General features: G+C 59.4%; 98 protein-coding genes and 1 riboswitch. Of the genes, 59 read left to right on the top strand and 39 right to left on the bottom strand.

Translation table 11 applies throughout. The features are described from left to right. Positions 1 to 151: 151 nt before the first annotated feature. The 5 genes from RBI05_RS14670 to RBI05_RS14650 form a co-directional block, all read right to left on the bottom strand. The gene (locus RBI05_RS14670) at positions 152 to 1,612 is read right to left on the bottom strand and encodes a S41 family peptidase (RefSeq protein ID WP_310551651.1); all 1,461 of its coding nucleotides are present in this window, start codon (positions 1,610 to 1,612) and stop codon (positions 152 to 154) included. 32 nt (positions 1,613 to 1,644) lie between these two features. Further along, the gene (locus RBI05_RS14665; RefSeq protein WP_310551650.1) at positions 1,645 to 2,838 is read right to left on the bottom strand and encodes a copper amine oxidase N-terminal domain-containing protein; all 1,194 of its coding nucleotides are present in this window, start codon (positions 2,836 to 2,838) and stop codon (positions 1,645 to 1,647) included. Between the two features lie 85 nt (positions 2,839 to 2,923). After that, complete coding sequence (locus RBI05_RS14660; protein ID WP_150456271.1) at positions 2,924 to 3,724, bottom strand: NAD kinase; 801 nt, start codon at positions 3,722 to 3,724, stop codon at positions 2,924 to 2,926. A gap of 115 nt (positions 3,725 to 3,839) precedes the next feature. Further along, entirely contained in the window at positions 3,840 to 5,108 is a 1,269-nt protein-coding gene (gene ylbJ, locus RBI05_RS14655; RefSeq protein WP_310551649.1) for a sporulation integral membrane protein YlbJ, read from the bottom strand. Positions 5,109 to 5,236: 128 nt separating this feature from the next. Next, complete coding sequence (locus tag RBI05_RS14650; RefSeq protein WP_191089413.1) at positions 5,237 to 5,425, bottom strand: hypothetical protein; 189 nt, start codon at positions 5,423 to 5,425, stop codon at positions 5,237 to 5,239. 71 nt (positions 5,426 to 5,496) lie between these two features. On the opposite strand from RBI05_RS14650, the gene RBI05_RS14645 reads away from it, so the two are divergent. Next, the gene (locus RBI05_RS14645) at positions 5,497 to 5,880 is read left to right on the top strand and encodes a globin domain-containing protein (RefSeq protein WP_150456269.1); all 384 of its coding nucleotides are present in this window, start codon (positions 5,497 to 5,499) and stop codon (positions 5,878 to 5,880) included. 26 nt (positions 5,881 to 5,906) lie between these two features. Beyond that, on the top strand, positions 5,907 to 6,605 hold the full coding sequence (locus tag RBI05_RS14640) for a DUF2225 domain-containing protein (RefSeq protein ID WP_150456268.1): 699 nt from the start codon (positions 5,907 to 5,909) through the stop codon (positions 6,603 to 6,605). 117 nt (positions 6,606 to 6,722) lie between these two features. Here the strand turns inward: RBI05_RS14640 and RBI05_RS14635 are convergent, their stop codons facing one another. Together RBI05_RS14635 and RBI05_RS14630 are read right to left on the bottom strand one after the other, a co-directional pair. Next, positions 6,723 to 6,953 (bottom strand): hypothetical protein, encoded by a 231-nt coding sequence (locus RBI05_RS14635; RefSeq protein WP_150456267.1) that lies wholly within the window; start codon positions 6,951 to 6,953, stop codon positions 6,723 to 6,725. After that, positions 6,950 to 7,096, bottom strand: coding sequence for a YycC family protein (locus tag RBI05_RS14630; RefSeq protein WP_150456320.1), 147 nt, complete (start codon positions 7,094 to 7,096; stop codon positions 6,950 to 6,952). Before RBI05_RS14630 ends, RBI05_RS14635 begins: the two co-directional genes overlap by 4 nt. 97 nt (positions 7,097 to 7,193) lie before the next feature. Between RBI05_RS14630 and RBI05_RS14625 the strand changes: the two genes are divergently transcribed. Continuing rightward, complete coding sequence (locus RBI05_RS14625; RefSeq protein ID WP_310551648.1) at positions 7,194 to 8,996, top strand: M3 family oligoendopeptidase; 1,803 nt, start codon at positions 7,194 to 7,196, stop codon at positions 8,994 to 8,996. 244 nt (positions 8,997 to 9,240) lie between these two features. Further along, positions 9,241 to 9,651, top strand: a complete 411-nt coding sequence (locus tag RBI05_RS14620) for an O-methyltransferase (protein WP_310551647.1) — start codon at positions 9,241 to 9,243, stop codon at positions 9,649 to 9,651. Positions 9,652 to 9,780: 129 nt separating this feature from the next. Here the strand turns inward: RBI05_RS14620 and RBI05_RS14615 are convergent, their stop codons facing one another. Together RBI05_RS14615 and RBI05_RS14610 are read right to left on the bottom strand one after the other, a co-directional pair. Beyond that, entirely contained in the window at positions 9,781 to 10,017 is a 237-nt protein-coding gene (locus RBI05_RS14615; protein WP_150456264.1) for an alpha/beta-type small acid-soluble spore protein, read from the bottom strand. Positions 10,018 to 10,126: 109 nt separating this feature from the next. Further along, positions 10,127 to 11,107 carry an aldose 1-epimerase gene (locus RBI05_RS14610; protein ID WP_310551646.1) on the bottom strand — a complete coding sequence of 327 codons (981 nt, stop codon included), beginning with the start codon at positions 11,105 to 11,107 and terminating at the stop codon, positions 10,127 to 10,129. Positions 11,108 to 11,559: 452 nt separating this feature from the next. Between RBI05_RS14610 and trpS the strand changes: the two genes are divergently transcribed. Further along, the gene (gene trpS, locus RBI05_RS14605) at positions 11,560 to 12,546 is read left to right on the top strand and encodes a tryptophan--tRNA ligase (protein ID WP_310551645.1); all 987 of its coding nucleotides are present in this window, start codon (positions 11,560 to 11,562) and stop codon (positions 12,544 to 12,546) included. Here the strand turns inward: trpS and RBI05_RS14600 are convergent. Both RBI05_RS14600 and RBI05_RS14595 read right to left on the bottom strand, forming a co-directional pair. Further along, a complete protein-coding gene (locus RBI05_RS14600; RefSeq protein WP_310551644.1) occupies positions 12,543 to 12,710 on the bottom strand; it encodes a hypothetical protein in 168 nt (55 codons plus the stop codon). The two genes, trpS and RBI05_RS14600, sit on opposite strands and share 4 nt — an antisense overlap. A 130-nt stretch (positions 12,711 to 12,840) precedes the next feature. After that, the gene (locus RBI05_RS14595; protein WP_310551643.1) at positions 12,841 to 13,836 is read right to left on the bottom strand and encodes a metal-dependent hydrolase; all 996 of its coding nucleotides are present in this window, start codon (positions 13,834 to 13,836) and stop codon (positions 12,841 to 12,843) included. A 238-nt stretch (positions 13,837 to 14,074) separates the two neighbouring features. On the opposite strand from RBI05_RS14595, the gene cyoE reads away from it, so the two are divergent. Then, positions 14,075 to 15,007 carry a heme o synthase gene (gene cyoE, locus RBI05_RS14590; protein WP_150456260.1) on the top strand — a complete coding sequence of 311 codons (933 nt, stop codon included), beginning with the start codon at positions 14,075 to 14,077 and terminating at the stop codon, positions 15,005 to 15,007. Between the two features lie 80 nt (positions 15,008 to 15,087). Here cyoE and RBI05_RS14585 read toward each other — a convergent pair whose 3' ends face one another. The 3 genes from RBI05_RS14585 to RBI05_RS14575 form a co-directional block, all read right to left on the bottom strand. After that, positions 15,088 to 15,438 carry a DNA primase gene (locus tag RBI05_RS14585; protein WP_310551642.1) on the bottom strand — a complete coding sequence of 117 codons (351 nt, stop codon included), beginning with the start codon at positions 15,436 to 15,438 and terminating at the stop codon, positions 15,088 to 15,090. 234 nt (positions 15,439 to 15,672) lie between these two features. After that, positions 15,673 to 15,795: a hypothetical protein gene (locus RBI05_RS14580; RefSeq protein ID WP_263406083.1), complete on the bottom strand. Its 123-nt coding sequence runs from the start codon at positions 15,793 to 15,795 to the stop codon at positions 15,673 to 15,675. 99 nt (positions 15,796 to 15,894) lie between these two features. Then, positions 15,895 to 17,127: an MFS transporter gene (locus RBI05_RS14575; protein ID WP_150456258.1), complete on the bottom strand. Its 1,233-nt coding sequence runs from the start codon at positions 17,125 to 17,127 to the stop codon at positions 15,895 to 15,897. Positions 17,128 to 17,336: 209 nt separating this feature from the next. On the opposite strand from RBI05_RS14575, the gene RBI05_RS14570 reads away from it, so the two are divergent. The 13 genes from RBI05_RS14570 to RBI05_RS14510 all read left to right on the top strand — a co-directional run bounded on the left by RBI05_RS14570 (position 17,337) and on the right by RBI05_RS14510 (position 31,286). Further along, positions 17,337 to 17,792 (top strand): hypothetical protein, encoded by a 456-nt coding sequence (locus RBI05_RS14570; RefSeq protein WP_310551641.1) that lies wholly within the window; start codon positions 17,337 to 17,339, stop codon positions 17,790 to 17,792. Positions 17,793 to 17,811: 19 nt separating this feature from the next. Next, the gene (locus tag RBI05_RS14565; RefSeq protein WP_310551640.1) at positions 17,812 to 18,945 is read left to right on the top strand and encodes a transglutaminase domain-containing protein; all 1,134 of its coding nucleotides are present in this window, start codon (positions 17,812 to 17,814) and stop codon (positions 18,943 to 18,945) included. 56 nt (positions 18,946 to 19,001) lie between these two features. Then, the gene (locus RBI05_RS14560; RefSeq protein WP_150456256.1) at positions 19,002 to 21,143 is read left to right on the top strand and encodes a peptidoglycan D,D-transpeptidase FtsI family protein; all 2,142 of its coding nucleotides are present in this window, start codon (positions 19,002 to 19,004) and stop codon (positions 21,141 to 21,143) included. A 34-nt stretch (positions 21,144 to 21,177) separates the two neighbouring features. Then, positions 21,178 to 21,927 carry a Cof-type HAD-IIB family hydrolase gene (locus RBI05_RS14555; protein WP_310551639.1) on the top strand — a complete coding sequence of 250 codons (750 nt, stop codon included), beginning with the start codon at positions 21,178 to 21,180 and terminating at the stop codon, positions 21,925 to 21,927. 6 nt (positions 21,928 to 21,933) lie between these two features. Beyond that, complete coding sequence (locus RBI05_RS14550; protein ID WP_150456318.1) at positions 21,934 to 22,419, top strand: DUF456 domain-containing protein; 486 nt, start codon at positions 21,934 to 21,936, stop codon at positions 22,417 to 22,419. A 79-nt stretch (positions 22,420 to 22,498) separates the two neighbouring features. Next, positions 22,499 to 24,124: a putative polysaccharide biosynthesis protein gene (locus tag RBI05_RS14545; RefSeq protein ID WP_310551638.1), complete on the top strand. Its 1,626-nt coding sequence runs from the start codon at positions 22,499 to 22,501 to the stop codon at positions 24,122 to 24,124. Between the two features lie 112 nt (positions 24,125 to 24,236). After that, positions 24,237 to 24,584 carry a thioredoxin family protein gene (locus RBI05_RS14540; RefSeq protein WP_310551637.1) on the top strand — a complete coding sequence of 116 codons (348 nt, stop codon included), beginning with the start codon at positions 24,237 to 24,239 and terminating at the stop codon, positions 24,582 to 24,584. 268 nt (positions 24,585 to 24,852) lie between these two features. After that, complete coding sequence (locus RBI05_RS14535; RefSeq protein WP_310551636.1) at positions 24,853 to 25,752, top strand: hypothetical protein; 900 nt, start codon at positions 24,853 to 24,855, stop codon at positions 25,750 to 25,752. Positions 25,753 to 25,793: 41 nt separating this feature from the next. Then, on the top strand, positions 25,794 to 27,575 hold the full coding sequence (locus RBI05_RS14530) for a UbiD family decarboxylase (protein WP_310551635.1): 1,782 nt from the start codon (positions 25,794 to 25,796) through the stop codon (positions 27,573 to 27,575). 77 nt (positions 27,576 to 27,652) lie between these two features. Then, positions 27,653 to 28,357, top strand: coding sequence for a Cthe_2314 family HEPN domain-containing protein (locus RBI05_RS14525; protein ID WP_150456250.1), 705 nt, complete (start codon positions 27,653 to 27,655; stop codon positions 28,355 to 28,357). A 61-nt stretch (positions 28,358 to 28,418) separates the two neighbouring features. Next, positions 28,419 to 28,565: riboswitch (SAM riboswitch) on the top strand. A gap of 106 nt (positions 28,566 to 28,671) precedes the next feature. Next, on the top strand, positions 28,672 to 29,688 hold the full coding sequence (locus RBI05_RS14520; RefSeq protein WP_310551634.1) for a methionine ABC transporter ATP-binding protein: 1,017 nt from the start codon (positions 28,672 to 28,674) through the stop codon (positions 29,686 to 29,688). Next, positions 29,688 to 30,356, top strand: coding sequence for a methionine ABC transporter permease (locus tag RBI05_RS14515; protein ID WP_310551633.1), 669 nt, complete (start codon positions 29,688 to 29,690; stop codon positions 30,354 to 30,356). The genes RBI05_RS14520 and RBI05_RS14515 overlap by 1 nt, the downstream gene beginning before the upstream one ends. A 60-nt stretch (positions 30,357 to 30,416) precedes the next feature. Next, positions 30,417 to 31,286 carry a MetQ/NlpA family ABC transporter substrate-binding protein gene (locus RBI05_RS14510; RefSeq protein WP_150456247.1) on the top strand — a complete coding sequence of 290 codons (870 nt, stop codon included), beginning with the start codon at positions 30,417 to 30,419 and terminating at the stop codon, positions 31,284 to 31,286. A 10-nt stretch (positions 31,287 to 31,296) separates the two neighbouring features. On the opposite strand, the gene RBI05_RS14505 is transcribed toward RBI05_RS14510, so the two are convergent. The 4 genes from RBI05_RS14505 to RBI05_RS14490 form a co-directional block, all read right to left on the bottom strand. After that, on the bottom strand, positions 31,297 to 32,055 hold the full coding sequence (locus tag RBI05_RS14505) for a hypothetical protein (RefSeq protein ID WP_310551632.1): 759 nt from the start codon (positions 32,053 to 32,055) through the stop codon (positions 31,297 to 31,299). Then, positions 32,052 to 32,561 carry a flavodoxin family protein gene (locus tag RBI05_RS14500; RefSeq protein ID WP_310551631.1) on the bottom strand — a complete coding sequence of 170 codons (510 nt, stop codon included), beginning with the start codon at positions 32,559 to 32,561 and terminating at the stop codon, positions 32,052 to 32,054. The genes RBI05_RS14505 and RBI05_RS14500 overlap by 4 nt, the downstream gene beginning before the upstream one ends. Next, positions 32,542 to 33,147, bottom strand: coding sequence for a TetR/AcrR family transcriptional regulator (locus RBI05_RS14495; RefSeq protein WP_310551630.1), 606 nt, complete (start codon positions 33,145 to 33,147; stop codon positions 32,542 to 32,544). Before RBI05_RS14495 ends, RBI05_RS14500 begins: the two co-directional genes overlap by 20 nt. Positions 33,148 to 33,349: 202 nt before the next feature. After that, positions 33,350 to 33,592, bottom strand: coding sequence for a NifU family protein (locus RBI05_RS14490; protein ID WP_150456245.1), 243 nt, complete (start codon positions 33,590 to 33,592; stop codon positions 33,350 to 33,352). A gap of 80 nt (positions 33,593 to 33,672) precedes the next feature. Between RBI05_RS14490 and RBI05_RS14485 the strand changes: the two genes are divergently transcribed. Next, complete coding sequence (locus tag RBI05_RS14485; RefSeq protein WP_150456244.1) at positions 33,673 to 33,927, top strand: YuzB family protein; 255 nt, start codon at positions 33,673 to 33,675, stop codon at positions 33,925 to 33,927. A 33-nt stretch (positions 33,928 to 33,960) separates the two neighbouring features. On the opposite strand, the gene RBI05_RS14480 is transcribed toward RBI05_RS14485, so the two are convergent. Together RBI05_RS14480 and mqnE are read right to left on the bottom strand one after the other, a co-directional pair. Further along, a complete protein-coding gene (locus RBI05_RS14480; RefSeq protein ID WP_150456243.1) occupies positions 33,961 to 35,022 on the bottom strand; it encodes an NAD(P)/FAD-dependent oxidoreductase in 1,062 nt (353 codons plus the stop codon). Between the two features lie 49 nt (positions 35,023 to 35,071). Next, on the bottom strand, positions 35,072 to 36,178 hold the full coding sequence (gene mqnE / locus RBI05_RS14475; protein ID WP_310551629.1) for an aminofutalosine synthase MqnE: 1,107 nt from the start codon (positions 36,176 to 36,178) through the stop codon (positions 35,072 to 35,074). 298 nt (positions 36,179 to 36,476) lie between these two features. Here mqnE and RBI05_RS14470 point away from each other — a divergent pair, with 298 nt between their 5' ends. The 3 genes from RBI05_RS14470 to RBI05_RS14460 all read left to right on the top strand — a co-directional run bounded on the left by RBI05_RS14470 (position 36,477) and on the right by RBI05_RS14460 (position 38,359). Beyond that, entirely contained in the window at positions 36,477 to 36,839 is a 363-nt protein-coding gene (locus RBI05_RS14470) for a HesB/IscA family protein (RefSeq protein ID WP_310551628.1), read from the top strand. 512 nt (positions 36,840 to 37,351) lie between these two features. Further along, a complete protein-coding gene (locus tag RBI05_RS14465; RefSeq protein WP_150456240.1) occupies positions 37,352 to 37,726 on the top strand; it encodes a VOC family protein in 375 nt (124 codons plus the stop codon). Between the two features lie 171 nt (positions 37,727 to 37,897). After that, on the top strand, positions 37,898 to 38,359 hold the full coding sequence (locus RBI05_RS14460; RefSeq protein WP_150456239.1) for a GNAT family N-acetyltransferase: 462 nt from the start codon (positions 37,898 to 37,900) through the stop codon (positions 38,357 to 38,359). Positions 38,360 to 38,928: 569 nt separating this feature from the next. Here RBI05_RS14460 and RBI05_RS14455 read toward each other — a convergent pair. Further along, on the bottom strand, positions 38,929 to 40,269 hold the full coding sequence (locus tag RBI05_RS14455; RefSeq protein WP_310551627.1) for a sodium-dependent transporter: 1,341 nt from the start codon (positions 40,267 to 40,269) through the stop codon (positions 38,929 to 38,931). 325 nt (positions 40,270 to 40,594) lie between these two features. Here RBI05_RS14455 and RBI05_RS14450 point away from each other — a divergent pair, with 325 nt between their 5' ends. The 3 genes from RBI05_RS14450 to sda all read left to right on the top strand — a co-directional run bounded on the left by RBI05_RS14450 (position 40,595) and on the right by sda (position 42,619). Beyond that, entirely contained in the window at positions 40,595 to 41,056 is a 462-nt protein-coding gene (locus RBI05_RS14450; RefSeq protein ID WP_310551626.1) for a DIP1984 family protein, read from the top strand. Between the two features lie 422 nt (positions 41,057 to 41,478). Then, a complete protein-coding gene (locus tag RBI05_RS14445) occupies positions 41,479 to 42,141 on the top strand; it encodes a YheC/YheD family protein (protein ID WP_310551625.1) in 663 nt (220 codons plus the stop codon). Between the two features lie 334 nt (positions 42,142 to 42,475). Then, positions 42,476 to 42,619 carry a sporulation histidine kinase inhibitor Sda gene (sda, locus tag RBI05_RS14440; protein ID WP_150456235.1) on the top strand — a complete coding sequence of 48 codons (144 nt, stop codon included), beginning with the start codon at positions 42,476 to 42,478 and terminating at the stop codon, positions 42,617 to 42,619. A 120-nt stretch (positions 42,620 to 42,739) separates the two neighbouring features. Here sda and RBI05_RS14435 read toward each other — a convergent pair whose 3' ends face one another. Next, on the bottom strand, positions 42,740 to 43,741 hold the full coding sequence (locus tag RBI05_RS14435) for an NAD(P)/FAD-dependent oxidoreductase (protein ID WP_310551624.1): 1,002 nt from the start codon (positions 43,739 to 43,741) through the stop codon (positions 42,740 to 42,742). Between the two features lie 301 nt (positions 43,742 to 44,042). Between RBI05_RS14435 and RBI05_RS14430 the strand changes: the two genes are divergently transcribed. Beyond that, a complete protein-coding gene (locus RBI05_RS14430) occupies positions 44,043 to 45,236 on the top strand; it encodes an NAD(P)/FAD-dependent oxidoreductase (protein WP_310551623.1) in 1,194 nt (397 codons plus the stop codon). Position 45,237: 1 nt separating this feature from the next. Further along, positions 45,238 to 45,477, top strand: a complete 240-nt coding sequence (locus tag RBI05_RS14425) for a hypothetical protein (RefSeq protein WP_150456232.1) — start codon at positions 45,238 to 45,240, stop codon at positions 45,475 to 45,477. A gap of 63 nt (positions 45,478 to 45,540) precedes the next feature. On the opposite strand, the gene hemQ is transcribed toward RBI05_RS14425, so the two are convergent. Further along, entirely contained in the window at positions 45,541 to 46,290 is a 750-nt protein-coding gene (gene hemQ / locus RBI05_RS14420; protein WP_150456231.1) for a hydrogen peroxide-dependent heme synthase, read from the bottom strand. A 261-nt stretch (positions 46,291 to 46,551) separates the two neighbouring features. Between hemQ and RBI05_RS14415 the strand changes: the two genes are divergently transcribed. The 5 genes from RBI05_RS14415 (at position 46,552) to RBI05_RS14395 (ending at position 52,372) form a co-directional block, all read left to right on the top strand. Beyond that, positions 46,552 to 48,069, top strand: coding sequence for a DnaD domain protein (locus RBI05_RS14415; RefSeq protein WP_310551622.1), 1,518 nt, complete (start codon positions 46,552 to 46,554; stop codon positions 48,067 to 48,069). A 62-nt stretch (positions 48,070 to 48,131) separates the two neighbouring features. Beyond that, complete coding sequence (gene dnaI / locus RBI05_RS14410) at positions 48,132 to 49,094, top strand: primosomal protein DnaI (protein WP_150456229.1); 963 nt, start codon at positions 48,132 to 48,134, stop codon at positions 49,092 to 49,094. 162 nt (positions 49,095 to 49,256) lie between these two features. Then, the gene (gene trxA / locus RBI05_RS14405) at positions 49,257 to 49,574 is read left to right on the top strand and encodes a thioredoxin (protein ID WP_150456228.1); all 318 of its coding nucleotides are present in this window, start codon (positions 49,257 to 49,259) and stop codon (positions 49,572 to 49,574) included. 146 nt (positions 49,575 to 49,720) lie between these two features. Continuing rightward, positions 49,721 to 51,718: an excinuclease ABC subunit UvrC gene (uvrC, locus tag RBI05_RS14400; protein WP_150456227.1), complete on the top strand. Its 1,998-nt coding sequence runs from the start codon at positions 49,721 to 49,723 to the stop codon at positions 51,716 to 51,718. Between the two features lie 99 nt (positions 51,719 to 51,817). Next, entirely contained in the window at positions 51,818 to 52,372 is a 555-nt protein-coding gene (locus RBI05_RS14395; protein WP_310551621.1) for a CueP family metal-binding protein, read from the top strand. A 117-nt stretch (positions 52,373 to 52,489) separates the two neighbouring features. On the opposite strand, the gene RBI05_RS14390 is transcribed toward RBI05_RS14395, so the two are convergent. Beyond that, a complete protein-coding gene (locus RBI05_RS14390; RefSeq protein ID WP_310551620.1) occupies positions 52,490 to 54,226 on the bottom strand; it encodes a CPBP family intramembrane glutamic endopeptidase in 1,737 nt (578 codons plus the stop codon). A gap of 187 nt (positions 54,227 to 54,413) precedes the next feature. Between RBI05_RS14390 and RBI05_RS14385 the strand changes: the two genes are divergently transcribed. Both RBI05_RS14385 and RBI05_RS14380 read left to right on the top strand, forming a co-directional pair. Beyond that, positions 54,414 to 55,772, top strand: coding sequence for a TrkH family potassium uptake protein (locus RBI05_RS14385; RefSeq protein WP_310551619.1), 1,359 nt, complete (start codon positions 54,414 to 54,416; stop codon positions 55,770 to 55,772). 15 nt (positions 55,773 to 55,787) lie between these two features. After that, on the top strand, positions 55,788 to 56,471 hold the full coding sequence (locus RBI05_RS14380; protein ID WP_310551618.1) for a potassium channel family protein: 684 nt from the start codon (positions 55,788 to 55,790) through the stop codon (positions 56,469 to 56,471). 130 nt (positions 56,472 to 56,601) lie between these two features. On the opposite strand, the gene RBI05_RS14375 is transcribed toward RBI05_RS14380, so the two are convergent. Continuing rightward, the gene (locus tag RBI05_RS14375) at positions 56,602 to 57,507 is read right to left on the bottom strand and encodes a LysR family transcriptional regulator (protein WP_150456223.1); all 906 of its coding nucleotides are present in this window, start codon (positions 57,505 to 57,507) and stop codon (positions 56,602 to 56,604) included. 246 nt (positions 57,508 to 57,753) lie between these two features. On the opposite strand from RBI05_RS14375, the gene RBI05_RS14370 reads away from it, so the two are divergent. From RBI05_RS14370 to sdhB, 3 genes are read left to right on the top strand one after another with little or no spacing between them, the layout of a single operon-like run. Beyond that, a complete protein-coding gene (locus RBI05_RS14370) occupies positions 57,754 to 58,419 on the top strand; it encodes a succinate dehydrogenase cytochrome b558 subunit (RefSeq protein ID WP_310551617.1) in 666 nt (221 codons plus the stop codon). 28 nt (positions 58,420 to 58,447) lie between these two features. After that, the gene (sdhA, locus tag RBI05_RS14365) at positions 58,448 to 60,193 is read left to right on the top strand and encodes a succinate dehydrogenase flavoprotein subunit (protein ID WP_310551616.1); all 1,746 of its coding nucleotides are present in this window, start codon (positions 58,448 to 58,450) and stop codon (positions 60,191 to 60,193) included. Positions 60,194 to 60,230: 37 nt separating this feature from the next. Beyond that, the gene (gene sdhB / locus RBI05_RS14360; protein WP_150456220.1) at positions 60,231 to 60,995 is read left to right on the top strand and encodes a succinate dehydrogenase iron-sulfur subunit; all 765 of its coding nucleotides are present in this window, start codon (positions 60,231 to 60,233) and stop codon (positions 60,993 to 60,995) included. A 220-nt stretch (positions 60,996 to 61,215) separates the two neighbouring features. On the opposite strand, the gene RBI05_RS14355 is transcribed toward sdhB, so the two are convergent. Beyond that, on the bottom strand, positions 61,216 to 61,731 hold the full coding sequence (locus RBI05_RS14355; protein WP_310551615.1) for a hypothetical protein: 516 nt from the start codon (positions 61,729 to 61,731) through the stop codon (positions 61,216 to 61,218). Between the two features lie 70 nt (positions 61,732 to 61,801). Between RBI05_RS14355 and RBI05_RS14350 the strand changes: the two genes are divergently transcribed. The 3 genes from RBI05_RS14350 (at position 61,802) to RBI05_RS14340 (ending at position 64,415) form a co-directional block, all read left to right on the top strand. Then, positions 61,802 to 62,635, top strand: coding sequence for a DUF3891 family protein (locus tag RBI05_RS14350; RefSeq protein WP_310551614.1), 834 nt, complete (start codon positions 61,802 to 61,804; stop codon positions 62,633 to 62,635). Positions 62,636 to 62,715: 80 nt separating this feature from the next. After that, a complete protein-coding gene (locus tag RBI05_RS14345) occupies positions 62,716 to 63,471 on the top strand; it encodes an ion channel (protein ID WP_191089409.1) in 756 nt (251 codons plus the stop codon). 20 nt (positions 63,472 to 63,491) lie between these two features. After that, on the top strand, positions 63,492 to 64,415 hold the full coding sequence (locus RBI05_RS14340; protein ID WP_310551613.1) for a metallophosphoesterase: 924 nt from the start codon (positions 63,492 to 63,494) through the stop codon (positions 64,413 to 64,415). A 291-nt stretch (positions 64,416 to 64,706) separates the two neighbouring features. On the opposite strand, the gene RBI05_RS14335 is transcribed toward RBI05_RS14340, so the two are convergent. The 3 genes from RBI05_RS14335 to RBI05_RS14325 all read right to left on the bottom strand — a co-directional run bounded on the left by RBI05_RS14335 (position 64,707) and on the right by RBI05_RS14325 (position 68,304). Next, positions 64,707 to 66,401, bottom strand: coding sequence for a methyl-accepting chemotaxis protein (locus RBI05_RS14335; RefSeq protein ID WP_310551612.1), 1,695 nt, complete (start codon positions 66,399 to 66,401; stop codon positions 64,707 to 64,709). Positions 66,402 to 66,577: 176 nt separating this feature from the next. After that, positions 66,578 to 67,390, bottom strand: coding sequence for a histidinol-phosphatase (locus RBI05_RS14330; protein ID WP_310551611.1), 813 nt, complete (start codon positions 67,388 to 67,390; stop codon positions 66,578 to 66,580). Between the two features lie 11 nt (positions 67,391 to 67,401). Further along, the gene (locus tag RBI05_RS14325; RefSeq protein WP_150456211.1) at positions 67,402 to 68,304 is read right to left on the bottom strand and encodes a LysR family transcriptional regulator; all 903 of its coding nucleotides are present in this window, start codon (positions 68,302 to 68,304) and stop codon (positions 67,402 to 67,404) included. A gap of 239 nt (positions 68,305 to 68,543) precedes the next feature. Between RBI05_RS14325 and RBI05_RS14320 the strand changes: the two genes are divergently transcribed. From RBI05_RS14320 to RBI05_RS14300, 5 genes are all read left to right on the top strand, one after another. After that, positions 68,544 to 69,002, top strand: a complete 459-nt coding sequence (locus tag RBI05_RS14320; protein WP_150456210.1) for a chemotaxis protein CheX — start codon at positions 68,544 to 68,546, stop codon at positions 69,000 to 69,002. Between the two features lie 64 nt (positions 69,003 to 69,066). Beyond that, positions 69,067 to 69,843, top strand: coding sequence for an SDR family NAD(P)-dependent oxidoreductase (locus tag RBI05_RS14315; RefSeq protein WP_310551610.1), 777 nt, complete (start codon positions 69,067 to 69,069; stop codon positions 69,841 to 69,843). Positions 69,844 to 69,974: 131 nt separating this feature from the next. Next, a complete protein-coding gene (locus tag RBI05_RS14310) occupies positions 69,975 to 71,474 on the top strand; it encodes a DEAD/DEAH box helicase (RefSeq protein ID WP_310551609.1) in 1,500 nt (499 codons plus the stop codon). After that, positions 71,471 to 72,223, top strand: a complete 753-nt coding sequence (locus RBI05_RS14305; RefSeq protein ID WP_310551608.1) for an ABC transporter ATP-binding protein — start codon at positions 71,471 to 71,473, stop codon at positions 72,221 to 72,223. The genes RBI05_RS14310 and RBI05_RS14305 overlap by 4 nt, the downstream gene beginning before the upstream one ends. Before the next feature lies 1 nt (position 72,224). After that, on the top strand, positions 72,225 to 73,445 hold the full coding sequence (locus tag RBI05_RS14300) for an ABC transporter permease (RefSeq protein ID WP_310551607.1): 1,221 nt from the start codon (positions 72,225 to 72,227) through the stop codon (positions 73,443 to 73,445). Between the two features lie 129 nt (positions 73,446 to 73,574). Here RBI05_RS14300 and RBI05_RS14295 read toward each other — a convergent pair whose 3' ends face one another. Continuing rightward, entirely contained in the window at positions 73,575 to 74,426 is an 852-nt protein-coding gene (locus tag RBI05_RS14295) for an aldo/keto reductase (RefSeq protein ID WP_150456205.1), read from the bottom strand. A gap of 173 nt (positions 74,427 to 74,599) precedes the next feature. Here RBI05_RS14295 and RBI05_RS14290 point away from each other — a divergent pair, with 173 nt between their 5' ends. Beyond that, positions 74,600 to 75,481 carry an AraC family transcriptional regulator gene (locus tag RBI05_RS14290; protein WP_150456204.1) on the top strand — a complete coding sequence of 294 codons (882 nt, stop codon included), beginning with the start codon at positions 74,600 to 74,602 and terminating at the stop codon, positions 75,479 to 75,481. A gap of 183 nt (positions 75,482 to 75,664) precedes the next feature. Then, complete coding sequence (locus tag RBI05_RS14285) at positions 75,665 to 77,293, top strand: glycoside hydrolase family 13 protein (protein WP_310551606.1); 1,629 nt, start codon at positions 75,665 to 75,667, stop codon at positions 77,291 to 77,293. A 193-nt stretch (positions 77,294 to 77,486) separates the two neighbouring features. Here the strand turns inward: RBI05_RS14285 and RBI05_RS14280 are convergent, their stop codons facing one another. The 3 genes from RBI05_RS14280 to RBI05_RS14270 all read right to left on the bottom strand — a co-directional run bounded on the left by RBI05_RS14280 (position 77,487) and on the right by RBI05_RS14270 (position 79,956). Continuing rightward, positions 77,487 to 77,597, bottom strand: a complete 111-nt coding sequence (locus tag RBI05_RS14280; protein ID WP_223879722.1) for a YjcZ family sporulation protein — start codon at positions 77,595 to 77,597, stop codon at positions 77,487 to 77,489. A 119-nt stretch (positions 77,598 to 77,716) separates the two neighbouring features. Further along, entirely contained in the window at positions 77,717 to 78,388 is a 672-nt protein-coding gene (locus RBI05_RS14275) for a stalk domain-containing protein (protein ID WP_150456202.1), read from the bottom strand. Between the two features lie 263 nt (positions 78,389 to 78,651). After that, positions 78,652 to 79,956 (bottom strand): aminotransferase class I/II-fold pyridoxal phosphate-dependent enzyme, encoded by a 1,305-nt coding sequence (locus RBI05_RS14270; RefSeq protein WP_150456201.1) that lies wholly within the window; start codon positions 79,954 to 79,956, stop codon positions 78,652 to 78,654. Positions 79,957 to 80,190: 234 nt separating this feature from the next. Between RBI05_RS14270 and RBI05_RS14265 the strand changes: the two genes are divergently transcribed. Further along, on the top strand, positions 80,191 to 80,943 hold the full coding sequence (locus RBI05_RS14265) for an SDR family NAD(P)-dependent oxidoreductase (protein WP_310551605.1): 753 nt from the start codon (positions 80,191 to 80,193) through the stop codon (positions 80,941 to 80,943). Between the two features lie 102 nt (positions 80,944 to 81,045). Here the strand turns inward: RBI05_RS14265 and RBI05_RS14260 are convergent, their stop codons facing one another. Beyond that, positions 81,046 to 81,663 carry a pyridoxamine 5'-phosphate oxidase family protein gene (locus tag RBI05_RS14260; RefSeq protein WP_310551604.1) on the bottom strand — a complete coding sequence of 206 codons (618 nt, stop codon included), beginning with the start codon at positions 81,661 to 81,663 and terminating at the stop codon, positions 81,046 to 81,048. Between the two features lie 145 nt (positions 81,664 to 81,808). Here RBI05_RS14260 and pdxR point away from each other — a divergent pair, with 145 nt between their 5' ends. From pdxR to gpmA, 3 genes are all read left to right on the top strand, one after another. Beyond that, positions 81,809 to 83,305 (top strand): MocR-like pyridoxine biosynthesis transcription factor PdxR, encoded by a 1,497-nt coding sequence (pdxR, locus tag RBI05_RS14255; protein ID WP_310551652.1) that lies wholly within the window; start codon positions 81,809 to 81,811, stop codon positions 83,303 to 83,305. 36 nt (positions 83,306 to 83,341) lie between these two features. Next, positions 83,342 to 84,127, top strand: coding sequence for a helix-turn-helix domain-containing protein (locus RBI05_RS14250; RefSeq protein WP_150456198.1), 786 nt, complete (start codon positions 83,342 to 83,344; stop codon positions 84,125 to 84,127). Between the two features lie 377 nt (positions 84,128 to 84,504). Beyond that, positions 84,505 to 85,254, top strand: a complete 750-nt coding sequence (gpmA, locus tag RBI05_RS14245; protein ID WP_150456197.1) for a 2,3-diphosphoglycerate-dependent phosphoglycerate mutase — start codon at positions 84,505 to 84,507, stop codon at positions 85,252 to 85,254. 107 nt (positions 85,255 to 85,361) lie between these two features. Here the strand turns inward: gpmA and asd are convergent, their stop codons facing one another. Further along, positions 85,362 to 86,153 (bottom strand): archaetidylserine decarboxylase, encoded by a 792-nt coding sequence (gene asd, locus RBI05_RS14240; protein WP_310551603.1) that lies wholly within the window; start codon positions 86,151 to 86,153, stop codon positions 85,362 to 85,364. Between the two features lie 103 nt (positions 86,154 to 86,256). Further along, a complete protein-coding gene (locus RBI05_RS14235) occupies positions 86,257 to 87,336 on the bottom strand; it encodes a YheC/YheD family endospore coat-associated protein (RefSeq protein WP_310551602.1) in 1,080 nt (359 codons plus the stop codon). A gap of 252 nt (positions 87,337 to 87,588) precedes the next feature. On the opposite strand from RBI05_RS14235, the gene RBI05_RS14230 reads away from it, so the two are divergent. The 7 genes from RBI05_RS14230 to RBI05_RS14200 all read left to right on the top strand — a co-directional run bounded on the left by RBI05_RS14230 (position 87,589) and on the right by RBI05_RS14200 (position 97,180). Further along, positions 87,589 to 91,641 (top strand): WIAG-tail domain, encoded by a 4,053-nt coding sequence (locus tag RBI05_RS14230; protein ID WP_310551601.1) that lies wholly within the window; start codon positions 87,589 to 87,591, stop codon positions 91,639 to 91,641. 253 nt (positions 91,642 to 91,894) lie between these two features. Then, complete coding sequence (locus tag RBI05_RS14225; protein ID WP_310551600.1) at positions 91,895 to 92,707, top strand: glycosyltransferase family 2 protein; 813 nt, start codon at positions 91,895 to 91,897, stop codon at positions 92,705 to 92,707. After that, a complete protein-coding gene (locus RBI05_RS14220) occupies positions 92,704 to 93,762 on the top strand; it encodes a glycosyltransferase family 2 protein (protein ID WP_310551599.1) in 1,059 nt (352 codons plus the stop codon). The genes RBI05_RS14225 and RBI05_RS14220 overlap by 4 nt, the downstream gene beginning before the upstream one ends. Further along, positions 93,759 to 94,493, top strand: coding sequence for a glycosyltransferase family 2 protein (locus RBI05_RS14215; protein WP_310551598.1), 735 nt, complete (start codon positions 93,759 to 93,761; stop codon positions 94,491 to 94,493). Before RBI05_RS14220 ends, RBI05_RS14215 begins: the two co-directional genes overlap by 4 nt. Before the next feature lie 78 nt (positions 94,494 to 94,571). After that, the gene (locus RBI05_RS14210) at positions 94,572 to 95,303 is read left to right on the top strand and encodes a sugar phosphate nucleotidyltransferase (protein ID WP_310551597.1); all 732 of its coding nucleotides are present in this window, start codon (positions 94,572 to 94,574) and stop codon (positions 95,301 to 95,303) included. 612 nt (positions 95,304 to 95,915) lie between these two features. Further along, positions 95,916 to 96,650 carry a 4'-phosphopantetheinyl transferase family protein gene (locus RBI05_RS14205; protein WP_310551596.1) on the top strand — a complete coding sequence of 245 codons (735 nt, stop codon included), beginning with the start codon at positions 95,916 to 95,918 and terminating at the stop codon, positions 96,648 to 96,650. Then, on the top strand, positions 96,635 to 97,180 hold the full coding sequence (locus tag RBI05_RS14200) for an HXXEE domain-containing protein (protein WP_150456188.1): 546 nt from the start codon (positions 96,635 to 96,637) through the stop codon (positions 97,178 to 97,180). Before RBI05_RS14205 ends, RBI05_RS14200 begins: the two co-directional genes overlap by 16 nt. Positions 97,181 to 97,301: 121 nt before the next feature. Here RBI05_RS14200 and RBI05_RS14195 read toward each other — a convergent pair whose 3' ends face one another. The 3 genes from RBI05_RS14195 to RBI05_RS14185 form a co-directional block, all read right to left on the bottom strand. After that, positions 97,302 to 99,569: an MMPL family transporter gene (locus tag RBI05_RS14195; RefSeq protein ID WP_310551595.1), complete on the bottom strand. Its 2,268-nt coding sequence runs from the start codon at positions 99,567 to 99,569 to the stop codon at positions 97,302 to 97,304. Positions 99,570 to 99,610: 41 nt separating this feature from the next. After that, positions 99,611 to 100,369 carry a thioesterase II family protein gene (locus tag RBI05_RS14190; protein WP_150456186.1) on the bottom strand — a complete coding sequence of 253 codons (759 nt, stop codon included), beginning with the start codon at positions 100,367 to 100,369 and terminating at the stop codon, positions 99,611 to 99,613. 13 nt (positions 100,370 to 100,382) lie between these two features. Further along, positions 100,383 to 105,860, bottom strand: a 5,478-nt coding sequence (locus tag RBI05_RS14185) for a non-ribosomal peptide synthetase (RefSeq protein ID WP_310551594.1), incomplete at its 5' end; no start/stop codon positions are given.

Here is a 105,860-nt window from a genome sequence, read left to right as displayed (position 1 = left end):
CTGAATATTGTTTGAGCTTCTGCCCTTTAAACGCCATAAAAATGCACCCCTTAGATTTTATCGGAATAACCAGGGGGGTTTTCCAATGTCTATTCTAAGGGGTGCACTTCACGCGATGTGCAGGGGGTTTTTGGCAGGAAGGGCTAGGCCTCTATTTAGTGCTCAGCGTCAGCTTCTGGGCTGCGGCGTCGTACTTCCAGGAGACCGACGGAAATGCCTGATGGAACGCATCGACCCGAATGAAGGTCTCGTTGTCGGCGATCATCGCCTGCTTCGCCGTGACGCTGAACCCGTAGGCCTTGCCGGCTCCGTTGGTGACGACGACCTTGCGGTTCTTGGCGTCCCAGCTCAGGTCGGATTCCGCCAGAGAAGAGAGAACGGCGGCGGAAGCGTAGACGGCGTTGTTCTGCTTGATGAGCCCGACATTGCCGGCAAAGGCTTTGCCGTTGACGTCCAGCACCCGCCGGTCGCCCTTCAGTTCAATCGTCTTCATCCCGGCGAGCTGAAGCGCGGTGACGAGCTGGGCCGTCTTGTTGGTGACATTGAAATCGGGCATCAGCCCTTCGTGATTGAAATCGACCTTGTTCGGCGTCAGATAGCGCTCGGTTGTCAGCTTAAGCTCGCCGCCGTCGGTCAGATCGAACAGGCTCTGAATCCGGGCTTTGCCGTAAGTGCGGGAACCGACCACGGTAGCGAGATGATTGTCGTGAAGCGCGCCTGTAAGCGCTTCGGAAGCGGAAGCGGTATAGCCGTTAGTCAAAATGACGACGGGAACGCCGATTTTGCTGCCGTCAGTAATGGTAACCGGCGTCAGCGTGCCGCTGTTGTCCGCCGTGTACATCATCAGACCTTTGTCCATGAACTGCTTCACAATATTGTAGGCGGAATCCATGTAGCCTCCCGGGTTATCGCGCAGATCCAGAACCATCGACTTCATGCCGGCTTGGCGCATCGTCTTGAGCGCTGCGGCGAATTCCTCGTCGGAATTCTGCGTGAAGCCGTTGAGCGAGATATAAGCGGTTTTGGAAGCGAGCATGGAGGAGGTTACCGAAGGATAATTAATCTCCTTGCGGGTGATGACCACCGACTTCTGAGCGCTGCCGCGCTTGACCAGCAGCGTCAGCTTCGTCCCGGAGGTGCCGGACAAGGCATCGCCCTCCGCTTGGGCGACTGGAATTCCGTTGATCTTCAGCAGCACGTCGCCGCGCTTGAGGCCCGCCGTATCGGCAGGAGAGCCGGGCAGGATCGACTCGACATAGATGTCCGAAGAGGTGGCCGACAGCGTCACGCCGATGCCGACGTATTCCAAGGCGAGCTGATGCTCCAGATCGGCGGTCTCTTCCTTATCGAAATACTGGCTGTAAGGGTCGTCCAAGGAATCGACCATGCCGTCGATGGCGGCCCGGATCAGGCTCTGACGGTCGACGGCCGTGAGGTTGTAGGTTTCGATATACTCCATCACTTCATTGATAATGTCGGTATCGGACGAAGCCTTGGCCGCTGCCGCAGCCGAAGATGAAGGAGCGGCAGCGTCGGCCGCTAGGGCAGCAGGCGCCAGTGCCAGAGAGAAGGACAGAATGCCGCCGAAGAGGGCGGAGGTCAATTTTTTCATGGGGAACCTTCCTTTACGGATTGATGAATGCGCTAATGATCTGACGGAAGCCAGTAGATGTCGTCAATGGTCCATGTGCCGTCAGCCTGGCGGGAGAGAACCAGCATGCCGTGCTTCTGAACCGTTGTTCCGGCATCTTTGTCCGTAAAGCCCAGTTCAACATAAACGGCCGCTGCGCCCAGGCCATAATAATAGATATGGGATGCCGTCAGGTCAAACGCTAGGTTGCTCGTCCCAAAGGCTTCGGTAAAGCTTCTCTTCAAGGATTCCCGGTAGGTGTCGCTCTTGGAGGTGAACACCTTAAGAAGGCCGTTGGTATCCTCGTTATTCAAGTATTGATAATAGCTCTGAACCGTCGCGTCGATGAGACTGCGGTCGCTCGCGGGAATCTCGGGCGAAGCCGAAGCCTGCTCTTGGGTAAGCAGCACCTCGGAATTCTGAAGCGTCAGCTTATAAATCTTCCAATACCCGTCCACCTTCTTCAATTCGTACACGTACGTGTCCCTGTAATCCGGCTGATAGCTCCCACTGACACGGGTCGTCGTCTCTACAGTCTGTACCGTCGCTTCGTCGTTTTGAATCCGGAGCACTTCAAGACTGTTGACGGTATAGTTCAGGTTGTAGGCTGCAAAAAACTCCTCCACCGTCTCAAGCTCGGCTTCCATCGGCGAACCCTCCACCACCTTCATGCGAAGCAGCTTCGGAATTCTTGTATTGTATGCCCCGACGAACATGCGGACCTGCGCGGCGACCAGGGCGGATTCTTCGCGGTCGCTTCGCGCCTCCGTGATCCGGACAGCCGAGCCGTTCCAGGTTACGGTGCCGCCGGTCGCTTCCCCGACCAGGCGCAGCGGGATGTAGACGGTACCGCCGCGGTTGACGGGCGCTTGCGCCAGTCTGTGGACCGTACCGTTCACGACGGCGCGGTTGCTGCCGACGGCCAGAGCGAGCTGCACTTCACCGGAGGTGCCGGTAAGCTTGCCGGAGGCGGGGTTCCAGCCGATCTTTAGACCGAGCTGCTCGAACAGTCCCCGGAAGGGAACCATAACGGTCCCGTCCTGCATATAAGGCCGGCCCGATGCGAAGATGACCGGCTTGCCGTCAATATACACGGAAATGGTCTTCGAGGGGGCGGCTGCCGCCGGAGCGGCCGACGCCGCTGCCGGCGCTCCGGCGAGCAGGGCGCACGTCAGAAGTGCGGCGGCCGGGTAGCCTTTAAACTTCAAATGTTCTCTCTCCTTCTATAATCTATTTATGTTGTCAAAAATAGGATCATTATATCACTAGAGCGGTCTTCCTGTCCATGAGACTTCAGACGAGGAAGGATTCGCGCACCCGGTTCCAGAAGGGAAACGGCCGGTAGCGGGCAAAGCTGACCTGCTGGCTGGATACCTGACAGCGTACCGAGACCAGGTCGTCTACCGGAATATTGAGGTGGTCCACGGTCAGCATAAGACGCTGCTCCTTGCGCGAGAAGATGTCGCAATGATGATGCTTGGGGAGCAGCAGCGGCGAGCCCATGGTCCGGAAGACCCGGTTGTTGATCGAGGCGATTTCGGCGATCTGCAGCGCCTCAATGGACGGGTGAACCATCGCTCCGCCCAGACTCTTGTTGTAGGCGGTACTCCCGGAAGGCGTGGAGAGACAGAGCCCGTCGCCCCGGAACATCTCAAACGTCACATCATTGATATCCACCTGGATGACGACGGTTCCGTCCACGCCCTTGAGCGTGAATTCATTCAGGGCAATATGGGCCGAGGACCCGGTCTTCTTGTGGATCTCCAGCTCCAGCAGCGGATATCTGACGATTCGCGGCTTGTTCGGGTTCTTCCCGGTTCCGCTCATGTAATCGACCAGCAGCGGCAGCTCGTCCGCCTTCCAGTCGGCATAGAAGCCGAGATGGCCGGTGTGCACGCCGACGAAGGCAAGGCTGGAAATCCGGTCGATAAACATGTGGAAGGCATGCAGCATGGTGCCGTCTCCTCCGATCGACACGACGATCTCGGGGTTGTCGGCGTCCAACTGCATGCCGCGTTCCGAGGCCAGCTTTTGGAACTGTCGGCTAAGCTCGACCGAGAGGTCGTCGCCGCGGTCCAGCACATAATATCTCAACGTAGATTGGCTCCTTTGGCAATTGTCTTATACCGATCATAATCAATCCGGCGTCTGAACACAATGTACCTGAAGCCGAAAAAGCCTTCGCTCCCGGGCGGCGCGCCCCCTCCGTCTAATGCCGTCCGATTCGCCGCGCCGCCCCGCGGACGATCCCGATGGCGCCTGCGGCTGCGAGCGCGGCGGCCGCCGCGCCCGCCCCCAGCAGCACGGCGGCTGCAGCCGAGCCCGCCGCGCCTCCGCCCGTAAGTCCGGCCGCAGCAGGCGACCAGACCGGGGCCGCGCCGCGAAGCGGCTCCCAGAGCAGCAGCGCGAGCGAAGCCGCGAGCAGCCCGTGGGCGAACCGCGCGGCCAGGAAGGGCAGATAGCGGAGGCCGGAGCCGCTCAGGATGCTTGCCACCTGGGCATGGACTGACAGTCCGCCCCAGGACAGCACGAAGGCAGCCGCCGCTGCCCGGTAGGGAAGGGCGGCCTGCGCTTCGCCGGCCAACCGCGTTCCCAGCGTGACCTCAAAGACGCCGCCGGTCACGGCTTCCGCCAGGCCGGAGGGAAAGCCGAGCAAATGAAGCAGCGATCCCGCCGCTCCGACCAGCAGCTTCAGAATGCCTGCCAGGTCCATCAGGGTCATCAGGACGTTGAAGAATACAACCAGTCCTCCAACGACCATAATAAGCTGAAGAGAGGACGCGACCGCGCCGCTCAGCAGCTCGCCGAAGCTGCGCCCGTCCTTGAGCCGCGCTTCCCGCATGGCGGCGAGGGCCTGCCGCAGCCGTCCCCGCGAGCCGGCAGCGGATTGTTCACTCCCGCCGGCGCTGTGCGCCGGCTCTGCGCGGCGGGGCCCGGCGGCTGGCGTCCGGCTGGCCCGGTCCCGTCTTCCGTGGAATCGCATCAGGAGGCCGATGAGCAGGCCGCCGCCGTAATGAGCGGCCGCCAGCAGCACGCCGAGCGAAGCATCCCGGAAGAAGCCGACGGAGACGGCTCCGAGCAGAAAGATCGGATCGGAGGAGGTGGTGAAGGCCACCAGGCGCTCTCCCTCCTCCCGGGTCACCAGCCCCTGCTCGCGGAGCTTGGCCGTCAGACGGGCTCCTACGGGATAGCCTGACACATAGCCCATGGCTGCCGCGAAGCCCCCGCTGCCGGGGATGCGGAAGAGGGGACGCATCAGGGGGTCGAGCAAGGCCCCGAACAGATGCACGACGCCGAGGCCCAGCATCAGCTCGGACATGACGAAGAAGGGAAAGAGCGAAGGGAACAGCACTTCCCACCAGACGGCGACCCCGCGCAGAGCCGAAGCCAGCGAAGCGCCGGGGAAGGCCAGCAGCAGCAGCATGCAGGCGGAGAGGACAGCTGCCAGCAGGGCCGTCCCGAATTTCTTGAGCTTCATCGTACACGCCTCCCGTCCAGATGGTTAGTTCTATGCGCGGGAAGGGACAAACAGCACAGAAATTCATCGGGGAAGCGCTTGCAAAGGCGGGTGCTTTTTAACAAGATTTGTGATAAAATAAAAATAAGTCAACCGGACTTTAGGCCGCTTGAATTTTCAGGGATGGAGTGATGGTGATGAGTGTTGTTGCCGGTGTCCTTGTTTGCGCTTTTGTGTATGTCATCCGGGCCTCCCTTGTCTCCCCCGGCGATGAGGATTGGCGAACTTATTGAATAGCTCGGACGCTGAACCGCGTGTTTGGCGTCTTTTTTGTTCATTGGGCATTAAGTCCCTCCTTTGGTATAATAGGAAGGTCTGAAGAACGACAGAAGAAAGGCGGCCTTATAGGATGAATTCGGCATCAAGTATATATGACAATCTGGGCGGTGCGCAGCGGCTGCAGGAGCTGGTGGAGGCCTTCTATGCCCGTGTCCAGCGGCATCCCGATCTCGCACCGCTGTTCCCTGCCGATATCCGGCCCGTCATGGAGAAGCAGTTTCAGTTCCTGAGCCAGTTCTTCGGCGGACCGGCGCTGTTCTCGGAAGCCCACGGTCATCCGATGATGCGGGCCAGGCATCTGCATGTGCCCATAACCGAAGCGCGGGCGGAGGATTGGCTTGGATGCATGGCCGGCGCCCTCGGCGACATCGGGGTTGAAGAGCCGCTGCGCTCTTTTATCGTCGCGCGGCTCTCCGGACCGGCGCGGCATTTTGTTAACCGTCCGGACGAATAGGTCCGGACGAGGAAAGGAATGAGGTCATGACGGCCATGGAACCCCTGTACAGCATTACCGTCGAGTGCTGCCAATGCGAGCGGGAATTCACCACTTCGCGGGTCAGACCGAGCCTGAAGCGGGCGTACCGCCAGGATGCGGACTTCTGCTGCTATTACAAAGAAGAGAACCCGGATTATTATGTGGTGCGGGTGTGCCCCCACTGCGGATTCGCATCCACGGAGAATTCGGCGGACAAGCTGGCGGACTGGCAGCGCCAGGCGTTCCGCGATCAGATCGGAAGCCGGTGGTCGTACCGCAGATTCGAGGGCAAGCGCAGCTGGGAAGAGGCGCTGGAGACCTACAAGCTGGCGCTTGTCTGCGCCCAGTGCATCCGCGACAAAGACAAGATTATAGCCAGTCTGCTTCACCATATCGCCTGGCTGCACCGTTACCGGGACGACGCCGTTCAGGAGCAGCGGTTCCTCCGGTTCGCACTGGATTCCTATGTTCAAGTGTTCGAGAATGACGATGCGCAGGGCAATGACGCGCGGCTGATGTTCCTGATCGGGGAGCTGAACCGGAGAATCGGAGAATTCGGCGAAGCGGTGAAGTGGTTCTCGCGCGTGGTCAATGACCAGCGCATTATGGATTCGGCCATGATTCGCGCTTGCAGAGAGCAGTGGGCCCTTCTGCGGGAGCAGATGCGGGGCATGGAGAGCAACCCGAATCAGGTGCCTGGCTAGAACGGGAGGCGCGCGAGGGCGCCGGGAGAGGGGAAGGCGGCGGCCGCAAGCCGCGCTGGAAGAAGACGCGCTTCCTGCCGGGGCCTCAGCGGCCCCGGTTTTTTTGAACCCGGAAGCTTAGCGTACAGCCTGATCGAACAGCAGATAATCGCCGTCCGTATCCACGACAACCGGTCGGGCGCTGCAGCAGGGAAAGACCAGCAGCTTCTTCTTGCCTTCGCGGATCGCAATCAACTCTTTGGGCTTCATCGGCAAAAGCACATTCTCCCGGCCGCAGAACGGACAGGAAGGTACATAGACATCGCCCAGGAGAATGTCGTAAGGCCAGGCATGACTGAATGGAATCATGGCTGTTCCTTGTTTTTTTTGGCCAGTTCGGCTATCTTTTGCAACAGAACGTGCTGGGGCATATGCATAAGATGCTCAATCGGCACGCCAAGCTCTTTGGCGAGCGCTATAGCCGTTTCCGGCGAAATCTGAAGTGGACGCATGGGTGTAACCTCCCTTAAGAATAAGGATGTGTACTTCACTTTACCACGGATGAAGCCGTTCGCAAAATCAAATTGACACAAAGGAAAGTGATGAACCATGAAACAACCCCTGTCGCTCACCTGGAATCTGGATTCTTTGTATCCCGGCGGGTCCGCTTCTTCCGAATTTGAACAGTTTCTGTCCGCTCTTGAAGCCGATGCGGCCAAGCTGGCCGATGAAATCCGGAATGCCGGCGTTCCCCGGAACGCTGAAGAGACACAAGCGCTTGACGGCATAATCGGGCTGCTGCAGAGCTGTTCGGGACGTCTGACGCAGGCGGCGGAATTCGCCGAGTGTCTGGGCGCGCAGAATCAGCAGGACAAAGGAGCGGTCCGCCTGACGAGCCGGGTCTCCGGCTTGCGGGCCCGATACGAAGGAGCGGTCTCGCAGTTCGAGAATCTGCTCCGCCAGACCGCAGACGACGTATGGTCAGCCTGGATCGCCCGCCCCGAGATTGCTCCGCTCGCCTTCGTGCTGAGCGAGAGCCGGGAGCAGGCCCGGGAGAAGATGAGCCCCGAGCTGGAGAGCCTGGCGCTGGAGCTGGCGGTCGACGGTTACCACGGCTGGAGCGAGCATTACGAGACCATTGTTGGAGATATCCGGATTCCGTTTGAAGACAAGGACGGGACCGTGAGACAGCTCTCCGCCGGGCAGGCGTTCAACAAGCTCTCCGACGGCGACGCTGGGGCGCGCAAGGAGATGTTCCGCAAGTGGGAAGAGGCTTGGGGCGAAGCGGCCGATTACTGCGCCGATACCCTGAACCATCTGGCCGGATTCCGGCTGAAGCTCTACGAGCGCCGGGGCTGGGACGACATCCTGAAGGAGCCGCTTGGCCTGAACCGGATGAGCCGGACGACGCTGGACCGGATGTGGGAAGTCATTGCGGCGAACAAAGGGATGCTGGTCTCCTACCTGGAACGCAAGGCGAAGCTGCTCGGCTTGGAATCGCTGGGCTGGGAAGATGTCGACGCGCCGGTCCGCAGCGTATCCCGCACGATTCCCTATGAGGAAGCGGCGAATGAGATCGTCGCCCAGTTCCGCAAGTTCAGCCCCCGAATGGCGGACTTTGCCGAACTGGCCTTCAACGAGGACTGGATCGAGGTGGAAGACCGCGCCGGGAAGCGTCCCGGGGGATTCTGCGTCTCGTTCCCGGAGAGCGGCGAATCCCGGATCTTCATGACCTACAGCGGCACGCCGTCCAATGTGGCGACGCTGGCGCATGAGTTGGGCCATGCCTATCATTCGTATCTCTTGAAGGATCAGCCGGTGCTGAACCAGAATTACGCGATGAACGTGGCCGAGACGGCCTCGACGTTCGCGGAAGTGATCGTGGCCGATGCCCAGGTGAAGGCGGCCGGCAGCCGGGAAGAGAAAATTGCCCTGCTGGAGGAGAAGATTCAGAACAGCGTAGCCTTTTTCATGAATATCCATGCCCGCTTCCTGTTCGAGACCCGGTTCTACGCCAAACGGCGGGAAGGCCTCGTAAGCGCGGAAGAATTGAACGCTCTGATGGAAGAAGCGCAGAAGGAAGCCTTCAACGGCGTGCTGTCCGGCTACCACCCGCATTTCTGGGCCTCGAAGCTGCATTTCTACATTACCGGAGTGCCGTTCTACAACTTCCCTTATACGGTGGGCTATATGTTCAGCACGGGGTTGTACCGGCTTGCTCTGCAGGAAGGCCCTGCTTTCGCGGACAAGTACGATGCGCTGCTTCGGGATACCGGCGTCATGACGCTGGAAGACCTCGTAGCCAAGCATCTGGGCGTCGATTTGACCCGGCCGGATTTCTGGCAGGGCGCTGCCGACCTGATTGCGGAGGATATTGCCGAATTCCTGCGGATGACGGAAGATGCCCGCTAAAATTTTGCACGTTCACGAATAACACGAAGGGGACCCCGGTCTTGCACCGGGGTCTTTTTTGCTGTTCATTTGTCGGAACTCCTCGATTGCAGAGGAGCTAAAAGGAGAGAAATACGGGATTTCGTTCTCTATTAGGAATAATAAACCATTTTTGTTGAATGCTGTTGTAAGGACTGTTAGCCTACTCTATAATGAGTCTCGGGACTTATATAAGCGATTCATACGAATTCAAGGGGGAAAAACGATGCTCGCAATAGAGCAGCTTTCACTGGCAAGACAGTTGGATCTGGTATTCAAGGAATTGGACGAGGAATTGGGCGGGATGTCCTCCGGCACGGTGTTTGTGCAAATACGCAATAATGTCGTCGGCAAGTTCGGCATCCGCCATAATCCGCTGCCTGGACGAGGCGGGAATTTCGATTCCGGAGAGGAAGGATTGAGCGGAATTCAGCGGGCCTCCTTCCGGGCGCTGGCGCTGGAATCCCTCAAGCTGAAACAGCGCTGGACCCACGGAGAAATCCAGTATGATTTCTCGCTCCGGCAGGGCATGCTGACGGTCGACGCCACACTGGAGTCGAATTATAACATGGCTAATCTGCTGATTCGCCAGCCTCGCGAAGGGCAGCGCGGCGCCGCGAATCCTTCCTGCGGGTAACGGAGAGAGGGAGGAAAGAGGTTCCCGCTCGCGCTAAAAGGCCTTTCGTCCTCCGCGTGAGGGGAGAACGAAAGGCCGGAATGCCGGCGGCGGTCCGCCGAAGCGGGCCCGCCGCTGAGTACAGATGAATTACAGATTCGAACGACCGGAGAGCTGCTGCTCTGCCAGCTGTACAAGACGTTTGGTGATGTAACCTCCCAGAGAACCGGTTTCGCGGGAAGTGTAGTTGCCGTAATAACCGTCCTGCGGGATGGTTACGCCCAGCTCCTGAGCGGCTTCATATTTCAGCTGCTGCAAAGCGGCGTTCGCTTGAGGCACGACCAGGTTATTGGAGCGGCTGCTGCGACCTTGACCTGCTTGACCCATGATTGTCACCTCCTTCGTCCGTTGTGAAGATAGTATGAGCGCAGGAGGGAGGAATCATGCACGGGTCAAGAGACTGTATCGTTTTCCAATTTATGTTAGATGTTAGATATTAGATGGCTTCCGGTTCGATAAGTTCGAGCATCGTGGAGAGCTCCAGCGTCTGCCCGGGATCCAGAGCAATCAGCCCGGTGAAATCGGCATTGTCCGATACATTCGGGGCGTCGGGCAGCCAGGTATACGGCTCAATGCACAGATACTGATCGGCAGGACCCTTGGTGTACAGCACCCAATGGCGGAAATAGCGCCGGTCTGCCGTATAGCGCAGGCCGTATCCGTCTTCCCGGAGCAACAGGGCTTCGGCCGGCTGATCGTCCCCGATTCGCAGCGGAGTATCAAAGTTGGTCCCCGAGAGACTCGAACTGCCGTTGTTCAGAGCTTCCAGTTCGCCCAAGGGCAGCAGGCGTCCGCTGGGAAGCAGATCCGCGCTCTGTTCGTAGATGCCCGAGACGGGAAGCTTCAGATGCCAGCGCTCCGGTTCGCCGTCGATCAGGAACCAGGTGTGATAGCCCATCCCAAAGGGAACGCTCCGCTTGCCGGCGTGCGTGACCCGAAGCGTCTGGGTAAGCGAAGCGCCCTGAAGACGGAGGGTCATCTCCAGCACAAGCGGCTCAGGGAACTGCCGAATCCAGTTCGGATCGTTCTCGGTGCGCAGTTCCGCCGTCAGAGCGCAGCCGTCCTCATCTTCCTGGATGTCGCTGACACACCAGGACTGGGTGCGGTGCAGACCGTGGATATGATGGCCGCCCGTGCCGTTGCGGTCGAACTGATACTCGTCTTCTCCGAACGCGAAGCGGCCGTCCCGGATCCGTCCGGGCGGAATGAGCAGCGGCACGCCGAAATGGTAAGGCTTCTGCATATAGAAGTCCAGGTCGCTCTCCTCCGGCCTGCGCAGCACCTCGCGCTGCCGCCGCAGATCCCGAATGGAGATTACATGGTTGCCAAGACGCGGCAGCAGTGTAACTTCCAGCTCGGAACTGTGCAGAATATAGGTGTCATAACCGTTCCACTGCCCTTTGGTTACCTGTTTCATCGCTCTTCATGCTCCTTTGGTTTCGTTCTCCCTATCATACCAGATTTAGACGGGACGGGAAGCCCGCCTGCGCTCGGGAGGGTTTGACAAAAGAAAAATGCAGTTCTATGATGAGTATAACTTCACCATTAGCACAATGCGATGACGGGGACAAGTAAGCGAGGCCAGGCAAGCCTCCAGAAAGCCGGTGGATGATGCGAACCGGCGGCGCTTCTTCGCCGAATGGACCCCTGAGCGCCGAGTCGAACGGAGAGAGATTTCCTGCGTAGACCGGCCGGTTCTTCCCCGTTACGGAAGCTGAAGGCCGCTTCGGTCCGCTGCTCTGATTGTTGGGGCGAGCAGGAGCCGGCGGCGAATAAGGGTGGCACCACGGTCTCACGTCCCTTTGCGGGAGTGAGGCTTTTTTGCGTTCCGGTCCAAGGCCGGATACGAACGACGAAAGGATGATCACGATGAAGAAAGTACTGTCCGGCATCCAGCCGAGCGGCAAATTGACTCTCGGCAATTACATTGGGGCCATGAAAAATTTCGTCAAGCTTCAGGATGACCACGACTGTTATTTTATGGTGCCGGATCTTCACGCCATTACGGTTCCCCAGGAACCCGAAGCGCTGCGTGAACAGTCCCAGGCCGTTGCGGCGCTCTTCATTGCGGCTGGCATTGATCCTGAACGCTCGCGGATCTTCATGCAGTCGCATGTGCCCCAGCATGCCGAGCTTGGATGGATGATGACAACGCTCACCGCAATGGGCGAGCTGGAGCGGATGACCCAGTTCAAGGACAAGGCGTCCGGCAAGGACTCTGTAGGAGCCGGCCTGTTCGTCTATCCGTCCTTGATGGCGGCGGACATCCTGCTCTACAACGCCGACCTGGTTCCCGTGGGCGAAGACCAGAAACAGCATTTGGAGCTGACCCGGGATCTGGCCGGTCGGTTCAATCACCGGTTCGGCGATTTCTTCACGGTTCCCGAGCCTTACATTCCCGAAGTCGGAGCGCGGATTATGTCGCTGGACGACGGCACGAAGAAGATGAGCAAGAGCAACCCGAACCCGGGCAGCTATATCTCGCTCCTGGACCCGCCCGATGTTATCCGCAAGAAGATCAGCCGGGCGACGACCGACTCCGGCCGGGAGATCGTCTATGATCCTGCCAACAAGCCGGAAGTGAGCAACCTGATGACCATCTACGCGGAGTGCACCGGACTCAGCTTGACGCAAATTGCCGGCGAGTATGAGGGCCAGATGTACGGCGGATTCAAGAAGAATCTGGCGGAAGCGGTGGTCTCCGTACTTGAGCCGATGCAGCAGCGGTATACCGAGATCCGCAGCTCCGGCGCGCTGCTCGATATTCTCGCAAGCGGAGCGGAACGGGCGCGGACCGATGCCGAAGCGACTGTAGCTGGCGTCAAGGAGCGCATGGGCTTCCTGCCCAGACGCTAGCCTCTCCGCCGTCTGGCCTTGATAATGAAGCCCCATCCGATATTCAGAATACAGACGGCTCCGAGCAGCAGAGCGGCCCATATCGAATACGCCAGCGCAATCGACGCCGCCGTAAGCAGGGCGATGGAAGAAACAGCGAACCAGAGCGACAATCCTTTTCCCACAGCGATTCCTCATTTCGGATCATAATGGCGGAATTTGAATTTCTCCCGCTACTATGAAGTGTAACAGACAGAGGCCCCCGTTCTCTACGCCTGCGCAGAGAACGGGGGCCTTGTTCATTGAGCGGCTCTCCTAGGAGCCGGGGCTGACGGCGAAGCGTTCGTCCAGCTTCTCGCTGCTCAGCCAGCCGACATACGTCTGCATCGGCCGGTAATGGCGATCCATGACTACAACGGCAACGAACGGAAACTGCTTGCGGTGCAAATAACGGACATCGCCCCAGCGCACAATATAACCGGAGGGAAGCTCTTCAACTTCCGCAACGGCGTATGAAGTGAAGTACAGAAAAGCCCGTACATCGGGGTGCTTCCGCGATTCCTCAATGGCCGGATGCTTCATGCCCTTCGAGTGCTTGATCCACTCCAGCCGTCCGCCTGCGAGTACGCCGATGTCATAGCTTCCGTCACGCCGGCATTTGACGATATTCCAGCGATGGAGCGAGATGGTCGGTATGGCCATATAACGATCGCCCGGCCCGTGGTCGTCCCGTCTGCTGATCCGCCGGGTCAGCCGGATATGAATCGCCGTCCGCCACATATAATACAGAGCGATTACACTGTAGAGCGTTACGAAGAGCGGGGCCGGCGGCACGAGGCCCGTGACCCATAAGGCAATGGCTGCCACATGGCTGCCGAAGATGAACGGGTCGAAGATATGGATAATATTGAGGGCAATCCAGCGCTCCGTGAACGGCCGCGCCGCCTGGGTCCCATAGGTATTGAAGATATCCGTGAAGACATGCACGACCACCGCCACCAGACTCCACAAGGCCAGATGAAGAATTTCATGGGAATGGCCAATGAATCCGAACAAGGGGGTCAGAACCAGAGTGATCAGCGCGGGCCACAGGAGCAGGAACGGCAGGGAATGGGTGATGCCCCGGTGATTCCGAATGTACACCGCGTTATTCTTCAGGCGCAGCGCCGTATCGGCATCGGGGGCCTGGGAACCGATAAGGGTCGCCAGCATGACCGCCGCCGCCAGCTTGTGATCCGAAGCAACGGCGGGATCAACGAACGACAGACCGGCGAGTCCGAAGCCCATGACAAAGTGAGTCGCGGTATCCATTTGGCAAAACTCCTTCTGAGTAGTTAAGGTTCACATGTTCCCTATTAATAACTACCCCATTTTTAATCCGCTTATAAGGCAATCGTCAAATTATTGTCTTCACGTAATTGTCAAATTCATGAACAAAGAAGGCGGTCTCTGTCAAAAGCATCGGCTGTTTGATATGATAAAGTTAACAGCGAGAGGCCGTTATTTTCAAAAATTCATGATAATTGTTATACCAAGGAGGAACCTGAACGTGGATAATCAATGGAGATACCAAGCCTCTTCCGATTCCGCGGCGGTGTCCGCCAAGCTGCCGCCGGAGAACGCCACATGGCGTGATTTCATCACTCTGACCAAGCCGGGCATCATCCGCTCGAATCTCATCGCCGCCTTTGCCGGCTTCTGGCTGGCTTCCGGCTGGCATGTACAGTACGGCCAACTGATTGTAACGCTGATCGGCACGATGCTGGTTATGGCTTCGGCCTGCGTATTCAACAACTATTTTGACCGGGATCTCGATACTAAAATGGACCGGACGAAGAAGCGCGGCCTGCCGGCCGGCAGGCTGAAGCCCCAGGTCGTCCGCCTGTACGGCGCTGCTCTGGGCGCAGCCGGGCTGGCTACGCTCTTTCTCGGGTCCGGCGTGCTCGCCGGTCTGTTCGGCATCTTGGGCATGTTCGTCTACGTCGTCGTCTATACGCTGTGGCTGAAGCGGACGTCCACCTGGAGCACTTCCGTCGGTGCAATCTCCGGCGCGATGCCTCCGGTCATCGGTTATGTCGCCGTTACGGGCAAGGTGGACCTCGGAGCGTGGCTGCTGTTCGCTATGCTGTTCCTGTGGCAGCCTCCGCACTTCTGGGCGCTCGGCATCCGGCGCAAGGAAGAATACCGCGCTGCGGGATTTCCTCTGCTGCCTGTTGTCAAGGGCGTGCGCCGCACGAAGCTGCAGATGATTCCGTATGTGGCGCTTCTTCTGCCGGTTCCCGTGCTGATGTACGCCTACGGATACGCCGGCATTTACTACCTGATTATTACTCTCCTGCTGTCTCTGGCCTGGCTGTACCTGACACTGAAAGGGCTCGGCGCCAAGGACGACGATGCCTGGGCCAAGCAGAACTTCTTCTTCTCCATTAATTACCTGACGCTGAGTCTGATCGCCCTTGTCCTCAATACCACTCCCCTGTAAGCGGGAGCGGAAGGCACCGGATACAAAGGCCTGTCCCGTTTCGCGGTTCCCGCGAATGCCGGAGACAGGCCTTTGTATGTTCAACTATAGGGCGGGACCTCCGGGTAGATGAGGAATTCCTCAAGCCCGGCTTTTTCCAGTTGAAGGAGATTATATTCATCGGGCGTTCCCTCCACCCCGGCATATCCGCGGCGGGTATAGATATGTTCGGCATCCGGGAAGACATCCCGGAGCATGCCGCGGATTTTGCGGCCGGAACTGTCGTTATCCAAATAGAGGTATACGTCGCGCGAGCCGACAGCACGGCGCAGTCCCTCGAGCTTGAGCGAATTAAGCGTACCGAATGTGCACAGAATCTCGATCTCGGGCCGGAGTACGCGGCGCAGCCGGCTTCGGTCGTTCTTGCCTTCTACAATAATGACGATGGACATACTCCTGGGATACCTCCGTCTGTGGAGCGGATGGAACTTCCGCGGGTTTTGTCCTTTATTGTACCCAAGCTTGCCCGTAATCGCCAACGGGAGGAACGCCGCTGATCATTCCCCGGGAAATGTCGGGATGTGACTCCGTGCGCTTCGCTGCTTGGGTCTCCACGCTAAAAAGGGCCCTGGCCCGGCACGATTCGTGCGGGACCAGGCTTTTTTAGCGGAAAAACTTGGGGAAATCTATACCCAGAACGTTCTCAGGATGATTACCAGCAGGATATAGAGCACCAGGATAACACCGGTCGAAGTGTAGAGCGAAGCTACGGGAGCCGGCGAAGGAGTGGGGCAGCAAGGGTTCGACATGCAAGTTCACCTCTTTCGTTTGCAGTGGGTGTTTACATCCTTATCATATGGAAATGGCGGAGAGGTGTTTGTGCCGCTGCCCAATTTGCCGCTCAAGTTTTAGGCGGGTCGTCCATCGGGGCCGGCCAAGAAGAAGTCGCGTCCGCACGCCGCGGCCCGCGGCAGCAGCATAAGCGCCGTCATGACCAGCAGGAAGGCCAGAAAATACGGGGAGACATAAGCTCGGAGCTGGCCGGCGGCTACGGGGCCGGCGAAGGAGCCGAGCGACATGGCAATGGACTGGAGCGAGAAGATGCGCCCCATGCGCCCTTCCGTTCCCAGCGAAATAAAGAAGGTAGCCAGGGCCGGGAACAAAATGCCTTTGGCGCAGCCCAGCAGAAACAGCACGGCCCCGGCAGGAAGGGCCGGAACGGCCGCCAGCGCGAAGAAGCAGGCCGCGAGTCCAAGCAGGGCGGATGCCATTCTCGGCGCAGGAGAGAAGCGGTTAAGGAACAGCAGGCTGAGAGTAACCAGCGCGCCTGCGCTCATCAGCGACAGCAGAACGCCGGTGGACACCATGCCGTCTCCGGCTCCCATCTGCGACAGGGGAAGCTCGAAGAACAGCATACCCTGGGAGCAGGAGATCAGAAAAGGCAGCAACAGGACGCGCAGCGGAACGGGAAGACGTCCTTCCCGTTCTTCGGGGTCTGGGGGCAAGATGGCGGCGGCAGATTCGGGACCGTTACCGGCGGCAGCCGCGCCTGAAGACGCATCTCCCGCTTCGGAGTGCGCAAGAGGCTGCGGAACTCTTCGGGCGGGGATGCTGAAATAGGCCAGCACACCGGTGGCGGCCATGAGCCAGCCCAGGCTCTGGAACGTTCCCGAGAAACCTGCGCGGGATACAATGTAGGCGCCCGCCGCCGGCGAGACGACGGAAGCCAGGGTATGGACGATGCCGTGGCCGGACATGTAGCGGCCCTGCTTCTCCCGGTCGCTCGAGAGGGAAGCGAGCAGCGTCATGCAGGCGGGCGAGAGGAACGCCAGGGCGAACCCGCTGGCTGCCCGCAGCAGGAGCAGATGCCACGGCAGGCTGGCATGCGCCTGAACCAGCAGAATAAGGCCGGCGGCGATGAGGCTGGCGACGATATAGCGGCGGCCGCCGCGCCGGTCGATCAGTACGCCGGCGAGCAGATTGCCGGGCAGATGGGTCAGCGAATACATGCCCATCATCCAGCCGATCAGCGCCGGACCCGCGCCCAGGGAGACAGCAAACGGGGTCAGAATCGGATACTGGGCGTGGATATCGAAGAAGGCGAAGAACAGGAACAGATAGAGCCACAGGGCGGTTCTCATCGGCATGAACGCTCCTTTCGGGCCGGATTCATCCGGCTGATACTTGTACTGTACGTGGGCCGGGGCCGGGTTATGTCCGGACATCGGGCTGCCTGCGGCCGGAAAAGCTACAGTGTTGTTACTCTTTCAAGAGCCAATGAATTATAGGGTTCGATGTTGTATAATAGGAACCATGACATGAATTGAATGGAATGGGGGCTGTTTCGAGTTTGTTCGACACACAAGTATGGTCACAGTTCCTGCGCGAGAACTGGATTATTATAGCCGTCGCGCTTGTGCTGCTGTTCGCAGTTATCAATCTGGTCAAAACGATGCTGAAATGGGCAATCGTCATCCTTATTGTGGCGGGGCTGTTCATCTACAGCGGAATTACGATAGATCAAATCGGCGGAGCCGTCAGCAAGGTGACGGACGGCACGGTCGATACGCTGAAGACCGAGGCCCAGGAAGTTATGCTGAAGGAAGCGCGCGATGCCGTCTATACGTCCAACGGAGACGGAACCTTCGTCATTACGACTCCGAACCTGAAAGTAACGGGAACGGCGGGAGACGATAAAGTGAATGTGACGTTCCGGGGCGTCAGTCTCGGCAAATGGAACGTCACCGATACGCTGAAAGGCTTCATTGACGAAGCGCGGAAGCATCCGGCTCCGGCCGGCTCCTGATGAGAGGGGCACCGGGTTCATGCTGAACGAAGCGTTGTCGAGTCTCAGGGAAGGCAATTGGGTCACGGTTGTTCTCGTGGCCATTGTGCTGCTGTCCGTACTGCAGGGCGCCTTCCGCGGCTTCAGCCGGTCTGCGGGAAGACTGCTCGGTCTTCTGGGCTCGGGACTGCTGACGGCAGCCTCTCTGGCGGGAGCGCTGCTCTCCGCAGCGCTGCTGTCCCCGCTGGTCAAGACGTGGGCGGAAGGGCGCACGGCTCCGGCCGGCGAGCTGTCCGGCTGGCAGGTTGTCTATTACACGGCGCTGTCGTCGCTGACGGCTTCGCCGCTGCTGCGCTTTCTGCTGCTGACGGCGGTATGCAGCATGGCGATCCGTCTGCTGCTTGCCCTGCTGCGTGTACCGCGGCCGGGCCGCCGCTTCGGCGCCGCACCTGCCCGGCGCACGCTGCCCGGAACGTTGGGCGGCGCGGGCATCGGGCTGTGCATCGGTGCAGTTCGCGGCGCGGTTGTCGTCGCGCTGCTCTACGTCGCGGCCGGCCTCGGCCCGGATACCGGCTTCGCCCGGTATGTGGAATCTTCGCCGGTCTACCGGCAGAGCGCGGATGCGCTCATCGAGCCGCTGGGCGGCCGGGCGGTCCGCCAGGGCTTGCCGGTCCTGACGAGAACGTTCGCCTCCGAGATGGACGGGATTCTCCGGCGCAAGTACGATCTTGTGGACCGGGACATCTCGGCTTCCATCGCGGAAGCGGCGGGCCAGATCGCCGGCAAGGGAAAGAATGACGAAGAGAAGGCGCGGCTTCTGTACGATTGGGTCGGCAGCCGGATCGCCTACGATCACGCCAAAGCGGAGAATTACGAGAAGAACGGAATCTGGAAGGAGCAGACGCCGCAGGATACCTTCGATACACGCGAAGGCGTCTGTATTGACTATGCCCGTCTGTATGCCGTCATGGCCCGCTCCCAGAACTTGCAGGTGCGGGTTGTTACCGGCCGCGGCTATGACGGCCGCGGCGGGTACGGACCCCATGCCTGGAATGAAGTCTACCTGGCGGAGCAGCAGCGTTGGGTCCCGCTCGACCCGACCTGGGCTCAGAGCGGGAACTGGTTCGATCCGCAGGATTTTGACAAGACCCATGTTCAGGAGAGCGTGCTGTGAGGCCCGCAGAATAGAATGGAGACATTTCAATACTTGGGAACAAAGGAGAGGGGAAAGTGAGCTTTTTCCGGAAGCAGGGCAACTCGCCGGACGAGGCCCCGGCCAAGAATACGCAGGGATTGCGGATTAATATTTTCTTCTTCAGCACGTTTGTCATTTTCTGCGTCATCATCATCCGGCTGGCCGTGCTCCAGTTCGTGGAGGGTCCGACTCTGACGGAAGTGGAGACGAACCGGGAGGTCAAGAAGGTTCCGCTGGCGGCGCTGCGCGGCACGATCTTCTCGGCGGACGGAGCGAAGCTGGCCTATTCCACGCCGGTGCAGTCGCTCTATATCACGCTGACGACGGAATATACGGCCAAGAAGACGGACAAGAAGACGAAGAAGGTCGATTATACGCCGGAAGCGAAGGCGAATGTGCAGAAGCTGGCTGCCGATCTGGTGGCGGTCTTCAATAAATACGGCGATAAGCAGGATACGCCGATAACCGAGAAGGATGTCATTGAGTCGCTGGATATGAACTACAAGAAGTTCAACGGCTATACGCCGAGACGGGTCAAGGCGGGGCTTAATGACAAGGAGGTCGCCTACTTCCTGGAACATAAGAACGAGTTCCCGGGACTGGAGATCGTCGAGGAGAATGCGCGCCATTATGACACCGACCAGACCGCAGTCCAGGCGGTCGGGTACGTCAAGCTGTTCAAGAACTCGAACAGTCAGAACATCTACAAGAATGTTCTCACTGCCATGAAGAAGGTCGATGCCGATCCGGGTCTCTCGTATAAAGACGACGAGCTCGTCGGTTTCGACGGGCTGGAGCTTCAATATCAGCGCGAGCTTCGCGGCAAGAACGGCTACCAGGAGGTCGCCGTAAATCCGCAGAATATGGCGGAGAATATTGAGGGAACCGTTCCGCCGGTCAAAGGCAATAATGTCTATTCCACGATTAACAAGAGCATCCAGCAGAAGACCCAGCAGGCGATCACGGATCAGATCAAGTGGCTGCACACGAATCCGGTGCAGGGCGAGCTGCATCCAAACGCCACAACCGGCTACGCGGTAGCCATGGAAGTCGATACGGGCAATATCGTAGCGATGGCGAGCATGCCGGATTATGATACGAACGCGTGGGCCAGTGGGACGATGAGTACAGCCGTGTATAAGCAGATTGAGACCTATTTCCAGAACGGAACGATTACTCCAAATGCTTCGGGCCGCTCCGGGCATGGGTTCCAGTCCTTGGTTCTGCTGGGTTCAACCATCAAACCGCTCAGCGTACTGGTGGGTCTAAATGAGGGACTCATCACGACTTCTACTGTATATAACGACACGGGCATTACTGAATTCGGCAAAGCCGGTCATGAGACGAAGGTGCGAAACTCCTCCAATCATGCCTATGGTTCCCTGTATCCGAGAACGGCCATCGAAAAATCCTCCAACGTCTTTATGGTGGATGAGATCGCGAAGAAGCTGTATCGAAAGTACAATAACGATCAGGACAGCCTCAATGTCTGGGATAAATATATGAAGCAATTTGGCTTAGGCGTCGAAACCGGGGTTGACCTTCCCAATGAGAGCAGGGGCAAGATCGATTACTTTGATTTAAAGTCGGCAGGCAGCGTACAGGCCGCCATCGTGTATGCCTCTTTTGGTCAGCAGGCCAAGTATACCGCTCTTCAGCTTGCCCAGTACACGGCGACCTTGGCTAATAAAGGGGTCCGGATTAAACCGAATATGGTCAGCAAGATCACGGATACCAACGGGAACGTGGTGAAGACATTCGGGCGGACCGTCCTTAACACTGTTGAAATGAAAGATTCCTACTGGAATGAAGTTAAGGTTGGGATGAACACGAAAGTGGATGCGTTCAATGGTTTTCCTTATGATTTTGCTCGAAAAACCGGGACCTCTCAGCAGGAATATTGGTCCAAGGGTCATAAGCAGGTCATCGACAACGGCGTCTTCATCGCCTACGCCCCGCGTGAGAATCCGAAGCTGGCTGTAGCCGTGATTATCCCCGAAGGGGGATTCGGATCGAGCAGCGCCGCCCCGGTGGCGCGGAAGATTTTTGACGCGTATGACTGGGAATACGGGCTGGACGGCGTGCCGAAGAAGACGCTGCAGACGAGCAAGGCTGCGGCGGAAGGCGGCGAAGGCGCAGCAACGGCCGGAACTGACGCCGGCGGCGGAACGCACTAGACGACACCTACTGAAGAAACGGAGTGGAGCCATTTTGAATACCGACTACCGCCTGCTGGCGCTGGATATGGATGGAACGCTGCTGAATGACGAGCAGATTATAACGCCCGAGACGGTCGCCTGGATTACCCGGGCGGTGGAGAAGGGGGTGCATGTGTGCCTCTCGACCGGCCGCTCCTTCCAGAACGCCTACCCCTATGCCGAGCAGCTTGGCTTGAAGACGCCGATGGTGACGGTGAACGGCAGCGAAGTCTGGCGCGCTCCCCATGAGATTTACCGCCGCTCGCTGATGGACCCGGCGCTTGTCGAGCAGATGCATGCGCTGGCGGTCCGGCATGGAATCTGGTTCTGGGCGTATTCGACGGAAAGGGTGCACAACCGGGAGAACTGGGTGAATGACATCCGGGAGAAGGAATGGCTGAAGTTCGGCTACTATACCGAAGACGACGGCATCCGCCACCAAGTGCTTCTCGCGCTGGAGGATATAGGGGGGCTGGAAATTACAAATTCTTCGCCGTATAATCTGGAGATTAACCCGCTCGGCATCAACAAGGCGGCGGGAATCCGGGAGGTCTGCGGTCTGCTCGGCATCGGGATGTCGCAGGTCATTGCGGTCGGAGACAGTCTGAACGACCTTGCAGTCATTCAGCAGGCCGGACTTGGCGTAGCCATGGGCAATGCCCAGGAGACCGTCAAGCAGGAAGCGGACGCTGTGGTCGCGGGCAACAACGAGGACGGAATTGCTGAAGTGGTGCGCAGGTTTATTTTTGGAAACGGGGAGTGACGAGTGATGACCGTACTGGGCTGGTTATTGATTATTGCACTGTTCCTGGTGGGCCTCGCGGGTGCGGTCTATCCGATCCTGCCGGGCGCGCTGGCGATTTATTTTGCCTTCTTCGTCTATGGCTGGTTCTTCTCGTTCGGTTCGTTCGGACCGGTGTTCTGGACGGTGCAGACCGTCATCGTCGCAGCGCTGTTCATCGCGGATTATGTGGTCGGGGCTTGGGGCGTCAAAAAATTCGGAGGCTCCCGCGCCTCCGTCATCGGCAGTACGATCGGCATCATTGCCGGGCCGTTCGTGATTCCGGCCTTCGGCCTCATTCTGGGTCCCCTGATCGGCGCCCTGGTCGGCGAACTGCTGGCCGGTTCGGATATTAAGAAGGCGCTTAAGGTCGGCTGGGGCTCGCTCCTTGGTCTGCTGACCAGCACGGTGGTCAAAATCCTCCTGCAGCTCGCCATGATTATTCTGTTCTTCATCTGGATCTGGCGCTTCTGAATTCCGGCCATGTTCCGCGGGGCACCCTCCGGCTCCCTTGTCACAAGGGAGCTATTTTAATGTAAAGAAGGCGAAACGTTTGTCCAAGAAGGAATCCTTTATCAAAGGCACCCTGATTCTGGCGGCCGCTGCGCTCGTCGCGCGGGCGCTCGGCATCTTCCAGCGCGTGCCGCTGGAGCATATCTTCGACGATACCGGCAACGCCGCATTCGTCCAGGCGAACAATGTATATCTGACGCTGCTGACGCTGGCGACCGCCGGCATTCCCAGTACGCTCAGCAAAATGGTGTCCGAGCGCTACGCGCTGAACCGGCCCGGAGAGGCGCGCCAGGTCTACCGGGCGGCGCTCTACTTCGGCGCCGGGATCGGCGTGGTCATGAGCGCGATTCTGTACATAGCCGCTCCGGTGTATGCCCGGCATACCGGCGTGCCGGAGAGTACGTCCGCCATCCGGGCGATTGCGCCCGCGCTGCTGCTCTTCCCGACCATCGCGATGATGCGCGGCTATTTCCAGGGCCGCAACAACATGGCGGCCGGCGGGATTTCGCAGATTGTGGAGCAGATTGCCCGCGTGGCTACGGCCATTCTGCTTGCCTTCATTCTGATGCGCCAGGGCTACAGCAATTCGGTGATGGCCGCAGGGGCCTCTTTCGGCAGCGTACTCGGAAGCGTGGCCGCTTTTGGCGTGATGATCTATTTTGCCGTGAAACTCCGGCGCGAGGATGCCGCCGACCGGCTGAGGTACGGGCAGGAGGAAGCCAAGCTTCCTATGCTGGGCATCTATAAAAATATTTTCAGCCTGTCGATTCCGATTGTTCTGGCTTCCATGACGATTCAGGCGGTCTATATGATCGACTCGTCGCTCGTGGTGCCGCTGCTGGAAGGGCAGGTTGGCCATGCGGATGCGCAGGGGCTGTTGTCGATCCTGGGGCAGAAAGCCCAGAGCATCGCCGGGATTCCGCCCGTACTGGCGATTGCGCTCAGCACGTCGCTGATTCCGGTCATCTCTGCGGCCTATGCCCGCCGGGACGAGAAGCATCTGAAGCGCCAGATGACGATGGCGCTGCGCATCGCGGTACTGACCGGGACGCCGATCGTGCTCCCGCTGGTCATCGCCGCTTATGCGGTCAACGGCCTGCTGTTCAAGACCCCGGAAGGCAGCGGCATTGTAGCGCTGCTGACACTGGGCACGATATTTCAAATTTCGATGACGACCTCGAACTCCATCCTGCTCGGAATGGGCAAATCGCGGATTTCCATGTTCTACGTGCTGGCCGGCATTATCGTCAAGCTGGTCGGAAGTATCGTACTGAGCCGGTTCATCGGCATTTACGGCATTATTCTCGCTACGGCGCTCTGCTTTATTGTCATCACCCTGCTCAATCTGCGGCTCCTCAAATCGATCGTTCCCTTCGAGATTATGGGAGGGCGCTGGGGCCGCTACGGTACGGCGGTGCTGGCCGCGGCGGCGGTCGGCTTCGGTCTGAACGAGCTGGGGCTCCTGCTGACCGGAGCCATGCCCGACCGGATCGCCTACCTTATCACCTGCCTGCTGGTGGGAGGCGGGGTCGTTCTCGTCTATCTGGTGCTGCTGATTGTGCTCGGCGCGCTGAGCCGCCAGGAGCTGGAGAGCTATCCCGGCAAGGTGCAGCGTCTCCTCCGGCCGCTCATGAAGCTTCAGCCGGCCCGGGTGCGGGGGGAGTAGACAGGCAGGGCCGGGAAGGGAAGGGAAGGAAGACGGTCCGGCAGAGTTGACTTCCTTCCTCCGTTTTGCTTCACTAGAGGGAATCCCATTCCAGACGAAAGGAAGATGACGTATGAATGCCATTCAATCTCCCGAGGAGTTTCGTTCGGCGATTGTGTCGCCCCGTCTGACCGTAGCGGTATTCAAAGCCGACTGGTGCGGAGACTGCAAGTTCATTGATCCCTTCATGCCGGAGGTCGAGGCCGCCTATGCCGATAAGCTGACGCTGGTCGAAGTGGACGTGGAGGCCGTAGGCGATGTCAGCCAGGAGCAGAACATTCTGGGCATTCCGAGCTTTGTGGCCTACACGGAAGGCCGGGAGCTGGTGCGCTTCGTCAACAAGCTGCGCAAATCGCGGGAAGAGATCGAGAGCTTCCTGAACCGCGCGGTCGAAGTATATGAAGCCGTAGAGAAGGCCTGACCGTCCCGGCGGGTCTGATCTTTGCCGGAAGCAGGCGAACGGCGGATGGTGCCCATCCGCCAACAGGCATGAACGGGGGCCTTCGGACCCCCGTTTTGCTGTGTTCAGGGGACCGATAGAACCCGGAAGCGCGGCGCTCCGGTCCCGGAGAACATTCAAATTTCAGATTTGCCGGATGCCGGTCCCGAGATTATCGGTTATAATGGAAACGCATTAGATTTGTCGTAATTTCTCGAATCAATGAAACCTTGAACAGGCGGGATGAACCATGACGTTGAGGCAGTTGAGCAGCTGGAGCGGACTGACCTGCCTGATAATAATCGCCGCGCTGGTGGGCCATGCAGCGGGCGGAGAAGGAAGCGGGGAGACGCTGATCTCCGGTGCGGGCTTGGCCGCGAGTGTGCTGGCGGCGCTGCTGGCGGCCGTTGCCGCTGCGGCGGTGCGGGGCTGGAACGCCCCGGACCGCCGTTCTCTGCGGAAGCGGGCCCGCCTGGCGCTGAGCCTCGCGGCCGCGCAGGGCATCCTCGCGGCGCTTCTTGGCGCCGCAGAGCCGCCGTCGGCCGTCCGGGCGCTGCTTCCGGCCCTGCTGCTGGCTGCGTTCACGGCCACGCTGCAATTGAACCTTAGGCTGCGCAGACTTGTCCGGGAAGAGCGCGGCGCAGGCGAGCCCGGCGCTTCCGCTGGCCATGCGCGTGCAGCCGGGCCGGGGGTTCCGGCCGCGCTTCCCCGCCCGTTCCGCAACCTGGTGCGGGGAACAGCCGTATACGCCTATGTCGCCGTCTATATCGGCGCTTACGTCCAATCCGCCACGCCGTCCGGCTGTGCCGGCTGGCCGTTCTGCGAAGGACAGGCGATCCCCGAAGGGTCCGGAGATAACCGGATGGTATGGATTCACCTCGCCGCACAGCTGCTGCTGCTCCTGCTGGCTGCGCTGGTGGGCCATCTGGCGTTCTGGAACTACGGCCAGGGCCGCCCCGGGCTGCGAAGACTTGGACTGGCGGCTGCCTTGCTAAGCCTCATGCAGCTGCTGGCTCTCGCAGCTTCCGCGTTCGCGGCAGACGAAGGATTGCACCGTCTGGCTCTGGCAGGCCAGGCTCTTCTGCTGGCCGGGTGGTTCAGCGTGATCGCCTGCCTGGATGAGCGGGCGTCAACGGGTCGTTTCGGCTGATCCGAAGCGGCGGATGGAGAAGGATTTGAGGAGGAACCATATTGGGATACGCGAATGTGCGACAATGGATTGAACAGCTGCAGAAGGACAAGGACCTGGCGATTATCGATGCGCCGGTCGATCCGTATCTGGAGCTGGCTGAAATACACCGCCGGGTAATTGCGGAAGAAGGCCCGGCTCTGCTGTTCACGAACGTGAAGGGAACGCCGTTCCCGGTGGCCACTAACCTGTTCGGCACGGTAAGACGCGTGGATCAGGCGTTCGGACCCCGGCCGGAGGCCTTGATGAAGGGGATGATGGGCGCGGTCGAGACGCTGCTGCCGCCTACGCCCATGGCGGTCTGGAAGGAGAAGGGGCTGCTGTGGGATCTCCTGAAGGTGGGCATCAAGAATGTGCCGCAGGGAGAAGCGCCGGTGCTCGGCGTCTGCCGGAATCAAGACCCGCTGAAGGACCTGCCGCGGGTAACCAGCTGGCAGGAGGACGGGGGGCCGTTCGTTACCCTGCCTCTGGTCTATACAGAGAGCCCGTCCAATCCGAAGGATCACAATCTGGGCATGTACCGCATCCAGATTTATGATGACAGCACAACCGGGGTTCACTGGCAGATTCACAAAGGCGGCGGCTTCCATCATCACGAAGCGGAGCTTCGGAACGAGCCGCTGCCCGTATCGGTCTTTGTCGGCGGACCGCCGGCGCTCGTGGCTACGGCAATCGCGCCGGTGCCGGAGCGCATGCCGGAGCTGCTGCTGGCCTCCCTGGTCCTTGGCGGCCGGCTGCCGATGGTCAAGGACCCGATGGGCGGACACCGGATTCCGGCGGAAGCCGAGTTTGCGATCCGCGGCCTGGTGCCGCCGCATGAACGCCGGCCTGAAGGTCCGTTCGGCGACCACTACGGCTATTACTCGCTGAAGCATGATTTTCCGGTCATGCATGTGCAGCGCATGTGGCACCGCAAGGACGCCATCTACCCGGCGACGATCGTCGGCAAGCCGCGCCAGGAAGATTATTACCTCGGCGATTTCCTCCAGCGGCTGCTGTCTCCGGCCTACCCGCTGGTGATGCCGTCGGTGCACTCGCTCTGGGCATATTCCGAATCGGGCTCGCACACGCTGGCGTCCGCGGTGGTCCGGGAGAGCTATTCCCGCGAGGCGCTGGTCTCGGCCTTCCGCATTCTGGGCGAAGGCCAGCTGTCGCTGACCAAGTTCCTCGTTCTGACGAACCAGCCGGTCGATCTCGCCGATTGGCCGCATCTGCTGGAGACGGTGCTGGAACGCTTCGATCCGGCGGTCGATCTGTTCATCTTCAACAAGACGTCGCATGATACGCTGGATTACACCGGCCAGAAGATGAACCACGGCAGCAAGGGCGTCATGATGGGCGTCGGTGCCAAGATCCGTGAGCTGCCGCGGGTCTATGAAGGCGGGAACCTGCCGGGCATCGCGGACGCCAAGGTGTACTGCGGCGGCTGCCTCGTCGTCTCGGGACCGTCCTACACCGAGGACCCCGACCTGCCCGAGCGGCTGATTCCGGCGCTTCAGGCCGGGCAGACCGAATGGCCGCTCGTTATCCTGGTCGACAACGCCGCCGAGACGGTCCGGACACAGACCTCTTTCCTCTGGACGGTGTTCACGCGGTTCAACCCGGCGACCGACATCTACGCGGAGTCGACCGTGCGGCATCATCACATCGGCTACAAGCTGCCGATCGTCATCGACGCGCGCATGAAGCCGGGTTATCCGGACGAGCTGTTCCCGCGGGAGGACATCGTGGAGACCGTCGACCGGAGATGGAAGGAATATTTTCCGAACGGACTGAACGCTTAGGACGCCGATTCGGGCAAGATAAGCCGATTGCTTCACCGCCTCTACCCCCCACTACGAACCGTTAAGGAGGAAGACCGATGCTGCGCATACTGCTGGGTGAAGCCCCGCGCGTGAACGAAGGCCCGCTGGCCGATGCCATCAACGCGATGGCCGAACAGGCGGCGGCGCTCCGCAAGGAGATGAACCGCCAGGGAGACCGGAACCATGAATCCCGGGAGATCGAGATCTGGACCCGGGGGCTGATTACGTCTCTGGACGAGCTGGAGCAGAGCTGGTTCGCCGCCGCTCATTTCCGCCGCTCGGTCCGGGCGGGATTCGTGGACGAAATGACGCCCGACGAGCAGGGCGAGTACGCGCGTTATGTGTATTTTTACAAGAACGGGTTCATCCGGGTCTTCTCCCTGCTGGACAAGCTTGGTACGGTGCTGAACAGCCGGTATGATCTCTGCACTTCGGCGCTCAAGCCGCATTTCTCGTATTTCACGGTGCTTCGGCAGCTCCGGACGCGCAAGGAGCTTGCCGACCTGTCCGACGAGCTGGAGGGCATCCGGAAGGAATACCGCGATGCGCTGCAGAAGTTGCGGAAACGCCGGAACGCCGAGATTCACTATATGAACTCGGAAATGCAGGACGATCTGTGGCAGCGGCACCAGGGACTTGAGGAACGGATTGCGCTGGAGGATCTGGACGGCCATCTGGAGGATCTGCGGCAAGGGCTTGAGATGGTCTGCCGGACCTTGGCAGCCGCCTACCGGTATATGGGGAACCAGCGGCATAGCTGAAATTTCCTTTTGACAAAATCCGCGGCCTTCTCTATACTAAGGTCACCAATTTCATACACCAATCTTATCAAGAGCGGCGGAGGGACAGGCCCGATGAAGCCCGGCAACCGATCTTCGGACAACAAGCGCACAAGGCGCGGTTGGAAGAAGGTGTCATGGTGCTAATTCCTGCACAGGACGGACATTCCGGAACGTGCGCAGATGAGAGAGGGCTGGAGCTATTCTGAATGGAACAACAGCCTCTTGCGATTCTGGCGACGGAATCCGCAAGAGGCTTTTTTTGAGGTGCGGCATGGAGCAAGAGGAGGAGCAGGATGATTGAGTTAAAAGGGTTAACCAAAGTATACGGACGGGGCTCAGCCGCCCAGACCGCGCTCTCGGGCGTGGATTTGTCGATTCGCCAGGGGGAAATCTTCGGAGTGATCGGACATTCGGGCGCCGGCAAAAGCACGCTGATCCGCTGCATCAATCTGCTGGAGCGGCCGACGGAAGGAGAGGTACGCGTCGGCGGAATCGACTTGACCAAGCTCGGCAGACGCGAGCTGCAGGAGCGGCGCCGCAAGATCGGCATGATCTTTCAGCATTTCAACCTCCTGTCGTCGGCGACTGTCTATGACAATATTGCCTTCCCGCTGCGGCTGACCCGCACGCCCGGCAAGGCCGTGGAGACGAAGGTGAACGAGCTGCTGAGTCTGGTCGGTCTCGCCGAACACGCGGACAAGTATCCCGCCCAGCTCTCGGGCGGACAGAAGCAGCGGGTCGGCATCGCCCGGGCGCTGGCCAGCGAACCGGATGTGCTGCTCTGCGACGAGGCGACCTCGGCGCTGGACCCGCAGACGACGGATTCCATTCTGGCGCTGCTGCTGGACATCAACAAGCGGTTCGGACTGACGATTGTCCTGATTACGCATGAGATGCACGTGATCCAGAGCATCTGCGACCGGGTAGCCGTTATCCACGGCGGCGGCATTGTGGAGCAGGGCGAAGTGGCAAAAGTATTCCTGAAGCCGCAGCATGACGTAACCCGGGAATTCATCCGCAGCGAAGCGCGCGACGGAGGACCGCTCCAGGCGGCCATCGCCGCCGGAGGAGCGGACGGTTCCAAGGCGGCGAAGATTACGTTCATCGGCTCGCGGACCTATGAGTCCACGCTGTCGAGAACGGCGTCCAGGACCGGGGTGCATTTTGCCATTCTGCAGGGGACGATCGGTACCATTAAGGAAGAGCCTTACGGTCAGCTGACCGTGCGCTTCGAGGGACCGGCGGAAGCCATCGGAGAGACGATGGCCGAATTGACCCGGCAGGGTCTGGATGTGGAGGTGCTGAACTGATGGGAGGGCTTGATTTTTCGCTGGTGGATTGGCATGAAATGTGGGTAGGCACGCTGGATACGCTCAAGATGATGGGAGCCTCTGCGGTTTTTACAATAATTCTTGGTTTACCGCTCGGAATTGTGCTATATTTATGGGGACGATCTTCTTCACCGGCCATTCGGGCGGTCTACACGCTTCTGTCGGTGCTGGTGAACATTCTGCGGTCCGTGCCGTTCATCATTCTCGTAATTGCGCTGATTCCTGTCAGCCGGGCGATTGTGGGCACTGCCATTGGGGTGCTCGGCGTGATTCCCGCTCTCGTGATCGGAGCGGCGCCTTTCTTCGCGAGACTGGTCGAGACGTCGCTGCGCGAAGTGGACCGGGGCGTCATTGAAGCGGCGCAGGGGATGGGCGCCTCCACGCCGCAGATCGTCTTCCGCGTTCTGCTGCCGGAAGCGCGGCCGTCTCTTCTGGCCGGCATTACCATTACGGTAGTTACCTTGGTCAGCTATACGGCAATGTCCGGCATGGTCGGAGGCGGCGGGCTCGGCGATCTGGCTATCCGTTACGGCTATCAGCGCTATGAAGAAGAAGTCATGCTCGTTGCGATCGCGCTGCTGGTCATCCTGGTGCAGCTGCTTCAGATGATCGGCGACCGGCTCGTCCGGCATTATACCCGCAGATAAGGTTCAATTTATATATAGAGATCCTTATTGAATTAACCTAGGAGAAGAGGGGAATTATTCATGAAGAAAATTTCATTGTCACTGCTCAGTCTCGTTCTGCTTGTCGTTCTGGCCGCCTGCGGCAACAACAATGCCGGCAACAACAAGGAGGCCAGCACATCGCCGGCCGCCGGTTCGTCGTCCAGTCCAAGCACGGCTCCAAGCACCGAGCCGGTCAAGCTCGTGATCGGCGCCACTTCCGTGCCGCATGCCGAAATTCTGGAAGCCATTGCGCCGCAGCTTGAAGCCGAGGGCGTGAAGCTGGAGATCAAGGAATTCACCGACTACGTGCTGCCGAACACACAGCTGGCCGAGAAAGAGCTGGACGCGAACTTCTTCCAGCACAAGCCTTATCTGGACGACCAGAACCAGAAGAACGGAACCGATCTGGTGCCGGTGGTAGCCGTCCATGTCGAGCCGTTCGGCGCTTACTCCAAGAAGATTAAATCCGTGGACGAACTGAAGGACGGAGCCAAGGTCGCCATCCCGAACGATGCCACCAACGGCGGCCGCGCGCTGATTCTGCTGGCGAAGAACGGTCTGATCAAGCTGAAGGACGACACCAATATTCTGTCCACGAAATCCGATATTACCGAGAATCCGAAGAACCTGAAGATTGTCGAGCTCGAGGCCGCTACACTGCCGCGCATGCTGGATGAAGTGGATCTCGCGCTCATTAACACCAACTACGCGCTGGATGCCAAGCTGAATCCGACCAAGGATGCCCTGTTCATCGAATCCGGCGATTCGCCGTACGCCAACCTGCTGGTGGCCCGCCCGGACAACAAGGATTCCGATGCCATCCAGAAGCTGGCCAAGGCCCTGACTTCGCCGGAAGCGAAGAAGTTTATTGAAGACAAATACCAGGGAGCCATTATTCCTGCGTTCTAATCCTGGTCCGTCATCCATTCATACGGCTTGAATCGTCCCGTCCGCTCTGAAGAGCGGCGGGATTTTTGCTGTTGGGGAAGAGGCGCTCTCCCTCCTGGGGCCGTTCTGGCCGTCGTTTCAAATCCTTCACCTTCAGCCCGTTCTTCTTCGCTTGGGGGTGCCAGAAGCCGTAGGTGGCGGCGAGACGCCAGGCAACGCGGGGGAAGTTCGGAGAGAGGTAGACGGATTCTCCGGCTGCCCCCGTCCGGATCGCGGAAGCGAGAGCCTCCAGCGCCTGCCCCAGATCCTTCAGCGGGCCGCGTCCGAGAGGAACTTTCTCCAGGGAACCGAGCATTTCACCCGCGCCGAACCCCACCGCCATTCCGAAGCGAAAGCCGCAGCGCCCGCACCAATTGCGCACAATGGAGACTGCAGTTCGGCACTGGCCTCCTTCATAGAAGCCGTTGTTCACAAGGACATAGACCGGAAGAGGGCGAGAGCCCGGAGCTTCCGCCGGCGGTGTGCCCTGCCGCTTCACCCAGGCTTCCATTCCGACCATCATGCGCAGAAAGTGGGAAGGGATGCCGTCAAAATACAGCGGGAACGCCAGCACAAGCGCATCCGCCGTGTACAGTTCCCGGTACTGCTCTTCTCCGAACGGCTTCGGGCCCACCCGGTACAGCGGCAGCTCGCAGCCGCCGTCTTCCAGAAGAGGGGCCAGCTTCTCCAGCAAAATGCCCGAATTGCTCTTGCCGCCCTTGGGGCTGCCGTTGACTCTCGCGATTCTCATGCCCAAGCCTCCCGTAAGTCTTCTATGCGGTCATAGAAGAGAATGGATGTATCGGTTGCGCCCATATTGACTGCATTGGCTTGAACGAGAGCGCGGGCGGCGGCAATCTCGTCCGCGGTCATGTCCTCGGCATAGAAGTGAACCGTGAACCGGAAGCGCGTCTCATAGCGGCGCGCATGATGCGTCTCGCCGTTGCGGACCGCAAAATAAGGAAGCACATAGGAGAGCGTCCGGTTCAACGCGTTGGCGACGAACGGGCTGTAGCTTCCGTAGACATTGCGGCTGACCAGCACCAGCTCGCCGCAGTCGGCCAGGCGCCGGCCGAGATGCCGGTAGTTATCCTTGAGTACACAAGTGCCCGGGGTCCGCACCCAGCAGCCGAAGCAGCCGACGCAGTGGCGCATGGTGCCGTCATCGTTCAGAATCTCCGAATCCTGCCCGGCATTCTCCTGATCCAGCCACCCCGCCGCCTGTGCTGCGGTCAAATCATGTACGATCAGTCTCATTGGATCTGCCTCCCGATTGCAATATGACCTGCCAAATCTCCCGCCAATTGCCGGCGTAATGAATAGGGCGCGCGGTAATCAGCGAAGCGATGCCGTGAGCCGATGACCAGACGGCCATCAGCATGCTCGCATCGCGCTCCGGGGGAAGTCCCGTCTTCCGGAAGGCCCTCCGTGCGGTACCCCGGAACACCTCGAACGGCGGATAGGCCGCATGCACATCCGTTTCGCCGTTCACGTGAATATCAATGCCGGAATGGTAGAACAAGAAGGGGAAGTAGGCCGGATGCTCTTCAAAAAAGGCAATATACGCTGTCCCTACCCGTTCCAGCTCGCTGTCCGGTTCCTCTGCGGCTTCCACCGCGCCGCGCAGCCTGTCGGCGAACTGCTGCGTGACGTGCTCTGCCATGGCGGACAGCAGATCGTCCTTATCCTTGAAATGGCTGTAAGGAGCGGCATGGCTGACACCGCACCGCGCCGCGACCCGGCGCAGCGAGAAGCCGCCGATGCCCTGCTCGTTGATCAGCTCGATGCCGTTCTCGATCAGCGTATTGCGCAGATCGCCGTGATGATAACTTCCTTCCTTCACTCTGAAGCCTCCTCAATCTTGACATTGTCAAGATACAGGAATATTTTAGCACTGTCAATGACTTATCTGTGCGCTGTAGGGCTGCATGGAGAAGAAATGATTTTATGATATAATGACCCTTGCAGCGGACGGACACCGGCATGAGAACGCAAAAAAGCCGGCATCCCGCGTGCGGGACACCGGCCTGAGGACCGGGCTTGCTTTAGAACACTTGAACGACGTCCTCAATACCCTCGACTTCTTCCATCAGGGCGCGTTCGATACCGGCCTTCAGCGTGATCGTGGAACTTGGGCAGCTGCCGCAGGCTCCCATCAGCTTCAGCTTCACAATTCCGTCCTCTACATCGATCAGTTCGACGTCGCCGCCGTCGCGTTGCAGGAACGGACGCAATTTATCCAGAACTTCCAGCACTTCATCGTACTTGGAGATTGTATTCTCATTCATTTCTCAATCGCTCCTTTCGTACGTTTATTATAGTACAAAAGCTTAAAAAATAAAATGGTTACCCATTCAAGGAGAATAATATGAGACCGATTATTGAATTTTGTGTCAACAATATCGGGCACGGGACCGAAGAATTGATGGACAAGCTGGAGCAGAACCCCGATTTCGACGTCGTCGAGTACGGCTGCCTCGGCAATTGCGACCAGTGCCGCGTCGATTTCTTCGCAATGGTGAACGGCGAGATCGTCGCCGCCGGCTCCGTGCCGGAGCTTGAACAGGCGATTCAGGATAAGATCCGGGAAGCCGAAGCCTGGCTGGAGCTCGATCTGGACTAGAACGGGAGCGGCTACGGGCAAGGGCGGCTTCGCCTATCCGAAATGCCGCTTCGACATCCAGAGCACGCCGCTCTTGAGGATGCGCGGAACGCGGCCCATCATGGAGCGGGAACCGAGCAGGCCGAAGCCTTCGCTCTTGCCGAGGGAGCCGAGCGTACCCTTCAGCCGGATTTTGCCCAGACGCGGGGTCTCGTTCTTCCAGAGCGCGCGCAGCACCTGCGCAACCTGCTCGCCCTGCGCGCCCGCCGCCTGTGCGCTCGGCGCAAACGGAAGACTGGCGCAGTCCCCGATGACGTACACCTCCGGATAATCCGGCACCTCGTAATACTCGCCCAGCAGTATGCGCCCGCCGCGGTCCTTGGGCAGATTCAGCATCTGCACCGGCTTGACCGGCTGAATGCCGCCCGTCCATACCGTAACGTCGCCGAGAATGGCTTCGCTCCCGTTATAGACGGCGCCGTCCTCCACATGCGAGACGGAGATCCGTCCCCGGGTCTGCACCTGATGCTCGTTGAACCATTCCTCGACATATTGGGAGAGCTTGGCCGGAAAAGCGGACAGAACCCGCTCGCCGCGGTCCAGAATCGTGATGTTGAGGTCCGGCCGGCTCTCGCGCAGCTCGGCCGCAATCTCCACCCCGCTCAATCCCCCGCCGACTATGTTCACGTTTCCGTACGGTCTGATGTTGTTCAGCCGCCGGTAGGTCTCGCGCGTGCCGGCCATGCTCTGAATGCTGCACGTATGCTCGGGAGCGCCGGGTATCCCGTGGTGGTTGTCAGTGCAGCCGAGGGCAATGGCGAGCTGGTCATAGGGAACCTGCTCGCCGTCTGCCAGCAGCACCTGCTTGCCGGCGAGGTCGATGGATTCGACCTCGCCGTAGCGGACGCTGAGCCGCGGATGTTCCGGGAAAGCGATCCGCAGGCTGTGGTCGGCCACGGTGCCTGCGGCAAGCGCATAGTATTCGGTCTTGATGCCCTGATAGGGCATCCGGTCAATCAGGACAATCTGAAGATCGTGCGGAAGATGGCTCTGTAGCAGTTCCTGGATAAGGGCAAGGCCGCCGTAGCCGCCGCCTAGAACAAGCAGTGTACGCATGCTGACCGAACATCCTTTCGAAATCGATTATTCTGATTCGCAAGCAAGCTTACTCATAGACTTTGATTTCGTTATAGAACGTGTCCCGTTCAACCGGGATTTTGCCTGCGCCCTTGACGAGCCAGATCAGTTCCTTGCGGGTAAGACCCTCCGGCGTCAGCGCTCCGGCCGAATGGCTGATGCGCTCTTTGAGGATGGTGCCGTGTACGTCAGAGGCGCCGAAGCTGAGGGCCACCTGGGTAAGCTGCGGACCGATGTTGATGAAGTAAGCCTTGATATGGTCGAAGTTGTCGAGCATCAGCCGGCTCACGGCAATGGTCTTGAGGTCCTCGAAGGCGGAGTTGCGCCGCATGATGCCTGCGTTCTTGTTCTTGGGCTGCATGGACAGCGGAATGAACACCATGAAGCCGCCGGTCTCGTCCTGCAGCTCGCGGATCTGCAGCATATGCTTGATCCGGTCCTCGCGGGATTCAATCGACCCGTAGAGCATGGTAGTGTGGGTCTTCATGCCGAGCCGGTGCGCCTGGCGGTGCACTTCCAGATATTCAGCCACGCCGGCTTTATCGACGTGCATTTTTTCCCGGTAATGATCGGACAGAATTTCAGCGCCGCCGCCGGTGAGGGACTTCAGTCCCGCCGCCTGGAGCTTCTCCAGCACTTCGCGGATGCTCAGGCCGCTGATTCGGGTGAAGAAGTCGATCTCCGCCGCCGTGTAGGCCTTCAGCGTCACATCCGGGAAGCGGACGTGCAGCGCCTGCAGCGAATCGACATAATATTGAAACGGAACATGCGGGTTATGCCCGCCGACAATATGGAATTCGCGCACGCCGGGATGAATATGCTGCTCGACGTACTGGATCATCTCTTCGCCGGAGAGCGTATACGCTCCCTCTTCGCCTTCATCCTTGCGGAAATTGCAGAACGCGCAGCGGGATTCGCACACGTTGGTGAAGTAGAGACTCATATTCTCGATAAAATACACCTTGTCGCCGTTCTTGCGGCGGTTCACTTCATTGGCCAGCTGGCCGATCGTGAGCAGATCGTTGCTCTCATACAGATAGACGCCGTCCTCCAGACTGAGCCGGACGCCGCTGTGCACCTTCTCGATGATCTCCGCCATGCGGGCATCCGTGCTTGGTGTAATCAGTGTGGACATATTTTCTTCCTCCTGAAGGTAGTGCGTGACAAATTATCGAACAATGTTGACGCCCTCCCTATTATACTCTTCCTCCAGTCAAGCGGGCAACCGCGAGAGACGGGGAGCCGGAGGAGTAAGAAGCGAAGAACAGATTAGGAGGATAGGCTAGGAGAATACTATCCGATGTTTGACGACCCAGACAGTCCGCTGACCCGGGAAGACCTGAACCGGCCGGCAGGGCGGAAGGCTTGAGGGGCCAAGGAAAGTGGAGTATACTTCAATTTAGAGACGTTCTAAATTGAAGGAGGGCAAGACCATGATTACCATCAGCGAGGCTGCGGCCGATCAACTGAAAGAAATGCTCGCGGCCCAGGAAGTGCCGAACATGTTCCTCCGCCTTGGCGTATCGGCTGGCGGATGCAGCGGCTTCTCCTATGCCATGGGCTTTGATGACCATACAAGCGACCAAGACGAATTCATGGAGATCCAGGGAATGAAGATAGCCGTTGCCAAGGACGACCTCCGCATGCTCGACGGCGTCGAGATTGATTACGAGTTAGCCGGCATGACCGGAGGCTTCACGATCAATAACCCGAACGCCATCGCCACCTGCGGCTGCGGACAGAGCTTCCGCACCCGGAAGGAAGAAGAATCGCTGGCGCAGCCGTGCGAGGATTGAGCGTTATATCAACACTTTTTGTTTCGTTGATTTGAACGGTAGCCGATAGCGTAGCTTCTCCTGTACGTTAACAACCCTGAACGCCGTTTTAGGGTTGTGGATTATGACCTCTATTAAGCCATAGTCACTTTGACTAAGCGTAGTAGGGGTCGTTTTTGTGCCTTATAATGGATTCTGTCCGCTGCGGTTTTTACGTTATAGCGGGTATCCTGTACGGCATTTATTATTAAAAGGGCTCTAGCAGCTATAGCGGAGATTAACCCGGTGACCGCCCATAAATGAATGCTTTAGGGCCGGATCTGTCCTGTTAGGGGGATTGAATACTATGCAAGGTATATATGTCGGAATATTAATTACACTCTTACTGCTTTTCATCACTTCGATAGTAATTGCAGTGATTTTATATAAGATGAACAGGGAACTGTTAACGGCCGTGTACCGGTTAGTGGATGTCACGAAAGAAAATAAGGTTCTACGAAGCGAGTAAGAATAATATCTAGGAGAGTGATTTCATGCTCGTTCCCCAGTTATACCTGAACGGCGCCTGCACCGAGGCGATGGAGCTGTACCGCCAGGCTTTTGGAGCGAAGACAGAATCCGTTATGTACGACCCGCAGGAGGAGCCCGGCACCGTAGTGATTCATGCGGAAATGAATATCCTGGGCAGCCGGATCATGCTCAGCGACTTCGGAGGAACCGGAAGGGCGTCTGCGGAGAGCACGATGGAGATTGTAGCAATTTGCGCGGATGAAGCGGAATTGCGGCAGGCCTATCAGGTGCTGGAGCCGGGCAGCGAGACCGTTACGCCGATAGGACCGACCTTTTACAGTTCCTGTCTGGTTCAGCTCGTGGACCGGTTCGGCGTCAAATGGTGCCTGATGGTCTAGCGCTATGGATACCCACACCCGAATAAAATACTTATTATAGAAGAGAAATATTCACCCGTGCGGAGATTCAGTCGGTCCGGGGCGTCCGGGGGAGGATGCTGATCTTTCTGCGCAGTCGTGATCTTCAAGGATGAGCCGGATGTGGAATAATGGAATAGAGGTGAGGAAGGAATGATCGTTTCTTTTGGCCGAGAGCATATAGACGCCCTTTCGGATTGGGGAGAAACGCTGGTCTCCCGGGGAAAAGTCCATGCCCTCCGTGATTTGGACGGATTCGTATACATATATCCTGATGAGCCTGCCGGCTTCATCCTGTACCGGATCGAAGACCGGGAATGCGAGATTGTGCTGCTGGAGAGCAGGCGGGAAGGACAGGGCGTGGGGGCCGAATTGATCGCCACAGTGCTAGACCGGGCGAGGGAAAAGCATTGTCTCCGGGTATGGCTCATCACCTCCAACGACAATATCAAGGCGATCCGCTATTATCAGAAGCGCGGATTCGATCTGGCTGCGGTTCATCGCCATGCGATTACCGAAGCCCGCAAGCTGAAGCCCTCCATTCCGCTAATCGGTCTGGACGGGATCGAGATTAAGCATGAGATTGAATTCGAATATAAGCTGGAGCCCCTATGAGGAAGCGGTAACGGTCTGCTCCGACGACCAAGGGAGACGCTTGTCGGATTGGGGTACCCCGATCATTTTATATCGCATTGGTCTGTTCTCTCCTTATCGTCTTTCTGTTGGAGAGGCTCCCGCTGCATACGGCCTGGTTCAGAGGGACAAAATTGGTTCTAGAGGCCGGCTGTTTCCTTCAGGCGATCATGCTGTTCCGGCGAAGTTTGGTCAGTCACAGATTGGAGCTGACGGAACATTCGCTCTGCTTCCACGGTCAAGAAGTCCCCGCGCAGCGGATAGACCGGATCGTGATTCAGGGATATTGGGCAGAGAGCGTCGGCATCCGGCTGCGGGGAAGGAGAATGGTTCCGTTCATGCTGCACTTCAGGTTCTGCGAAAGGAATGAAGAAGGGATGCAGCGCCTAAAACGATGGGCGGACAGGAACGGAGTTCCGATCAAGAAGGGGCAGATTTATCGCTGGCTCTGAGAGCCAGCCCCGGCCGGTTAGCCCGTCGGTGAGAAGAGGAGCGGAGGAACGAGAAGAAGAAGCGCCCGGTCCGCTGCAGGACCGGGCGCTTTGGTCTGACTAGAACTTGATGATTCCCGCGGAATGCAGGAAGACGAACAGCACCAGAATCGGCGCCACGTAGCGGAGCATGAACAGCCACAGGCGGAACCAGCCGGCCGAGAGGCCGGCTTCGTCGCCGACGCGCTTCCAGAAGTAGCCGGCGAAGAGGGTCACGATCAGCCCGCCCAGCGGCAGAAGCACATTGGAGGCCAGGAAGTCCATCCAATCGAAGAAAGCTTTGCCGCCGAAGTTCAGTCCCGGCGCGGCGCCGAACGACAGCGCCGATGGAATGCCCAGCAGGAAGCAGCCGGCGGTAATCAGCAGCACCGAGCGGGTTCGTCCCCATTGGAGCCGCTCCATTGCATAGGCGACCGGAACTTCCAGCAGCGAGACGGTAGAGGTCAGCGCTGCAATGGCGAGGAGGATGAAGAACAATCCGCCGAAGAGCGAGCCGAAGGGCATCGCCGAGAATGCGGCGGGCAGCGCCATGAAGACCAGCCCGGGTCCCTGCGCATTGTCGATTCCGAAGGAGAACGTCGTCGGGAAAATAATCAGTCCGGCAATCAGCGCATACAGCAGATCGCCGCCTCCGATGGCCAGCGTCGCCGATCCGAGCGACTGCTCTTTTTGCACGTAGGAGCCGTAGGTCAGCATCGCCCCCATCCCGAGCGAGAGCGAGAAGAACGCATGTCCCAGCGCTACCAGCGCGGATTCCGCCGTCAGCTTGGAGAAATCGGGCTTCAGGAAGAAGGAGACTCCGTCCATAGCGCCCGGGAGCGTCAGCGCCCGGATCATCAGAATGACCAGCAGGAGAAGGAGGCCGGGAATCAGCACCTTGTTGAATTTCTCAATGCCTCCCGACACGCCCCGGGCCACGATCCAGGCGGTAAGCGCCAGGACGACAACCTGCCAGAGAATCGGACTGTAGCCCGACGTGAAGCTTGCGAATTGACCGGTGTAATCGGGGTTCGTGAACAGCTTCCCGCTGAAGGCCCGAACCGCGTAATACAACGTCCAGCCGGCGATGATGGCATAGAAGGACATAATCATGAAAGCGCCGATGACGGAGAGCATCCCCATTCCGCCCCAAGCCCGGTTGCCGCCCACTTTGACAAAAGAGCTGGCCGCGCTGCCCCGCCCGCCCCGGCCGATGGTCAGCTCTGCGAGCAGCACCGGCAGGCCGATAGCGACCAGACAGACAATGAAGAGCAGGAAGAACGCCGCTCCTCCGTACATCCCCGTAATATAAGGGAACTTCCACATATTCCCCAATCCGACCGCGCTGCCGATGGCCGCGAGAATGAAGCCGCTTGAGGAGAATTGGTCCTTGGATTCCAAAGTTCTGGGTTGTTTCGGCATAGAGTTCAGTCTGCCTCCCGACTATAAGATGAAGTTCTTGCTGTCTGTCCGTGACCGCCCTGGAAGGAGCATTGTTCATGCTGGAGAGACATAATATGAACAAGTATATAGGCAGACTGCCAAAACTACAAGATGCAACTTCTGTGAAAAAAGTTTGTCCATCTATTTAATGAGGCATGCAATCTTTGTCCTATCCGGTATCAGACGCCAAAGGTATACTTGGTTAGGCATTGCGGAAATATGGCGAAAGGGACCAGCGCGAACGGAGATTTGGGTAAGTCTTATATAATTAATAAAACGGGCCGCGGGCCAAGGAGGACATCATATGAAGCTTGCCGAGGCGCTTGTACTTCGGGCGGACTGCCAGAAACGGATCGCCCAGCTCAGACAGCGGCTTGCCCGGGTCGTCAAGGTTCAGGAAGGCGAGAAGCCGGCCGAAGACCCGGCGGATCTGTTGACCGAGCTGGAACGGTCGCTTCAGGAGCTGACCGGCTGGATTCGGGCGATTAACAAGACCAATGCCTTTACGGCATTTGACGACAAGCGGTCAATCGCCGATGCGCTGGCCGAGCGCGACGAGCTGATGCAGCGGCGCAGGCTGCTGGCGGAGGTGCTGGAGAATGCCTCGATCAGGCAGGAGCGCTTTAGCCGTTCGGAGGTCAAGTTCCACCGGACGGTGGACGTGGCCGCCATTCAGAAAGAGGTGGACGCGCTCTCCAAGGCTTTTCGCGAATTTGACTTCCGGATTCAGCAATTGAACTGGACGGTCGAACTGGCCGGAGAGTAGAGGAACGGGCCGCGAAGGTAGTCCGGCCGCCGGCAAAAGCGAGCATACCCCCTCCAACGGGCAGGTTGGACCTCGGAGAGACTCGGGGCGAATGTCTCAGCTATAAGCAATCAGCCCAGAACCGTTACAAGAGTGCGCTTCAGCACAGGAGTACCGTGTAGCAGGTTTATTGTTACGACCTTATGCTGGTTTGCCGGCCCGGACGAGGGCGGGGAAGGGGATTGCAGGCCCGATGGCAGAATTGAACACGGGTGCCCGGTGTTCCAGACGATAGTCTGAAGCGCCGGGCACTGTCCGTTAGATGGGGATGCGCGGGCACGCGGCCAAGCGCCTCTTTTTCCAAGGCAAGGACAATCATACAAGAGTGGGACATTCCCCTGTGAGTATGGTATGGCAGAGGCCAAGGAAGGAGAGGAAGAGACATGGCGGGAAGACAGCTCGCAAGCAAATGGCGGAAGACGGCGGCGCTCTTAAGCGATCCGCGCGTTTCGGGGTATATTCCGAAGACGCAGATTTATAGCGGCAGCGCTCTTCGGTCGATGCTGGCCGCCTATGGCGATGTCGTAGTGAAACCGGTTGTAGGCGGAGGCGGACACGGCGTGATCCGGGTATTCCGCGACGGAGGGGGCTACGGGCTTACCTCAAAGAATCGCACGCGGAGATACAGCTGTTTTGGAGAGATGTTCAACGGGCTGCAGCGCATGAAGCTCAGACGCCGTTACCTGATCCAGCAGGGTATTTCCCTTGCCCGGATCGACGGCCGCCCGATTGATTACCGGGTCAAGGTCGTCCGCAGCAACGGGGCCTGGGAATTCCGGTCTATGGTGGGACGTCTGGCGCGCCCGGGTCTGTTCGTGACGAATCTCTGTCAGGGCGGGACCATGCTTAGCTGCCGGGAAGGACTGCGCCGCTCGCTTCCCCGCATCAATTCTGCCGCCAAGCGGCGGGAGATGCGGATTGTGACCGTTACCTGCATTCAGACGCTGGAACGCCATTTTCCGGGAATCGGAGAGCTGGGGTTCGACTATGCGGTGGACCGGAACGGGCGCTTGTGGATCCTGGAGGTTAATACACGTCCGCAATAAAGAGAGAAGAGGCTTGGCGAGTTAACAAAAACCGCAAAGAGTCCGATATTAGAGCTAAAGAATACGTTTGAAAGGTTGTCCGGCGGGTTAATTAAGAATGGATAAGAATGGAATCGATAGATTTGTAAATTTTTTGTGCATATATCCAGACAAATTCTCCTGTGTATAACTATTATCCCCAATATACCCTGCACAACCGGACGGAAATTCCAACTTTTTCACATATTATGCACAGGATTTCCACAATGCGCTGTGGATATCAGAACGCTTGTTCGGATTCTGCTAGTCTGCTATGATAGAAGAGAACCAAATAAAGGAAAGGTAGGTGATCGTTATGATGGAATTGTCCGATCAGATGCTGTTGGAATCGTATCATCAAGCGATTGAACTGCAGCTTGAGCATGATTTCATTGCTATGCTTCTGGTTGAAATTCGCAAACGGAACTTACACTCTCCAGAACTTGCGGTACTTCACTAAAATGGTCCAGACCTGTTCGATCAACGAAGATGACGGATCATTACATAAATATAACCGCAGTATGGCAAAATAGGGTATCCTTAACGGATACCCTTTTGTTTGGATCGGCGCTGTCCGGCTCTACAGCTTCATGTTGCTGCTGTGCCCGGGGGACAGCTTCGCGTCCGGATCAATATATACTTTGGCATTGTTGACAGCGGTCGGAGCTTCGCCGAAACCGACGGCGATCAGCTTCAGCTTGCCGGGATAAGTGGAGATGTCGCCGGCGGCGAAGATACCGGGGATGTTGGTCTCCATCCGAGAGTCGACCACAATGGAGTTGTTCTCGATCCCGATGCCCCATTCGGATATCGGTCCCAGAGAAGAGACGAACCCGAAGTTGACGATGACGCTGTCCACTTCAATCTCGCGGGTCTCCTTGGTCTTCACGTCGGAGAGCGTGACGCCGGTAATGAACTCTTCCCCGTGGAGCGCCGTAATCTCGGTTGGAGTAATAACCTGCACGGTGGACTTCATGAGGTTCTCCACGCTGTGCTCGTGGGCGCGGAATTTGTCTCTGCGGTGAATCAGTGTAACCGATTCGGCAACCGACTCCAGCATAAGCGCCCAGTCCACGGCGGAGTCGCCGCCGCCGCTGATGAGGACTTTCTTGCCTGCGAATGCAGTCAGGTCGCTGACAAAGTAATGCAGGTTGGCCTTCTCGAAGCGAGCCGCTTCGGGAAGCTCCAGGCGGCGAGGCTCGAATGCGCCTACGCCGGCAGTAATGATGACCGCTTGGCTGTGGTATTCCGCCTTGTCGGTCGTAACGACGAAGTGGCGCTCGTCCTGCTTGACGACGGAGAGAACCTTCTCCTCCAGGCGCACATCCGTCTGGAACAGATTCATCTGGCGGGTCAGATTATCGACGAGTTCCTGGGCACTCACCTTCGGAAATCCGGCGACGTCGTAAATGTATTTCTCGGGATACAGAGCGGCAAGCTGGCCGCCCAGTTGAGGCATGCTTTCAATTAAGGTAACGGATGCCTGGCGCATGCCGCCGTAGAACGCGGCGAACATGCCCGCAGGGCCGCCGCCGATGATGAGCAGGTCGCTCATGGGGGCGCCGGATAGCTGGGATGTCACAGGAAACTACACCTCCGAGTTGATATATTCAAATTGCCATATTGGTCTACCCCCCATTATAAACATACTGGATGCAGGCTGCAAAGTGGCGCTCGGAGATTTTTCCTATAATCTTTGTGGGGATATCTATTTGATTAATAGTAGTTGAAGGTTTACAATAGATATGATATTTTTCGTAATGTTTCAGGTTTTATTGGAATTTATTCTGAATTTATGTGTTTAAATTCACAAAACAGATCTGGACAAACTAAAAGTTATAGACAGAATGATCGAAAATGATCTATTTGGAAGGAGTCGGACCATGAGCAGCATTCCCAAAATCGTAATTCTCGGAGCGGGTTACGGAGGTATATTGACAGCTCAGCGCTTGCAAAAGGCGCTGAATTATAATGAGGCGGATGTGACGCTGGTTAACCGCCATGAGTATCACTATTTTACGACGCATCTACATATGCCGGCTGCCGGAACCGACAGCATTGAGCATTCGCGCGTTCCGATCTCGAAGCTGATCGACGAGTTCAAGATTGATCTTGTCAAATCGTCGGTTCAGGAGATCCGCACGCAGCAGAAGAAAGTCATTCTGGAGGACGGCACGCTGTCCTACGACTATCTGGTTATCGCCCTGGGCGGCGAGCCGGAGACCTTTGGTATTCCGGGCATGGACCAGTACGCCCTGACGATCCGCAGCATCAACTCCGTCCGGCTGATCCGGGAGCATATCGAGTATCAGTTCGCGAAGTACAAGAATGAGAACAACGCGCAGGAGCACATCAATTTTGTCGTCGGCGGAGCCGGCTTCAGCGGCATCGAGTTCGTGGCCGAGCTGGCCGACCGGATTCCGGGCCTGTGCAAGGAATATGATGTGGACCCGAGCCTCGTCAACATCTATAACGTCGAAGCGGCTCCCACGGCCCTTCCGGGCTTCGCGCCGGAGCTGGTCGAATACGCCATGAACGTGCTGACGAAGAAAGGCGTAACCTTCAAGATCGGCGTTGCCATCAAGGAATGCCTGCCCGGCGGAGTCATTCTCGCTACGGGCGAAGAGATCAAAGCTTCGACCGTGGTCTGGACAGGCGGCATCCGCGGTAACCGTCTGATTGAATCCGCCGGCTTTGAAGCGATGCGCGGCCGTGTCAAGGTGGATGAGTTCCTGCGTGCCCCGGGCTATGAGAATACCTTCATTATTGGAGACGGTTCGCTGGTCATCAATCCGGAAGGCCGGCCATATCCGCCGACGGCCCAGATTGCAATGCAGCAGGGCGAGTGCTGCGCGAACAATCTGGTGGCTGCGATCCGCGGCCAGCAGCCGAAGAAGTTCGTCTTCAGCAACAAGGGAACCGTGGCATCCCTCGGCAAAGGACAGGGCATTGCCGTCGTCGGCAACAAGAAGCTGAAGGGCTGGACGGCGGCCCAGCTCAAGAAGGTTGTCGATATCCGCTACCTGTTCACGATCGGCGGCATTCCGCTGGTCTTGAAGAAAGGCAGATTCCTGTAGGATGCGCCACTGCAGCGTTCAGGTGCGCGGGCTGCTGACGCGGGAGGAGCTGGACCGTTATAACGGCCTCATCGAGGCCGGCTCCTATCTGGAGGATCAGGGCCGCCATGATCTGGCCTACACCGTACAGAAGGAGATCGACCTTCTCATTCAGCCGGCCATCGAGCGGCTGAAGGACAAGAGCCGGGCACGGGACCGGGCGACCGAAGAGTTTCTGAAGACGCTTGAAGAAGAGGATTAAGGGACGAAGAAGAAAAGGTGTGTTCCGCGGCGCAGCAGCGCTTGGGAACACACCTTTTTTGGATTACACCTTCAGCATTTCGTCGAACGACTCGGGCGTCAGCAGATTGCCGACATAGAAGGGGCCGAATTCCCCGTAACGCGCGCTGACTTCGTCGAACCGCATCTCGTACACCAGCTTCTTGAACTGGAGCGCATCTTCGGCGAACAGCGTCACGCCCCATTCCCAGTCATCGAAGCCGACGGAACCGGTAATGATCTGCTTCACCTTGCCGGCATAGCCGCGGCCGATCAGACCGTGCGAGTACATCAGCTCTTTGCGCTTCTCCATGTCGAGCATGTACCAGTTGTCGGCAAGCTCGCGCTTCTTGTTCATCGGGTAGAAGCAGATATGGGCTGCCTTTGGCAGGATCGGCTTCAGGCGGGCTGCCACATGCGGATTCGCCATCGGATCGCCGCCGCCCTCGCCGCTGTTGTAATTGCTCAGTTCAACGATGCTGACGTACGAGTAGGCTTTGGTTGTGAAGGCGGCGAAGGCGGTCTTGTTGAAGGCGGTCTCCAGCCGGTTCAGCTCCTCCAGACTCTCGCGCAGATGCATCATAACCAAATCGGCCTTCTGGCCGACAATCGAATAGAGAGCGGAACTGCCGGTCTTGGCTTCCTCGACCCCGGCCCATTCTCCGATAAACGCATTCAATTCTTCCAGAGCCACAGCGCGTTCCTCGTCGTCGGCCGCCGTCCAGGCGGTCCAATCCAGCGAGCGGAAGTCATGGAGCGCATACCATCCTTCCAGCGTCAAAGCGGCTTCACTCATGTGTATCACTCCTCGAATTCTTGGTAAGCCGTTACTGCCTCATTGTAGCGCAACGAAAGCTTCCAGAGCAAACCCGGTCACATTCTGTTCATGGAAATCCGGTTCAGGAAAAGAACGAGAACGCCGGAGCGCTGCGGCGATCCTTCGGGATTAACCGCCGGAATTGGGCTTTATTCCACATTTCCTGACAGTCGATTTATGTTAGAATAGAAATCTACTGGGTTGATCTCATTCCAACACCGAAGGGGGCTCGCATATTCGATGCAGATCAGTCAAATTCACCATTTCACCGAGCATCACCGATACTGCGTGTCCCGCGAATTCGGGCTCAGCACTGTGGACGAGCGCATGCTCAGCACGGTCTATCAGCCGATGGCCGGGGCGCTGGCGATTTCGCTCTACCGGCTGCTGTTCGGCCATGTGCCGGCCGAATGCATCGGCCATTCCTCGCCGGAGCCGCAGCGGCGGCTCTTTCTGACGCTCGGCATCGAGCCGAACGAGAAAGGCCGGCGGACGCTGATTGACCAGGCCTCGCGCCTGGAGGCCGTCGGCCTGCTGCAGACGAGCCGGATATATATCCCGGAGACGGATGATTATATGTATGAATACGAGCTGCTCCCTCCGCTGTCGCCGCCGGATTTCTTTGCGACCCAGCATTTGACGCTGCTGCTGCGCGACCGGATCGGGAAATTCGCCGTGCTCGCGCTGCGCGAACAGTTCTGGAGCCGGCCTCCGGAGGAGTGGAGCCGCTCGGGGATCAGCAAGGAGAACATTTCGCGGCCGTTCTACGATATTTTTGAGCTGAACACGCATGTCATCGACTATGAGCTGGAGCAGGCGCTCACGGAAGTGGCTTCGGTCCGGGTACCCCAGCCCGCAGAAGAGGGCAAGCATGCCATCGGATACAGCGATATTATTCTGCGCTTTCCCCGGGAATCGGTTAACCGCGGGCATGTCGAGCGGCTTCGCTTTGATTATAATGCCTTGGGCGCGGTCAATTATGTGGCCCATAAATACCAGCTCGGTTCCCAGGACGTGTGCCGGCTGCTGGACGAGGACGGCGTGTTCGCGCCGGACGGGGAGCTGCTGCTCGACGAGCTGCAGCACCGGGCGAGCCAGCATTTTCGCCAGACAATGAAACGGCAGGAGCAGCGGGAGATCGCGGCGGCCAAGGTAGTCGCGCTCCGCGCGGAGGAACCGGTCGTCCAGCAGGAACAGGCCGTGGAGATGGAGTACTATGTCGAGGTGCCGCCGCAGTTCCGGACAAAGTGCGATGTTCATCAATATAATATGATGCTTCGCAACGAGCCGTATACGCGGCTCCTGCAGACGTTCTTTCCGGGAGCAGTGCCGGGCGGTCTGATGAATACGTTCGAGAAGATGGAGCACAGCTACAGGATGCCGGCGGAAGTCATCAATGTACTGATTCATTATCTGATGACGATGCTGGCGGCAGACGGGGAGCAGCGCCTGAATTATAATTTTGTAGAGGCGATCGCCTCCAACATGCTGATGAAGCAGGTCAATACGTATGAGAAGGCGGTTCAGTATATCCGCGACCAATCCAAGGTGAAGGGCAAGGCCAAGGGTGGGACGGCCGGACGCCAGTCCCGGTCCTCCTATGCGAAGGGCGGCGCCCGTCCGGGCAAGCCGGAGATCGCCATGGCTGCCGATGACGGCACGGCCGGAGCGGTATCCGAAGAGGAATTCGCGGAGATGATGAAGAAGGCGGCGGAGATCAAAGCCCGCAAGAAGAAAGGGGCGCTCAAGACCCCTTGATGCGCCCGACGAGAGAAGAATCAATCATGGCCGAAGCGCCATTTTGAAATAGAGGTGGATTTATGGAGTCGATGAGCGAGGTGCTGCGGAGCATGAGCACCCCCGATCTGCGTCAGCGGTCGGTCCGGCTGGAGCAGGAGCTCCTCGGGCACCCGCTGGTGCGGGAGCTGCTGGAGGAGCACCCGGAGCTGGAAGCGTCGCGGCTGCGGCTGCACTTAAGCCGGCTGTATCAATACGTGGAAGAGAGCAAGCACTGTGCGAATTGCCCGGGGCTTGCGAACTGTCCGAATGATTTTCCGGGCCACTACAGCAAGCTGTCGGTGGAGACCGCGCCCGGAGGCCAGCCCGAGCTGTACGAACGGAAGAAGCCGTGCGAGCTGCAGCTGGCGAAGGACGCGCAGGACCGCATCCGCAAGCGGATTACGAGCTTCTATGTGGACGAGCGGGCTTTAAGCGAAGGGTACGACGAGATCGAGATCATGGGCAAGGACCCGCGGCGCATGTCCGCGGTGAACAAGCTCTTCAATTATATTGCCCATGTGCGCGAGAACGGGCTGGGACCCCGGGGGATCTATCTGCACGGCGCGTTCGGCACGGGCAAGACCTTCCTGATGTGCTATCTGCTGCACGAGCTGGCCGTGGCCGGCCATTCGGGCGTCATTGTCTATATGCCGGATTTTGTGGAGGAGCTCAAGACGATGATGCAGGACGGCGCGCGGCTGAAGGAGACGGTCGATGCGATGAAGAACTGCGACCTGCTGATCTTCGACGATATCGGAGCCGAGAACCTGAACCCCTGGGTCCGCGATCACATTCTCGGCGCGATCCTGAATTATCGGATGAACCGGAAGCCGACCTTCTATACGAGCAATTATCCGCTGCCTGAACTGGAGAAGCATCTGAGCTTCACGAGCAAGGACGGCGAAGAGCTCTATAAGGGCCAACGGCTGATGGACCGGATTCGCCCGTTCGTCGAGGCGGTTCCGCTCTATGGCGAGAACCAGCGGGGCCAGCATTCTTCCTAGGCAGCGGGAACCTCTCCGGCAGGACGGATGGCGAGGTTCACACTGTGAGGTTTCACATATCGGGATCAGATATGTTATACTTAATCCGTGTCGGCATTAAGGATTCTGGTTATCCTATTACATGCATCTTTGCATACTTGAACTATAAGGAGGAGCTTGAATATGGCTATTGTTAACGTATCCGACCAATCCTTCAACAACGAAGTGGCTGGTCAAGGTACCGTCGTTGTAGATTTCTGGGCGCCTTGGTGCGGCCCTTGCAAAATGTTGGCTCCTATTCTGGACGAACTGTCCAGCGAACTGGGCGACAGCGTGAAGATTGCCAAGCTGAATGTAGACGAGAACCCGGAGACGGCTTCCCGCTTCGGCGTCATGAGCATTCCAACGCTGATCTTCTTCAAGGACGGCCAGCCGGTCGACAAAGTTGTTGGCCTGAACTCGAAGGAATCCCTGAAGAATATCGTCGCGAAACACCAATAAGTCTGAATCTGCATGTAGAAGCCTGAACATCTTCGCTCAGGCAGCGGCGCCTTCGGTTCTCCAACCGGAGGCGCTTTGTGCGCTATAGGCGACAAGGCAGCGGTTGGAAGATGCGCTCTTCTAACGCGATACAGGAGGGACGCAGCATGGCGGATTACATGGACAATATCCGGAGCAAGCTGGCGCTTTTGCCGGATCTCCCGGGATGCTATCTGATGAAGAACGACGAAGGCACCATTATCTATGTAGGCAAGGCCAAAATTCTGAAGAACCGGGTCCGTTCGTATTTTACGGGCAGCCATAACGGCAAGACCCAGCGGCTCGTCGCGGACATCCGCGATTTTGAATACATCGTCACCGGCAGCAACATGGAAGCGCTCATTCTGGAGTGCAATCTCATCAAGCTGCATATGCCGCGCTATAATGTCCAGCTCAAGGACGACAAGACCTTTCCTTATCTGAAAATTACGAACGAACGCCATCCGCGGCTCGAAGTGACCCGCCGGGTGCTTAAAGATAAAGCTAAATATTTCGGCCCTTATCCGAATGCCTATGCCGCCCATCAGACCAAGAAGCTGCTGGACCGGATGTACCCGCTGCGCAAGTGCAATGCGATGCCCAAGGAAGTCTGTCTCTATTATCATATGGGCCAGTGTCTGGCGCCGTGCGAGAAAGAGGTGGCTAAATCCGAGTACGATGAGATCACGCAGAGCATCGCGGCCTTTCTAGGCGGCGGGCATGAGGCGGTCAAGAAGGACCTCCAACAGAAGATGCAGGAGGCGGCCGAGGAATTGTATTTCGAACGGGCGAAGGAACTGCGCGACCAGATCATGCACATTGACGCTCTGATGGAGAAGCAGAATATCAATACCGCCGATACGAAGGACCGGGACGTCTTCGGCTATGCGGTCGACAAGGGCTGGATGTGTGTGCAGATTCTGTACATGCGCCAGGGGAAAATGATCCAACGGCACGCCTCCAGCTTCCCGTTCTATGGCGAAGCCTACAGTGACTTCATGTCCTACGTCACTCAATATTACAGCGACAACCCGGCCCTGCCGCAGGAGATTCTGCTGCCGGACGTCCTCCGTCTGGAGGACGCGGCTTCCGTGCTTCCGCCGGAGACGGCGGAAGGGCCGGGTTCGGCCGGAGCGGAAGAGAGCTCCGGCCAGGGAGCGGCTTCGGCGGATGAAGACGCCGAAGCGGACGGCGGCGCAGAGGAAGCCGCCGGGGAGTCCGCCGCCGCAGCCGAAGCGGCGCGCTCGGCCGCAGCCGGCGTGGTCGACCCCGCCGGCGCAGCGGCCGCCCTGCAGCAGTGGCTGGGCGTCAAGGTGCTGGTGCCGCGCCGCGGACTGAAGACGAAGATGGTCCGCATGGCCTGCGAGAACAGCCGGGTGGCGCTGGACGAGAAGTTCCGGCTCATCGAGCGCGACGAAGAGCGGACGTCGGGCGCGGCCGCCGGCCTGGCCGGGAGTCTCGGGCTGGAGCGGCTCAGCCGGATCGAGGCGTTCGACAACTCGAACATCCAGGGGGCGAATCCGGTGTCGGCGATGGTCGTTTTCATCGACGGCAAGCCGGCCAAGAAGGAATATCGGAAATACAAAGTCCGCACCGTACAGGGTCCCGATGACTACGAGACGATGCGGGAGGTCATTCGCCGCCGGTATGAGCGGGTGCTCAAGGAGAATCTGCCGCAGCCGGACCTGATTGTCGTGGACGGCGGGCGCGGCCAGATCTCGGCGGCGGTCGATATCCTGGAGAACGAGCTGGGCTTGTTCATTCCGGTATGCGGGCTCGTGAAGGACGTCAAGCACAAGACCGCGCAGCTGCTCGTCGGCGATCCGCCTGAGCCGGTCCGGCTTGCCCGGGACAGCGAGGAGTTCTATCTGCTCCAGCGCATCCAGGATGAGGTGCACCGCTTCGCGATCACCTTCCACCGCGAGCAGCGGGGCAAGTCCATGGTCACTTCCCGGCTGGATGCCATTCCGGGAATCGGCGAGAAACGCCGCAAGCTGCTGCTGAAGCATTTTGGCTCGTTGAAGAAGATTCGGGAAGCCTCCGTCGAGGACTTCCGGCCGCTGTCGATCGGCGACAAGCTGGCCCGTCAGATTCTGGACGCCCTCAAGGATGAAGAGACGGTATAGGCAGAGCTACAAGAAACTGTTAAAATCTGCCGCTTCTCCGCGCCTCCGCCTGTGCTACACTTGGACAGAAGGGACAAGTGAAACGGAGGAATGTATCCGATGAATAAACGAATCATCCCGATGGCTGCTGCTGTAATTGCCGTCGGGGCCGCCGCCTATTTCTGGTCCGCGGGCGGCCAGCAGCCGGGCAAGAGCGAAGAGGCCGGTGTGCTTCCGGCCGGTGTGGACATCAAGGAACTCGTGCAGAGTTACAGCACCGGAGAGATGAAGGCGGAGTCCGCCTCCATCTCCTCCACGAAGCTGGTGGTGACACAGGCGGATCGGAGCCGTGTAGCCTACCGGCTTCCGGGCGACGAGTTCTTCCTGTCCATTGCTCCGTATCTGAAGGAGACCCATCCGTGCGCCACCCATAACCTGACCGGCTGCCAGGGCGAAATGGCCGATCAGTCCTTTCAAGTGAAGATTACGGATCATTCCGGCCGCACCGTGGTGGACCGGGAGATGACCTCTTATGCGAACGGGTTCCTCGACCTGTGGCTGCCCCGGGAGGGACGCTATCACGTCAAGCTTGAGCAGAATGGACGGGTGGCCGAATCGGACCTGTCCACCTTCGAGAGCGATGATACCTGCGTAACGACGATGCAGCTGAAGTAGAGCCGTTCAGCTGCGGCTTGCCCGCTCCCCACAACACAAATTGAACAGGCCAGTTCCGAATGCTCGGAACTGGCCTGTTCGGTATGGAATTCGGCGGTCATGAAGTCTGGCTCGCCGTTAGCGGATCGTGTCCGGTCCTTCGCCGCGTCCGCCGTTCTCTCCGGCGGGCGCGCCGCCGATGGGACCAAGCTCCGGAGCGGGAGAGTCCCAAGGTCTGACCGTTCTCTCCCGCCCGGGCGGGTTGAAGCGGTAGACCAGGTAGCCGATGATCAGCGGCAGAATCATCGACACGATGCCCGAGCCGATATTCACGGCATCCTTCATGAAGATGAGGGAGCTGCCCATCAGGATGCTGTCAAAGATGACATGGCTGAACATGACGGCGATAAAGCCGTAACGCAGGAAGATGAAGCTGAAGAGCAGGCCGATTACCGTCAGTTCAATCGGACGGGAGCTGACCGGATAGATCGGGTAGAGCGTGTGGCCGAACGCCCACACCAATGTCGTAATCAGACTGGCCAGCACGGTGCTGCGCACGACTTTGCTCAGCATCCGGATGCCGAAGAACCGGTACAGCGCTTCTTCCGACAGCCCGGCAAGCCAGGCGGTTAAGGGCAGCAGCCAGGCATATTTCATATTGTAGGTCGACTGCGACGCGTCGGTCGTGTACCAGCTGCCCAGCACATTTTGCAGGACGATGAAGATCAGCGTCTGGACGCCGAGCAGAACGAAGGCCCAGAGATAGCCGGTATAGACACTGTCCAGCACATAGCGGCCATAGCCCTGCTCGCGCGCACGCGGCCAGGCATTGACGCCTTCCTTGCGCCACAGGCCGTCGCCGCCGACAAGCGAGAAATAGAGCAGGACCGACATGAGCAGACTGTACAAGGTATAGACGATGAACAGGATGATATTCGTAACCCTGGAATCGTTCAGGGCCTGCTCGGGGCTCGCATATACATTATAGGTCGTGGACATCATGACGGCGAAATAGAAGAGGCTCAGGAACAGTCCACGTTTGAAAGACGTATGATGCCGGCGCAGAATGCTGTAGATCAGCGCCAGAATGCCCAGAATCAGAGTGGGCAGTCCATATCCCAGCATGGTCAGCAGAGTGGCTGTTCTCTTCTGGCTGTCCATATAGTCGGTGTGCCACTGCGGAACGGTAAAGCGGGTTGTCAGTGCATTCACCTGCTCGCCCTCAAAGCCGAACCGGTATTGCAGTGAAGCTTCGCCGACGGCGACCGATTTATCCGTTACAACCAGGTCGGAGCCGGCGCTGTAAGTCAGATTGTCCAGGTTGGCTCCCCACAGCTTCAGCCAAGGCTCTGCCAGTTCCCGCATCTGCGGCTCGGAGAGCGTGTCCGACTTGCTCGCCAGCGTCTGCCGGTTCGCCGCTTCGCTGTCGGTCCGCTGAAGGGTATGATTGAAGCCGACGACATCCCCGGTGTACATATTCAGGAAGACCGCCACCGATTCATCGTCCGTGTCCGACGGAATGAGCGTCGCCCGGTAGTAGTCGTACGGATATTTCTCGTCGAGATTCCGATCCATATAGCGTTCCGTCAAATTCTTGCGCGACAGGTAGCCGTAGAATTTGGAGTCGGACTCATACAGAACGGACCAGGTGTCGCCCGGTGCGGGCGTATAGCCAAGTCTGGCTTCGGCGAAGGCGGAAGCCCGTTCTGCCGCGGTGTCCCGGCTGATGACCGCGCCCGAAGGTTCATCCGAGACCGATTGATACCAGGACGGGACCCAGTTGAAGCCGATAAAAATAAGCAAGCCGACGATGGCGGCCGTCAGCAGCCTCCGATTGATGGGCCGCTGTTGGAGCGGCTGACCGACTGAATTCATGGAGCGCCTCCTGTAATTGTAAATTCACTTTCTGTACCATATCATACGCCGGGCGGCTAGCCAAGCGGGATGGTCACGAATACGGCCATTCAGAAAAAACGTGAAATGCTGGCATGATTTTGATAACATAGCCTGTAGCATAAAATCATTGTATGTCCCCATTACGGATCTGATGAGGTGAATTTTATTGGCTGGACCGCTTGTTGCCCCGCCCCGTCTGCGCTGGCTGAAGCTGTCGCCGCCGCAGATTCTGGTGATCGGCTTCGCCGTCATCATTCTGCTGGGAACCGGGCTGCTGATGCTGCCCGGCGCTACCGCAGCTCCCGGTTCCCTGCCGTTCGTGGATGCGCTCTTCACCGCCACCTCCGCAACCTGTGTGACCGGTCTCGTCGTGCATGATACGGCTACAACCTTCACCATATTCGGAGAGGTGGTCATTCTGGCGCTGATCCAGATCGGCGGTCTGGGCTTCATGACGATGGCGACGCTGATCGCCTTTGTGCTTCGGCGGCGGATATCGCTGCGCGAGCGCCTGCTGCTCCAGGAAGCCATGAACCAGGGCTCGATGGAAGGCATCGTCCGGCTGATCCGCCGGGTTCTGGTCTTCGCGCTGGGGATCGAGGCGGTGGGCGCCGTGCTGCTGGCGCTGCGCTGGTCGTCGGACATGCCGGCGGGGCGCGCCGTCTATTTCGGCGTATTTCACAGCGTCTCGATGTTCAACAACGCCGGCTTCGATCTGTTCGGCCACTATCGCAGCCTGACCGGATACGTGGCCGATCCGGTGGTGAACCTGACGGTCATGCTTCTGATTGTGACCGGCGGCATCGGCTTCATCGTTCTGTCGGAGCTGTTCGAATTCCGGCGCACCCGCAGACTCTCGCTGCACGCCAAGGTGGCGCTGTCGATGACCGGCGTGCTGATCGGAATAGGCGCGCTGGTGATCCTGTTGTTTGAATATACGAATCCGCGCACGCTCGGTTCCCTGAATACCGGAGGGCAGATTTGGGGGGCTCTCTTCCAGTCCGTCTCGCCGCGGACGGCCGGAGCCAACACGGTGGACATCACAGGGCTGAGACAGGCCACACAGTTCTTCATCGTGATCCTGATGTTCATCGGCGCTTCGCCGGGATCGACCGGCGGCGGGATCAAGACCACGACGTTCGCGCTGATGGTCGGCGCCGTGATCGCGATGCTGCGCGGCCGCGAGGACATCGTCATGTTCCGCTACCGGCTTCACCCGGAGCGGGTATCGAAGGCGCTCACTGTAACCGTGGTGGCGCTGCTGCTGATCGTCGGCGTATCGATGGGGCTGTCCACGACCGAAGACGCACCGTTTCTCACGGTGCTGTTCGAAGCCACCTCCGCTTTTGCCACCGTAGGTCTCAGTATGGGGCTTACTCCCGAGCTGTCCGTGCCCGGCAAGGTGTTGATCAGTCTCACGATGTTCGCGGGCAGGCTCGGAATTCTCACTTTGGCCTATGCGGTCGGACCGCGCAGGGGCAGAGAGCTGTACCGGCATCCCGAAGGCAAAATCATCATTGGATAAGGAGAACATGACAAGATGAGAGCGCAGCAATTTGTCGTAATCGGCCTGGGCCGGTTCGGAGCCAGCCTGGCTCTGACGCTGATGGAGATGGGATACGAGGTGCTCGGGATCGATCATATCGAAGAGCGCGTGGAGGAGATGTCCGATCTGCTGACGCATGCCGTGATGGCCGATGCGACCGACGAGAGCGTCATGCGTTCCCTCGGCATCCGCAATTTCGACTGCGGCATCGTCGCCATCGGCGACAATATGGAGCGGAGCATTCTGGCCGCGATTCTATTGAAGGAACTCGGCGTGAAGCAGGTGGTCGCCAAGGCGATTTCGATCCTGCACGGCCGGGCCCTGGAGCGGCTGGATGTGGACCGGGTGATTTTTCCCGAGCGGGATATGGGCATCCGGGTGGCGCATCAATTGGTCACGCCGAACCTGCTGGATTACATTGAATTATCGAAGGATTACCGGATCGTGGAGCTGACGGTGCCTGCCTGCATGGACGGCAAAAGCCTGGCCCAGATCAATACCCGGGCCCGCTACGGCTGCAGCATCATCGCCCTGAAGCGGGGCGAAGGCAGGGAGGAAGGCGTCATCGTGGCCCCGACGGCCCACGACTATCTGTACGAAGGCGATATTATGGTCGTGATCGGGACCAACGAGAGCATCAACCGGTTTGAGCAGGAAGCGATTGAGAGCGACGAATAAGCGGGCGAACCTCCCGCAGAGGTACCGCCGCCGGTCGGCGGATGACACAGAAAGAGCTGAGGCCCAGGGCCTGCAGCTCTTTCTGTGTCTTTCCGCTCTTTCCGCCAACTTGTCCTGCCGCATTCGGCCTTCAGCCCAGAGGCCGGCTGCCGCCCGGAAACACCTCTTCCGTGACCTGAACGAGGCTCCGCGCGGCGGCGCTCAGCGGGCCGTCGCGGTAGATCAGGCAGGTCGAGCGCTGCGTCTGCTCCAGCTCTTTGATATGCAGCGACGCCAGCCCGCCGCTGGTCAGCAGCTCCGGCCGAAGGTAGGATTTCGGCAGCAGGGCCGCCGCCTTGATCGTCGGAAGCAGCCGGACGATCGCCTCGAACGAGTCGATCTCCATGCGCACATCCGGTTCGATGCCGCTGCGCTGGAACAGCTCGTCCGTCATCCGGCGGTACCAGGTGCCTTTGGAGAAGAGAATCATCGGCTGGCGGTGCAGATGCTCCATCGTCAGCGCCGGAACCGCCGTCAGCGGATGATGGCCGGCGACGACGAGGCGCAGCTGATCCTCGAACAGCGGAATGCAGCGCAGGCCCGGCTCCCGCGTGGCGGAAGCGATAATGCCGACATCATACCGGCCTTCGGCGACCGACGAGACAATTTCGTGCGTCTTGCCGGTAATCAGCTTCAGCTCGGCTGCCGGGTATTTATCCATATACGCATGGACCAGCGGCGGAAGCGTCGTCTGAAGAGTCGTCAGACTGGCGCCCAGCGTCAGCAGCAGCGGCTCGCCCTGCCGGAAGCGGGAAAGCGTCTCCAGGAATTTGGCGCGCTGCTGCCGCTGCTCCAGCGCATACGTATAAGTCAGCCTTCCGACCTCCGTCAGCTCCAGCCGCTTGCCCTGGCGGGCGAAGAGCGTTACGCCGAGGCGTTCCTCCAGCTTGGCGATTTTCCGGGAGAGCGCAGGCTGGGACACATTCAGGAGACGGGAGGCCCGGTTCAGGCTGGACTGTTCCACTACGGTTGCAAAAATATCCAGATCGTCGAACATAACAGCCATCCTTCTAAATGAGAATTATTATCACTTTGGAGTTACTCTTATGCAGATAGTGTATAACGTTTAATAATTAGATTGCAATTCCCTTATAAGCTAAAAAGGAGTAACATACAAAGTGACACAAGATGGTCACAATTTGTGAAAAGGAATACAAAGGCGGCCTGCCGCTGATTCACACCTGTTCCATCCCGTGTATGAGCATTAATGAAAACGCTGTTAAACTGAAAGGGGCCACTTCGAATGCGAGAATTTTATTCCCGAAAAATTCATTCCCTGCTTGGCGTAATCCCGCTCGGCGCATTCTTCATCGAGCACATGCTGACGAATTTCTCGGCGGTCGAGGGCGGCGCCTCCGGCTTCCAGGACAGCGTGGCCTGGTTGAACAGCCTGCCGCTGGTCTTTTTCCTGGAGCTGCTGTTCATCTGGCTTCCCCTGCTGTACCACGGGGTCTACGGCCTGTACATCGCCTACCAGGCGAAGCCGAACCTGAACCGCTTCAATCTGGAGCGCAACTGGCGCTATACCCTGCAGCGGATAACGGGCATCGTCACTTTCATCTTCATCGTCTGGCATCTCTATGAGACGCGCGTGCAGGTGGCGCTCGGCAACGTGACGCATGAAGAACTCGGCGGCGTTATGCACGACATTACGAGCAATCCGGCGCTTCTGGCCGTGTACGTCATCGGCATTGTGGCGGCCTGCTTCCATTTTGCGAACGGCCTGTGGTCGTTCCTGATCAGCTGGGGCATCACGGTAGGCCCCCGGTCGCAGCGCGTCTCTTCCTTTATCTGTCTCGGACTGTTCGTCGTTGTAACCTTCATGTTCCTGCTGTCCCTGGTCACGTTCCGGGATGACGAATTCCAGGCCGCAGCCTCCGCAGCCCAGACCTTGCAATCTTTCATCTGACTTCTACCTTCCAAGGGAGTGAACCGTTATGGCAACAGCCGATATCATTATCGTGGGCGGCGGTCTCGCCGGCCTGATGGCGACCATCAAAGCGGCCGAAGCCGGCGCGCATGTACAGCTTTTTTCTCTCGTTCCGGTCAAAAGATCCCACTCCGTCTGCGCTCAAGGCGGCATCAACGGAGCCGTTAATACGAAGGGCGAGGGCGACTCGCCCTGGGAGCATTTTGACGATACCGTCTACGGCGGCGACTTCCTCGCCAATCAGCCGCCCGTCAAGGCGATGTGCGAAGCCGCGCCGGGCATCATTCACCTGATGGACCGGATGGGCGTTATGTTCAACCGCACGCCGGAGGGCCTGCTCGATTTCCGCCGGTTCGGCGGCACGAAGCATCACCGGACGGCGTTCGCGGGCGCCACGACGGGCCAGCAGCTTCTGTACGCGCTCGATGAGCAGGTGCGGCGCTGGGAAGTGGAGGGTCTCGTGACGAAGCGCGAGAACTGGGAGTTCCTCTCCGCCGTCATCGACGACGAGGGCGTGTGCCGGGGCATTTGTGCGCAGGATCTGCGCACGATGGAGATTTCGACCTTCCCGGCCGACGCGGTCATTCTGGCGAGCGGGGGGCCGGGGATTATTTTTGGCAAGACGACCAACTCGGTTATCAACACCGGTACGGCCGCCAGCGCCGTCTATCAGCAGGGCGTCACCTATGCGAACGGAGAATTCATTCAGATTCATCCGACGGCCATTCCCGGCGACGACAAGCTGCGCCTGATGAGCGAATCGGCCCGCGGCGAAGGCGGACGCATCTGGACCTACAAAGACGGCAAGCCGTGGTACTTCCTTGAAGAGAAATATCCGGCGTACGGCAATCTGGTTCCGCGCGACATCGCCACCCGCGAAATCTTCGACGTCTGCGTCAATCAGAAGCTTGGCGTGAACGGCGAGAATATGGTCTTCCTCGACCTCTCGCACAAGGACCCGAAGGAGCTGGACGTCAAGCTCGGGGGCATTATCGAGATCTATGAGAAATTCATGGGCGACGATCCGCGCAAAATTCCGATGAAAATCTTCCCGGCGGTCCACTACTCCATGGGCGGCATGTGGGTTGATTACAACCAGATGACCAATATCCCGGGCCTGTTCGCCGCGGGAGAATGCGAATATCAGTACCACGGCGCGAACCGTCTCGGCGCGAACTCGCTGGTGTCGGCCATTTACGGCGGCATGATGGCGGGCCCGAAGGCGGTCGAATATATCAAGGGGCTCAAGAAGCGGACGCAGGATGTCTCTTCGGCGCTCTTTGACGGCTATCAGAAGAAGCAGAGCAGCAAATACGAGTCCCTGCTCGGCATGAACGGCACCGAGAACGCCTATGTCATTCACAAAGAGCTGGGCGAGTGGATGACGGCGAACATGACGGTGGTGCGCTACAACGACAAGCTCGAAGCGACCATCGGCAAAATTAAAGAACTGAAGGAGCGCTATCAGCGCATCAATATGACCGATACGTCGCGCTGGAACAACCAGGGCGTCGCCTTCACCCGCCAGCTGTGGAATATGCTGGAGCTGGCCGAAGCCATGACGAAGGGCGCGCTCCTGCGCAACGAGAGCCGGGGCGCACATTACAAGCCGGATTTCCCGACCCGCAACGACGAGGAGTTCCTGAAGACCACAATGGCGTCCTGGACCCCCGACGGTCCAAGCATCTCATACGAGGAAGTGGATGTCTCCCTGATCCCTCCCCGGATTCGCGATTATTCCAAGGAGAAATAAGACGACACTATAGCGTACGCCAAAGGAGGCAATCAAGATGGCGGATACAGCGGCAGCAGCCAAAACGGTCAAGTTTATTATCACCCGCCAGGACGATCAGCAGAGCGCTCCCTATACCGAGGAGTTCGAACTGCCTTACCGGCCGGGCATGAATGTAATCAGCGCCCTGATGGAGATTCAGCGTAATCCGGTCAACGCATCCGGCCAGAATACCGTTCCCGTATGCTGGGAGTCCAACTGTCTGGAGGAAGTGTGCGGCGCCTGCTCCATGGTCATTAACGGCAAGCCGCGGCAGGCCTGCGCGGCCCTCATCGACAACCTGGAGCAGCCGGTGCGCGTCGAGCCGATGAAGACCTTCCCGGTCGTGCGGGACCTCGTAATTGACCGCAGCCGGATGTTCAACGCCCTGAAGCGGGTCAAAGCCTGGATTCCGATCGACGGCACCTATGATCTCGGGCCCGGTCCGCGCATGGCCGAGAAGAAACGGCAGTGGGCCTATGAGCTGTCCAAGTGCATGACCTGCGGCGTCTGCCTGGAGGCCTGCCCGAATGTCAACGAGCGGACCAACTTCATCGGTCCGGCGGCAATCTCCCAGGTCCGCCTGTTCAACGCCCATCCGACCGGCGAAATGAACGCCGACGACCGGCTGGAGGCCTTGATGCAGGACGGCGGCATCGACGGCTGCGGCAACTCGCAGAACTGCGTCCGCGCCTGCCCGAAGGGCATCCCGCTGACAACCTCCATCGCCGAGATCAACAAGCAGACGACGAAGCATATGTTCAAGCGCTGGCTCGGGGTATAAGTCTTGCAGGGCAGCGGGAGATTTTAAGTGAAACTTTATCCGCTCTTCATCCCTCTTTAAGCTTCGGGGGCTATAGTGTAGACATTGACCCCCTGATATAGAACTTGGCCCCGCCGGTAACGGCGGGGTCCTTTTTTGCCTCACAGCCGGTTATCCATCCGGACCATTATCAACTGACGAATCGACAGAAGAACCACCCGCCGGGTGGTTCTTCTTCCTTTCAATTCTTCTGGTACGCCCACTTCTCATTCGTCTTCTTGGTTTCGGCAAAACTCTTCAGCTCGTTGAACCATTTCTTCCGGCTTCCGCCCCAAGGAGCCGCATGCCATGCGTCATCGTCGAATCCTTTTACAACCCGGATGCCTCCAAAAGAATCAAGATAATAATCCAGCGTTACCTCATTATCCGACAGAAGCTCAATATGCAATTCCTGAAATTCTTGGGTATAAGACTTAACAGGCCCCAAGTCAGGCCATAGTCGAATCGGCGTCCTCTTCTTCAGGAGCTTGACGATATCGGCAAGTTCCTCTTCGTCGGTTGTGGTAATCGATTGAGAGCTCGACCCGATTCCCGGTTTATTGTCCCGTAAGATTACCATTGCCCATTTAATATGCTCCTGCGTGTAATAGGAGCGGGTGTACCTATAACCTTGGAAGACCTCATAGGCCAGACAAGCGAGCACGAGGAACAGAAGGTACCGTTTCCTTGTCCGGAACACGCGTGTAATTGTAGTCATTATGGCACCTCCGGCTCCGGCTTTCGAATTGGCTGCCCCCTTATGATATAATCTCCATATTATCTGCACCATGCGTTACAGCATAGGGATCAGGGAGGAATGGACGTTGATTTGTCGGGAACAAGGCGGAGATTGGATTTTGATTCGGCAGCACGATCATGGCTTGGTGGCCGGAGAGTTCGCGGCCCGTTTCAATGAAGCGGACGCGCCGGCGAAGCACCGCCGGGAAGCCGTGCTGTATGCCGTTGCGCACCATGACCGGGGCTGGATCGACCTGGACGAGACCCCTTTCTGGAATGATGAAGCGAAGGCCCCGTACAGCTTCCTCGATTATCCGGTAGTGCCTAAGCTGAATTTCTACCGGAAGGGACTGGATGAGCTGGAAGCGGAGACCCCCTACGGAGCGCTGCTGTGCAGCCTGCACTACGACCGGCTGATTGAAGCGTCGGGAGAGCGCGGCGAATCGCTGGATGCCTACCAGGAAGAGGAACGGGAACGCCGATCGCGGATTCACCGGGAGCTGGAGGCGAAGAGCGAGGCTGCTGCGGAGGACGAGCTGTACTACGATATGCGGCTGCTGCAATTCTGCGATGACCTGTCGCTCTACCTCGGCCTGCATGAACCCGGCTCCCCGAAATCGGAGGAGCATCCGTGGTTCAAGGACGGCTTCGGGGGAACGGAGGACTTCTCCTTCACCAGCGGCCGCCCCGTGACGGCGAAGTGGCAGGGAACTACGCTGCTGCTCGAACCGTATCCCTTCAAGGAGAGCTTTGAGGTGGAACTGCCGCTGCGGCGGGTCTCGGCTGCGGAAGCGCGGGCGAAGGGGCTGGCGGCCGCTGACCGGTCGGCCAAGGAGGAAAGGATCCGAATTGGAATCGCACCGGGCGAGGTGCCCCGGCCCTAGGCGCAAGCGCCGGAAGAACTTACCCTCAACGGATGCGCCGCAGCCGCCGCATCCTCAAGTCAGGGACAGGAGCGTCGATAATGGACGGATGGATCTGGATGCTGAATGCAGCGGCCATTGCAGCGCTGATCGTGTTATTTTATCGGTCGAAGATCAAATGGGTGAATAAAGGCATTCTGATTGTACCGCTGCTGGTGTATGTGCTGTTCTCGGTGGAGGATCTGCTGGATCTCATCAGCCTCGAACGGCTTGCGGCAGGGAATGCCGGCATGCGAACGCTTATCCTGTTGTTCTGCCTGTTCTCCGTGGTCTTCTATTTGATCTTTATCTTTCATGAGATCAAGGAATCGAACGACCGGGAGGTGCGACTCAAGGACACGCTGCGGCGGATCAGCCTGGCCGCCATCATCTGCGTGCTCTTCTTCACCGTCGTATACACCTCCATCTACAAGCTGTTCGGAGCCTCTTCCTTTCATGGAGACGGCATCGGAAGCGATCTGCTGACTGAACTGGTTGCGTTCCTGTATTTCAGTGTCGCGACCTTCACCACGGTTGGATACGGCGACATCGCAGCGGTGGACAGCACTTCGCGTCTGGTAGTCGTTATGCAGATCGCTTTCAGCTTCATTACGGTCGCCTACGCGTTGTCCATGCTCGGCTTGTTCCGCAAGATTCTGGGCGATATGCCCGAGGAGGAAGTCGAAGCAGAGATCGATGTCAGTATCGATACCGGGCGGCAGAGCGGCGGCGGGGAATCGAATGGCGGCAGGACGGACAACGGGGGGACGGTCGAGAAGAATGTGACGACTTCGGCCCGAATCAGACCGAAAGACTAAGCAGAAGAGGAGAGATGCCCATGCGGGGCCAACCGGCGGGACATTCTCCCGCACCAGACAACCCCGGGGACCGGGGAACCGGAGGAGAAAGCCCGGGTGTCCGGGGGCGTATGATGACGCGCCGCCAGTTCCTGAAGCGAACGGCAGGAACGGTAATCGGAGCCGGTCTGCTGACCGGCGGCTATGCCTGGCAGGGGGAGCCAAGATGGCTTCAGACCGTCAGGCTGGAGCTGGGGTGGAAAGACCTGCCCGCTTCTTTTGACGGCGTCCGGATTGTTCATATCAGCGATATTCACCTGGGCTTCAATAAGGACGCCGGGGATACGAGGCGGCTCGTCAATCATATTCAGTCCGTCCGCCCGGATCTGATCTGCTTCAGCGGCGATATTGTAGACAGCTACGCGGAGGATATGGCGGAATCGGTTCCGATTCTGGCGGAGCTGACCGCGCCGCTTGGCCGGTTCGCCATTCTCGGCAATCATGACTACAAGAATACCGAGCTGCTCGCCAAGCTGTGGAAGCAGGCGGGATTCCGGCTGCTTCGCAACGAACATGAAATGGTCGAGCTTGGCGGCAGCCGGATTGCGGTAGCCGGCATGGAAGACCAACTGCACGGCGAGCCGAATCCGCGGGCGGCGCTCGGCGATATCCCGGACGACGTATTCACGGTGCTGCTGATGCACGAGCCGGATTATGCCGATCTGATACAGGCCTATCCCGTACGGCTTCAGCTCTCGGGCCACAGCCACGGCGGGCAGATTCGGCTTCCGGTTCTGGGCGCCCTTTTCACGCCGGATGGCTCGCTCAAGTACATAGACGGCCTGTACGAGATCGGCGGCCGAGGCATGAAGCTGTACGTCAACCGCGGCTTCGGCGAGACGTATATGCCGATTCGGTTCCTGTGCCGCCCGGAGCTGACGGTCATCACGCTGCGGCGGAACTAGCCTGTGACGTTTTGTTACACAAATGAAATCATACCGTTATCGAACTCTAACAGAGAACGGGTAAGATACAGACATGACCCCCTTTTGAATATATGACTTTGAGACCCGGGAAGAACGGGTCTCCTTTTTTTGTGCAGAAATAAGGCTCAGAGTCGGCGGGCACTCCCCGTACAAAGAAGAAAACAAGAAAACAAGAAAACCCCCAAGGGCAGAAGCGCCTTTGAGGGTCTCCAGACGATAGCGATACGCGCCCGTCCAGGCCGGTTCGATTCATTTTCGATCCCATTTCGATCAGATTTTGAACTGCTGGACCAGCTCCCGAAGCTCTTCCGAAAGTTTGGCCAGGTGCTCGGAGCTTCCCGCCACGCCTTCCATAGAGCTGCTTGCCTGCTCCGCGGAAGCGGCCGTCTGCTGCACGCCGGCCGCCGTTTCTTCGGCGACGGAGGCGATTTCCTCGATGAATCCCCCGACTTTGCGGGTACTCTCGGTCACATCGGACAAGGACCGGGAGATGCCGCTGATGCCTGCGGCCATTTCGCGTACGGCATCGCTGATTTCGTTGAAGGTCTCGCCGGTGGTGTGAATCTGGGCCGTTCCCTGTTCCACTTCCTGATACCCGCTCAGCAGGGACCGGGAGGCCGCATCCGATTCGGATTGCATCTGATTCACGATTTGAGTAATGTCCTGCACAGAGAAGGCCACCTGTTCGGCCAGCTTGCGCACCTGATCGGCCACTACCGCGAAGCCACGTCCCTGATCGCCCGCTCTAGCCGCTTCAATGGCTGCATTCAAGGCGAGCAGATTGGTCTGCTCGGCGATGTCCTTAATGACCGAGACCAGCTTGGAGACTTCCTGCGACTTGGCGTCCAGACGCTCCATCTGGTTCATGGCGTCCCGGACGATATGATGGATGCTGGCCATCTGCCGGGAAGAGGATTCCATGAGCAGGCTGCCCTTCTCGGTCAGGTCCTGCACTTTCTCCGAATACGTATGAACTTCCTGCCCGCGGTCGTTCGCTTCGTTGACTGTAGCGGTGAAGCCTTCCATCAGATCCGACAAATCGCTTGCGCTGTTGGCCTGCGTTTCGGCGGCTGTAGCCATCTCCTCCATGGTCACCGCGATTTGTCCGGTGCCCATCTTGACTTCCCCGGCCGCCTGCGTGAGTTGCTCGCTGTGGTTCCATACCGTGTCGGACACGGTATGAATCCGATTCAGCAGCCCGTTCGTCCCTTCATTCATCCCGTTGAGCGCCGTCACCAGCTGTCCGATTTCATCCGCGGTCGCTACGGGCAGGGCAGGCTGGCTGAAATCGCCGGCCGCCATCATTTCGACCCGGTCCTTCAGGGCGATGACAGGACGGGATATTTTTCTCGCCATCAGGAGGGCAACCCAGATCCCGACGGCGATAACGAAGACCGAAACACCAATATCCACCTTCAGGGAAGAATCCCCGTAATGTTGAATATACTCCACCTGATCCGAAATGGAGCTCTCAGCCAACGAAGCCATATCGGTATAACCCTTCAGAATTTCGATCTCCAGAGGCTTCGATTGCGTCTTCAGCAGCTCCTCGGCTTCTGCCTCGTTACCGGCGTCGAACGCCTGAAAGACGCTGTCCAGCACCTTTTCCCAAGCGGCATTCTTCTCCACCAGCTGCTTGGCTTCCGGCGAAGCGTTCAGCTTCAGCAGTTCTTGTTCCAGCTTGATATTCTCTGCGCTGAGCTGATCCAGTTCCTTCCGGAGCGCGGCATCTTCATAGAGGACGGAGCCGCGGGCAAGGGAGGTGCGCTGCGACATATTCAGCGCGCTTTTCTCGGTAATCATCAACAAAGACAGCGGATGATCGACCACTTCGTCATTTTTATCATTCAAAGCCTTGATGGCCAGATAATTGTAGCCGCCCAGAAGAACCACAACGAACAAAACGATGGAAAAACCAAATAAAATCCTTTTCTTTAAGCTTTTGAACCGAAAACTCCTCTTCATGCTGCATCCGTACCCTTCTGCATAGAATCTTGATGCCGTTGCTATTACTATATCGACCAGGGCAGGGATTCCATGAAGATGAAATAAGTGGAATTCAAGAAGGATAATCCGGAAAATACGAAGAAGCAGGCTGACGGCAGCCTGCTTCTCTAATTGCGGTTAGACAGTTCGGTCTGTTAGAGCGGCACCGTAACCGGCCGCCGTTCCTTGAAGTAGACCCAGGAGCCGAAACCGATCTCCTTCAGCCTGGCGGCGACGGCTTCCCGGTCCTCCGCCACCCGCGACGGCCGATGCGCATCGGAACCGAAGGTCACCCGGACGCCGAAATGCAGCGCCCGCTCCAGAATGTCGTCGGACGGATACCACCCGCCGCACAGCTTCGTGCCGCCGGAGGTGTTAATCTCGATGGCGGTGCCGCAGTCGGCGATGGTCCGCAGACAGTCGTCGATGGCGCCGCTTGCGGGAATGTCCGAGAAAGCCGGGAAGTTACCCTTCATGGCGTCAATATGTCCGAGAATCTGGAACATGCCGGTGCGCGCCGATTCGGCGATCAGCCGGTAGTACTCGGATTTGACAGCGATTCGCTCCTTAGCGCCGCGTCCTTTCCAGCGTCCTTTGTTGAAGATGCTGACGCCGCCTACGCTGTGCACGGAGCCGATCACATAGTCAAAGGGAAGCTCGGCCAGCTTGCTCCGGTACAGCTCAGCGTGTTCCGGGAAGTAATCCGATTCGATGCCGAGCAGAACGTCAATGACGCCTGCGTATTCCTTCTTGAGAGACAGCACTTCATCCACATATTCCCGGAACTGCGATTTGGCCATGGCGATGTTCGGGAAAGCCTGATCTTCGCTGCTGCCGAAATAGGGCGTATGGTCCGAAATGCCTACGACTTGAAGTCCGGAGGCGATAGCCGCCTCCACATAGTCGCGAATACTTCCGTCGGCGTGCCCGCAGCGGGAATGATGGGTATGCAGGTCAAAGCTGGTCATGGAATCACTCCTTATTCAGAACCGATGAATTGGGCCTCGGGCATGCCCTTGAGATCGCTGAGGAACTGCCTCATTGCCGAATTGACGTATTTGCCGGCCTTCGTGATGACTCCGACGGGATGGGTAACCTCCAGTTCCAGAATCGGAACAATCCGCAGCGTCCCGGCGCGTACTTCGGAAGCGACCGATTGCTTGGAGATAATGGCTGCTCCCAGATCCAGCTCGACCATCCGCTTCACTTCTTCGCTGCTCGTCAGTTCCATAATCACTTGGGGCTGGATGCCGTGGCGGGCGAAGACCTCTTCGGCAAAACGCCGGCCGACAGTGTCGGGGGAGAGCAGAATCAGCGGCGTGCGGCCAAGCGCCTCAACGCCTGCGGTCCGCTGGGAAGCCAACGGATGCCGGGGCGATACCACAAGCTCGAACGTGTCATAATACAGAACCGAGGTGTTGAAGCCCGGGTTCTGGCCGATGAGATAGCCGATGCCGACATCCACAATTCCGTTCTCCACCTGCTGGTAGATCTGCGAAGACGACATGGATTGGATGGAAGTCTTGATATGGGGGAACTGGTCTTGGAAATAGGACAGAATACGCGGCAGGATCTGGATAGCAATGGAGGTCGTTGTCCCGAGAACAATATGGCCCTGGGGCGTCTCCTCAAGGTCCGCCAGCCGCTGTCTCAGCTCGTCCACGATATCTACAATCCGTTCTGCGTGGGCGAGAAATACCTGTCCCCGGTCGGTCAGCGTGACGGGCTGGTTCCGGTCGACCAACTGGGTTTTGAATTCTTCCTCAAGGCTCTTGATCTGGGCCGATACCGCCGGCTGCGTCAGGTTAAGCAACTCTCCGGCCTTGCGGAAGCTCATGGTTTTGGAAATCATAATCAAGGTCTCCAACTGGCTGATGTTCATGGAATCCCCCCTCCGGTTCACGTATCTGTATGTACCTTATCTTACGCCGTATACGGGCATTTGATTAAATTATAGGAGATTCCCCCCGGATGGGCAATGCGGGCGGCAAATCCGGGCTCGAAAACCTTGAGAATGTTATTAACTTTTGCTGGAATGTGCCGATATATTAGGTATACTATATCTATGGTATTGGGACTTTTGGTGTAAGACTAAAGCCCGGTGAGGGGGACACACACTTCATGAAAGCAGAAGTTATCAATCCGTTTCTGGAATCTGCGCGCACCGTGATCGAACAGGTAATTCAGGTCTCGCCGTCCACTGGTAACCTGGGCATAAAGGATATTGAGGTAATCGATAACCATATATGGATTCAGGTTGGCATGACGGGACAGCTCAGCGGCAATATCGTCTTTGGACTGGAAGAGCATGTAGCGCTGCGGATGGTTTCGGCTATGATGGGCGGCTATACCATTACGGAGATGGACGAGATGAGCCAGAGCGCGATCTCGGAGCTTGGCAATATGATCAGCGGCAATGCCAGCACGATCCTGTCCAATCAGGGCGTGACGGTGGATATTACGCCGCCGAAGGTTATGAAGTCGGAGAATATCGTATCGTTCCTGCCGCGCAAGGCCCTGAGCATCCCGCTGCTGATGGACGGCATCGGCGAACTGGATATTCAGGTCATGATCTCTTAGAATAGAAGCAGAAGCGGCGAAGGCGGCCGCAATTCCAGCGATTGGAGTTGGGAAGAGAGCTTCTATGGAACTTAAAGGGAAGATTGTGGTAGTGACCGGCGCTTCCGGCGGAATCGGAGCGCTGTCGGCGCAGATGGCGGCCGAGCGCGGAGCCATCCCGGTACTGGTGGCCCGCTCGGAGGACAAGCTGAAGGCGATTGCCGGAAGCCTGCCGGGAGAATACGGAATGTACCGCTGCGATGTGGGCAGCTCCGCCGAGGTGGAGGAGACGTTTGCCCGCATCTTTGGCGTGTACGGACGGGTGGACGTGCTGCTGAACAATGCGGGATTTGGCCGGTTCGCCCTTACGCCCGAGACGGGCATCGACGAGTACGAGAAGATGATGAACGTTAATTACATGGGAACGGTCCGCTGTACCAAGGCGGTGCTTCCGAAGATGCTGGAGCAGGGAGCCGGAAGAATTATTAATGTCGCTTCCATGGCCGGCAAAATCGCCACCGCCAAATCGACGGCCTATTCGGCCTCCAAGCATGCGGTGCTGGGCTTCACCAACGCGCTGCGCCAGGAGCTGCGCGGCAGCGGAGTTACCGTATCGGCTGTGAACCCCGGGCCGATTGATACCGAGTTCTTCGACATCGCCGACCCGGACGGGACCTATGTCAAGAATCTCGGCGGCATGATTATGAAGCCGTCGTATGTGGCGAAGAAGATTGTCGGCGTCATGGAGAGCGGCCGGGAAGAAGTCGATCTCCCCCGCTGGGCGGCCTGGGCCATCCGGGCGTACGGTATGGTTCCCCGTCTGGCCGACCGGCTGACCTATAAGAGCATGAGCCGGAAGTGATTTCCGGTTCGGCGGCAGGTCCGGCTTCTCTATAGCCGAGAGAGTTGGCGCGCAGGGCCCTCCAGTTGGTGGAGCGGCCTTTTTTGGCATATAATGAAGAGATCATACAAGCGAAAAGGATGAATATCCCTATGGAAAAAGCTTCATTTGCGGCGATCGGCATTCAGGAAGACCTGGAAGCAAGATTGGCCGAATTCGGCATTACCGAGCCTTCGCCGGTTCAGCAGGAGACGATTCCGCCGCTGCTGGAGGGCCGGGATGTGCTGGCTGCGTCCCAGACCGGGACCGGCAAGACGCTGGCCTACCTGCTGCCGCTTCTTCAGGGCATTGACCCTTCCCGGCGTGCGGCGCAGAAGCTGATCCTGGCGCCTACGCAGGAGCTGGCGATGCAGATCGTGCGCGAGGCGGAGCGTTACGGCGCCCAGCGGGGCATCGGCGTAATGGGCCTGATCGGCGGCGCGGCGATCAAGCGGCAGATCGAGAAGCTGCGCGAGCATCCCCAGCTTGTCGTCGGTACGCCGGGACGCGTGCTGGAGCTGATCAGTCTGCGCAAGCTGAAGATGCACGAGATCCGCACCATCGTAATCGACGAGGCGGACCAGATGTTCCAGCTTGGCGGCGAGGGCGACGTGAAGAAGATTGTCGGCAGCGCGCTGCGTAGCCGCCAGCTCGTCATGCTGTCCGCCACAATCGGACCGGCGACGCGCGCACTGGCCGCCCGGGAGATGAAAGATCCGGTCGAGATCGGAATCGAGCCGGAACGGACGACGGCGCGGGGGCTGGAGCATCTCTATGTCGTTGCCGAAGAGCGGAACAAGATCGACACGCTGCGCCGCGCCATCCGGCACTACAACTCTCCGCGGACGATCGTGTTCGTGAACGATACGGCCCATATTGCGGATGTCGAAGCGAAGCTGAATCATCTGGGGCTAAGCGCGGCTGCGCTCTACGGCGAGACGGACAAGGTGACGCGCAGCCATGTGCTGAACCGGTTCCGCGAAGGCCGCTTCCGGGTGCTTGTCGCCAGCGACGTGGCCGCCCGGGGACTGGATATCGAGAATTTGAACCTCGTGGTCAGCTTCGACCCGGCGTTCGACTCGGAGCACTATGTGCACCGGGCGGGCCGGACCGGACGGATGGGCAAGAGCGGCATCTCGCTGTCCATTGTGACGGCGCCCGAGACGTTCATCATGCGCAAATTCGCCCGCGAGCTGGGGATCGAGCTCAGCGAACGGGTACTCTACGGCGGCCAGGTGCTGCCGCCGGACAGCGTGCGCGGCGGAGCAGGGCCGCGCCAGAAGCCGCGCGGCGAGGCGTCCGCGCGCGCAGGCGCTGTGCCCGCGCAGAAGCCGCGGGCATCCGCCGCTGTGCCCGCGCAGAAGCCGCGGGCATCCGTCTCCGGCCGGCCGGCGGCCGGAGAGAAGGCGGGCGCGGAGAAGAGCGCCCGCACGGCAGCGCCCCGCCCGGGCGAAGCGGGCGGGGAAGGACGCCGGGGCGGCGCAGCGCGCCCGGCGGCGGGTGCCAGCAGCGGCCCGGGAGGACGGGGCCGCAGCGAGCGGGAGCGCGACCGCAAGAGCAAGGGCGCGCCCCGCTGGCTTAAGGACAAGGGACCGCGGGGTGACGGCCAATGAGCGCAGCTGCCGCGAACGTACTGGAGATTCAGGGACTGACCGGCGGCTACAGCCTCAACAAGCCGGTTCTGCATGATATTTCGCTCAGCGTCGGCCGGGGCGAAATGGTCGGCCTCATCGGTCTGAACGGGGCGGGCAAGAGCACGACGATGAAGCATATTCTCGGCCTGATGACGCCGCATAAGGGCGGCATCGCCGTAGACGGCGTCACCCGGGACAAGGACCCGGAGCGCTACCATGCCGCGCTGTCCTTCGTACCGGAGGCCCCGCTGCTGTACGACGAGATGACCGTCCGCGAGCATGTGGAATTCACAGCCCGCTCCTACGGGGTGGACCGCGCCGATTACGAAGCCCGGAGCGCCCGGCTGGCTTCGCTGTTCCGAATGGAAGAGAAGCTGGATACGCTGTCCGGCCATCTGTCCAAAGGCATGAAGCAGAAAGTAATGATCATGTGCGCGTTCGTCGCCAGACCGTCGCTCTATGTCATCGACGAGCCGTTCCTCGGCCTGGACCCGCTCGGCATCCGCTCCCTGCTGGACTTCATGCAGGAGCTGCGGCGGGAGGGAGCTTCGATTCTGCTGAGCTCGCATATTCTTTCGACGATTGAGAACTACTGCGACCGCTTCATCGTGCTTCACCAGGGCAAGGTGGTCGCCCAGGGAACGCTGGCCGAAATGACGGCCGCCGCCGGACGGCCGGGTCTTCCGCTGGAGCAGTTGTTCTACGAGCTGGTCCAGGGAGGGAAGTAGCATGGATCTGCGCGAACTGCGCGGCCGAAGACGCAGGCAGGCGATGGGCGGGATTATGCCTTATGTCGGTTATATTATCCAGAGCGGCGTCGCCATGGTGTTCGCTTTTGGCCTGATTGCGTTTGCCGCCTGGTACACGGCGCTGCTGCAGGATGTGCCCGAAGGGCTGCCGATTCTTCCGATCATGCTGGCTATATTGGCTCCGGCGGCGGTGCACAGCAGCTTCCGAACCTATTTGCAGGAGCCGGATGCCATCTTTCTGCTGCCCCAGGGACACCGGATGAAGGCGTACTTTGCTCCGGCTTGGGTCAGCGGAACGGTCTGGAAAAGCCTTCGGCTGCTCCTGCTGCTTCTGCTGCTGTGGCCGCTCTATATAAGGAGCGCCGCCGAACCGAAGGCGCTGGCGGCCACCTTGCTGCTGCTGCTGGGCGTGAAAGTGCTCTCCTCTTTTGGCTGCTGGAGAGAACTGAACCTGATTTCGCCGGCGGCGGCGGCCGGGTACCGGCTGCTTCGCTGGGCAGTCGGCCTGCTGATCGCCGCCGCCTGGCTGTGGCAGCCTGCGCTGCGGGGCCTGCTCTTCTCCGGCCTGCTGGCAGCCGCGTATCTCGCAGCCCTGGCTGTGCCGGCCCGCCACAGGGTGGCGTGGGACCGGCTGATCGCCACCGAGAAAGCCCAGGCCGAACGCGCCCTGCTGCTGCTGGGCTGGTTCGTGGATGTGCCGGGACGCGGCCAGAAAGTATACCGCCGCCGCTGGCTGTCCCGCTGGGGAGCGGGATTGCCGTGGAAGAAGGAGACCGCGTACCGGTTCCTGCTGACCAAGACGCTGGCCCGGGGCGAGACGCTCGGCATGGTGACGCGCATCGGCGTACTCACGCTGCTGCTGGTCTACTGGACGCGGGGCGGCTGGGGCGCGCCCGTGCTCTATCTCTTCTTCCTGTTCGTCATCGGCGTCCAGCTCTCCGGCGTGGCCAAGCCGCATGAGGAGTCGTTCTGGCTGACGGTGTATCCGCTGCCGGAGGGAAGCCGGCGACGGAGCACCGTCTCGCTGGTCTTCGGCCAGCATCTCATCTGGGCTGTGCTGCTGTGGCTGCCGCTGCTGGCGAACGGCGCAGACGGACTGGGCGCTTCCTTGCTGACCTTGGCGGGAGGCGCCGCCGTCGCAGGGCTGACGCGTTATCGTCTGGACCGCAGGCTTCGGCAGCCGAATGAAGAAGATTTGTAAGGCGGGAAGACAGAGGGAGCAGCAGGGAGCGATAACCGCTCCCTGCTGCTCCCTGCTCATAAGCGCAACAAAAACTGGAATCCTTTATTTTAACGGCATAAATGACGCAAATTTCTTCGTTAAGCTTAATCAATCATGAATTTTACGAGTGCTGATCCATTTAACCATTTCGGGATCACGATGCGAGAAGAATAGACTTTGATTCGTATCCAGCGTAGTAATCTTACTCATATCCTCTTGGCTCAACTCAAAATCAAAGATGTTGAAGTTCTCAATAATTCTTTCCTTACGAACTGATTTGGGGATTACAACAACGTTTCTTTGAGTTAACCAACGCAAAACGACCTGAGGCACGGATTTATTATGCTTTTCAGCAATGGATACCAATATCTCATTTTGGAACAAGCCGTTTTTGCCCTCCGCAAAAGGCGCCCAAGATTCAATTTGAACATGATTCTCTCTCATGAATTTCGCATTATCAACTTGTTGGTTGAACGGATGGGTTTCAACCTGGTTTACAGCAGGAACCACTTCGTTATGAAGAATCAAGTCAATCAAGCGATCTTCGTGGAAGTTACTTACACCGATTGCCCGAACCTTTCCTTCTCGGTACAATTCCTCCATAGCGCGCCAGGAGCCGTGCACATCTCCGAACGGTTGATGAATCAAATAGAGATCCAAGTAATCAAGCTGCAGAAATTCCAGCGATTGTTTAAATGCCTTTTTTGTACGCTCATACCCGGTATCCTGCACCCACAGCTTCGTTGTAATGAAAAGTTCCTCCCTCGACACGCCACTGCGTTTGATTGCTTGGCCAACGGCTTGTTCATTGCTATAAGAAGCAGCGGTATCAATCAACCGATAACCGGCCTCAATCGCGTCCACGACGCTTTGCTGGCACTCATTCGGATCCGTAATCTGAAAAACGCCAAATCCGAGAATGGGCATTTCAATACCATTGTTCAAGGTCACTTTTTTCATAATAAATCCCTCCATTTATGAGCTTCTTCATATCCTCCATTATGCGGCATAAGACAAAGCGGCCGATATCTCAATCGGATCAAATCATTGCCTAATTCTCTCACGGCAACTTATGTAACTAACGTTTATCGTCTATAATCCATATTATTAACAGATCAAAGGAGAGGGTCCCAATGTCGCAGCTGCAGGCAGAGCTTGTTCAAATTATCGTGCGTTATGCAAAGCAGGACGGTGTACATGAAACCGCGGTTCCTTCCTTATATCTCATGCGCGATTCCAATGCTTCCGTACCTAACCCCGGCGTATACAAGCCATCCTTCTGTGTGGTTGTTCAAGGGTCGAAGGAAGTATGGCTAGGTGAAGCGCGATTTCGATACAGCCCTGCCGACTATCTGGTTGCTTCAGTTCATCTGCCTGTTACTGCCGTTGTCATTGAAGCGACCCCTGAAGTTCCCTATCTGGGCTTTAAACTTGAATTTACGGCAACTCAAGTCTTAGAGGTTTTGCATGATTTAGAAAAAAGAGTTCGACCTGGAGAAAATGCAAAGCGAGGGATGTTTGTCAGTCGAATGAACCTGCCTTTGCTGGATACGGTCATTAGGCTGGCTCGTTTGCTTGATGCTCCAAACGATATCGCGGTACTTGCCCCCTTGTATACGAAAGAGATTCTGTACCGTATACTTCAGGGCGAGCAAGGCAGTACACTTGGGCAAATTGCAACAGAAGGCAGTTCTGCCCATCAAATAAACGAAGTCATTGAATATATTACGAGCCACTATGTCCGTTCTCTTCGGATTGAAGAACTTGCAGGGATTGCCAATATGAGCGTGTCATCGTTACATCGACACTTCAAGGAAGTAACGGCTATGAGTCCAATTCAATATCAGAAACAGCTGAGACTTCAGGAAGCACGCCGATTGCTGTTAACCGAATCGGCAGATGCGACAGAGATTGCATTTCGAGTAGGATACGAAAGCCCGTCGCAATTTAGTCGGGAATATTCCCGAATGTTCGGCTCTCCACCAAGAGAAGATATAAAGCGCTTAAGGGCATAAACCCGATGCTCCCCAAATGAATGAAAGGGTTCACTATCACTATGACGCGGATCTGCCGCTTTTCAGCCTGAACGAACTCCGGTATGATAGAGAGGCAGCAAGCAGGCGGGCCGCCTGCACGAAATGGTGGTATCGTTTGCACAGAAGTAAACGGTTTCAATTCATTGGATAGGAGTGAACAAAGTGGACAGTAAATGGTGGCACACGGCAGTGATTTATCAAATTTATCCGCGGTCCTTTCAGGACAGCGACGGGGACGGCATCGGCGACCTGCGGGGAATCATCGGCCGCCTCGATTATTTGGAGCAGCTCGGCATCACAGCGATCTGGCTCAGCCCGGTGTATAAGTCGCCGAACGACGACAACGGGTACGACATCAGCGATTATCAGGACATCATGACCGAATTCGGCACGATGGCCGACATGGACGAGCTGATCGCGGAGGCGAAGCGGCGGAACATTCGCATCATCATGGACCTCGTGGTCAATCATACCTCCGACGAGCATGCCTGGTTCATCGAAGCCCGCAAAGGCAAGGACAATCCGTACCGCGACTACTATGTATGGCGCAATCCGGTGGACAATGAAGTGCCGAACGGGCTGAAGTCGATCTTCAGCGGACCGGCTTGGGAGTACGACGAGGAGAGCGGCCAGTATTATCTGCATCTGTTCAGCCGCAAGCAGCCCGACCTGAACTGGGAGAACGAGAAGGTTCGCCGGGAGGTGTGGGACATGATGAACTTCTGGCTGGACAAAGGGGTCGGCGGCTTCCGGATGGACGTCATCGATCTGATCGGCAAAATTCCCGACCAGGAAATTACCGGCAACGGTCCGAAGCTTCATGAATATCTTCAGGAGATGAACCGTGAGACCTTCGGCAAGCATGACGTGATGACCGTCGGAGAGACCTGGGGCGCGACCCCCGAGATTGCCAAGCTGTACTCCGATCCGAAGCGCGGCGAGCTGTCGATGGTCTTCCAGTTCGAACATGTCGGTCTGGATCAGCAGGAAGGCAAGGACAAGTGGGATTTGAAGCCTCTGGACATTCGCGAACTGAAGGCGGTGCTTGCCAAGTGGCAGACCGAGCTCGGCGGGGAAGGCTGGAACAGCCTGTTCTGGAATAATCATGATCTGCCGCGCATCGTCTCCCGTTGGGGCAATGATACGGAATACCGGACCGAGAGCGCCAAGATGTTCGCCATTCTCCTTCATCTGATGAAGGGAACCCCGTACATCTATCAGGGCGAAGAGATCGGCATGACGAATTATCCGGTCAGCAGCATTGATGAAGTGCAGGATATCGAGAGTGTCAACATGTACCGGGAACGGCTGGAAGCTGGGTACAAGCCGGAGGAGATTATCGCTTCCATTAATGCCAAGGGACGGGACAACGCCCGGACCCCGATGCAGTGGGACGATACGCCGAACGGCGGGTTCACGACGGGCAAGCCGTGGCTGCATGTCAACCCGAACTATACGGAGATCAATGTGGCCCGCAATCTGGAGGACCCGGACTCGGTCTTCCACTGCTACCGCAAGCTGATTGCGCTCCGGCAGGAGCATCCGATCATCGTATGGGGCGACTTCGAGCTGGTGAACGATGTGCCGGATCAGGTGTTTATGTACCTGCGCCGCTACAAGGGCGAGACCTGGATCGTCGCCGCGAACTTCGGCGGCAGTCCGGTAATCGTGGAGCGGTCCGGACTGGACCGGACCGGCGAGATTCTGATTGCGAACTATGAGCGGTCATCGGCGGATCTCTCCAAGCTGGAGCTGCGTCCGTACGAAGCGTTCGCGGCACGTCTGGTGTAGGTTCAGAGAGGCGGAAGCCGGATAGGGCGGCCTCGTTGGCGGCAACTGACAAAAGAGGGCATCCCGGCCTTGCGGCGGGGATGCCCTTTTTGTGGCGTAAAATGAGCGGGGGCTCAGGCAGAAGGCCGGCCTCCCTCTAAGCAAGGAAGAGAGCGCCGGGCTCTCTTCCGGCATGGCTCCTGCCCCTTAAGGGTTACACGAACAGGGAACGGCTGATGATGACCAGCAGGATGAAGAGTACGAGAATTGCGCCAGTGCTCGTGAAAGGACCGTATCCGTATCCGCCTCTTGTTTCTTCGCTCATGGTTCATTCCCCTTCCGGTAAGTTGTTGTACTGGAGTACACCGTATACTATGTGCCCCGGGGGGAAGAGGTATAGGCCAATGCCGGGAAGGCCAAAAATATTGGCCCGGATTGCCGGTCTTATTTGTAGAAGGAGGTGGTGAGCGGAACGAACAGGCTGCCGCCCGACTTCACGTCGGCATGAACGAAAAGATCATTCACTCCGCTGATGTCCACCTCGAAGGTCTTGATCCCTTCGGAGACGGCCACGGTTCCGATCTTCAGCTTGATGTCGGTATCGGCGTCCTGGACAAAGATTTCTTCGACATCCTTGCCGACGGCCGCCACTTGCAGATACAGCTTCGTATACTTGCCCTTCGGATAGAGCATGAAGCTGGCGCCGCGCGTGCCTGAAGAATTGTTGAAGAAGACGTCTTTATAGTCCTTGTCTCCGTATGTAGTAAGCTGCGGGTCCTTGGTCCGGAAGTCGCCGCTGAAGGTGCCGGCCACGGAGACGCCTTCGGCTTTTTCGCCCAGGTAGATGGTGTTGGTCTGCTGGTTGTAATCAATCGCTACGCCCAGCGCCTTGGACATCGAGCGTACCGGCAAATAGGTCGTATTGTTGTACACAATCGGCGCCAGGACGGCTCCGTTGTCATTCTGCGGCTGGAACGGCTGGCCGTTCACCTGGAATTTCATGGACGGGTTCAGGAAAGCCTTGATCGGCTTCAGATTGGCTCCGGCATAAGCTCCTGCGGCGGTGCACATAAAGACGAGTGCTGCGGTTCCGGCTGCGATCCATTTTTTCTGCATGACAACTCTCCTCGCTGGGTATCGAATTTGGAAAAGGCTGTATTCAAGCATAAATGATTGAATTTTGAAATAATATAGGCCGTTGGTCTTGAACCCAAAGACTGGAACCGCAGACGGGAAACCCAAGAATCGGCCGAACGGGTGCAGCGGGGTGTGCGAAAGCTGGGGGTTCTTAGCGAAACTACGCAAAAAAATGCTGTAAAGCCGCCGCGGCGGCTCTACAGCATCCTTGTGTCGATAAGCGGATATCCGGCAGTCCGAGATTACCGGTTCTGTTCCAGATCCTTGATGCCGGCATAGACCAGATCAAAGAGATCTTCCAGGCTCTCTTCCTCAATACAGGAGAAGGCGATGCGCAGATCGGTCTCGCCCAGGGCAATGGTGCCCAGTCCGTAGTTGTGAATCAGATGAACGCGCAGCTCTTCCGCCTGGACGGTGTGCAGCTTCAGACACATGAAATAACCGGAGTTGAACGGATAATACGTCCAGACTTCAGTGCCGTATTTGCCGCTGTCGAGCAGTTCCTTGACCTTGTTCGCGCGTCCCTTCATAATGCGGAACTTCGCATCCTTCTGCGCCTCAAAATCCGGTGCGCGCAGGGCATCCAGCACGAAGGTCTGCGACGGGTGCGGACCGCTTGAGATGGTGGCGCGGATAATGCCCATCGTCTTCTGCTCCAGCGCAGCCAGGACCTCCTTGCTCTCCGACGCGTAGGTAATGAAGCCGACCCGGAAGCCCCAGACATACTCTTCCTTCGTAGCTCCGTCCACCTTCACCGCCAATACGCGCGGATGCAGACCGGCCAGCTTGCCGAACAGCGACTCCTTGAGCGAATCTTCAAAGAACAGTCCGAAGTACGCATCGTCGCAGACGGCGACGATATTGACGCCTTCCTCGGCGGCGCGCAGGATGGAGGCGATGATCGCTTCGCCTTCGGCGGCCCCCGGCGTATAGCCGGTCGGATTGTTCGGGAAGTTAAGCAGCACGATGGCTTTGCCCTGGCCCTTGCGGGCGAGCAGCGCTTCCAGCAGGCCGTCGCTGTTGAACTTCATCTCTTCGGTGAAGAGCGGGTAGGTGACCATCTCGGCTCCCCGGCGGATGCCGAAGGTCAGGTCGTAATTCTCCCAGTTCTTGTCGGGATAGACCACGGCGTCCCCGGCTTCGGCGAACAGGTCGGCAACGATGCTCAGACCGTGCGTCAAGGCGTTCGTGGCAATGGGATTGCCGAACGATTTGCCTTCAAGCGACGGATTCTCCTTCACCATCTTCTCGCGCCAGGCGGCGCGAAGCTCAGGCTTGCCGGCGGGCGGCGCGTAGCCGTACAGATCCTTCGGCGAATAAGCCGACAGCTTCTCCTGAATGACGCCGAGGTGCATCGGCAGCCCCTTCTCGGTGGCGATGCCAATCGTCGCATTGTACTTCTTGGCATGGGCGGTAGCCTCCGCGGATTGGCTCAGAATTCCCTCTTTCGGAAAAAAAATCTCCCTGCCGAGCGCGGACAGCATGTCATAGACATGGCTGTTGCCGGCTTTGATGTTCTCGTTCAACTGGCCTGCTAATGCGTTCATCGAATTCATCCTTCCAGCTTGACATTGCCTAACATTATATCACCAGCCCCGGCGGGCGTCACTTCGATAAATGGCATTTTCCCGAAAATGTTAAACATCGGGTAATCCTCCCGCTCCCCGCCTCCCGGACACACCGTCTTGTTATCAAGAATAGAGAAGATTATAATGAACGTGCTAACAGGCTAACGAATGTTGGCATCGCTTTCATATAAGTCATCCAGGGAGGCTGAACAGATGGTGGACGTTAGAGGAAGATGGGCGCTGATTACGGGGGCAAGCCGGGGAATCGGCTATCAGGCGGCGTTGTTCATGGCCCGGCAGGGCTGCAACCTGATTCTGCACAGCCGGGACCTTGAACATTCGGCCCGGGTGGAGCGCGAAGCAAGAGAACTGGGCGTTGAAGCTTACGCCGTCCAGGCTGAGCTGGGTAAGCCGCAAGAGGTTGAAGCGATGCTGGACGAGATCGAGCGCAGAGGCACGCCGGTGGATATTATTCTGAACAATGCCGCCGTCCAGGTCGCCTACCGCACCGATTACTGGGCGACGCCCATCGGGGACTTCGAGCAGAGCTTCCGGATTAACTTCATCTCCATCGCGATGATCTGCGGCCGTCTGGTGCCAAAGATGATCGAGCGCGGCTTCGGGCGCGTCGTCAATACAACCAGCGGCATCCGCAACGAGCCGGAGCAGTCGGCCTATGCGGCGAGCAAAGCGGCGCTGGATAAATACACGAAGGATCTGGCCTCCCGTCTTGACGGCACCGACGTCATTCTCAGCCTGACCGATCCGGGCTGGTGCCGCACCGACCTCGGCGGGCCGAACGCGCCGGATGCTCCCGAGAGCGCCATTCCGGGAGTTGCCGTCGGAGCCTTCGTGAACGACCGCAAGAGCGGACGTTTCTTCCATGCCCAGCAGTTCACGGGGCTGTCGCTTGAGGAAGCGGTCGTGAAGGCGGAATCGCTGGAAGCGGTACCGTATACGATCTGACGGCACAGGCCTTCGGCCAAGAATCCCCAAGAAGACAATCAAGCCTGAACCCGGGCGCAGTCCCGCGGTTCAGGCTTGTTCGGCATTCTTCGGCATGTCAGGTCAGGAAGAGTGATACGGGCAGTATTTCTTCATCAGCGCAATCGTCTCTTCGTCCCGCGCGCCTTCGCGCTTCACCAGGCCGCCGATGACCGCTTCCCGTTCGTCTTCCTGCAGATTCTGGCCGAACTTGAATTTGGCCGTCAGCTCTTCCACATCGATGCGCACAACGGATACCGCCTTGAGCTGAGGGCGGTAACGCGGGTCTTCGGTCGTGATCGGATCATAGCCCCCCTGCGGCTGAAGCTTGGCCATGAACAGGGAGAGCGCCCGCGCCTTCTCGGCAAGGTCGGTTACGGTCTCCGCCCGGCCGCGGGCGGTCACGCTTTTGAAGTAGGCGGTGGCCGGGCAGGCCAAGGACGGATCGGTGAAATAGGACGGAATCAGCGCAACCTCGTCGGCCACCGAGAAAGTGACGGCGTCCCGGCTGCGGATGTCCTTCATTTTGCTCCCGGCATGGCTGCCGTGGAAATAGAAGGCCCCGTCCGCATAGACGAAATTCAGCGGGGTCACCCGGGGGCGGCCTTCGCCGTCGACGGTGCCGAGAAAGCCGAACGTCATGCCGGCGAGGAAGGACTCCAGTTCTTCCGGCTGGTCGATTTGAAACTCTTGTCTTCGCATTATCGCTTCACTCCTTGCCGCGTCATGAGGCGGTTCATTGATTTTCAATCAGTCTACTTGCTGAATTGACAGGAAGAAAGGGCCGATTTATTGTATTTTTATTGGTCCAATTCTCTCACAAAGGAGGCGGGGCGCCGTGGACTGGATGCCGACCCTGGCGTATGACCGGTATCTGGAGGAGCACCGGTACAAATATTTGGCGCTGTATCACGCCATGCGCGCCGCCATTCTGGACGGCGGCCTGCCCGCCGGTGCCCGCCTGCCGCCGACCCGCCGGCTTGCGGTGATGTTCGGCCTCTCGCGCGGCTCCGCCGCCCAGGTGTACGACATGCTGGCGGCGGACGGGTACGTCCGGGGAGAGACCGGACGCGGGACGTTCGTCGCCGGAGACGCGGACCGGAGGAGCGGCGCGCTGCCCGCCGGGAGCGGCGAAGAAGCCGGGGTCTCCCCGGGCGGCGGCCTGCGGCTCTCGCCCTGGGGACAACGCCTTGCGGCGTCGCTGGCGGGGATGCCCGGGGTAGCTGCCGAAGCCGCGGCAGACCCGGCCGCGGACCTCATCAGCTTCCGCGCAGGCGGAGCGGACCTGTCGCAGTTTCCGGTCGCCGGGTGGCGGCGGGCCTTGTCGGACGCGCTCGGAGCCGGCGGAGCGGAGCTGGCGCAGACCGCACCGCCCCAAGGGGACGAGGGTCTGCGGCGGGCCGTCGCCGCCCATCTGCGCCTTGCGCGCGGCATTTCCGCCGAGCCGAGCGAGATCATGCTCTACCGCGGGTCGATGCAGGGCATCGTAGAATTGACGGCGCTGCTGCTTGCGCCCGGGGAGAAGGCGGTGACCGAGGACCCCGGCTTCCCGGGCATCCGCCGGGCGGTGGAAGCCGCGGGCGGCATTGCGGTCCCCGGGCGGGTAGACCGGGACGGACTCGTGCCGGGAGACTGGGACGCCCGGCTGGTGTTCGTCACGCCGGCCCGGCAGTATCCGACCGGCGCCGTCTTGCCGCTCTCGCGCCGCCGCCGGCTGCTGGAATGGGCCGCAGCGGTGGACGGCTATATTATCGAGGACGATTACGACAGCGAATTCCGCTGGTCGGGCCGGCCAATCGAGCCGCTGAAGGCGCTGGACCGCCATGGCCGGGTCCTCTACATCGGCTCCTTCTCCACGAGCATGTTCCCCGGCTTGCGCATCGGGTACGCCGTACTGCCGCCGGCGCTGGTCCGGCCGGCCGCCATGGCCCGGGCGCTGCCTGAGCCGGTGCCGGGCGGACTGCTGGAGCAGCGGGCCTTGGGCCGGTTCATGGCGCAGGGCGGCTACCTCCGGCACCTGCGCCGGATGACGCGCCTCTACGGGGCGCGGGGCCTTCTTCTCCGCTCGCTGCTGAAGGAGCGGCTTGGCGGGGTCTGGGAAGCCGCCCCGGGCGACGCGGGGCTGCATGTGTACGCGCGGTGGCTCGGAAGCGCCGAGGCCTACAGGCGCTACGGAGAAGCCGCGCGGCGGCGGGGCGTCGATTACGCCGATGCCGCCCGCTACCGGATAACGCCGGGGGAGCCCGCGGCGTGCTTCGCTTTTGCCCATCTGGATGAAGAGAAGCTGATCGAAGGGACGGAGCGCCTGGCGCTGGCCTGGTCGGATGTGCAAAACGGCCGCTGAACCGTTATCATACAGAGTAAGAGAGGAGGACTGGATATGCTGCATGCCGCGCCCAGCGACTTCGTCATTCTGCCCGCCCTGGCCAAAATCGTCTGCGAACCGGGATGGAAATGGCAGGTGCGGGAAAAGCCGCTGCCCAACTATGATCTGTTCTATATCTGGAGCGGCGAGGGAACGGTAGTCCGAAACGGAGAATCCTACCGGGTCGGGAAAGGGAGCTGCTTCTTGTTCCGTCCCGGCGATCAGACAAGCGCCACGCATAACCCTCAGAAGCCGCTTGTACTGACTTACATACATTTTGACGTATCGTCTCCCGTCACGGAGATTCCGCAGCCCTACCGCGTGCTGGAGGATACGCTGGAGTTCGAGCATATGCTGGCCCGCTATGTCCGGCTGTTCCTGGTGAAGACGTTCGCCGCCGAGGAGGAAGGGCAGCTTGTGCTCAAGCAGCTCATGATTCATCTGCTGCGGGAAGACCGGGTTCAGCCCGTGGAGCGCAATGCCAGCAATCAGCTTACGGAAGCGATTCATGAGATTGCGAACTACATCAGCCAGCATCCCGGCGCGTCCCACCGGGTCGAGGAGCTGGCGGCGCGGGCGGGTCTGTCGCCGCGTTATTTCTCCATCAAGTTCAAGGAGCTGATCGGCTCGTCCGTCCAATCCTATGTGATCCGGACGCGGATCGAGCGGGCCCAGCATCTGCTGCTCTACGCCGGGATGAATGTGACGGAAGTGGCGGATGCGCTCGGGTATCGGGACATTTTCTTCTTCAGCCGCCAATTCAAACAGTACACGGGCAAGAGTCCTTCCGAGATCAGATAGAGCGGTTTCACAGCCGAAACGCCGGGGTAAATACGCTTAGCATACAAGCTTTTACCGAACCGTTGACCACATCCGGAGGGAGCGAGCATCATGATAGCAAGACGCCGAATCTGCAACAACTGCGGCAGCCATGCCGGCGGAGGCAATCTGTTCCGCAGCCGGCTGCGCCGGCAGAGAGCCGAAGCTGTGACAGGCGAGAGCTGGTTCTAAATCCAACGGAATCCCAACTTCATCAGGAAGCGGCGGCCTGCCGGCCGCAAGAACCGCCGGGGTGCGCCTTTGGCGGTTTTTTTGCGTTCTGCCCGAGGGACGATGTGATTCAAATGGCGGGAATGGTCAATATAGTAAGGAGGAGAAACGGAAAGGAGAGAGACGACATGTATCAAATCGTATTGCTCCGCCATGGCGAGAGCGAATACAACCGGCAGAATCTGTTCACCGGCTGGAGCGACCCCGACCTGACAGAGAAAGGGGTAGAGGAGGCGCGGGCCGCCGGACGCACGCTCAAGGAGGCGGGATACACGTTCGATCTGGCATTTGCATCGGTGCTGAAGCGGTCGATCAAGACGCTGAATTACGTGCTGGAGGAGCTGGATCTGCTGTGGATTCCGGTGCAGAAGTCGTGGAAGCTCAATGAACGGCATTACGGCGCGCTCCAGGGCCTCAGCAAAATCGAAACCGCCGCCAAATACGGCGACGAGCAGCTTCAGATCTGGCGCCGCAGCCTGTCGGTGCGGCCGCCGCTTCTGACGGCGGACGACTCCCGCTACGCCCGGAACGACCGCCGCTATGCCGAGGTGCGTCCCGGCGACATTCCGCTGGGCGAGAGCCTGGAGGATACGGTCCACCGGGTCGGCGAGTTCTGGAACCAGCGAATCGTCCCGCTGGTCATGAAGAAGGAGAGAGTGCTGATCTCGGCTCACGGCAATACGCTGAGAGCGCTCATCAAGTATATGGAGGATATTGACGAGACGGCGCTGCTCCATCTCAATATTCCGACCGGCATTCCGCTCGTCTATGAGCTGGACGATGAAGTGAAGCCGATCCGCCGGTTCTATCTCGGCGAACCGGAGAAGGTGGAGGAGAAGGCGCGGGAAGTCGCGAACCAGGGAAAGGTAACGGAATAATCTTCAAAAGGCACTCCCGCTCGAAGGAGCAAAGGAGTGCCTTGTCTGTTATTTATTCGTTTTGGCAGGCCGAAAGGCCGTATTCCGGGCAGCTGGCGGTACGCCCGCTAGACCGGACGAATCATCGCGCCGAGCAGCTCGCCCATCTTCACCTTGACGCCGTCGGTCAGACCGGGCCTTGGGGTGAAGGTTCCGTTCTCCAACAGAAGCACGACCGTGGAGCCGAATTCAAAATAGGCGAGATCGTCGCCGATCTCCCAGGCTTCGGCTTCTTCATCGGTGTAGCGGATGCTGCTGACATTCATGGCGCCTACCTTCACTACGGCCGCTTCGCCGCCCGCTCCGGCAATATACGTAATCAGCCGCTCGTTGCGGCTGAGAACACCTCTCATATGTCTCATGCCGAATTCATTGACGGGATATGCCCGTCCGCGGATATGATCGCTCTCGACCTTGCGGCCGCTGATCGGCGCATGAATCCGGTGATAATCCGTCGGACTGAGGTACAGGATGAAGAAGAAGCCTCTCTTGTACAGCTCCAGATGCGGAGAGTGATTAAGCAGCTCCTCCAGCCGGTAATCCTGGCCTTTGACATTCAGCAGGGTGCCGGATTGAATCTCGCCCATGGCTGTGATCTGCGCGTCCACGGGACTGGCTACGCGGTCAGCGCCTTCCGTCACCGGACGCATGCCCGGCTTAAGCCGCCGGCTGAAGAATTCATTCAGCGAGCGGTACTGGCCGGGATCTTTCTCCGCCTCGTCGACCGGAATTTGATAAAGCCGGATGAAGGCGGGAATGAAGTAGCGGCTGATTCTGCTGTGGGAACAAGCTCCCATGAACCGGGACAGCCATCGGTGCGAGGAGAGCTCGGTCATCAGCCGCAGCAATTGTTTTACCATGCCCATCTCCCTTCCATGATGCAGAGTGGAAAGCCCCGGAGCCCGGAACCTTCCACTCTGCATTATCTTGACATAGAACGGAAGACAAATCAATAACCGCTGTTCACGGCTGCCGCTGCTCCAGCAGATAGCGGGCGTAGCCCATTGGCCGCCGGTAACTCTCCTTCCAGACCTCCGGAAGTCCCGCTTTCAGAAATCCGTATCTCTGATCCCGCCCGTTGCATTCAATGAAGAAGAGCTGTCCGTTCCGGTCGATTCCAAGGTCCAGGCCAAGATCTGCAAGACCCGGCAGGCGCGGCTCCAGCGCCCGGGCAATCTCCAGAGCAAGCGCGCCTGCCGACATGCGCAGATGGGCTGCCAGAGGACCGGGAAAGACCCGGTCCAGCAGCCGGGAGGACGGAAGGGCTGAGCCTCCCTGGGCTACGTTGGAGATGAAGCTGCCGGGAGGGGCCAGCTTGGCGAACAAGCCGGTTACGCCCCATTCTCCGCCCCAGCCCTTCTGCACCGTGACCCGAAGATCGAACGGGCTGCCTTCCGCCTCGGCCAGAGGGATGCGTTCCTGCGCTAGGTAAGGCACAGCGCCGAGGCGCGCAGCCAGTCTCTGCGGCAGCCGTTCCTCGTTAAAACCGATCTGTGACAGCCGGCGGCTTCCCGCCGGCCGGTAGGTCCAGACCCAGCCGCTTCCCTTCCGCGTCAGGCGCATGACGCCTTCGCCTACGCTGCCCCGGCACGGCTTCAGAATAATATCGCCGCAGCGCAGCATAAGCCTGCGGAGCCCCGGGAGCCCGGTCTCGGTGTCCGGAAGATGGCGGCGGAGGGGCGGGACATCGGCCAGCAGCCGGTGAATCTCATCCTTGCCCCGGCGCGTGTTCCGGTTAAAGACGACGCTTCCGGCTGCGGCCAGAGCCTCCGTTCCCCGGCTGTCCGGTCCATAGATTGCCCGGTTGTGAATAACGGCGGGGAGCGGCAGTTCCTCTCGCCGGTATCCGCCGCGCCGGCGAATATAAGTGCGGCATGTTCGGGAGGAGATATCAATGTCCGCGAGCTTCAGGTAGCAGGGCACCAGGCCGAAGGCGGCGGCGGCTTCTTCGTAATTATGCAGCGATTCCTGCCCCGTTGCCCCGTGGGGGATGCCCCGGTGCACCGCGGCATTCATCAGAATTCCGACGAGATTCTGCTCCATACCTGCTTCCCTCCCGGATGCTTAGGCGCGCTTGGCAGGCGGCCTTCTCCCTCATTCTATGCTCCGCCTGTGCCTTTGGGGTGGACCAATGTGCGGGGGCAGCCGCCCCTTTGCCGGAAGAACGCGAATCTCCCTCCTTCGTAGCCGGGATAAGGCAGATCATGGCGCCTATGGGACCATATAGTGTCATTCGCCCATATACCCGCATACGATGGCCTGAGAAGCAATCATCCGTCAAGGAGGGGAGTGCCTGTGGGCAAAATCAGAAAGAAACCGAGCGGCCGGGCTCCAAAACGCCTGTTCGTTGTCGATAACCCCGATATTATGGAGCTGTGTCTGCTGGAGCAAGGCCGCTCGGAGGTAACGGAGGGAGCCGCAGCGTCGGAAGAGATGACGATTCATGCGGCCGCGCCCGCGTTTGCAGGGGAGCTCACCGGGGAACCGGAGGGAATCGAGGTGGATGCGGGCGAGGACTTGGAGCCGGCGGACACGGGAATTTCAGAAGGTGAAGAGGAATCGGCGGGAACGGCTCCGGCAGCTTCCGGTGAAGGAGTGCCTGAGGAAGACGAAGGCAGCAAGCCCGTACAGCCGGATCGGCGGCGGACGCTCGTCTACACGGATGATCTGTCGGACGCTGCGGTTACCGCCAGCAAGCTGGCCCCCAGGAGCGTAGACGGTTCCAAGCTCAAGTATGGCAGCATCGGCTCTCCCTGGATTCAGGATTACGCGGTTCAGGGCATCCATATTGCCGAACACGCTGTGACCTCTGCCAAGATTGCGCCCGCCTCGGTTACCGGCGAGCATCTGGCCGAAGCCAGCGTATCCGGCGGCAAGCTGTTGGACCGTTCCATCGGCGGAGAGAAGCTGAAAGACGGAAGCATTGGTCCCGACAAGCTCGCCGACCGGATCATCGGCGGCGACAAAATCGCCGACGGAGCGCTGGAGAGCCGCCACCTGAGCCGGTTCGTCGTTACAGGGGAAGTGCTCGAGGACGGCTCGGTAACCGGAGACAAAATTGCAAGCGGAGCGGTCGTCGGACGTCATCTGGAAGGCGGCAGCATCGACGCCTCCAAGCTGGCGGGAGGCGCGGTTACAGGAGCCGCGATCTCGGCAGGAGCGGTGGACGCTTCCAAGCTGGCCGATCGGGCGGTGGAAGGCCGCCATATCGGAACCGGCGTCATTACGGCGGAGCATCTGGCTCCGGGAGCCATCGGAAGCGGCCAGCTGGCCGGACGGATCATCGGAAGCGGCCAGCTGCAAGCCGGTGCTGTGGAGCGGGGCCATCTGGCGGACGGAGCGGTCGGGGCCGGGAAGCTGGCGGCCGAAGCGATCCGCAGCCAGCATCTGGCGCCGGAGAGTGTCCAGGGAGCCCACATCGCCGAAGGGGAAATCGCCGGCCGCCATATCGCGCCCCGGGGAATTACCAGCCGTCAGCTTGCGGAGAGCAGCGTCGGGACGGCCCAGCTGGTGGAGCAGGCGGTCACTTCGTCCAAAATTGCGGACCAGAGCATTCCGGGTACCAAGCTGTGCGACGAGAGCATCGGCTCCCGCCATCTGGCGAAGGCATCGGTTCGGTCGATGCATCTGGCGGCCGGGTCGGTAGGCAATGCGCAGCTCCAGCTGGATTCTGTCGACGGCGAGCGAATTGCGCCCGAGGCGGTGGGTTCCCGCCATTTGCAGGCCGATGCGGTGCAGACTGCCCACCTGGACGCCGAGTCGGTCCGCTCCCGGCAGCTTGCGCCGGGAGCGGTCGGAAGCGGACACTTGGCCGAAGGCAGCATCACTGCGGCGAAGCTGGCAGGCGGCAGCGTCACCGGACCGAAGCTGGCGGCCGAAGCGGTCGGCTCTGCCGCAATCGCCAAAGGAGCCGTCAGCGGAGAGCATATCGCTCTCTGCACGGTCGAGGAGCAGCATTTGGCGGACGGCAGCGTCGGAAGCCGGGTTCTTCAGGAGGGAGCGATCGGCGCCGGACATCTGGCGGACGGGATCATCGAAGAGCGGCATCTGCACCGGGGCAGCGTCGGCGGCGAGGCGCTGCGCGCCGGGACCGTGACTTCCGGCCACCTGGCGGACGGAGCGGTCCAGAGCCGGAATCTGGCAGCCGAAGCGGTGCTGCCTCATCATTTGTCCGACTATGCCGTCACTCCGCTGAAGCTGTCGCCGGAGAGCGTCGTGACCGACAAGCTCGGCAACCTGGCCGTTACCGGTGCGAAGCTGGCGGACGGCGCAGTCGGTCCGGAGAAGCTGGCGAAAGAGGCGGTTGGCGGAGAGCATCTGGCGGCTGGAGCCGTAGAGGGCCGTCACCTGGCGGCTGGAACCGTAGAAGGCCGTCACCTGGCGTACGGCACAGTGAGCTTGAAGCACCTGGCCGCAGAGGTCTGCGGGCCGGAACTGCTTCCCGACGGCAGCATCACGGGCGAGAAGCTGGCTCCGGGCAGCGTTGGTCCGGAGCAGCTCGCTCCGGGCTCGGTCGGAACGTCCGCGCTCCAGGAAGGCGCGGTGGATGGCAGCCATCTGTCCGCATCGTCCGTAAGTTCTATTCATCTAGAGGATGGCAGCATCACAAGCGAGAAGCTGGCTCCGAGCAGCGTTGGGCCGGAGCAGCTGGCCCCGGGGTCGGTCGGAACGTCCACGCTTCAGGAAGGCGCGGTGGACGGGAGCCATCTGTCCGCATCGTCCGTAAGTTCTATTCATCTAGAGGACGGCAGCATCACAAGCGAGAAGCTGGCTCCGAGCAGCGTCGGGCCCGAGCAACTGGCCCCGGGGTCGGTCGGAACGTTCGCGATTCAGGAAGGAGCGGTAAGCCTCATTCACTTGGCCGCAGAGGTCTGCGGACCGGAGCTTTTGCCGGACGGCAGTATCACGGGAGAGAAATTGGCATCGGAGACGGTGGACGCCTCCCATCTTGCTCTCTCAAGCGTACATGGCAGCCATCTTGCCGAAGAGACGATCGAAGGGCGGCATATTAAAAAGGGTACGATTACTCTGGCGCATCTGGGAAATGAATTCTGCGCCGCAGATCTGCTGGAAGACGGCTGCTTGGAGCCGCGCCACTTCTCGTCTGGCATTACGTTTGTCGAGCTATTGCCGGACGGCAGTGTCGCGGGCGAGAAGCTGGCATCGGGCAGCGTAGGGCCGGAGCAGCTGGCTCCGGGCTCGGTCGGAGCGTCCGCGCTTCAGGAGGGCGCGGTAGACGGAAACCATCTGGCCCCAGGCTCGGTCGGAGCATCCGCGCTTCAGGAAGGCGCAGTAAGCGGCAGCCATCTGTCCGCGTCGTCCGTAAGTTCCTTCCATCTTCAAGATGGAAGCATCACGGGCGAGAAGCTGGCAACGGGCAGCGTCGGGCCGGAGCAGCTGGCTCCGGGCTCGGTCGGAGCGTCCGCGCTTCAGGAAGGCGCAGTAAGCGGCAGCCATCTGTCCGCCTCGTCCGTAAGTTCCTTCCATCTTCAAGATGGAAGCGTCACGGGCGAGAAGCTGGCTTCGGGCAGCGTGGGACCGGAGCAGCTGGCTCCGGGCTCGGTCGGGGCGTCCGCGCTTCAGGAAGGCGCAGTAAGTGGCAGCCATCTGTCCGCGTCGTCCGTAAGTTCACTTCATCTAGAGGACGGCAGCGTCACGAGCGAGAAGCTGGCTCCGAGCAGCGTCGGGCCGGAGCATCTGGCCCCGGGCTCGGTTGGAACATCCGCGATCCAGAAAGGTGTGGTAGACGGCAGCCATCTGTCCGCGTCGTCCGTAGGTTCTCTTCATCTAGAGGACGGCAGCGTCACGGGCGAGAAGCTGGCTCCGAGCAGCGTCGGGCCGGAGCAGCTGGCTCCGGGAGCGGTCGGAACGTCCGCGCTTCAGGAAGGCGCAGTAAGCGGCAGCCATCTGTCCGCGTCGTCCGTAGGTTCCGCCCATCTACAAGACGGCAGCGTGCTAGAGAATCACCTGGCGGACGGTGCCATACACTCCCGCCACTTGGCCGACGGGTCGGTGGAACCGGAGCATCTCCGGTTCGTGCCGGTTCACAGCGGCGGAGGACGCTCTGCGCTGCAGCAGTTCGGAATGACAGCCTTCATGTTCGTCGGAACCGCTGTCCACACCGAGGTTACCCTCACGTTCGATGAGCCCTACGGTCATACCGGTTATGTGCTGGTAGCGATGACGAACCAGCCTTTCTTCCAGGCCTCCCTCAAGAGCCGGGACTGCGGCAGCGCCGTCGTGCAGATTGTCCGGCTGCAGAATACGCCGCATTTCTATGGCGTGCTGTCCTGGATTGCCATCGGCCCGCCCTCTTTTGAAGAGGAACAGAATCGTCCTTTTGATTAATTAGACCCTCCATTGTTTCACAAGCAAGGAACAGAACCGGTCCATCGGCGGCCCGGTTCTGTTCTTCTTTGCGTTCCGGGGGCGGTCAGGGACAATGGCCGTGGCCGCGCCGAATTCTGGACATAGACTGTGAATGAACGTGCTGCAAGACGAGGGAAGCATCCGGCAAGTGAGGTGGATGAGCTTGAAATCCAGAAACGGAAAATCCCCAGGCAGACCGGCAGGTACGGGAAGCCGCAGAGCACGGGGACGCATGAAGAGAGCGGCAGCCCGAAAGACGGGCAGATCGGGCGGTTCCGTTCAGAAAGGCGCGCAGCTTCGGATGCTGCGGGCGGACGGAGGTCCCTCCGTATCCGTCATCATCCCGGCAATGAATGAGGCCGGGACCATCGCGGCCGTCATCGCCGCGGCCCGGTCGGTTGCTCCGGGGACCGAAGTGATCGTCGTTGACAACGGCTCCTCGGACGGGACGGGCAAAATTGCCGCAGCGGCAGGCGCCCGGGTGCTGAACTTTCCGGAGCCGCTCGGCCACGATGTCGGCCGCCGGGCGGGAGCGAGGGAGGCGAGCGGCGATATTCTGCTTTTTCTTGACGCAGATATGGTAATTCCGGCCGCACGGCTTCGCCCGTTCGTGGAGGCGGTAGCCGTGGGGGCAGACGTAGCGCTCAACGATTATTCCGGGCCGGTCTCCCGGCGGCAGCCTCATCCGATCGTGCTGGCCAAGCATGGGCTTAACGCGCTGCTCGGCCGCCCGGATCTGAAAGGCTGCTCCCTGACGGCAGTTCCCCACGCGCTGAGCCGGCAAGCGGCGGAGCGGCTTGGCGATCTGCTTGCCGTCCCACCCGCAGCCTTGGCCCGAGCCGTGCTGGACGGTCTGCGGGTTGTCCGGGCTTCGCATGTGCCCGTTGGCCGGCTCAATCCGGTCCGGCGCCGGAACGCGGGGCGCGATCCGCTGCAGGATGTGGTCTTCGCCGACCACTTGGTGGCGATGGAACTTCTGCTGCGGGAGCGGGGGCCCCGCGCAGGCTTCACGGACGGCGCCCGCCGAAGGGAGATGGTGCGATGAAGAGCAGCCGCGAAGTCCGGAAGGGGAGACGCGGCGCAGGCTTCGGCCGTCGGGGCAAGGCTCTTCGGGCCAGTGCCGCCAAGAGACAGGGACAGGGACGGGGAGAGGCGGGGACCGGCCGTTCCGGCCGGCGCCCCGGCGGGTTGGGCCGGCCGAGCCGCAACGGAACCGGTGCGTCCGCTGCGGCCAACGCCGCCCTTGCCCCCCGGGCCGCCCTTGCCCCCCGGATTACTCCCGGCGGCCCGTTCCCGCCGCTGCGGGAGCGCGTGTCCGTTATTGTCACGGCGCGCAATGAAGAGCAGACGCTGCCGGCTGTACTCCGCCAAGCCGCAAGGCTCAAGCCCGACGAGCTGATCGTCGTGCTCAACGGATGCACGGACGGCAGCTACGCAGCCGCACGCCGCTTCCCGGAAGTGATCATCGTTCATTGCCCGGAGGCGGCAGGCCACGACGTAGGCCGCGGCATCGGAGCGAAGCTCGCCCGGGGCGGCATTCTGCTGTTCCTCGACGGAGATCTTCCGATTGCGGCCGAGGACCTGTATCCCTTTGCCGCCGCCGTAGACAAAGGGACAGACGCCGCCCTCAACGATCTTGGACCGCTGTTGCCCCCGTTCTCCGCCGCAGATACCGTGACGCGCTGCAAGCTGCTGTTGAATGAAGCGCTCGGGCGGAGGGATCTCGGCGCCGCTTCGATGACGGCGGTTCCGCATGCTCTCTCGCGGCGGGCTCTGGAGACAATCGGTCCTTCGGGGCTCGTCGTACCGCCGAGGGCGCAGGCGATCGCCGTTCTGGAAGGGCTGCGCGTCGAGACGGCCGGAACGGTCGATGTGATCCGCCGCAACCGCCGCCGGGGCGCCGACAACACGGGAAGCGGCAACCGGATGGAGCAGCTCATTGCCGGCGATCATGCCGAAGCGCTGGGAGAACTGCTGGCCCGGCGGGGCGCAGAGGGCCGTTCTCTTCCTCCGGGGTGCAGGCTCCCCGGGTCTGGTCATCTGTCTCCGCAGAATACGGCATACCGCCGGATCGTGGCGGCATGGAGGAACGCGAAATGACAACGAGCATTATCATTCCGACTTACAACGGTCTGCCGCTGCTTCGTTCCTGCATCGCTTCCATTCGGGAAGCGACGCCGGAGCCGCACGAGCTGCTTGTTATCGACAATGGATCGGACGACGGCACCGGCGAGTTCTGCCGGATGGAGCGGATCGCCTTCATTTCGCTTCCCCGCAATCTGGGATTTCCCGCTGCCTGCAATTACGGGCTTGCGCTGGCTTCGGGCGATGAGCTGCTGCTGCTTAATAATGATGTGGTGGTAGCGCCAGGATGGCTCGCCAATCTGAAGGCGGCGCTGTACAGCGCGCCCGATATTGGTCTGGTAGGGCCGGTCACGAATTATGCCAGCGGGCGGCAGCAGGTGACGGTCGATTGCAGCGGACCGGGCGGATTCAGGGAGGCCGCCGCCAAGTGGAATGTCCCCGATCCGTCGCGGTGGCGGGAGACCCGGCGTCTGGTCGGCCTCTGCCTACTGTTCCGGCGCGAGGTGCTGGAGGCGCTGGGGCCGCTGGATGAGCGTTTTTCACCGGGGCATTATGAGGATGATGACTACTGCTACCGCGCCCGGTTGAAGGGCTATCGGCTTCTGATTGCAGGCGATTGTCTGGTCCATCACGAGGGGAGCGCCAGCTTCCGAAGTCTCCGGCCGGCCGGATGGCAGGAATTGGTTGAACGCAATCGCCGCCAGTTTCAGGAGAAATGGGGCGTCGATCCGCTGGATTTTGTGTAGAAGAAGGAGTCGCTGCGCAAGAACCGGAAGATTAGGCAGGCGCGCATGCAGGATGGACTATTGTGGGAGGGGAGAGCCTTGAGAGGAGTCATACTGGCGGGGGGGACGGGAACCCGATTGTATCCGCTCACCCGAATGCTGAACAAACATCTGCTCCCGGTCGGGAAGTATCCCATGATCTGCTATGGAATCGACCGGCTGCGCAGGGCAGGCATTACCGACATACTGCTGGTGGTAACCCGCCAGTCGGCCGGGATGTACGCCGATTTTCTCGGCAGCGGGGCGGATCTGGGCGTCTCGATCACCTACCGGGTGCAGGAATCCGCTGGAGGAATCGCACAGGCGCTGGAGGCAGCGAGGGATTTTGTTCCGCCCGGAGAGCGCTTTGTCGTGCTGCTGGGAGACAATCTGTTCAAGGATGATCTGGCTCCCTATGCGGATGCGTATTTGAAGCAGCCCGCGGGAACCGCCAAGGTGCTGCTAAAACCGGTGGATGATCCGCGCCGCTATGGGGTTCCGGTATTCGACACAGGCGACCCCGCCTGGATCGTCCGAATCGAGGAGAAGCCGGAGCATCCCGGAAGCGGGTACTGCGTAACCGGAATTTATATGTATGACACCGAGGTATTCAGGCTTATCCGGCAGGTGTCGCCCTCGGGGCGGGGCGAGCTGGAAATTACGGATGTCAATAACCTGTATGCTTCGGCCCGCAAGCTGAGCTATGATGTATTGAAGGATTGGTGGAGCGATGCCGGCACGTTCGATTCGCTCAGGGAAGCCGGAGAGAAGCTGAAGGATGCGCTGCCGTAAGGCAGCGTCAGACTGTCGACAACGTGTCGGCGGTCTTTCTTTTTGGTGGAAACTTCGTAGAGGTTGTGACGAGTGTTTAGAAATAGGGTGCTTGTGCTAAACGATCATTGGATTCGCTCATGTGCGAATGGATAAAGCCATTGCTGCGAGCAGAGCGGTAAGTGCCTTTCTCCTAAAAAAATAATCCTAAAAATGTATTTTTATATATAATGATCATAAGTGGATTATTATACCAATGGAGAGGTGGAAAGTTTCAATGAAAGAGTTGGTGTACACAATTTGGCCCGTTATGATGACGATTCTTCTGATTCTTTTGGTTTTGCTCCTATTCAAATGGATAAAAAGTAAGCATACATAGCAAATCTACCAGTGCTTATGCGGAAGTGCACATCGCCCGTTCTATCCGCACGGACCGCCGCAAGGCAGCGCCTTTTAGCGTTGGCGAACCGGAAGAAGAGCCGTCTCCTCACGGTTCGCGTCTTTGTTCCGGGCTTGGGGAGGAAATACTTCCCAAATGCCGAAATGGTACAGATACGCTGCCGCGTTTCCCGTGTCTGCCTCTTACCGGCACTGCCGGGAAGACGAACTGCTCTACAGGAAGGAGCAAGACGAATGGAGATCTATGCCTTGCGGTTAAGCCGCGAGTTGAGCGGTCCGGAATACCGGATGCTTCTGGAGCAGACCGATCCCGCCAAAAGAGAGCGCATCGCCAAATTTGCCCGCCCGCGGGATGCCCAGCGCTCGCTGCTGGGCGATGCGCTGATCCGGTGGGCGCTGGTCCGGCATCTGAATCTGCCGCCGGAAGGATCGAATACGCTGGTATTCGATCACAACGAATACGGCAAGCCGCTGCTCGCTGCGCCGGGCGGCGTACATTTCAATCTCTCCCACTCCGGAGATTGGGTGGTCTGCGCCGTTGCCGCTGCCCCGGTGGGCGTGGACGTGGAGGAGCTGCGGGAAGCGCCGCTGGAGATTGCGGAGCGGTTCTTTCATAACAAGGAGCGCAGGTTGCTGAATGCCGCATCGCCCGAAGAGCGCGGGGAGCTGTTCTACCGGCTGTGGACATTGAAAGAGAGCTACATCAAGGCGGTCGGGCTTGGCCTGTCGCTGGCCCTCGATTCCTTCTCGGTGAACGGCGGGACGGGCACCGTTCTTCGGAGAGATACCGAAGAGCGTTGGCTTCACCGGGCATGGAAGCTGGATGAGCGGCATATGATGGCGCTGTGTGCAAGTGACGGAAGTGAATGCCGGGAGGAGAGACGGATGGATCTGGATGAGTTCCTGACCGTCCGCTCCCGGCCAGGGAGGATCGGTGCAGAGGAGGGATCGGCATGCTGGACACGCTGAACGCCCAGATTGGCAGCTCGGCGCTTATCTGGCTCTTTTTGGCGGCCTTTATCATTCATGATTTCGAGGAAATTATCTTTATGGAAGGATGGACGCAGAAACACGGCGCCTGGCTGATCTCCAGACTTCCCGCTCCGGCCGCCCGGATCGCCGGCAGATACGGCAGGCTGACCGGATCGCGGTTCGCCGTTCCGGTGCTGTTCGAATTCATCGCATTCGTTCCGATTACCTTCGCCGCCGCCGAGCGGCAGCATTACGCCTTCTTTCTGGGAATCAACGCCGTCATGTTCATCCATGTGTTCACCCACCTGGGCCACGCGATTCTGCTTCGGCGCTACACGCCGGGCGTGGTGACCGCGGTTCTGATTGCGCTTCCTTACTCCGCTTACCTGTTCTACCGGCTGACGGACGAGGGCCTGGTGTCCTGGAAGGAAATCTGGATGAGCCTTCCCTATGGAGCGATTCTGATTCCGCTGGTCGGCTTCGGCTACCTGGCAGGCAAATATCTGGCTCCGGCGCGCGAGGCGTGACGGATTTCTGCCCACAGGGCCGGGAGTCCAGGACCGCGGCATACACCGAAAAAAACAGGCTCTTTCGCTGATGCGAAGAGCCTGTTCTTTTTGCTGCCGGATCGGGCGGGGAAAGCTGAGGTCAGACGGCCTTGGGCGACTTCTTGCCTTCCGGCTTCTTCTCTTTGGGGAACAGCGTCCGGTGATTCCACGGCGTCCACCAGTTGAGTCTGCCGAGCAGTTGCATGGAGGCGGGAACCAGCACCGTCCGCACGATAACCGCATCCATCAGAATGGCGATCGCGAGCCCGACTCCGAGCTCTTGCACGAAGCGGAATCCGGCGAACAGAAAGACTCCGAATACCACCACCATAATCGAAGCCGCGCCGTTGATCATGCCGGTGGTGGCGGTGAATCCCTCGACGATGGCGCTTCGGTTGTCCTGGCCCCGGCTGTAGGCTTCTTTGATGCGGGAGACGATAATCACCTCGTAGTCAATGCTCAGTCCGAACAGAATGGCGCAGATCAGCACCGGAGTCCCTACATTTAGCGCCTGTGCGGTAGAGCCGGGCAGATGTCCCCACTGATACAGAATGACCAGTGCTCCCAGCGTGGAGGCGGTGACCAGTCCGTTCAGGAGAATCGCCTTGAGCGGCAGCAGGAGCGACCGGAAAGCCAGCGCCAGCAGAACGAAGGAGAGAATCAGAATGTAGAGGACGATCTGCGGCAGACTTCCCGTGACCTGCTTGTCAAAATCCATCCCCGTCGCCGTCTCGCCGGTCACCTGTCCGCTGTAGCCCCCCGGGAGTGCGGAAGGAAGCTCGGCGCGAATCTCGCGCACCAGCGCGCGCGTCTTCTCGCTGGTCGGGCCTTCCTTCGGAATGAGGTAGAGCAACGTCTCGCGGCCGTCCCGGCTGAGCAGCGAATGAAGCTGCGCGCGGGCCTCGGCCGGCAGACGTTCCGGCGCCTGATAGGCGGCCGCCAGCTGCTCGGGGGAGGCCGGATATACCGAGGTCAGGCTGACGACCTGTTGGACGCCGTCCTTGTCCCCGAACTGCCGGGTCAGACGGTCGACGGTCTTCAAGGCCTCGGCACCGGTCGCGCTGCCCCCGTTCGTATTCAGCAGCAGCTTAACGGGAAAAGACTCGCCCAGACCGTAATGTTCGGTCAGAGCCTCCATCCCGAGGCGCGCTTCGCTGTCCTTGGGAAGCTCCTGGAAGGCGGCAACCGGAATATGCATCTCCAGCTTGCTGATCGGCCAGGCGAGTGCGGCGAAGAAGAGAACCCCGATAGTCAGGAACAACGCGGGACGCTTCAGCAGCACCGAGATGAAGCGGGTCCAGAATCCGCTGCCCGATCTGCTCTTGAAGGCAAAGGGGATGCGCAGCCGGTCCACCCGGCTGCCGAGCAGGGTCAGAAGCGCCGGAAGCAGGGTGAAGGCGGTCAGAATGGAGACGAAGACGACCACCAATCCGCCAAGCGCAATCGAGCGGAAGAACATCGTGTTGGGCAGGAATAGCGACGAGAGACTCGCCATAACCGTCAAGCCCGCAAAAAAGACCGAACGTCCGGCTGTAGAGAGCGACAGTATCGCGGCCGAAGCAGAGGAGCTTCCCTTGGCCAGTTCTTCCCGGAACCGCTGAGTGATGAACAGCGCGTAATCAATGGCGACCCCGAGCCCCAGCATCGTGACGACGTTGGTCAGCGTGGAAGACAGCGGCATATAGAGGGTGAAGAGATAGATAACGGCCAGCGTCAGCACGATAGTGAACATGCCCATCAGCAGCGGGAGCAGAGCGGCTACCACCGAACCGAATACGAGCAGCAGCAGCACAAAAACAATCGGAAGGCCGATTCTCTCGACCATTTCCACATTGCTTAGGCTGACCTCATTCATCTCTTCGGTCAGCGCCGGACTTCCGGTGATGTCGAAGCGGAAGCCGTCCCGGTCCAGGCCGGCGCTCCGGAGCTTATCCCGGACCACCGGGATGAACGCCCGGGCTTCCTTTTCCGTGGCATCCATGTCGATCTGGATGAAGACTCTTCCGTTCTTCTTGTCGGCGAGGCTTTCGCCTCCTTTGGAAGCGGGACTCGTCAGGCGGGCGATAATCGGTTCATCCCGAAGCGCCTTCTCGGCGGCCTGAAGCTTCTCGGTAAATTGCGTATCTCCGGCGGCAGAACCCGGATGATCGAGAACGACCGTGAGCGTCTGGCCATAGAAGCCGTCAAACCCGGTACGGATGCGCTCCGAGGCCTGGGCGGATTCACTCCCGGGAATACTGAAGCCCTCACTGGTCAGATGGTCGGGCAGCTTGGGAGCAAGCAGCAGGGAGCCGGCGAGCAGCAGAACCCACAGAGCGATCACCGTGCGGGGCCAGCGGGCAGATACAGAAGCGATACGGGCGAACATTCAGATTCCTCCTGGCACTAATTAATTTGGCGGCGGGCCGCTTAGCAGACTCCGCTCGCATACAGCGAGTCCATCACCTCGTTGTACAGCATATCGAAGAGGGGGGCTTGATCGGCATTCAGATAAAAATGATCTCCAGGGAACATTTGCAGCGAGAAGCGGTACTTGGTATACCGCTCCCACTGCTCCAGCAGCTCCGGATCGACCAGGGAATCGTCGATTCCGCTGTACACGCTGAACGGACAGAACAACTGGGGCCGCCCCTCGAGACGGAAGGTATTGCTGAGCTCAAAGTCCGACCGCAGCACAGGCAGGAAATAGGACATGAGATCGGGATCGTTCAGAACTTCCTGCGGGGTCCCGTTATAATCCCGCAGCACCTGGATGAACTCGGGATCGGACAAATGATGAACCTGTTCTTCGGGCACATGCGGAGGCAGGCGGCCCGAGATGAAGAGATGCACCGGCGACCGGCGGAAGCGCTCCTCGAGCAGCCGTGCAGTCTGGAAGGCAATCAGCCCGCCCAGACTATGGCCGAATAGGGCGAAGGGGCGGTCCAGATAAGGAAGCATCGCCTCCGCCAGAGCCTCCACCAGCGGCTCCACTCGAACATATGCGGGTTCGTTCATCCGCATGCCCCGTCCGGGCAGCTGGACGGCGCAGACCTCGATGTCCTCCAGCGCCGCGCCCCATTCCTTATAGACGGCGGGCGTTCCGCCTGCATAGGGGAAGCAGAAGAGCCGCAGCTTGGCCTTCGGTTTGGGCTGGCGAACAACAAACCATTCTGAAGCGGTAATCATATGCGATTCCTCCTTAGAAGATAAGATCCGGCGACATGGCGGCTGCGGATTCTGCCCGGGCCAGGCGCTGAATGCGGTCCCAGGACGGCGGAGGAGGCAGGAAGCCGGTCTCGATGCAATAGGAGATCGAGCGCCGCAGCCATTTCGAATCCGGCTGCCGGAGCCGGATTCCGAAGCGGGCCATCGCAGCCCGGGTGTCTGTGCTCTCCGCCGGCTCGGGTGGAAGAATTCCGCTCTCCATGTGCGAAATAAGGTAGGCGATATCCTGCCGGAGCTCCGGTTCCTCGCTCCACTCCAGCAGCAGTTCCCGGTATTCCGCCCGGTCGGCCCAATAGATCGCATACCCGAGAGCCTGCAGCAGGGCGATCAGCTCACTATGGGCATACGGCCTCGGATGGGTGAGGTGGTAGGTTTCGCCGAGACTTGCGGGAACCAGCGACAGTTCGACAATGGCGGCTGCAATGAAATCAACGGGCATCAGATCCACGACGGCTTCCAGACGGGGAGCCAGTCCGACCCGGGAGATGGCCCGAAGACTCGTATAGAGCGCGTTGTCCGCCATATTCCGCTGAAAGCGGCCGGACCGTGAATCGGCTCCGACAAAGGCAAGGCGATAGACGGATGCGGCCAAGCCGCGCTCCATTTCGCTGCGAATCAGCATCTCTGCCTTGAACTTGGTCCTGGCGTATGGAGAATCGAACTGTTGGCCGATATCGAGATCCTTCTCGCCGAAGGGACCTTCAGCCTCCCCCTTGACGGCAATGGTCGACACATAATGAAGCGACTTGTCCTTGCCTTCCCGGGCGAAGGCAAGCAGGCGGCGGGTCCCTTCGAGGTTCACTTCTTCAAAAGCCGCCTCGCTTCCGAAATGCCGGACATCCGCTGCGCAGTGGTAGATCGTATCGACCAGGAGACAGAGAAAGTTGTAATCTTCGCTGTCCAGTCCGAGCCGTTCCTGTGTCAGGTCTGCCGGATATACAAAAATGCGGGACATCTGCTCCTCGGTCAAGCCCTGCGGAAAATACCAGCGAAGCTGCTCCGTCAGGCGGCGGTAAGCCTCCTGATGTCCTGCGCCCCGTACCAGGCAATGCACTACGGCGTCCGTCCGCTCCAGGCTTTCCTTCAGCAGGTAAACGCCGATGAAGCCGGTTGCTCCGGTCAGCAGAATCGAGCTCGGCGTGCGTTCTGCCCGCTGTCCCCGTTCCGCCCGCTGCCCCCAGTCCGCGGAAGGAGGCAGTGTCCGCTCATCTCCGCCCGTGACAGGCTGGAGCAGGCCCCTTTCATTCCCGCTGGAACAAGCGGTCTGCTGCGGGGGCCGGCCGTCTGCATCTGACACCGGATGCAGCTGAACGGCTTTCGCCTCGGGAGCTGCGGAAGAATCGAGCAGCGCCGCCAGCGCCCGAAGTGTCGGCCGCTCGAACAGAGCCTGGGGACTGAGCGGATATCCGCTCTTGTTCAATTGCACTGACAGCTGAATGGCATCGACAGAGCTTGCGCCTAGCGAGAAGAAGTTCGAATCCCTTCCGACGGCATCCAGGCCCAGCCGTTCCTTCCACAGCCCGGCCAGCCAGATTTCGTTCGGCGTTGACGGCGGTTCAAGCGAGCCGCCGCCGGAATGGCCGAACTCCGGCTGCGGCAGACGGCTGCGGTCTACCTTGCCGTTGGGCGACAGCGGGAGGCCATCCAGAAAGACCAGATGAGAAGGGAGCATATAAGACGGCAATCTGGCGGCAAGACGGTTGCGGATCTCGCCGGATTCGCCCGGAGAGGCGGATTCGGAAGGGACAATATACGCCGCCAGACTTCCGCTTCCCCGCTCGTCCCGGATCAGAGATGCGGCGCATTCCCGCACTGCTTCGTCTTCCGCCAGCGCCGCTTCGATTTCTCCCAGCTCGATCCGGTAGCCGTTCAGCTTGATTTGGGCGTCGTCGCGGCCCAGGAACAGGATCGTTCCATCCTCCAGATAAAGTCCCCAGTCCCCGGTATCGTACAGCCGTTCTCCGGTTCGGGGGTGGACGACGAACCGTTCCTCGGTCTTGCCGGGATCGCGCCAGTAGCCCAGAGCCAGACCGGCGCCGCCGATATACAGCTTGCCGGGCACGCCGGCGGGGCGGAGCTCCAGTTCGCAGTCAAGCACCTGGACCGATTGGCCGCTCAGCGCCCTTCCATACGGAATACTGGTCCAATCGGGGTCGATCTCTCCGATCGGATAGCAGATGGACCAGATCGACGCCTCGGTTGCTCCGCCGAGACTGACAATCTCGGCCTCCGGTGCGAGCCGGCGGAATCTCTCCGGGAGCGGCAGCGGAATCCAGTCTCCGCTCATCATCAGCAGCCGGACGCTGTCCAGTCTGCCGGGAGTCCCGTTCTCGGCAGCTTCGGCGAGCAGCCCCGCAAGTGCCGGTACAGTGTTCAGAATGGTGACGCCTTCGCAGGCAACGGTCTCGGCCCATTGAACCGGGTTCCGGCTTCCGTTTTCCCCGGGGAAGACCACCGCCGCTCCGGCCGCGAGTCCTCCGAATAGATCGTAGACCGACAGATCGAAGTTCAGCGCCGAGAGCGCAAGCACGCGGTCCTGCTCGTTTATATGGAATCGGCGATTGATGTCCAGACACGTATTCAGCGCTCCGAGATGGTCGATCATCACGCCTTTGGGCGTACCAGTCGTACCCGAAGTGAAGATGACATAGGCCAGATCGCGAGGGCCCTGAAGCGGATCCGGAAGCAGGCGTTCGCTGTCTTCTTCGGAGGCTTCTTCGGAAGCTTCTTCGGGAACTACGGGAGTTACCCCGTCCGGCCACTCGAGACTGTTCATCAGGTTCTCCGACGTAACGGCCAGCCTGACTTCTCCGATCTCCAGCAGCTGCTTCAAGCGTTCCGCCGGAAGGCCGGGATCGAGCGGCAGATAGGCCGCACCCGACCGGAGGATGCCGAGGACGGCCAGGGCCTGCTCCCAGCCCTTCTCGAGCACGACGGCAACCAGCGCATTGGGCTGCGCGCCAAGTCCGCGCAGCTGCTGTCCCAGCCGTCCGCTTGTCTTCATCAGTTCCCCGTATGTCATCCGGAACGGACCGTCGATCAGGGCAATTCGCTGCGGATCGCGGCGGGCCTGATCCAGGAACGGGAAATGCAGCAGACCTCCGGGGAGCGCCGGCGGGCCGGCGGGGGCTGATTCGATTGGCCAGCCTGCGGGAACGAGGACTCCGGAAGCCGATGCTTCCCAGACTTCAGGGTCACAGGCCAGTCTGTGGACCAGACCGGTATAAGCAGCGAACATCGCGTCCGGCATGCCGGATGGGAACAGCTCATCGACGCAGTCCCAGATCAGCTCGGCGGCGCCCCGGTTCAGTACGGCGACATGATCCAGCCAGATCTGCGGCGTCTCGGCCGTCCCGTGCTTCAGATCGCCGAGCCAATCCAGCGCTTCTCCGAAATCGCGCAGCATGCAGGTGAACACGACGGGCATGACGGCCTTCGGGGCCTGACCCGAACGGCGGTTGATTTCCCGAATCAGCTCCACTCCGTTGAACCTTGTGTGGCCCAGATCCTGTTGGAACTGTTCCTGAAGACGCAGAGTTTTGGCTGCAAAAGACAAGCCCGGCGCATCTTCAGCCTCCAGCAGCAGCAAGCTCGTAAAGTCACCGACAATGCGGTCCGTATGCGGGTGCACCGGCCGGCGGTCGAACAGCGTCAGGTTAAGCGTGAAATCCGGCGAACGGCTCCATTTGCGCAGAACCTCCGCATACGCTCCGCAGAGTGCAAGCGCAGGGGTGAGGCCGTAATTTCTGGCCTGCTCCGTGAAGGCTTCCCACTCCCCGGGAGAGAGGGAGAAGGTGCGTCTGACGTAGTCCGGGCGGATCACGGATTCCGGCTGTCTTTGGAGAGGAAGCTCCGGCGCGGACGGCAGCGAAGGGAGACGGCCAAGCCAATAGGCGCGGTCGCACTCATATTCCGGCAGCGAGCGGCGGTTCTGTTCGTGCAGCGTATAATCGCGAAAATTCAGTTCAAGCGGCTCCAGCTCCGCTTCCGGGTTCTCGTACAGCCGCCTCCATTCCTCCATCAGAATCATCAGACTCGCGGCGTCTCCCACCAATCCGTCGAAGAAAAACATCGTCCGCTGCCGGTCCTGCGGAAGCCGGACGACGCAGATTTCGAAGCCGGGCCAGCCTTCGCCCGGCGTTGCTCTGCGGGTCAGCCGCTTCCGCATTTCCGTCAGCAGCCGAAGACGCTCTCCGGCAGAACGGAAGCGCAGATCCTGTCTGCCGATCCGGCTGACCGGCACTTCCGGACGAATCTCCTGCCTTCCGTCGGCCCGGACGAACGCCCGAAGCATTCCGTGCCGCTGAACGAGCCGGTTCCAGGCGGACTCCAGCCGGGAATGGTCCAGCAGAGGACCTTCGAACTCGAGGAACAGTCCTCCGGATACATTGCCAAGCTCCATGCCGGCAGCCCGTCCGATCCAGTACGCCTCTTGAATGTCATTCAGCGGAAACGGCTCATGGGCCGAAGCGGGATCACACTGCAGCTCCGGCTCTCCGCATCCATCCGGCCCGGCGGGCGCGGCGTTTGGCATCAGGGACAATAACCGCTGTGCCAGTTCGCCGATGCCGGGAGCGGTAAGGAGATCGGAGACGGGAAGATCGGCTCCGAAGCGGGTGCGCAGCCGTCCGCGGAGCTCAATGCTCATCAGCGAGTCCAGACCGAGCCGGACAAGCGAACGATTCAACGGAATGCGCTCTGCGGGAAGGCGCAGAATCCGGGCAACTTCCAGCCGCAGCTCCGCTTCAATGGCATCGGAGGGCAGGTCTGTCGCAGCGGATGTCTCGAGCAAGGCCGGCAGCGGCAGAACTTGGCCGGTTCGGCGGGCCGAATCGGCCAGGGCGGATGGGCCGGATGCTCTCCGCGAGCCTGAAGCAGCTCCGCTGGAGATGGCGAGGGCGGACGGAATGCCGGCAGGCTCCGAAGCGCTTGCGGACAGTGTGCCGCCGGACAGCTCGAACCAGTGGCGCTGCCGCTGCCACGGATAGAGGGGCAGCGACAATACCGGCCCGGCCGGGTAAAAGCTGCTCCAGAGCGGTTCCAGTCCGGCGGCGTACAGCTCGCCGAGTCCTTCAAGCAGGACGGAAGCGTCCTCCTCGCCCCGGCGAAGCGAGGACAGCAGCAGCGGCTCTCGTTCCTCCGGGAAGTCGGCTTCGCCGGAAGGTAAGGCCTTAAGGGAAGTTTGAACTTCACAGGAAGCAGAGGTATTACGAGAAGGAAGGTTTCCACGGGAAGCAGAGCCATCGAGAGAAGCAGCGCCCTCGCCAGAAGCAGAGCCATCGAGAGAAGCCAGGTCCTCGCCGGAAGCAGAGCCACCGCGAGAAGCCAGGACCTCCGGCGCTTCGCCGGCAGCCGGGCTCTGGGGGGCAGGCTCGATGCCGCTGCCTTCCGGCTCGGCGGTCGCATCGCGCAGCGCCGACGACAGCACCGGATGCGGCCCGATCTCCAGATA

Origin of the sequence: Paenibacillus glufosinatiresistens, assembly GCF_031470375.1 — a bacterium.
Taxonomy (GTDB): Bacteria; Bacillota; Bacilli; order Paenibacillales; family Paenibacillaceae; genus Paenibacillus_AQ; species Paenibacillus_AQ glufosinatiresistens.
Note: the sequence above shows the minus strand (reverse complement) of the source record. Positions and strands in the feature narration are given on the sequence as shown.

Coding starts and splice junctions, on each gene's coding strand:
- RBI05_RS14670 (WP_310551651.1), bottom strand. CDS start 1,612: ATGAAAAAATTGACCTCCGCCCTCTTCGGCGGCATTCTGTCCTTCTCT.
- ylbJ (WP_310551649.1), bottom strand. CDS start 5,108: ATGAAGCTCAAGAAATTCGGGACGGCCCTGCTGGCAGCTGTCCTCTCC.
- RBI05_RS14650 (WP_191089413.1), bottom strand. CDS start 5,425: ATGAACAAAAAAGACGCCAAACACGCGGTTCAGCGTCCGAGCTATTCA.
- RBI05_RS14645 (WP_150456269.1), top strand. CDS start 5,497: ATGAATTCGGCATCAAGTATATATGACAATCTGGGCGGTGCGCAGCGG.
- RBI05_RS14640 (WP_150456268.1), top strand. CDS start 5,907: ATGACGGCCATGGAACCCCTGTACAGCATTACCGTCGAGTGCTGCCAA.
- RBI05_RS14635 (WP_150456267.1), bottom strand. CDS start 6,953: ATGATTCCATTCAGTCATGCCTGGCCTTACGACATTCTCCTGGGCGAT.
- RBI05_RS14630 (WP_150456320.1), bottom strand. CDS start 7,096: ATGCGTCCACTTCAGATTTCGCCGGAAACGGCTATAGCGCTCGCCAAA.
- RBI05_RS14625 (WP_310551648.1), top strand. CDS start 7,194: ATGAAACAACCCCTGTCGCTCACCTGGAATCTGGATTCTTTGTATCCC.
- RBI05_RS14620 (WP_310551647.1), top strand. CDS start 9,241: ATGCTCGCAATAGAGCAGCTTTCACTGGCAAGACAGTTGGATCTGGTA.
- RBI05_RS14615 (WP_150456264.1), bottom strand. CDS start 10,017: ATGGGTCAAGCAGGTCAAGGTCGCAGCAGCCGCTCCAATAACCTGGTC.
- RBI05_RS14610 (WP_310551646.1), bottom strand. CDS start 11,107: ATGAAACAGGTAACCAAAGGGCAGTGGAACGGTTATGACACCTATATT.
- trpS (WP_310551645.1), top strand. CDS start 11,560: ATGAAGAAAGTACTGTCCGGCATCCAGCCGAGCGGCAAATTGACTCTC.
- RBI05_RS14595 (WP_310551643.1), bottom strand. CDS start 13,836: ATGGATACCGCGACTCACTTTGTCATGGGCTTCGGACTCGCCGGTCTG.
- RBI05_RS14585 (WP_310551642.1), bottom strand. CDS start 15,438: ATGTCCATCGTCATTATTGTAGAAGGCAAGAACGACCGAAGCCGGCTG.
- RBI05_RS14580 (WP_263406083.1), bottom strand. CDS start 15,795: ATGTCGAACCCTTGCTGCCCCACTCCTTCGCCGGCTCCCGTAGCTTCG.
- RBI05_RS14575 (WP_150456258.1), bottom strand. CDS start 17,127: ATGAGAACCGCCCTGTGGCTCTATCTGTTCCTGTTCTTCGCCTTCTTC.
- RBI05_RS14565 (WP_310551640.1), top strand. CDS start 17,812: ATGCTGAACGAAGCGTTGTCGAGTCTCAGGGAAGGCAATTGGGTCACG.
- RBI05_RS14550 (WP_150456318.1), top strand. CDS start 21,934: ATGACCGTACTGGGCTGGTTATTGATTATTGCACTGTTCCTGGTGGGC.
- RBI05_RS14540 (WP_310551637.1), top strand. CDS start 24,237: ATGAATGCCATTCAATCTCCCGAGGAGTTTCGTTCGGCGATTGTGTCG.
- RBI05_RS14535 (WP_310551636.1), top strand. CDS start 24,853: ATGACGTTGAGGCAGTTGAGCAGCTGGAGCGGACTGACCTGCCTGATA.
- RBI05_RS14525 (WP_150456250.1), top strand. CDS start 27,653: ATGCTGCGCATACTGCTGGGTGAAGCCCCGCGCGTGAACGAAGGCCCG.
- RBI05_RS14520 (WP_310551634.1), top strand. CDS start 28,672: ATGATTGAGTTAAAAGGGTTAACCAAAGTATACGGACGGGGCTCAGCC.
- RBI05_RS14515 (WP_310551633.1), top strand. CDS start 29,688: ATGGGAGGGCTTGATTTTTCGCTGGTGGATTGGCATGAAATGTGGGTA.
- RBI05_RS14510 (WP_150456247.1), top strand. CDS start 30,417: ATGAAGAAAATTTCATTGTCACTGCTCAGTCTCGTTCTGCTTGTCGTT.
- RBI05_RS14505 (WP_310551632.1), bottom strand. CDS start 32,055: ATGAGAATCGCGAGAGTCAACGGCAGCCCCAAGGGCGGCAAGAGCAAT.
- RBI05_RS14500 (WP_310551631.1), bottom strand. CDS start 32,561: ATGAGACTGATCGTACATGATTTGACCGCAGCACAGGCGGCGGGGTGG.
- RBI05_RS14490 (WP_150456245.1), bottom strand. CDS start 33,592: ATGAATGAGAATACAATCTCCAAGTACGATGAAGTGCTGGAAGTTCTG.
- RBI05_RS14485 (WP_150456244.1), top strand. CDS start 33,673: ATGAGACCGATTATTGAATTTTGTGTCAACAATATCGGGCACGGGACC.
- RBI05_RS14480 (WP_150456243.1), bottom strand. CDS start 35,022: ATGCGTACACTGCTTGTTCTAGGCGGCGGCTACGGCGGCCTTGCCCTT.
- mqnE (WP_310551629.1), bottom strand. CDS start 36,178: ATGTCCACACTGATTACACCAAGCACGGATGCCCGCATGGCGGAGATC.
- RBI05_RS14470 (WP_310551628.1), top strand. CDS start 36,477: ATGATTACCATCAGCGAGGCTGCGGCCGATCAACTGAAAGAAATGCTC.
- RBI05_RS14465 (WP_150456240.1), top strand. CDS start 37,352: ATGCTCGTTCCCCAGTTATACCTGAACGGCGCCTGCACCGAGGCGATG.
- RBI05_RS14460 (WP_150456239.1), top strand. CDS start 37,898: ATGATCGTTTCTTTTGGCCGAGAGCATATAGACGCCCTTTCGGATTGG.
- RBI05_RS14455 (WP_310551627.1), bottom strand. CDS start 40,269: ATGCCGAAACAACCCAGAACTTTGGAATCCAAGGACCAATTCTCCTCA.
- RBI05_RS14450 (WP_310551626.1), top strand. CDS start 40,595: ATGAAGCTTGCCGAGGCGCTTGTACTTCGGGCGGACTGCCAGAAACGG.
- RBI05_RS14445 (WP_310551625.1), top strand. CDS start 41,479: ATGGCGGGAAGACAGCTCGCAAGCAAATGGCGGAAGACGGCGGCGCTC.
- sda (WP_150456235.1), top strand. CDS start 42,476: ATGATGGAATTGTCCGATCAGATGCTGTTGGAATCGTATCATCAAGCG.
- RBI05_RS14430 (WP_310551623.1), top strand. CDS start 44,043: ATGAGCAGCATTCCCAAAATCGTAATTCTCGGAGCGGGTTACGGAGGT.
- RBI05_RS14425 (WP_150456232.1), top strand. CDS start 45,238: ATGCGCCACTGCAGCGTTCAGGTGCGCGGGCTGCTGACGCGGGAGGAG.
- hemQ (WP_150456231.1), bottom strand. CDS start 46,290: ATGAGTGAAGCCGCTTTGACGCTGGAAGGATGGTATGCGCTCCATGAC.
- RBI05_RS14415 (WP_310551622.1), top strand. CDS start 46,552: ATGCAGATCAGTCAAATTCACCATTTCACCGAGCATCACCGATACTGC.
- dnaI (WP_150456229.1), top strand. CDS start 48,132: ATGGAGTCGATGAGCGAGGTGCTGCGGAGCATGAGCACCCCCGATCTG.
- trxA (WP_150456228.1), top strand. CDS start 49,257: ATGGCTATTGTTAACGTATCCGACCAATCCTTCAACAACGAAGTGGCT.
- uvrC (WP_150456227.1), top strand. CDS start 49,721: ATGGCGGATTACATGGACAATATCCGGAGCAAGCTGGCGCTTTTGCCG.
- RBI05_RS14395 (WP_310551621.1), top strand. CDS start 51,818: ATGAATAAACGAATCATCCCGATGGCTGCTGCTGTAATTGCCGTCGGG.
- RBI05_RS14390 (WP_310551620.1), bottom strand. CDS start 54,226: ATGAATTCAGTCGGTCAGCCGCTCCAACAGCGGCCCATCAATCGGAGG.
- RBI05_RS14380 (WP_310551618.1), top strand. CDS start 55,788: ATGAGAGCGCAGCAATTTGTCGTAATCGGCCTGGGCCGGTTCGGAGCC.
- RBI05_RS14375 (WP_150456223.1), bottom strand. CDS start 57,507: ATGTTCGACGATCTGGATATTTTTGCAACCGTAGTGGAACAGTCCAGC.
- RBI05_RS14370 (WP_310551617.1), top strand. CDS start 57,754: ATGCGAGAATTTTATTCCCGAAAAATTCATTCCCTGCTTGGCGTAATC.
- sdhA (WP_310551616.1), top strand. CDS start 58,448: ATGGCAACAGCCGATATCATTATCGTGGGCGGCGGTCTCGCCGGCCTG.
- sdhB (WP_150456220.1), top strand. CDS start 60,231: ATGGCGGATACAGCGGCAGCAGCCAAAACGGTCAAGTTTATTATCACC.
- RBI05_RS14355 (WP_310551615.1), bottom strand. CDS start 61,731: ATGACTACAATTACACGCGTGTTCCGGACAAGGAAACGGTACCTTCTG.
- RBI05_RS14350 (WP_310551614.1), top strand. CDS start 61,802: ATGCGTTACAGCATAGGGATCAGGGAGGAATGGACGTTGATTTGTCGG.
- RBI05_RS14345 (WP_191089409.1), top strand. CDS start 62,716: ATGGACGGATGGATCTGGATGCTGAATGCAGCGGCCATTGCAGCGCTG.
- RBI05_RS14340 (WP_310551613.1), top strand. CDS start 63,492: ATGCGGGGCCAACCGGCGGGACATTCTCCCGCACCAGACAACCCCGGG.
- RBI05_RS14335 (WP_310551612.1), bottom strand. CDS start 66,401: ATGAAGAGGAGTTTTCGGTTCAAAAGCTTAAAGAAAAGGATTTTATTT.
- RBI05_RS14330 (WP_310551611.1), bottom strand. CDS start 67,390: ATGACCAGCTTTGACCTGCATACCCATCATTCCCGCTGCGGGCACGCC.
- RBI05_RS14325 (WP_150456211.1), bottom strand. CDS start 68,304: ATGAACATCAGCCAGTTGGAGACCTTGATTATGATTTCCAAAACCATG.
- RBI05_RS14320 (WP_150456210.1), top strand. CDS start 68,544: ATGAAAGCAGAAGTTATCAATCCGTTTCTGGAATCTGCGCGCACCGTG.
- RBI05_RS14315 (WP_310551610.1), top strand. CDS start 69,067: ATGGAACTTAAAGGGAAGATTGTGGTAGTGACCGGCGCTTCCGGCGGA.
- RBI05_RS14310 (WP_310551609.1), top strand. CDS start 69,975: ATGGAAAAAGCTTCATTTGCGGCGATCGGCATTCAGGAAGACCTGGAA.
- RBI05_RS14305 (WP_310551608.1), top strand. CDS start 71,471: ATGAGCGCAGCTGCCGCGAACGTACTGGAGATTCAGGGACTGACCGGC.
- RBI05_RS14300 (WP_310551607.1), top strand. CDS start 72,225: ATGGATCTGCGCGAACTGCGCGGCCGAAGACGCAGGCAGGCGATGGGC.
- RBI05_RS14295 (WP_150456205.1), bottom strand. CDS start 74,426: ATGAAAAAAGTGACCTTGAACAATGGTATTGAAATGCCCATTCTCGGA.
- RBI05_RS14290 (WP_150456204.1), top strand. CDS start 74,600: ATGTCGCAGCTGCAGGCAGAGCTTGTTCAAATTATCGTGCGTTATGCA.
- RBI05_RS14280 (WP_223879722.1), bottom strand. CDS start 77,597: ATGAGCGAAGAAACAAGAGGCGGATACGGATACGGTCCTTTCACGAGC.
- RBI05_RS14275 (WP_150456202.1), bottom strand. CDS start 78,388: ATGCAGAAAAAATGGATCGCAGCCGGAACCGCAGCACTCGTCTTTATG.
- RBI05_RS14270 (WP_150456201.1), bottom strand. CDS start 79,956: ATGAACGCATTAGCAGGCCAGTTGAACGAGAACATCAAAGCCGGCAAC.
- RBI05_RS14265 (WP_310551605.1), top strand. CDS start 80,191: ATGGTGGACGTTAGAGGAAGATGGGCGCTGATTACGGGGGCAAGCCGG.
- RBI05_RS14260 (WP_310551604.1), bottom strand. CDS start 81,663: ATGCGAAGACAAGAGTTTCAAATCGACCAGCCGGAAGAACTGGAGTCC.
- pdxR (WP_310551652.1), top strand. CDS start 81,809: ATGCCGACCCTGGCGTATGACCGGTATCTGGAGGAGCACCGGTACAAA.
- RBI05_RS14250 (WP_150456198.1), top strand. CDS start 83,342: ATGCTGCATGCCGCGCCCAGCGACTTCGTCATTCTGCCCGCCCTGGCC.
- gpmA (WP_150456197.1), top strand. CDS start 84,505: ATGTATCAAATCGTATTGCTCCGCCATGGCGAGAGCGAATACAACCGG.
- asd (WP_310551603.1), bottom strand. CDS start 86,153: ATGGTAAAACAATTGCTGCGGCTGATGACCGAGCTCTCCTCGCACCGA.
- RBI05_RS14235 (WP_310551602.1), bottom strand. CDS start 87,336: ATGGAGCAGAATCTCGTCGGAATTCTGATGAATGCCGCGGTGCACCGG.
- RBI05_RS14225 (WP_310551600.1), top strand. CDS start 91,895: ATGAAGAGAGCGGCAGCCCGAAAGACGGGCAGATCGGGCGGTTCCGTT.
- RBI05_RS14220 (WP_310551599.1), top strand. CDS start 92,704: ATGAAGAGCAGCCGCGAAGTCCGGAAGGGGAGACGCGGCGCAGGCTTC.
- RBI05_RS14215 (WP_310551598.1), top strand. CDS start 93,759: ATGACAACGAGCATTATCATTCCGACTTACAACGGTCTGCCGCTGCTT.
- RBI05_RS14205 (WP_310551596.1), top strand. CDS start 95,916: ATGGAGATCTATGCCTTGCGGTTAAGCCGCGAGTTGAGCGGTCCGGAA.
- RBI05_RS14200 (WP_150456188.1), top strand. CDS start 96,635: ATGCTGGACACGCTGAACGCCCAGATTGGCAGCTCGGCGCTTATCTGG.
- RBI05_RS14195 (WP_310551595.1), bottom strand. CDS start 99,569: ATGTTCGCCCGTATCGCTTCTGTATCTGCCCGCTGGCCCCGCACGGTG.
- RBI05_RS14190 (WP_150456186.1), bottom strand. CDS start 100,369: ATGATTACCGCTTCAGAATGGTTTGTTGTTCGCCAGCCCAAACCGAAG.